Below are 91,991 nucleotides of genomic sequence, written 5' to 3'. Positions count from 1 at the left end.
GGCTTTGCTTTTCGTTTCACTCGTTAGCGTCTTGCTTATTTGCGAAAGAAACTAAGACAATACAAAAAGACACATTATTTCCGCAACCCCTTTTTCTCATTAAATGAATTTTTAGCTGTATTTACCCCGCCTATTCAATAAATGAATCCTCTTTTAATATTTTACGTAAAAGCTTCTTTCATCTATTTCTCAAATCGTTTATGGTGCTCAAAATCAGGGAAAATGTTATTTTTATTAATTTTTGTTATTTTTTCTCAAGGATGCGAAAAAATGCACATGTTCGATCGTCATTCATGTGCTCTTTTTTAACCTTTTTTGATCGTTTTTGAACTTTGGCACCTAGGTCTTAAAATCATTTGTCAAAATGGCTTCCATTTTGTAAGCCATTCCTTTAGATTTAAGAGCAGTACCTAATGTCGTAACAATTTTATTAGTTTTCTAAGCATGATATCTAAAGCATTGTACCGGTCCTCCTATTTGGCGCTTATATGGATATTTATCCTTTCATCTTGCGCATCGCATCATTATATCGAACCAGGAAATCCTCATCCTCCCTGCGTGATTTCTTTGCCTGAAAAAATCCGCGTTGCTCTTGTCTTAGGCAGTGGTGGCGTAAGAGGGATGGCGCATGTGGGAGTCATTGAAGAGTTGAAAGCAGCTGGAATACCTATTGATTTGATTGTTGGATGTAGCGCAGGAAGCATGGTGGGGGCGCTTTATGCAGATTCTCCCGACATCGAAAAAGTTAAAGAAGTTGTCTGGAATGTAAAGACTGACTCTTTACTAGACCTAGATCTTTGGCATTGCCGCTATGGATTATCACAAGGTCGCTCGATGAAAAGTACCCTTTCCAAGCATTTAGCCGCAAAAACTTTTGATGACTTAAAAATTCCTCTGATTATTGTCGCTTGCGATCTTTTTTCAGGAGAACTTGTCCCTATAGGATCAGGTGATTTAGTTAGAGCCGTGCAGGCCTCGTGTTCCATACCTTTGATGTTTGTGCCATGCCAACACAAAGGGCGCATTTTAATTGATGGAGGAGTGGTCAATCCAGTTCCTGCAAAAGTAGCGAGAGATCTCGGTGCAGATTTAGTGATTGCAGTGGATCTTTGCGAACTTTTGCCACAAACAATCCCTTCAAATCTATTTCAAGTGGCAACTCGCAGCGCTGAGATCGCATTTATCTGGCAAAATGAAATTTGCACGCATCATGCCGATATCATTATTCGCCCTAAAACGTCTGGAATGGGAACGTTTAATGACAAAATGAAATTACAGATCTATGAAGCTGGCCGTAGGGCCACACGAGAACAAATTCCTTTGATAAAAGAACTATTGCGTGGAATCGATCTTTCTTCACGTAATGACCAAAAACGTGTCGTAACACTGCATTGCTATTTGCCGCAGATCTCCCTAGACTATTAAAATAAAGGATATATGCAACCATATCTATACCTCTTTCTCGCTATCATCACAGAAATTATTGCCACTAGTGCATTAAAGGTTTCTGATGGCTTCACGAAACCGCTCGCTTCCATTATTGTGCTTGTCGGCTATTTTTTTGCCTTTTGGCTGCTATCTTTAACGTTAAAAGTTTTGCCTGTGAGTATCGTCTATGCCATCTGGTCTGGACTTGGTATTTTAGGAATTTCTTGCATTGGAATTTGGTATTTCAAAGAAATGTTTGGTGTTTGGCATTTTATTGGAACCGCGTTGATTTTAGCCGGAGTCGTCATCTTAAGCATCGTCACACCGAACAACAACTCACCTCATTAAAAATTAGCTACTTAAATTGCGAATTCAAAAAATATATCTACATTATATTTTGCATGTTATAATAGAAAAAAAAGACTAAACACCCGCGATTTGTGGGCAGAGGGAGGCTTTTATGCATAAGATCCGCAATCTTGTCTTTTCAACTATGAGTGGCATCGCTTGTTTATTATTGCTAAGTGCAACCGCTATTGATGCAGAAGAAACGGATGGGACAATTGCCAAAGGACATGGGGGTCATGGTGGCGGCCATCACGGTGGCGGTCACCACGGAGGACATCATGGCGGTCACCACGGCGGCCATCACGGACATCATGGTGGGCATCATCATGGACACCATGGGCATCATGGCCAGCATGGATGGCACCATGGGCATCATGGGTGGCATAATTTCAATCATGACGGATACTGGTACGGCGGGGGCGCATGGGGAAATAATCCAGGCTACTACTCTGATCCCAATTTCTACTACAGTGAAACAGGCGTTCCGTCTGTTGATTATGAATATGAACCTTATGCCCCAGCTCTTCCCCCAAGCTACTTTCCTGGCAGCGGCTATCAACAAAATTACTATCAACAACGAAGCTATCAGATCCAAACCCCCTCGATACCTCAGAGCTCTAGTTCTTCGTCAAGTAGCTCATCCAGCAGTTCGAGCAACAACAACTCACATAGATAAGTATTTTTAGAAGATAAGGCAAGAAAAACACTTGCCTTATCTTGCAAGGTCTTATTATATAGAAAGCAAATATTTTATTGAGCTTTCCTATGTTTTATCCCGAATCCTACACCATCGCTTGCCAGCTTTTTTATCGATTATTGGGATTTATTTATTTTTTTGCGTTTGGTGCTTTTCTGTTCCAAATTCGCGGACTTATCGGAGAAAATGGGATTTTGCCTTTAAAAGACCACCTGAATTTTCTTAGGAAATTTCCGCTTAGAAAACGTTTGCATTATGCACCCACCCTTTTTTGGTTTAACTCTAGCAACACAGCTTTGATGAGCCTCACAACTTTAGGCGTTCTATCTTCTATTCTTTTAATGTTAGGATGGTATCCCTCCATCCAATTAATTTTGCTTTATTTTTTGTACCTATCGATTGTAGGCGGTGGGCAGGACTTTCTGGCATTTGGATGGGAAGGCTTTTTGTTAGAAATCACGATTCATGCTTATTTCATGAGCTTAACAATCGTGCCCTGTTATTTGATTTGGGCAAGTGCTAACTGTCTTTTATTTCGGTTTCATTTTCAAGCTGGAGCTGTTAAATTGCTCAGCAAAGATCCTGTTTGGACAAATTTAACCGCCATTGCACATCACTATCAAAGTCAGCCTCTTCCTAATACAATCGCTTGGTACGCCCATAAACTCCCCATGTGGTTTCAAAAAGGCTCTGTTTTAGGAATGTTTTTTGCTGAAATGATCGCTCCTTTTGGGATTTTTTGGGGAGATTTCGCCAGGCTGACCACTTGCGCTATTCTTGTACTTCTCCAATACGGTATTTGGTTAACTGGTAACTTTTCATTTCTTAATCACCTGACCGCCGTCTTCTGCATTATCCTCATCAATAATGCTGTTTTATCAAATGTTTGGGAAATCCCTGTAGAAAGCGTTGAACCATCTTTGTACTTGGTTATTTTGGTAAACATTATCGGTGGAGCCTTACTTCTCTTGCAATTTTTGCGCCTTTGGAATGCTTTTTTTCCAGAAATTGTTCTGGAAAAATTTTTTCACCGCATTGCCCCCTTACATTTGGCCAATCGCTACGGAATTTTTGCTGTTATGACAACTCAGCGATACGAAATTGTGATTGAAGGAAGCCTAGATGGTGAACATTGGGAAGAATATCTTTTTCGGTATAAACCTTCGGAAATTTCGCGACGCCCTCGCCGCATTTCCCCCTACCAACCGCGCATTGATTGGCAGGCCTGGTTTTTGCCTTTTACAGAATATGAAGCAGAGCCTTGGTTTAAAAATTTCTTAGTTCACTTGTTAAAGGGAACACCAGATGTCTTAGCCCTTTTACGTAAAAATCCATTCCCATCCGCTCCTCCTCGTTACATTCGTTCAGTCATTTATGACTATACCTTTACGAGTTATGAAGAGAGGAAAAGAAATGGATCTTGGTGGAATCGTACATTGATCGGGGAATACAGTCCTGCAATGTACTTACGGGAAAAACACCTCTAAAATAGTTATGCAGGCTCTAAATGTAATACCACAGCTCTGTCAGAAGCCCTTTGTTTATGCCTAATGCCTTTTGGAATCACAGTCCCTTCCCCCTCTTTTAAAGAGAGCATACTAGATTCTGTTTCAAGCAACATCTCTCCCTTATATACCCAAAAAAGTTCGTCATCTTCATTGGATTGCCAAGGGAATTCACCTTTAATAGCCGTTGCTTTTAACACCCAATTGTTGAGATGAGCCACTTCAACGGGATGCCAAAACCTTTCTCCCAATTTTTTATCTACTTCATCCAGGTTATAACTTCGCATCAATGATCGAAAATCCATGCATGCCCCCTAGTCTGGCTCAAGTTCATTCTTTTTTCATTTATTTACAACTGATGAGTATCCATAAGGCCATTTCCAGTCTCGAATTTCTGGCATGTCATCCCCCACACGTCGAATGTAATGCGTGTGATCAATCAGCTTCCCTTCGACAAACTCTCTGATATAGGCGCGCATTTTGCTGAAGCGAGGGATCCGCTCTACAACATCCAACATGAGGTGAAAGCGATCAAGATCATTTAATACCACCATATCAAAAGGTGTCGTCGTAGTACCTTCCTCTTTATAGCCCCGCACATGTAGATTGTCATGACTCGCACGACGATAGGTCAATCGGTGAATCAACCACGGATAGCCATGAAAAGCAAACACAATCGGTTTATCGAGAGTAAACAAATCGTCATACTCAAGATCAGTTAAGCCATGTGGGTGCTCTGTATGGGGCTGTAAAACCATTAAATCCACAACATTGATCATTCTAATTTTAATATCTGGAATGTGCTTGCGCAATAAGTCGATCGCAGCCAAAGTTTCGAGAGTCGGAATATCTCCACAAGAAGCCATGATCACATCAGGCTCTTCCCCATAGTCGTTACTCGCCCATTTCCAAATTCCAATTCCTTTAGAACAATGCTTAATCGCTTCATCCATTGTTAAATAATGCAATGCTGGTTGCTTTCCTGCGATGATTACATTGACATAATTACGACTCTGTAAACAATGATTTGTGACAGATAGAAGTGTATTGGCATCGGGCGGTAAGTAAACGCGGATAACTTCCGCTTTTTTGTTGACCACGTGATCGATAAAACCGGGATCTTGGTGGGAGAACCCATTGTGATCCTGTCGCCAAACGTGCGAAGTCAGAAAATAATTTAGTGAAGCAATCGGACGTCTCCAAGGGATATGACGAATTGTTTTTAACCATTTTGCATGTTGGTTGAACATGGAATCTACCACATGTATAAATGCTTCATAGCAGGAAAAAAATCCATGCCTTCCCGTCAATAAATACCCCTCAAGCCATCCTTGACATAGGTGTTCACTGAGGACTTCCATAACGCGCCCATCTGGAGAAAGATGATCATCGTAGGAAAGAATCTCTGCTGTAAACATCCGATTAGTCGCTTCAAACAGAGCACTCCAGCGGTTGGAAGCTGTTTCATCAGGCCCCATAATGCGAAAATTTCTTTGATCTAAATTGGCTTTCATCACGTCGCGGAGAAAATTTCCCATAATTCGGGCAGATTCGGCAACAACAACTCCTGGTGCAGGAATATCAAGTGCATAGTCATTAAAATCTGGAATGCGAAGATCCCTTAGTAATTCGCCGCCATTGGCGTGCGGATTTGCCCCCATTCGCCTCTTTCCTTTTGGGGCAAGTGCTGCATACTCTGCGAGAAAGTGCCCCTTTTCATCGAAAAGCTCTTCCGGCTTATAGCTCTTTAACCATTCTTCCAACCGCAGCAAATGACTCGGATTTTCTGCTATTTCGGCAAAAGGAACTTGGTGGGAACGCCAGTACCCCTCTACTTTTTTCCCATCAATCTCTTTCGGTCCTGTCCAACCTTTTGGAGACGCCAAAACAATCATTGGCCATAGAGGGCGCTCTTTAAATCCATTTTCTCGCGCATCTTGCTGAATGCTTTTAATTTCTTCAATCACCAGCTCAAGCGTTGCAGCCATTAATTGGTGCATGTGTTCCGGCTCCGAACCTTCTACAAAATAAGGCTTATATCCGTAGCCAATTAAAAGACTCTGCAGTTCTTCACGGCTTATTCGGTTTAGAATGGTTGGATTAGCGATCTTGTATCCATTCAAATGTAAAATCGGTAAAACGGCCCCATCATGGATAGGGTTCAGAAATTTATTGGAGTGCCAACTAGCAGCTAGAGGTCCTGTTTCAGCTTCTCCATCTCCAATGACGCAGCAAGCGATTAAATCAGGATTATCAAAAACCGCCCCAAAGGCATGCGTCATGACATAACCCAATTCCCCACCCTCATGAATAGACCCTGGAGTTTCGGGGGCGACGTGGCTAGGAATTCCACCTGGAAAAGAAAATTGCTTAAATAATTTTTTTAAGCCTGCTTCATCTTGCGTTACATTGGGATAAACTTCACTATATGTGCCTTCTAAGTAAACGTTTGCAACCAAACCCGGCCCTCCGTGACCAGGCCCGGCCAAATAAATGACATCCAAATCATACATTTTGATTACTCTATTCATGTGCGCATAAATAAAGTTCAAGCCCGGGGTGGTTCCCCAGTGACCTAAAAGCCTCGGTTTCACGTCTTCAGCTTTTAACGGTCGCCTGAGCAAGGGGTTGTCGAGAAGATAAATTTGTCCGACGGATAGATAATTCGCAGCTCTCCAATAAGCATGAATTTTTCTTACCTCTTCAGGATCTAAAGGATTAAGAGGTCGTCCATTTTGAAGAGTCTCTACAGAGAATTCTGAAGATTGTTCCGTCATCGTTGCTTCTCGCTATTAAATATTTTGTTTTTTCTTAGGCTTAAACGAAAGCATTCTTTGCTGTCAAATTTTTCCCTATTAATGGAGAAAATTTTAACTCGATTGAACATAGCTCTTTTAGTTTGAAAAAAATACGTCAAATATGGGAGTGTGGATTGTTATCCTGCATATGAGGAGACAAGAATGCAATCAGACCCTTTATCAGTACCAAGATCAACACCGAGTCATCATTATGCTATTGTTCCAAATCCGTGCCCAAACAAACTAACGATTAGAAGATCAAATAAAAGATCAAAAATTCCTGAAAGCGAAATGCCACCTGGCTGTGCCCGCTGCTTAACGCTATCTGAGGTTAAAGAATTAAAAAAACAATCCAGTTCCAAACCTTCTTAAAAAGTTGACAGGATAAGCACATAGTTTTTTAGTGAAAGAAAATAGAAAAATCTTTTCACAGGAGCAATCTTATGGCAGAACCACTTTTATCAAAGGGAAAAGCGGATGCAATTTCAAATGGCATCTTTTTAATTTGTTTAGGGATTTTATTGTATTCATCTGAGAGGTGGTGGCCTGGTATTCTTCTCGCTATCTGGGCATCGCTAGCTTTAAGACAATATTTAACAGGTCGCATTTTTGATTTAGCTGTTTCGTCATTCATTCTTTTAGGATTGTTTCTCGCCACGGCATTTGAAATCAGCTGGTCCACCTTAATGCCCATTTTATTTGTTATTGGGGGTATTTATTTAGTTTTACGTGAGTATTATTTTGCTGAATCTCCGGAAGAAGTCGTTGATCCATATACGCTCAAAAAAGAGATAAAAAAAGAGATTAAAGCTGAAATTGAAAAAGAGAAACTCGATGACAAATAATTACCCGCTTATTCATGTTGGCTTTTGCAAAAAGCCAACTCCACCCCAATATCTTTTTCTACGCAAAGTGGAAGAACACCGATACATTTGGTTTGAGGAAAAAGCTGATGGAGAAGAAGCAACCACAGAAGTTGAAGCCCAGAATGTTCCGGAAGCCTTGCGTTTAGCAAAAGCCGCGTGGAAGGATGATTATTTTGAATTTATGCACTGTGGATTCCGCTATACTTTGCCAGAAAGAGATGAACACGGGCTAAATGCTCTCTTCAATCAAATGGTTGCCTCTTACAGCTCAAGTAATGGTGTGTATTTTGAACAAGAATTAGGACATCCTTGCATTGTGCAAAACGCATCCATTCAAGCCCGACTTTTAAGGAAAAAATTAAAACAGGCGAATAGACTTTAACCCACTACTTGTAATATCTGATGCATTGTCCCAGTTGTCACTCCCGATTTTTTTTATACCGTTCTGAAAAAGATCGTCAGGCCAGTTTTTGTCCCTTTTGCGGGCACTCTTTACAAGGAGAAGTCCCTCAAAAAGAAGAAGAAGAACTCATTCCTCTCATCTCAGAAGATATTCCCTCAAAAGAATCTGTCAAATATTCCATCGGTCCCTATCAAGTTTTAGATCCTATTGGAAAAGGAGGAATGGGCGAAGTCTTGTTAGCTTACGACACTTCTTGTGGCAGAAAAATCGCATTAAAAAAGATTCGAGAAGACCTAGCGGACTGCGCACCAATTACACGCAGGTTTTTAAAGGAAGCTCGAATTACCAGCCAGCTTACCCATCCGGCCATCATTCCAATTTATACGATTCAAGCCAAAGATGCCCCAACCTATTACACAATGCCGTTTGTAGAAGGCAATACCCTTAAGCAAATTTTAAGAACAGCGCGTGAACAAGAAAAAAGAGGCGAAAAAGCAGAGCAAGGTAGCATCTCCTCTTTAATCCGCATTTTCATTAGTGTTTGCCAAGCTGTCGCGTATGCACACGCCAAAGGGGTTTTGCATCGAGACCTCAAACCAGAAAATATTATTGTGGGACAGTATGGCCAGGTCGTTATCTTGGACTGGGGACTAGCCAAAATCATCCGTCACCCGGAAGATGATGAGATTGAGAATGAAAAAATAATGACCTCTCATTCTCTCACTAAAGTGGGGAAAGTCGTAGGAACGGTTTCCTATATGGCTCCTGAAAGGGCCAAGGGTGGTGAAGCGACTGTTCAAACTGATATTTACTCTTTGGGAGTGATTCTTTACCAGCTTTTGACACTCTATCCACCCTTTAGACGTACAACGCTTAAAGAATATCGCAAAAAAATGGATGAAGAGGTGCTGATTGATCCGATGGAAATGGCCCCCTATCGCGATGTTCCTCTCATTCTTTCAAAAATCGCCACGAGCTGTCTGGCGACTCAAGTAGACCAACGCTATCAAACAGTCGACGAGTTGATTCGGGATTTGGAAAACTACATTGAAGGTCGTTCAGAATGGTTTCTTATTTCAGAACTGGACATTGCATGCAAAGATGATTGGGAATTTCAGGAAAATGTGTTGATTGCAGAGCATATGGCCATTACACGTACAACAGAAATTTCTGATTGGGTCAGCCTCATGATTTCCAAGTCCTCTTTTACAGGGAACATTAAACTTGAGGCAGACGTCCGAATTGGGGAGCAAGGACATGGTTTAGGATTTCTTTTAAGTATTCCTGAAGCCGCTGAAAGGCAAAATTTGAATGACGGCTACTGTCTTTGGATAGGAACAGATACCAATAAATCTACCAAACTTTTGCGATCAACAGTAGAAGTCATTAGTTCTCCCGGAACTTTTTTATATCGGAATATTTGGTATCACATCTGCATAGAAAAAATTGATAATAACATTTATTTCTACATCAATGATATTCTGCAGTTTTCTTACATCGGCCATCTCCCCTTAACAGGAACACACATCGGCCTGCTTTCACGCGATGCAGATTTCGAAATCAAAGATTTTTATGTCCACGTCGGAAATCAAAACATCATGGTCAATTGCCTTGTTGTTCCCGATGCTTTTTTGGCACATAAAAATTACTCTGCAGCTTTAACCGAATATCGCCGTATCGGTTATTCCTTTCCAGGAAGAGCCGAAGGAAGAGAGGCCATGTTCCGGGCCGGCATTACCTTATTGGAACAAGCTAACTCTTTGACCGATCCTATAGAAAAAAATCAAACATATGATGCCGCTTTAGATGAATTTCAAAAGCTCCGACATACTCCAGGAGCTCCTTTGGAATATTTGGGAAAGGCTCTTGTTTATCAAGCCCAACACGACTACGATGAAGAAGTCAAATGCTACGAGCTAGCCATTAGACGTTATCCTCATCACCCCCTTCTCCCTCTTTTACAAGAACATATCGTATATCGGATGCATGAGTGCTCCAGATACCACCGTAAAGCTACTTATCAGTTTATCCTATTAGTCACGAGCCATCTTCCCAAAGTCGTTGAAAATGCAAACACTAAAAAATTGTTTCAAAGTTTACAAAAGCATTGGGAACCATTGCCCTTTGTGTTTCCGGAGAAACACTTTGAAACAATTCCTCAAATATCTTTGCACTCCTTTTCCATGCAAATTGCCTTTTGGCTAGCAAAACCCTTTGTCCTGCTGGAAATTATTGATGATCTTCTTGTTTTTCGACCATTTCCAGTCGAAACAATTGGAAATGCTCTATATATCCTACTTGAACTTGGTGCTTGGGAACTTGTCTCACAAAAAATAGCGCAAATCGAAAGTCGAGATCTTCTCGAATACACCTGCTTTGACTTTCCCGCCACACTGCGCGTTTTAAAATTTGGAGTCCTTTTCAAAAAAGAAGGATTAAAAAAAGGAGTAACAGTTTTTCTTGAATCGTTAAAAAAATCACACATCACTCTTGATGACGAGCGGATGCTGAATTATTTTATGATTAATGCTATTGATGAACAACAACTTGACCTTATTCCTCTTTTACAAGAAAAAGCCCATCAATATCCTCTTTCTGAAGCTGGAAATTTTCGTTTTAAATGCATCGAAATTTCTTATTATTTGTATATCAGCGAATGGAAAAAATCGGGAGAGCTCTTACATCAGTTTTCAATGGACACGCTGACTCAAGATAAAAGCATTTTACACTTTTTATATGGCTGTTGGTTGTACGCGACAGAAGGAAAAGAAATCGCCTTTGCGCATTTCTCAGTCAATCTTGAAGTCCCTTATCCACGAACATGGTCCCTATTTATGCATTATCTGCGGGGAAAAGCTGGTGAAAAGCAACCGTGGTTTCAACGTGCATTTTTATTTGAAAAAAGGCTTCTATTTCGTGAACTCGCATTGTTTTATCACTGTTCCGGAGATCAAGCAAAATCCTATCATTATCAAACTTTAAGAAAGTTTGAATATTTAGAAGCTGATGGATCAACTAAAAATCCATAACTTTACCTAAATCTTTCTGTTTGATAATCTAACTTAAAAATTAATTCATTAGGATTTTTATGTTAGATCAATCTCCTTTAGGAAAACAAACAACTTATATCACAACATATTCTCCCGAATTGTTGTTTCCAATTCCTCGAACGATGGCTCGAAATAAAATAGGCCTCACTTCGCTTCCTTTTACAGGACTCGATATTTGGAATTCTTATGAACTATCCTGGCTTGATCAAAGAGGGAAACCACAAATTGCTTTCGCTGAGTTTCACTTCCCTTATGACAATCCAAATATTGTCGAATCTAAATCATTTAAATTATATTTAAATTCTTTCAACCAAACAAAAATAGGCTCTTTAGCAGAGTTGAATGAGATTCTGGAACGAGATCTTTCTCAGGTTTCTTTAGGCCCTGTAACAGTTGAACTATATTCTTCGGCTGATTTTAAAAAGCAACCCATGCGTGAATTTTCGGGAACATGCCTAGATTTTTTGGATATCGAAACAAATGCTTATCACGTCTCACCCGAATTTTTATCAACCAGCTCTGATTATGTTGAGGAATCTATTTATAGCGAGTTGCTCAAGTCGAATTGCTTAGCAACAGGACAACCCGATTGGGGCACGATTTACATCCGTTATGCGGGTCATAAAATTGCACATGAAGGTCTTTTGAAATACATCATTTCTTACCGCAACCACTCCGGGTTCCATGAAGACTGCGTAGAAAAGATTTTTTACGATATTTCAACTTATTGTAAGCCTGAAAAATTAACAGTTTATGCCCGCTACGTGCGACGTGGGGGCTTAGACATTAACCCTTTCCGTTCCAATTTTGAAACAGATCCTGTCAATCTTCGATTAAACCGTCAATAATGGTCGAGGTCTTATGTTAGACCCTTCCCTTCAGGACATCAGAATAAAGAGGCTCAAAAGAGCTTCTTTATTCTCGAATAGTTTACATCTTTCTCAAATCGATTTCATAAAACCAGAATGCCCCTTGAAAGAGGCCTATGGCTTAGATCCTTTAATCACGGAACATGAAAACCTGTGAAAGAGGATGTCCCAACTGTTACCGTAACACCAGGAAATGAATAAGAGACTCCATTATCCAGATGAACTACATAGTCTAGTACCGCAGATCCTGTCGTCGCATTAATGGGTGTTGCAATAATTTCACACTCGCCCTGCGGAAATGTACTAGACCCAAAAGAGAGTGTTGTCGAATTTCCTGCAGATAGTATTGCGGTTGCGATACTCCCATTGGTCGTATATAAGGAAACTGAAACATCAGGGCCCGATACTAACGTTACTTCAACAGCAATACTTCCTAAATATACCACTGTACTAGGACACGTTGGACATGTCGGACAATTTGGACACGTTGGACATGGACAAGTCACAGAAAAAATTGCAAAGGGGTATAAGCTTAGTAAGCTAGAAAAAAATAGACCTTGAAAAAGTGAAAAAAAATATTTCATCAAAGCTCCCATTATTGACTAAGGAATTGTAAAATTAACGGACTCTGTATTTCCTGGATTTAATGTATTAAATACCTGATCCACAAGAGTTCCAAGATTGACCGTGGAAACGTTTACTCTAACCACTGATTGAGAAACTGGCGATTGCCCATTTATTCCAATAATAATAATTCTCCAAATCCCTGTTAACGGAAATAGCTGAGTATAAACATACACGCCAGCTCCATTAGGAGGCAATGTAATACTACTATTATAATAGTTTCCATTTGGGTCCACAAAAGCATAGGTCAACTCAATTGTATTGCTACCAATCGTATCTCCATGGAAAAAAAACTGGATTCTCAGGTCATCGTCAAGATTGTCAGGAGGACAGGTAGGACAATCCGGACAAGTTGGACACGCACAATCCGTTGGACATTCGGGACAAACAGGATTTACAGGTTTAACTACTTTTATTTCGGGATCTTTACTATCTCTGCCAATGTAATAAGTACCAGCACCAGTCGCGGCAGCTAAGAGAACCGCACTAAGCAAATATTTTTTGATATTTGTCTTTGGACGTTCGCAAGAATTATCACAAATATCCTTATCCGAATCCTCTTCATAAGCTTCTGTGTACGCATCATCGTTATGAAATTCATTAGCCTGAATTGTGATAGGATGTATCAGAAAAAAACAAGCTGTCATACAACTTAAATACACATAAAAAAAAGACTTCATCATGCAAGCTCCTTTGTAAAAACATCTTTTATCCAATATCGAACAGGAAGTAAATATTTTTTAAAAAAAATTTATGTTTTTTAAGAAATTTACCCTCTGTAAAAAAGATATTAAAAATGCAGCCTTCTTCTTTCATACCCTACTTCTCTTACACGAAAGACATCTTCCCATATTAAACTTCACTCCCAAATCAGTTTGCCATTTGACTCATGACCTAATTATCGTCATCATTTTTGGGCTTCCATCGAAAGCTTATAAACAATGACAAGTGTAGCTGTTCTAGATCCACAACCTTTAGTTTGTCGTGTGCAATGCCTATGATTCGATTGGATTCGTTGTTCTTATATATTGCCAATGCATACGTGAGAAACCATAAAAGCTAATAATTGATTTTTGTCCTTTTTAATCATTCGCATAGACTTTTTGTTTCATACATCCCAAACAACTTCTCAAAATATTTTTAATCCATCCATTTTTCTTGGAACCATGCATAATTTCTTTGGAATACTTTTGAACGCTTTTTTGGCATCATATCCGAAATATTAGCTATTTGTGGCCCAGCACCACCATCTTCAATAGCAAGCTCAGTCCCCATCTTTGAGGGCCTCAATACTCATCATGATTCATGATAAGCTCTTTACTTCCATGCTCTAAAAAAAGACTAGAACCAGAACGCAGGAGTTCATCGTCTTCTAAACGAATATTAAAATAATCTCATCGCCCATCTAAACATCCTTTTTGTGGATAAAACACTTTTAAGCCAATTTTGATATAACGATGTTTGTAGGTAATAGTCCTTAGCAGTTTTTCCCAAAATTGTCTCAAGGTAGCAGAATCGTACCTGTGAACTAGCCATCGTCTCTATGTCTTACTCTAACCTGACAAAGGTTAAGACCTATTTGAGTATTTTTTCTGGTATGTAACCATTTCTTGCAGCGATTTCTCTGAAGAAAAGCGAAAATCTTTCATGAGCGCATTCCTATTTAGTTTTTGTCGTAAAAAACGTTTTAAGGATGCGCTCTCTTTTTTTTTATCTCATACACAACTTTCGATCACATCTCCGATTTCATAAAACCGAAATGATCCTTTAAAGAAGCCTATGGCTTAGATCCTTTAATCACGGAACATGAAAACCTGTGAAAGAAGATGTCCCAACTGCTACCGTAACACCAGGAAATGAATAAGTGACTCCATTATCCAGGTGAACCACATAGTCTAGTACCGCGGATCCAGTCACAGCATTAATGGGTGTTGCAATAATTTCACACTCGCCCTGCGGAAATGTACTAGACCCAAAAGAGAGTGTTGTCGAATTTCCTGCAGATAGTATTGCGGTTGCGATACTCCCATTAGTTGTATATAAGGAAACTGAAACATCAGGGCCCGATACTAACGTCACTTCAACAGCAATACTTCCTAAATATACCACTGTACCAGGACACGTTGGACATGTTGGACATGTCGGACAAGTTGGACATGGACAAGTCACAGAAAAAATTGCAAAAGGGTATAAGCTTAGCAAACTATAAAAAAATAGACCTTGTAAAAGTGAAAAAAAATTTTTCATTAAAGCTCCCATTATTGTCTAAGGAATTGTAAAATTAATAGTCCTTGTGTTTCCGGGATTTATTGTATTAAATACCTGATCGACAAGAGTTCCAAGATTGGCTGTGGAGACGCTTACTCTAACAACCGGTTGAGAAACTGGCGATTGCCCGTTTATTCCAATAATAATAATTCTCCAAATCCCTGTTAGTGGAAATAGCCGCGTAGAAATATCCAAGGTTGCTTGAGAGGGAGTCAATGTAACACTATTGTTATAATAGTTTCCGTTCGGATCAACAAAAGCATAAGATATCTCAATTGTATTGCTACCAATCGTATCTCCAAGGAAAATAAACTGGATTCTCAGCTCATCATCGAGAGTGTCAGGAGGACAAGTAGGGCAGGCCGGACAAGTGGGACACGCACAATCCGTTGGACATTCGGGACAAACAGGATTTACAGGTTTAACCACTTTTATTTCGGGATCTTTACTATCTTTGCCAATGTAATAACTGCCAACACCTGTCGCGGCAACTAAAAGAGCCGCACTAAGCAAATAGTTTTTGATGTTTGTTCTTGGACGTTTGCAGGAATTATCGCAAATATTCTCATCCGAATCCTCTTCATAAACTTCCGTGTACATGACATCGTTATGAGATTCATTAGCTTGAATTCTGATAGGATGTATCAGAAAAAAACAAGCTGTCATGCAACTTAAAAACACATAAAAAAAAGACTTCATCATGCAAGCTCCTTTGTAAAAACATCTTTTATCCAATATTGAATAGAGAGTAAATGTTTTTTTAAAAAATATTCATGTTTTTTTTTAAGCCACTTTCTCTCCGTAAAAAAGATAGTAAAGATGTGATCTTCTTCTTTCATAACCTACTTCTCTACACAAAAAACATCTTCCCATCTTTAAACTGCTCAAAAATCAAGTGCACCTCCAAGAGCAAGCTTTGACCTCGATGCCCTACATGAATTATGATAAGTTCTTTACTTCCATGCTCTAAAAAAACAGAATGGGGTTGATCATCTTCTAAACGAATGTTAAAATAAATCTGATCAGCCCATATCCAAACGTACTTTTTGTGAACAAATTACTTTTGAGCCAAATGATATAAAGATGTTTGTAGGCGATAGTCCTTAGCAGTTTCTCCCAAAATTGCCTCTAGGGCTCTTAAGAGAGCTAAATTCCCCTTGTACTTTAAGTTCAATAGCTTATTGCAACAATTCCTGATTCGCTTTGCGAGAAATTTCTTCGAAAGGATTATTTTGTTCATTTATTGATGACATTTTTTCTGAAGAAAAGTGAGAATACTTCATGAGCACAATCTCATTTAGTTTTTATCATAAAAAACATTTTAGAGATGCGCGCGTTTTTTTCATCTCACACAACTTTAAGAAGCCTATGGCTTATATCCTTTAATCACGGAACATGAAAACCTGTGAAAGAGGATGCCCCAACTGCTAACGTAACATCAGGAAATGAATAAGAGACTCCATTATCCAGATGAACGACATAGTCTAGTACCGCAGATCCTGTCGTCGCATTAATCGGTGTTGCAATAATTTCACACTCTCCCTGCGGAAATGTACTAGACCCATAAGAGAGAGTTGTCGAATTTCCTGCAGATAGTATCGCGGTTGCGATACTCCCATTAGTTGTATATAACATCAGGGTCGGATACTAACGTTACTTCAACAGCAATGGTTCATATATATACTGCAGTACCAGGACACGTTGGACATGTCGGACATGGACAAGTCACAAAAAAAATAGCAAAAGGGTATAGGCGTAGTAAACTAGAAAAAAATAGTCCTTTTAAAAGTGGAAAAAAATTTTTCATTCAAGCTCCTATTATGGCTAAGGAATTGTAAAATTAATAGTCCTTGTGTTTCCGGGATTTATTGTATTAAATACCTGATCGACAAGAGTTCCGAGAGTATCTGTAGAAACGTTTATATTAAGCACCGGTTGAGAAACAGGCGATTGCCCATTTATTCCGATAATAATAATTCTCCAAATCCCTGCTAACGGAAATAGCCGTGTAGAAACAGTCACGGTAGCTTGATTAGGAACCAATGTGACACTATTATTATAATAGTTTCCGTTCGGATCAACAAAAGCAAAAGATATCTCAATTGTATTGTTGCCAATCGTATCGCCAAGGAAAATAAAGCGGACTCTCAGCAGATCATCAAGTCTTTCGGGAGGACAGGTAGGACAATCCGGACAACTTGGACACGCACAATCCGTTGGACAGTCAGGACAAACAGGATTTACGGGTTTAACTACTTTTATATCGGGATCTTTACTATCTCTGCCAATGTAATATGTACCAACACCAGTCGCTGCAGCTAAAAGAGCAGCACTAAGCAAATATTTTTTAATGTTTGTTCTTGGAAGTTCGCAAGTATTATCGCAAACATCCTCGTCCGAATCCTCTTCATAAACTTCTGTGTATTTGTCCTCATTATGAGATTCATTAGCCTGAATTGTGATAGGATGTATCAGAAAAAAACAAGCTGTTATACAGCTTAAAAACACATAAAAAAAAGACTTCATCATGCTATCTCCTTTGTAAAAACATCTTTTATCTAATATCGGATAGATAGTAAATATTTTTTTAAGTCATTTTCTTTCTGCAAAAAAGATAGTAAGGATGCGATCTCAATGTTCTTCATAACCGACTTTCTCTACACAGACGAGCAAAAATAGTTTGATAAAACTTATCGCATTAAAGTAAAATCTTATTCAAACCGTAGCAACAAGTCTTTTGGATCTATTTGATGGTGATTAACTATGACAAAATCACTAGATTTTTCTCTTTCTTTGAAAGCACATTAAACCAAAATTCGAAGAATCGAATAAGATACTGGACAAGTACTTCTTCTTGACGAGACCATCGAGGAAAAGACCTACTCAATAAAAATGAAATAATTTGTTTACTCCTCTTCATATTAAAGGTGAGTTAGTTAAAGGTATCGATCACTTTTCAGAAATATTGTCAAAAGCTGTGTTTTGAACATCTAATAAAACATCCAACTTTTTGAAAATTAAACTGTATTTTTATATTAAAGACTTGTTCCCCATCTTTAAATTGCACACCTAAAATTAGTTTGCTAATCAACTCATGACCTTTACGCTATCGCTTTTGTGCTTTCATCGAAAGCTTGTAAAGCATGACAAACGTGCTATTCTGGATCCACAGCCTTTAATTTGTCATGTGCGGAGCCTCGGTTGATTCAATTGAACTCGTTTTTCTTATATGTTGCCAATGCCTGGAAAATCATAAAAGCTAAATAATTATCTTTTTCTTGGCATCTTTCAAAATAGAAGACAAAAAAAATAATGCTCCATTTCAAAGCAGGGAGATCAGTTACATGGCGTGGTGGTGTTGAATGTGAAATGAAATAATTAAACATCTTCAAGTCAGAGATAGTAGCATTACAAATTGGCCCACTTCATATTAAATGGGAATAAGGTCATTTAAACAGTCAATTCTAGATTGAAGCGAGGGATGAAAAAAATCCAAGCGATTATCCCCTTCGGGAGAGATCAGTATTTTTACAAACAATGAAGTCAGCTGTGAATCATCATCACAATTTCTATCATAAAGATTGCCCTCTTGCATCTCTTTAAAAAACTTGATTGCAGCATACCTTGCTTGATCGGAGCAAATAGAAAAAGCTGTTTTATCTGCCTGTTTTTCTCTCCAATGGGAGAATAGGGCTAGCCCTGCAATTCCAGTGATCATTCCTAAGGAAGAAGCAGGTGAAAAAAAAGACTTAAGAGAAATTTTGGCTGTTGCAGGAAATAATTTAGCTAAAGCAAGAGTTGTGATGATACCAACGAATCCCTGAGCCAAAAAAAGGGTAAGAGTATCATTATGTTTTATATGGGAAATTTCATGCGCAAGAATAAATTCCTGAGTGTATTCACTCATATAAGCAAAAGCCTCTGGATCAATTGCGATTCCTGCTTTTCCTGGAAAAATTGTATTTCCCATTGCCTGAGCAATATTCCCTAAACCTCTTATTTCAACAATTTCTAAATTTTTTGTGATTTTTAATTTATCTGCTAATGCTTGTACTTTTGCTTCTAAAGATTGTCTTTTATTTGTGGGTAGAACTCTTGTATCTTCTTGAAAACGCAAGCGCCATGCAAAAATCCCATTTGAGGTTAGAGGAATTAATGAGGGAAATACAGCAATTGATAGATTCATAAAATGATTCATTTTATCCTTTAAGCTTTAGAATTAAAGCGTAAATTATACAAATCGATCAATAAAAGTAAAAATAAAACACGCCATTAGTTATTTGACAAGCAAAAGCTTGATATACTAATTCCTCTTTTACTTCTTGTAGATTACTCAATTAACCCCATCACTTCAAAATTAACTTCCAGAAGTTTATCTGCATAAGGTGTCATAAAAAAATCTTGATATCCCCACTCTGGATGAATGTATAGAATGCCTTTTTCCCCAATTTTTCGCCCTACTAGACCTTCTTTGAATCCTCGAATCGCTCTTTTTAAATCTACTTTATCGAATACAACCTCACCATTCCGAAGGCGAATTTGATAGTTCAATAATGGAATATCTTCTCGCTTGAGTATTTCCCCATTACCTTCCTTTATTTTTCGATAATAAAGACGCTCTTTATTTAAAGTGAGTAAACAGGGATCTCGATCCGTATCAAATTTTAGAAAATACTAAGTTGCTGCTTCACATTCTCGTTGATGTTGTTTCTGATAGATATTCCACGATAGCCTATGCAACAGCTCTTTCATTTTAGGATTGTTCATCTCAAAAGGCCTTTTCCCTTCTAAAAAACTTCTTAAATGCTTTTCAACATTTTTGAAAGTATACAGTTCATCATAATGTCTAAAAAAAGCTCAGTTTACATATCCTATATCGTGGTAATGCAACTTTTGGACCCTTCGATAGTCCTCTTCCGTCATTTCTGCTATGTCTTTAGGACATTCTTCTTCTATAAGCGGAGGGAGCGATTCTGTGGAATTTTCTACGTCCAGTAATTCCACCTCTGCAACAAAATAAACTCCACCATCAAAATTTGCACGCATACCATAACCTACATTTGGATGAATAAAAAGTTTTCGCTTTTCTCCAACTTTCATTCCCAAAACGCCATGTCCAAAACCAGGAATCATTTCTGATAAATTCAACTTGGATGGTTGGAGCAAGGCATAGGTATTAGCCACAACGTCCCCATTCGGTTTTGATATGAAATAATGCATGAGCACATCCAAGCTTTTTGGAGTAATGATCTTCTCTCCTTGTCCTTCTTCTAAAGTTTGGTAGTAAAGCTTTTGAGGAACAATCGATTTGCACTCCTGTCGTTTAGCAAGAGTCTCAAAAAATGCATCAGCCTCTTTTTTAGAGCTTGTTTCGCTTTCCATTTTTGTTCTACACAAAATAAGGCGTCTTCAATGCGCCTTTTAAACTGTTTATATGAGGATAGTGCCACCAAAGCCTCTTCTGCTTCTTTGATTCCTTCCAAAAAAGCATCTAAATTTTCACGAATTGGTTGTTCAAGATGCTCCCATAAGCATGAAGCAACCAATTGAGCCATACAGAGCTTCTCTTCTTCGTTAAAGTCATAAAAAGAAATATCCAAACTCTCATCTTTTATTCAATTGGCTTTAAAACCATATCTAGCAAGAACTTTTTCTAAAAATTTTTCAGACTGCAAAAGCTTATGCACATTTATTTGTGTATTCTCATAACTTTTTATTAAGCTTTTACTTTCTTCAAGTGAAGGATCCATGCCACAAATGAAGCGTGGGGCATAATTTTCTAGTGAATCTGAACTTCCACCTAATATTTGAGAAAGATCTTTTTCTTCGTCTTCATATGTTCTATAACCTAGGCTGGGTTCAGCTGACTGCTCTACGCTTGAAAACAGATCATTGTCTTCCTGAAATGAGTAAAATAAATCTGATGATTCAAAAAAAACCGAAGCTTTTTGGGGACATTTTGCAGAGGTCCAATAAAGACTATCAATGAAATCGCAACGGCTTCCTAGCAAAGAATTTTGTGATCCAAATCCAAGCAATATTCCGATCAACACGTTATTATTTTTTGTAATAGTCCCTAGTTTTTGGTTGAGTATTCCTTTTTGCAGTCACCGCGAATTTGAAAAAGAATGCCGCCAAGTTAAAATAATCATTTATTTTTACTCAAACAAATTAAAATAAATTCCATAAGACACCCTACGTCTATTTCTTTCTTTAAATGGACAAAATTCTCCCTTCTTTAAGACGCTACTTCTCAATAAAGCTTTATTCGCTTATAATGATTTCTCAAAATTAATCGTTCTTAACATTATGGCTGTCTTAATATGATGATTCCAAAAAAAGTTCTCCATTTTCTTGTTGCTTTTGCTGCACTTTCTTCAACCATTCCTCTAGCAGCAGAGCCTTCTCTTTTCAGAAGTCAACCAGAAAAAATTCATGTGAATAACCGTGTTCTTGCCACTACCAATGGAAAGATCATTACAGTCATGGACGTGATGAAAAAAATGGATATTGTTTTTTACCGCAATTTCCCTGAATACGCCTCTTCAGTCCCTGCAAGGCTTCAATTTTATCAAACAAACTGGAGCGATGTTCTACAGGATCTGATAGATAAAGAACTGGTCATGGCTGATGCGGAAGAGATGAAACTTCCTTTGACAAATGGCGACGTTCGACAGGAGATGGAAGAAATATTTGGTCCAGACATTATTCACAATCTCGATAGAGCCGGCCTTACTTACGATGAAGCTTGGAATTCAATCAAGGGTGATATTATTATTCGCCGTATGCTTTACTATCGCGTAAATACCAAAGCACAAGCGCAGGCCACCCCGCAAGCCATTCAAACGGCTTATGAGCAATATGCCAAAGAAAACGTTCGCCCCAAGGAATGGACATATTACATGATTTCTGTTCGGGATGAGCAGGACGAGAAAGGCGCAAAGATTGCCAATCAGATTTATCAACAGCTCCAAAAAACTCCAGTCAAAATTGAAACGCTGCAGGATAATCTGAAGAAATGGCTAGGCGATAACATCGCTCAAGTAAACGTTTCGACCAAGTTCTCCCACATGGAAAACGAAGTCTCGGATGAGAATAAACAAATTCTAGCGACACTTTCTCCCGGTAATTACAGCAAACCTATAGCCCAAAAAAGTCGCGCGACGAAATCAACTGTCTATCGTTTATTTTATTTGGACTCGATGAATCCAGGAGGAGCACCTCCGTTTGATGAAGTTAAAGACGAGATTAAAAGTTATTTGACTGATGAAGCGATTAGCAAGGAAACAGCTTCGTATTTAGAAAGGCTAAGAGCCCATTTTGGCGTCGATAAAATCAATGCACGTGAAACACTCCCTGCAGATTTTGAACCCTTTTCTTTAAACTAGTTGTGATTTATGCCGCTGTATAAACCAAATGAATTATTTGCTTTTTTGAATTCTTTGGGGATTCGACCGAAGAAAGGCTTGTCGCAAAATTTTTTAATCGATGGAAACATTATCAGGAAAATCGCAGCGACAGCCGCAGCCTCGTCGGATGATGTGATCCTTGAAATTGGCCCAGGCCCTGGCTCACTTACCGAATGCTTGCTTGAAACAGGAGCTCAAGTCATTGCTGTGGAAAAAGACAATCAGTTAGCGGAAGCACTGATTCGTTTGCAAACACCCGCTCAGACCCTGCAAGTGCATTGTGAAGATATCTTGAAGTTTCCGATTGAGAGTGTCTTCAAACAAGAATTGAAGGCTGGCAAAAAAGCTAAAGTGATCGCAAATCTTCCGTATCATTTAACATCGTCTATTTTAGCAGAACTTGCCCCCTTACATGCATATTTTTCAACAATCACTGTCATGGTACAAGAAGAGGTCGCCCGCCGCTTTACTGCAATGCCTGGATCGCGCGAATTTAGTGCTTTTACGTTATTTCTCAACTTTTTTTCAAATCCTGTCTACAATTTCAAGGTGGGCAAACAGTGTTTTTATCCAGCTCCAAAAGTCGATTCTGCAGTGATGACACTTCACCTGAAATCCCCACCACAAGTTGATCAGCAAGGTTTTTTTACTCTAACAAGAAAAGCGTTTGAGCAAAGAAGAAAAATGATTAAAAGTGCTTTAAAATCTATCTATGAACCAGAAAAGGTCATGCAAGCATTAGAGGGAATTGGAATAAATCCTCTCGTAAGAGCAGAAGATTTGAGCCTTGATGATTACTTGAAGTTATTTGCTATTTTAAAGAAAACAGAAGGTTAAGCGGCCGCTGCTGCAGCTGCAGGATGCCGTTTGTTGAAAAGCTTTGTTGTACAAATTTTCCATGTGCCTTTTATACATGTCACACGTCTCTCTACAAATTCTTTCACTGCACTTTTTTGCTGAATTTTTAAATTTTTTCTAAAGCGTTTATTGCAATAAATTCCAATCCCAACGCTTACTAGAGAGAGAGTAACACCTCCCACCATCAATCCATAGGCCACAGGAGCTGCAGGAGTAAAAAGCAAAACAAACCCGCCTACAATACCAAAAAGACAAGAGCTGATTAACAACGAACGAATTGCAATCTGTGAAATCGTTTGCTGTTTCATCGATTTCACTATTTTTGATAGCTTCTGTACGGATTTTTGTTTTTCAAGTTCTGTAGATTCCGATTTTTTGAGTACTTCTTGCGCATTTTTCCAGGCCGTCGCTAACTTGTCCCTGAGTTGCGCAGGATCTATCCTAAACTGTTTTCTTAAAAACCGATTATTTTTATTTTCCAAATACTCAAAGAGCGGTCGAAAATCTTCGATTTGCTTTTTGTCTGAGGTCGACTGAACTTTTTTGGAAAGCTGGCGTAGAGTCCAAGCACTCTCCACAAGGCCTTTTGCATAAGCAATGGCTGTTGCCACCGAAAGGGCCAAACTCACCGCAAATAGGGGTGTTGTCCATCGAATAGCGTGCAACGAAACCGCCCCAACTCTTTCTAAGCCATGCGCAAATGTAGCTATGCACTCCCCAATAATACCGACATCGGCAACGATTTGAAGAAGAGCATCTATTTTTTCACTAATCGGTCTTTTGATACTTTGGATGAAATTCACAAGGATATCATAAATTGCAAAAGGAATGGCAATAATAGGTAGCAACTTGATCGCATTAAGAACTTGGTAAACAAATTTGGATTTTAACAAAAAACCCAGAACGGCTTGACTCACATTTTTTACTAAATTTAATAATCCATTAGTCATTCCACTTAATTTGGTAAAAGAGGAAAAAACTCCACTTGCCATGGTCACAATATATTCCAAATACTGAAGCTTAAGAGGAATCTGAGTATTGTGTACTTGCTGAAAAAAAGCGGCAATTTTTAAAAAAGGAATTTTCGAAAAAGCGATAATTTTCTTTTTTAGATTAGCACGTGGTTTATCACAATTAGAACTAGTTTCATTTTGTGATTCCAAATGGGGCAATGTAGCAAATAATGAATCAATATGCATAGTTAAAAATAAAATAATTTAAGAAACGATTTTATTTTAACTATGCTTTTCAGTCAATTAATTTACAATCTCCAATTTTTATAAATTAATTAAACAGGTGATGGATTTCTTTCCTCAAAACCTTTTTGATGCCAATAAGGATAGATCGGAGTCCGCGCACTTGCCACATCTAATTTTTTTACCTGCTCAGGAGTTAAATTCCAGCCCACAGCACCAAGATTATCTTTTAACTGCTGTTCATTGCGAGCACCAATAATAATGTTGACTACTGTTGGTCTCTGTAAAAGCCAATTTAAAGCCACCTGAGGAATTGTTTTACCCGTCTCCTTCGCGATCTCATCGAGAACGTCCACCACATGATAGAGGTACTCATTTTCAACTGGAGGCCCCATATCGCCAGTGGCTGGCAACCGGCTATGAGCAGGCAAGGGCTGCCCCCGACGAACTTTACCTGTCAATCGCCCCCAACCTAAAGGACTCCAGACCGTTAAGCCAACCTTCTGATCTAAGTTTAAAGGCATCAATTCCCATTCATAGTCTCGTCCGATTAGAGAATAATACCCTTGATAAGCTACATAACGCGCCCATCCATATTTTTCTGAAACGGCCAATGACTTCATAAGATGCCATCCTGAAAAATTGGAGCATCCAATGTAGCGAATCTTTCCACTTTTAATGAGATTATCTAATGCACTTAAGGTTTCTTCGACAGGTGTCATGGCATCAAATCCATGCATTTGATAAAGATCGATGTAATCAGTTCCGAGACGTTTCAGACTGTTTTCACACGCATTGATTAAATGATAGCGGGAGGATCCCACATCGTTTGGATCCGAACCAAACCGAAATGTCGCTTTGGTTGAAATCAGAATTTTATCTCGCCGCCCTTTAATGGCCTGCCCAAGAACCTCTTCAGATAGGCCATTTGAATAAATGTCCGCGCTATCAAACATATTGACTCCGCTTTCTAAGCAAACATCAACTAAACGAGAGGCTTCCTTTACATCAGTCTCTCCCCATGCTTTAAAGAATTCGGTTCCTCCGCCAAAAGTAGCGGTTCCAAAACTCAAAACGGGCACCTTAAAACCTGAATATCCTAATTGCCTATATTCCATACGATCTTCTCCTAACGTCTTCTAAATTGAAATACGAGTCCTCCAAAAAATAGCAATATGCACACAATGGCAAAAATTTTTGTGGCTTTGTGCCAAAATAATAATTCACCAAATGATTGTTTTATCCAGAACGACCAGCTCGCCGAGAGCTCCTCATAGGCTTTTACGGGCACATATTTTTTAAAGGCTCCTTCCCGATCTGTCAAGCAAACTTGCCCAATCGTTTGTCCTTTTTGAATGGGAGGTTCCAAATTCAACCATTCAACCGCACACTGGACTTGAGGTTCTTCGGCGGAAAAGTAGGAGATCTTGACATCCTCATCCAAATAGGCTTTTAAGGGTTGAGAAGCCCAATTAGGTTTTTGTGTAAATTTTTGAATGCCTTGCCTTAAAAGCAACCGTTCCACTTTTGGTTGTTGAAAAGCTGCCTCAAATAATTTAATGGCATCTTTAAAAAGCTGGTCCCTCTCTTTTGTTTTTAGTAGGACCGCAATTAAAGTTCGACCTTTATCTCTAGCAGCCACAACTAAATTATGCGCGGCGAGATTGGTGTAACCTGTTTTAGCACCAAGAGCTTTAGCATAATAAAATTTACCCTGCTTAAGCAAAGGATGATTTTGAACTAAGACAGAAGATTCTTGCTTATTTGTTTTAGGCCTTGTGTATTTAACCGTTCCGAACATTTTACAAAATGCAGGAATGCTGAGCGCTTCTTTTGCTAAAAGCGCCATATCATATGCCGTTGTTTTATGTTCGGGGTGGTGCAAGCCATGCGGATTATGAAAAGTCGTGTGCTGACATCCTGCTTGTTTCGCATAGGCATTGAGCTGATCCACAAAATCAGGAACCGTCCCTCCCACGTATTGCGCGATAACATTCGCGGAATCGTTAGCAGAAACCAACATGAGACCGTGAAGCAGATCCTCTAAAGAAAGTTGCTCGCCTTTCATGATTCCCATATGGGTTCCCCCGGGAACTAACCAATAAGCTGGCAAGGTATAGTTCGATTTCCTTTTCGCTTCTTCAGTCACCCATCCAATGGAATCTTGCTCCGCAGTGACAATAACGTCTAATTTGTCTGAAAAAAATTTAAGAACAAAAGCGGCTGTTGCAATTTTTGTAATACTTGCAGGGAAATAAGAGGTGTGAATATTTTTTTCATAAAGAATTTTTCCCGTTTCTGCATTCATTAAGATTGCAGCTTCCGCTTCCACAAAAACATCAAGCGTATTTGAAAAAAGGGAATTTGAGAAAAATAATAAAGAGATAATCAAATAATAAGTAAGTTTAAGCATCCTTATAAAGCATTTTGGGTTCTGGTTTTGCCTACTTTACTTGAAAAGCAAAAGAATTCCAACTCAAAATGTATCATCTAAAAACACGCTTTACCCAATAATTTTTTCTATTCGTGTAATAAAATGGCTCATTTCGAGCTTATTTTGAGTTTCGAAAGTCTATTTTACCAATTGGCACCGAAGTTGCTTTATTTGATTTAGGTAAAGGCATTATGGAGATAGATATGAATAAGCTAGCTCTGTTAGATGAATACTTTAAAAAATACACGGAGAATCTAAATCATTGGATTCCCGATGGAATTATTCCAGTCGATCTTTTTCTACTGACTGAGTTTGATCTTTTGGATTCCTTTTTCGAGGAAAAAAATCCAGCAGCTTTAACTCGCTATTTTCACGTTGTAGAATCTCAAGATAAAATCACTCTTATCAATGAGCATTTTGTTGTTTGGATCATCCCTGAAAAGTTTGAAAACACGACCAAAACACTGACTTTGATTGCGCTTAATTATCCGGAATCTCTGACGCTTGAACTCGGATTTCTAGCATCGGGAGTCTATAATACTTCCCGTCTTGTTCTTAGAATTCTTGAAAAATTTTTACATGAAATCCAAGAAAATGAAGATTTTATTAAAGCGATACAAGAGACAGATACGCCTCCTTCTTCAGAAGCAACCTAGGTCGTATATTTAATAAGAGTTAGACAGTTGCAATCCCTTTCTCTATGATAATTGACTTCATCCATGATTTTCAAAATGAAATAAATGCCGTATCCGCCCAAGATTTGCCCCCCGCTGGGAGTGTTGGTCAATAACTTATTTGCATTTGCTAAAGGATTATAGGGAATTCCGTGATCTTTGATGAGAATTTGCATGCCCGTTTTTTTGACAGGTGCACATAAAATTTCAATGGTCCCTTTTTGATCTTCAGGGTAACCATAGGTAATGATATTGACTAAAGCCTCTTCCATGGCCAATTCAACTTTAATTGCATCATCCGAATTCACTCCAAATGCGAATGCGTTTTCTTTAACAAAACGCAGCATGTTATAGAGCTGATCCAATTCAGCGGGAAAAGTTTTAGCAATATTATTGTCTCTGCTACCAGCTATTGCTGACATAATCTACAATCTTTTGACTTATGGCTTTGTTTAAAGGTTCCCATACAGCATCTCGAGCTGAGTCAACATCACTCAACTGGCCGAGGGAAAAAATATTAATGCCGTGAAGATTTAAGTAGTAGTCATGATCGAAGTCTGCATTCGTTTCAATTAGAGCAGGGCCTAAAATATAATTTCCTGTGTCATTATCCAGTAAAGCAATCTCCACTTTTGCCCATAAACGAGTCTCCGTCGGAATCACCGAATTTGTGAGCTTTCCTCGTTGTTTTCGATAATAACGGAATCCTATATTTTCATCACGTAAATCTACAATTTTAACTATGAGAGATAAATCGCCTTGATTTGTGACGTATTGGTAGCAATCACTATTGCATAGTTCACGTACAATCGCAGATGTTAAAGCCCCATCCTTATCCCCTTGTACATAAGGGACAGAAATTGTTTTCATTGAACTGCAGGGCCCCGCTGCTATGCGATAACCACAGCCTGTCATCAAGATGAGCAGGAAGACCCAGCAAAATAGTTTAAGACTCTTTTGTGTCATCTTGCTTACCCGAAGCTGCTGTGAGCTCTGGACAAGCTCCCAAAACAAAAAGTCGTTTACGGCATCTTTCAGCAATTTCTGTGCCAGGAAACTTTGCAATTGTATTTTGGTAATAGATAATCGCCGCTTTTGGATGCCCTTTTCTTTCGTAGAAAGACCCTGTTTCAAATAAGCCGTGTGCGTAGATTTCTTTAATTTTTAGCACATTAGCTTCCACTTCAAGCAAGCGCTCTTCCCCAGGAAAATCCCTTTCAAATTTACGCTTATTTACATCGGCAAATGCCAAAATATCAGGATTTTGAAGTTCTACTGCGCTTTGTTCCAGGTAAACTCTCGAAATAGCAACATAACTTTCTGGAGCAAGTTCGTGCTTGGGAAAACGACGAATTAAAAGGTAAAAACTATCCACGCTTTCACGAAAATCTTTGAGCTCCCATAAGTATAAGCCTTTACAGTAAAGAGCTTTAGCCGCGATATCTTGGGAAGGCATTGCCGCTGTCACTTCATCGTAAATTTGCAAAGCAAGAGATTCACCAGATGCCCATTTAGGAAGTCGTTTGGTTCCCAAAAGATGCCTTCGAGCTCCTTCACGGAATTTCTCAGCAATCGCAAACTTATACTCAATGGCTTCTTCAAAGTGCTCAGGGCATCCTTTAGCAGATAAGTATTCAGTAAAATATTGGTTAGAAAAATCAAATTCATCAAGATGAAAATTTGCAATTCCTAAAAAGAAAAGAGCCTCTTGTGCCCATGAAGAAGAAGAAAAGTTTGAAACAACCACTGTAAATTGTTTAACAGCTTCATGCCAATTTTCTTCATTGTAAGCTTCAACACCCAAGTTGTAATGCACGTGCATAGGCTGTGTCGCAAGTTCTTTTGCATCAACAAAACGTCCGTCTTTAAAAACATAGGCTGCTTCTAAGCTAGAAATTCCCGCTATTGAAAGCAATACACATAATAAACATCTAAATATTTTCATCTTAATGACTTCCCAATTAAATAAATACTAAAGTCTAAATTAGTCAAAACTTCCTGTCAATCTCCTTGAACATCTTTAATCGCAGCTAACTGCAAAAGCTCTTCTTTTAATTTTAAATTAAACAAAATTCCGGAAGACACATCGATATGCAATGTGGCTAATTCACGTGTTCCAATCATAAAATTGAGTTCAACAGGCATATCACCCCGATGTTCGGAAAAGATTTTTTTCATTTTCAGAACTTGGCTATGTCTCACCTTTTCCATATCGAGGATGACGACACATTTTCTTTCTTTTGGAGGTTTAACAGGCTCCGGCTGTTTGGATGGCGCTACATTTTTTGTCATGCTGCCTCCTTTATCTTGACCAGCAGTTTGCGTACTTTTTTGAGGGTATGTTCTAGTTGCCTGAAATTTTGCGCGATCGTAGGCTTTATCACAAGCTTCAATCATGGCTTCATCCACTTTAGATAGATCATCTAGCCAACGACAAGAAAGCCGCACCGCCTCTTCTTTTTTGTCCATTTGCAAGACGACATATAAAGGCTGATTTTCTTTAAGAAGCTCCCCTTTTTGCTCGTATAGATCCGGCCAAATGGGCAGTTCATAACTTTCAATGCCATCGCTTATCCGCAGAATCGCAAACTTCTTTTGCGTTTTAGCCGATAAACGGAGCTGCACAGATTCGATAATCACAGCGGATCTAAAAACAGCATCATTTCCTAGCATATCGATCGCGGAAAAATTCACGCAGGATAAACGCTGCATATATTCTTGAAAGCTGTCTAAAGGATGCCCAGTCAGAAAAAAACCTAACAATTCTTTCTCTTTCAACAGGATGTTCTGCTTTGAAGTCGGATTCAGCACGTTTGGAGCAAAGCTAAACTTAGCCTCTGAGGTAGCTCCCATTAAGTCAAAAAATGTTAAAACCCCTGACTGCTCTTCCCGCTTCTCTTTCAAGGCTGTTTCATACATTGGATCAATACTTTGACGTAAAGCATCTCGAGACCATCCTGTAAAATCGAAACTCCCTGCATCCACCAGGTTTTCAATACTCTTTTTTCCCACTTTTTTTAAATCGATCCGTTTAAAAAATTGATAGAAGTGAGTAAAAGGACCGCTACGGTTACGTTCTTGCACAATTGCCTCTACGACCCCTTCTCCGACCCCTTTAATCCCCTTCATGGCAAAGCGGATCCCTTGTGGTGTTGCAATAAAAGTGGATCCTGCTTCGTTAATATCTGGAGGAAGAATTGCAATTCCCATGGTTTGGGCTTCTCGAATAAACTTCGCCACTTTGCTTAAGTCATCACTATCACACGTCATTAAAGAAGCCATCCATTCTCTCGGATGATTCGCCTTTAAATAGGCTGTCACATAGGAAAGATAACCGTAAGCTGCCGCGTGGGACTTGTTAAATCCATAGGCCGCAAATTTTTCCATTTTATCAAATACGAGCATGGAAGTAGTTTCTTCAATCTCATTTTCAAGAGCTCCTAAACGGAATTTTTCTCGCTGTTGAGCCATTTGCGCCATGTCTTTTTTCCCCATAGCTCGCCGAAGCACATCACCCTCACCAAGTGAATAGCGCGCAAGCTTACTGGCAATTTGCATGACCTGCTCTTGATAGACCATAATTCCATAGGTTTCAGCCAAGATGTCTTTCATCCAAGGGTGGTCATTTTCAATAGGCTCGCGTCCGTGCTTACGATTGATAAAGGAAGGAATCATATCCATTGGCCCCGGACGATAAAGCGCACCAACCGCAATAATCTCTTCAAATTTGTCTAAGTGCAGCTGCCTAGCCAAATCTTGCATGCCGGCAGATTCAAGCTGGAACACACCTAACGTTTTTCCTTGGTTAAGCAAATCAAATGTCCGCACATCATCAAGCGGCAGGTTCACCCAGTCGATTAGCTTCCCTGTACTAACATTCACTGATGCGACACATTGCTGAATCGCTGTCAAAGTTTTGAGCCCCAAAAAGTCCACTTTCAGCATGCCCACCATTTCCACAGGCTTCATAGAATACTGGGTTGCCGGCATGTCTGAATCTTTCGCATTGCAAATGGGAATGATCGAAGATAAGGGTGCCCCACTAATAATGATCCCTGCTGCGTGAATCCCTGTACTGCGGATAGACCCTTCTAATTTTTTCCCAATGTCAATAATGCGCTTAGCGTCTTCATCTGTTTCATACATCGCACGCAAATCAGGATCTTTTTCCAGCGCTTTTTCAAGAGTAATGTTTAAATCCTCTGGAACAAGTTTAGCAATCTCGTTGACCTTAGAGAGGGGCACACTTAGCACACGGCCGACATCCTTAATGGCCATACGCGCTTTCATTGTACCGAACGTAATGATCTGGGCAACATTATCCTTTCCATATTTTTCCAAGGTATATTGGATCACATCTCCGCGCCGATCCATGCAAATATCTACGTCGATATCGGGATAAGAAAGACGCTCAGGATTAATAAAACGTTCGAAGAAGAGATGAAAGCGCAAAGGTTCAATATCGGTCACACCGATTAGGTATAAAACGATTGATCCCGCTCCAGAACCACGTCCTGGTCCCACAGGGATCTGATTTCTTTTTGCCCAATTGATAAAATCCCATACGATCAGCAAGTAATCGCTCATTTCTTTTGGAACGATGATTCCCATTTCATATTCCAATCGCTCTCGTACAATTTGCGTGGGATCTTTATCAGGGAAAAGCTCTTGGATCTTTGCAAGCTTATCCGCATCATAACGTTTCTTAATCCCTTCTTCGCATAGGTCCCAAAGATACTTTTCAACAGCTTGCGCTCGCTCTTCCTTGGTATAGCTTTGTCCTTCCAAAAAGGGCGGGACATACACAGGATAGTGTTTTGTTTTAAAATCGAGTTGAACGTGACATTTTTCTGCGATTTCTAATGTTGATGCAAGCGCCTGAGGAAGATCTTTAAAAACTTCTTGCATTTGCGTGGGTGATTTAAAATAACATTCATGAGAAGAATAAACACGTCGCTTGGGGTTCAGCTGCCGAAATTTAGGATTCCCCATCGCATCTTTTTCTAAGATTTCACAAGGTTCGCCCGATTGCACATTCAATAAAATCTCATGCTCTCGCCAATCTTCGCGTTCGATATAGTGGCTGTCGTTTGTCGCAACTAACGGAATACCAAACTCTTGAGAAAGTTCAACTAGAGCTTGCGTCACCTTGGTCTGTTTCTCAATGTATTCTTGATAGTTTTGAAGCAACCATGTCTCTTGATAAAGGCCATCTCTTTGAATATTTTCTTCAGACATCGTATGTCTTTGAACTTCTAAATAATAGTCTTCGCCAAATAAATCCTTGTACCAAGCTAGATGCTTTCGGATGCTCTCAGGAGTTCCCTGCAGAATTTCACTTGATAGCCGACTACTTAAACATCCTGACAGACAGATTAGCCCCTCTTTATATTTCTCTAAAACTTCATGGTCGATTCGCGGGTGGTAATAAAAACCCTCCAAAAATCCAATAGAAGAAAGTTTGCAAAGGTTTTTATACCCCTCCATGTTTTTTGCAAGAAGAGTCAAATGAAAATCAGAACGGTTTCCTATTTTCTTACGATCGAGCCGTGATTCTGGAGCAACGTACACCTCACACCCTAGAATAGGCTTAACTTGCGCACCCTGACATGCTTTAAAAAATTCAACAGCACCATACATATTCCCGTGATCTGTTAGGGCAACTGCCGGCATTTTAAATTCAGCCGCTTTTTCAGCAATTAGATTGATAGAAGCCGATGCATCCAAAATCGAGTATTGTGAATGAACGTGTAATGGGACCCACATAAAAAACCTTTAAACTTCATTTGATGACGAAAAAAGAATACCAAAAAGCGATTTTGAATGTTAGGTTTTATCTCCCGATTCCGTCAATAAATATTTCTATAATAAACAATCATCGACTACAATTATCCTTGTATAAGGATTATATTTTTAATAAAAATAAGCAGGTCAATTCCACAATTTGACCAACATAAATAATTAATTGCATAATATAATAAAAACCAACACTTAATAATAATTATGGGCTCCCCTATGCAACCATTGCGACAAAGTGGATAACATGAAGTTCCTCCTTCACCACCCTCTGTAAGCTCACCCCAAGAGAAGGTGATCCGTAGTGGTAAAAGCTATTCAAAGCTGGGGGAAAAAGCCAGCGAAAGTTCGACGGAAGCAAATAAGAAATTACGAACTTCTGTTTCTGTGAATAAAGAAGCTATCGCCTTACTAAAAAAAGAAGCGGGAAAGACATCTGCTCAAATTGAAAGAAAGCCCTTTAAAGCTTCAAAATCGTTTGAACAAAGATTTGCATCTTAAAAAAAAAGAATCGGCAATTTCATAAAAAGATTTAATCACTTTTCTAAAAAAGGTATCGAATAAATCAGAAAAGACACAATCATCTAAAAAAACGGGCGCTCCAGTTTCTAGCGGAAGAACAGATGTTTCAGATAAGCAACTCCGAAAAATGGAGAAAGAAGAAGTCGAATCATTTCTTAATCCCCATCTTTTGGAAGACATCGCCTCTGCAAATGAAGATAACAAACGGGGTTCATTAGTCGATGCAATTATTCAAAAGCTGCAAGATTCGAAGGGCATCAACCTTGTGGGCAAACGTGCTTTTGTACAAGAATGCGCTATAGAAGCTTATTTTGCGAAATGTGCCGAAAAGCTCTGCTCTGATTATCAATATGCTTTTAGGAAAGATTCAAATCAAGCAAGGAGAAACGCACTAAGAGACTTAAGTGGGGCGCTAACCACAGTCCTGGCAATTGATTTTCCAGATATTGCTGTTAAAGACTTTGCAAAGAAGGCTGGGCAAGCTCTTGATCAAGCAAGAAAGAAGCGGAATACAAAAAGGAAGCATTAATCAAAAAGCAAGCCGTGGTAGGGCTTGCTTTTTTAAGTTTAGGCCAACTTTGTTTCTGCTCTAGCAAGGCGAGGATTCTTCGTCGCATTCCAGAGAGGAACAAGAGCAAGCATCGAGATCCCACAACAGATCATCATGGAAATGAAATAACCTTCCCAACCCATTTCATCTGTAATTTTTCCCATTGGATATCCTGCACAAGCCGCTCCCATATAAGCGCAAAATCCCACAAATCCTGTGGATGTGGCAGCCGCCTCTTTATGTGACAATTCCGCAGCTGCAACACCGATGAGCATTTGAGGTCCAAAAATGGTAAAGCCTAGCATGAAAATCGAAAGGGCATCTAAAATCACAAATCCTTCAGGAACAAGCCAAAATGCCAATACAGACAACATCATACCTCCTGCAAACAAAACATTTACAGGACCGCGTCTAGCCCCGAAAATCCGATCGGAACTCCACCCTGCACATAAGCTTCCCACAAAGCCACCCACTTCAAAGAGAGAGATGCAGGCATTTGCACCCATACGGCTATATCCCTTTTCATCTAGAAGATACAAGACCGTCCAGTCGTTTACCCCGGTTCGCACAACATATACAAAAAAATAAGCGAAACCAAGCATCCACATGTACCAATTTTTCAAAACATACTCGACCAAGATTTCTTTCGTTGAAAGTTTTTGCTTGTCTTCATTAGCACCAAAACCAGAGTAATCTTTTCTAAAATCCTCAATCGCAGGAAGCCCTAAAGATTGGGGTGTATCGCGTAAACGATTGATCAGAAAAACTCCCCCTAGAATGCAGATGATACCGGGAACGTACATCGCATATCTCCAACCCAAGAAATGTAGGCAAGCCCCCACAATCCACGGAATTAAAAATGCACCCACATTATGGGAAACACTGCATGTGGACCACCAAGATCCTCTTTCAGAATGAGAATACCAATGCGTTAAAAAGCGCGCACATGGGGGCCAGCCAAAGCCTTGAAACCACCCATTTAATCCCCAAAAAATAGAGAAAAGAAAAATCGAAGAGGAAAAACCGAACAAGATATTGACCACACCGGTCATCATTAATCCAAGCGCCATAAAATATCTAGGATTGGAACGGTCAGATAATATCCCACTTGCAAATTTGCTTATTCCATAGGTGATAGAAAAAATGCTCCCCAGGATCCCTAATTGCGTTTTATCAAAATGCAATTCTTGAGCCAAATCAGGCATGGCAAAGGTGAAGCTTTTTCGAGTGAAATAATAGAGTGCATACCCAACAAACATTGAGTACAGAATCCGAATTCTCCAATAATTGTATGATTTTTCAACTTCTTGAGAATCTTGAATCGGCTCAATATAAGGCGCAGGTTTTAGTAAATTTAATATAGAGGCCACGCGCATCTCCTTTTTACAACATCTATCGAGCTTTCGCTCAACTTTTCCTTTATTTCTGTCGCTTTGATGCGAGACGAAAAAGAAAAACTTTAACATAATACTTTAAATTTTTAAAGAGTAAAATCCTTTCCATTTTAAATTCAAAAATATTTTGGTTACAAAAAACACAACAAATGTCACTTTTTAATCTTCTCGTTCATTTTTATTCAAGCCTTTCTCACATTTTTTGCGGATCCCGTGAGTCTTCTATTGACGGCTGCACGCAGATATGCTAGAAAATCAGCGACGGAAAAAAAGACAACGCTAGGGAATGTCTTGATTCCAAGACAAGCAAGGACTCAAGATGATCAAACTTGCCGTACATTGTAAAAATAACCACATAGAGGAATTTGTCTTCGATAAGCCCTCTGTTAAAATAGGGCTGGAAGGAGAAGAAACTGATATTTCTCTTCCAGAAGAGTCCTTGCACCCTTGCCATGTTGAAATTTATGAACAAAATGGCCGCTTTTATATTTTCAATCATGCCAACGATCCTTTTGTTGCATTGAATGATTTCCCTTTTAGAAAAAAAGGACTGAAGGACAAGGCCGTTTTATTTATAGGCAAAACCCAAATTGATGTTGAGGTTTCTCCACAAAAAATGGAGCCGACTCCTATCCGTGAAGAAAATTTGGCTTTAGTCCCTTTCTCAAAGCCAGAAACGAAAGAAATTGATGTTGCAGCTCTTGTACAAGAAGTTGAGGCTAGAGGTTCACCCCCTATTGAAAAAAATCAACCTGAACAGTCCAAAGAAATCTCGCTTGGAAATTCTGTCATTGAAGACGAAGATTCTGCAAGCGATCTCCACACACCGCAGGAACAAGAGAGTGGCCTAAACCATCAATATGCCCTGCATGAACGCCCTGTCAGAAATAGTGAAGGCAAAAATCCGCCTTCTCAGCGAAGCTGGGGATTTATGTTAAGTTTAGGAACCATCATCGTTGCATTTATTACGCTATTAGTTGGAACTGCTTATTTGAAAATTAGTAGCGAGAGTGATCGCGATGAAATTAAGGCAGCAGAAGCCGTAGCAGATGCGGGGATGGCTCTTACTTATGCACAAGTGTCCCATTTAAAGCCTCAAAAAAGCAATTGGTCACAACCTGAATTCCTCAAAACAAGTTTAGCCTCTATTCTCCCTCCTAATTCTCGTCCTCTGATTGATGTGGATGCACAAGGCAAATTTAATAATTGCCCTTATCTCTTACGGATATATACAAGTGGCGATTTAAGTCATTTTTTAATTATTGCACAACCCGCTCCAAGCACCTGGCAGTGGTTACTTCCACGCGCTGCTATTATTTTGGATTCTGCCTCCATGGAGATGAGAAAAACTACAGATTTGAAAAATTTAAATCGCCTTCTCGTCAATATCAACTCTTTGGACGAGCTAAATCCAAATGAGATTTCGAATGCGGTCAAAGAAGGAAAACTTATTCCTCTGGCTTCTTTAAAATTAAGCAAAAAAATTCGTGAATTCACGCCCCCTAAAGCCCTTTCTGTTGTACGACCTGGAGCAGAAAATTACATCTATAATGCCCCTCGTTATCATCTGCTAGGGGAAACCATTATTGATAAGGCCATTGCCTTACTGGAAAGTCCATCAAATGATCAACAAGTCAGCACTTTGCAGCAAGATGTCGATATGCTTAAAAAACTTCCGAATCTTGTTCTTTATACGACAAAAGGCATTGACGGAGCTCTTCAAGCTGAAAAAGCCCTTTCTATTTTTGTTCCGAAAACACGTTTCTTAATTGGATATTTAAAGATTAATTCTCAGGGTAATATCATCAATAACCACATGCTCATGAGTGAAGAAATCAGTCCAAAGGAAAATGGTGATTATTCACAAGTGGTTAATGAAAGCTCGGATAAAACAATAGAAGAGCATGAAGATTTATCCTCGGCGGAAGAAATTGCCGAAGAAACGCCCTCTCATTTATATTCCAATCCTCTTTATTTACAACTCGATAAACTTTTTAACGATCGCAAAAGTGCCCTTACACCTATTCACACCCGCATGGAAGATTTAATCGCAAAAGAACACAATGGAACGGTGAACGATTTTCACACGCAATTTCAAGAGTTGCTTAAGGAGCACCATGAAATTTCGGAAGAACAGAAAAATATTTTTGGAGAAAACTTCTTCAAACTCAGCGAAGAATATCGAAGCGTACCTTTAAAAGAAGTAGTCGAATACGTCCAAGTTGTAGGCTTGATGCCGCTAGTAGAAAGTATTCTAAAGGAACGTTCAAAAGAAAATCAGTTGTCTCAAGCAGAATTTGACAGCGCAATTGAGAAAATTCGAAGCGCAGCTAATTTGGAAGAACTTCACAGTGAAATCAAAAAAATTACTCCAAAGCTATCTTTAAGTGTTTCGCCCTCAATTCAACAGCTCATTGAATATCAAAATGCGTGCAAAAATGAGGTTGTCCTCATAATCGAGAAATTTCTCTTATCTCCTGACGAGAAATTAACCACGCTTTCTCCAACTTCTAAAGATATGTTAGAAAACATTTTCGAATTAATTTGGATAAATTCTCCGACAGAAAGGGAATTCTATTTTCACGAATTAGACCTTTTATTGAAGCCCTTTGAAGAGGCGACAAGCGAAATAGAAGAAGCGGTTTCAGCAACAGAAGAAACCTTAAACTAAAAAATTGACAATAAAAGAATAATCCAATACTGATTTGTTAAAACCCACGGAGGATTTTATGCATATCATTAACAACATTGGATTCATTCTTTTAGCCATTTATTTAATTTTAATAGGGTTAAGTTCTGTAGCGGGGCTTGCTATCCCAGGAATTATCACAGGAATTTTAGCCCTTGCTGCGGGAATTTTTATTCTGATTGGCAGATAACGGCTTCGATTTCATCAGGTTCAACCCATCGGCCATGTCGCTTGATTAATTCAACAAGCCGATCAACAGCCTCTGAAAAAGGGATGTCTTTTTCGACACATTGCTTACCCAAGTAGAGATCGATCATCCCTGGCTTTGAACCCACATAACCAAAGTCTGCATCAGCCATTTCACCTGGCCCATTAACAATGCAACCCATAATTGCAATTTTGACCCCCGGTAAGTGCGCCGTGCGATTACGAATATTCCTTGAAACATCCTGCAAATCAAATAGCGTGCGTCCACAACTTGGACAAGAAATAAAGTCCGTTTTGGAAATGCGCATACGTGCAGCTTGCAAAATATTAAAACTTAACTGCCGTAGAAAATCCAATTCATGCGGTGCTTCAATCCAAATTCCTTCCCCTAGCCCGTCACATAATAAAGCTCCAAATTCTGCAGCAGCTTGAATAATTAAATCTTCTTTGTTGGATACATAAGTAAAATGAAGCATCACAGGTGTTGAAATTTTAGCATTCTGAATCCATTCAAAAAACCGACGAGAAGCATGTAACCGATGCTCTTTTGGGGAAAAAATAATCACTTCAGGCTTTAAATCATGCAGCCATTTCCATTCTTCTTCAGAATCCGTATCTATATCGATCGCTAAAGGCTGTGGACGAGCCGGCAATCCTACTGCAAATCGAGCCGTTTGCTGCTGTTTCTGATAGGAAGTCATCGCTTCTTGTAAAGACTGAATAACAAGTGCTTGCGTTAATGGATAAGGAGAAGCCAGCCCAATTCCACTTTTTACCATTCGGTTGAGCATTTGCAAAACTTTTTCATCTCTTTCCGGGTGATTGATCACAATCATATCAGGGGTAGATGTTTTGATTTTGATCGTTCCAAGCTGATTTTCACATCCCAATGATTGATAAAAATCAGTTTTTTTCAACATTTCTGAGGTCACACTGACCATGACTGTTCCATTTCGATGCATAGCAACATGTGGAGGAAAAGTGATCTCACGTTTTTTTACTTCTGTAATGGAGCGATGAGATTCTTGAAAAGGGGCGACGCCCTGCCCTTGGCAATTTTGAGCTAAATGCACTAATCTTTGACAAGGATCCACTTCATTCCAAGGATCTTCCGTCAATGAAACGCGAATCGTATCCCCTATCCCATCGAGAAGAAGCGCGCCAATTCCCATAGCAGATTTAATTCTTCCATCTTCCCCCTCTCCTGCTTCAGTCACACCCAAATGGAGAGGGTAATCCCAGCCCAATTTTTCCATTTCTGCAACGAGTAATCTATATGCTTGAATCATTATCAATGGATTTGAGGCTTTCATGGAAAATATGAGGTCATGAAAGTCATTTTTTCGGCAAATCCGCGTAAATTCCAGGGCGGATTCGACCATTCCAAATGGTGTGTCTCCGTAACGGTTCATAATCCGATCTGACAAGGAGCCGTGATTCGTGCCAATACGAATCGCTTTTTTAAGGCGTTTACATTTTTCAACTAGAGGGGTAAATTTTTCCTCAATCTTTTCTATCTCAGCAGCATAGGTGGCATCATCGTATTCAATAACTTTAAAATTAGCCCGTTTATCGACATAATTGCCGGGATTAATACGGATTTTATCGACAAAGTCTGCCACACCCATGGCTGCGGGAGGATAAAAATGAATATCTGCTACCAGAGGAATCAAATATCCCTTTTTGACTAAATCATTTTTAATGTGCTCACAAGCTTCCGCCTCTTTCATTCCCTGCACAGTCATTCTTACAATTTCGCATCCAGCATCTGCTAATCGTATAATTTGGTCCACTGTTGCCTCAACATTACGTGTACTTGAGGTTGTCATCGATTGGATCCGAATTGGATGATTTCCTCCCACACCGATATTGCCAATTAGTACTTCGCGTGTCTTTCGGCGGATAGTTTGATAATGGGATGTGCAGAACTTCATTTTATAATCCTTTAAGCCATGTTTTATGAAGAGTATATTTTCTATTGTGATCTAACTGCAATCAAAATTTTCAAAGGGCTTAATTTAAACAAATTAAGAAATTTATTTCCTGATGAAATTTAAATTATTTTATGATAAAATAAAGTTAATGGAAGGTGAATTGTCTCGATAAAAAATGCTTTTTTTCTAAACATCTTCCTTGATAATGAGTCATTTATCAACTTAATGAATTGGATGGATATATGCTGAACGTTAATGTTAATGACCAAGATCCAAATCAAGTTTATCAGGGTGTACCAACCCAATCCACCACACAAGTTGGTCCAGTTTCCTCGACAACATCTGCTCCCGCGACTCAAGCAATCGATACGATTCAACCTAGTCAGGGAACAAAAGAACAAACTTTAATAGACTCTGCCAATCCCGTTTTGGTTCCGCCTATTGTTAATCTAAATAATTTTGCTGAATTTTATAGTTCAAACAGTGCATTAAAGATTTCTAATAATCCAAGTGATTTAGCGATTCAAGTCGCAATGCAAATTGAACAAAAAAATCATGAAATTATTACAAATATGCTAGATAGCTGGATTGAAAACCAAAAAAAACTCGAAAAGGAATACAATGATAAAATTAATTCCCCTGCTTATCAAGAATGGATAAAACTGCAGTCAGCGGATTACCATGCCGCCATTCAACGCTCGACTGAAGAACAAACGCAATTGGCTGTTATGGCTACACCAGAATATCAAATGTGGGTATTAAGCCAGATGTCTCCTGCTCAATTGCAAGCTCCTGAGGCCGCTTTTAACCGCGATCAAGCTTTAAAAGTAGGCGTCATTAATGGATTAGATAACTATATGGCAAGCTCTCCAAGTGTAGACTCTGAACAGGCGCTTTCTGGAGCCTTTGTTGCATCAAGTGCCATTCTTGGAGCAAGTCTTCTGGCAACTCCAGTGACGCCTGAACTGACAACAGATCCTATTTCTTATAACCCAATCCAAGATCAATGGCAGTATGTTTCGCCTCTTGTTCCCTCTAATATGGCCGCAGAATTAGGATTGATTGGAGGGTTATTTGCTGCAGGCGTCATGTATCGCGCAACACTTAATACGATATCGGATAATGCAGGTGGTGGTGGCAGCAAACCTCTGAATTTAGATTTTGCTCAAAAATATTCCGAACAAATGTTAAAGCTCGTCGCGAGTCCAAGCTTTAGTCAATTTGTACGAGGCTCTCTTGTCGATAAACTTAATGGTGCCGATACACTGACAGATGCCCGGAAAGATGAGCTTGCCAGTATCTTAAAAGCGGTCTTGCTTTCGTCGGCCTTAGCAACCCACTACAAAATAGAAGCAGGAAAAAATACTTCGCAAGAGTTCCTTTCCATGATTCGTGGGGATCGAAATCTGGGAGATATCGTATTTCCAGACACAGATGTCCGAGCAAAATTAATTAAAGCCATTCAAACACAACTCGATAACCTAAGTGATCCCGCAGAAAGAAGTCGTGTATTAGAAGCTATCGGAGAATATATGGATACAGATCCGAGTACAGATAAACTCCTAGAACCTCAATCTGTTTTTCAAGATCTTTTGACAACCACACCCTATGCAGATCGCCTTAGTAAAGAACATGTTTGAATGTAAAGGCTCTCGTTTTAGAGGGCCTTTTCTTTAATATCTAAAAAACGCTTCTAATAAACGGCACATGGATAGTTGGTCCGCCGTTGCCATCAACTCTCTTGCTGCATGCATGGAAAGCTGTGGACATCCAATATCAACTGTGGGCATGCCCGTAGAAGCTGCATGAATAGGCCCAATGGTAGATCCGCAAGACATATCTCCGCGAGAAACAAAATGTTGCAATGGAATCTTTTCTTTCTGGCATAAATGCGTGATTAATGCGTTCGTCCACGCATCGGAAGCATAACGTTGTTTTGCATTGGATTTCAAAACAATCCCTTGTCCAAGCATCGGTTGATGCAAAGGATCATGCCTTTCCATATAGTTAGGATGGACCGCATGCGCTAAGTCAACCGAAACGCAAATGGAATTCGCCAGCAGACGTAAATAATCTTCTCTCGTTTGCCCATATCCTAGCAAAATCCTTTCTAAAGTGTGAGATAAAAAGGGGGATTCTGCACCTTGTGCCGTACTTGAGCCCACCTCTTCATTATCCCAAACAACCATCATCTTAAGATGCGTATTTTCCGGCTGAAGGGTTTGCTCTAAGGCGCTCCAAATGGCATGAACACTTGTTAGGCTATCGATCCGATATGCGGCTAACATTTCTTTGGCATATCCGATAAAGGAGGGTTCTTCTAAAGGGAATAGAAATAGATCTGCTCCCAAGATAGAATGAGGTCCTATTTCATGCTTTAAAAGCCAATTCAAATACCCTTTCGCATCCGAGGGCATCTCTAACGCGGCTAAAGCGGAGAGATGATTTTGCTTATTTAAAATCAGTCCATTCTCATTGACCTGAGGATCCAAATGAATAGCTAATTGCGGAATCACCACGGGGTATGCATCCAGACAGACAAGCTTTTCAACAATCGAGCCATCGGGTTCTTGAATAATCACACGTCCAGCAATTCCCAAATCGCGATTGAGCCAAGAAGATAAAAGTGGTCCCCCATAAACCTCGACACCAAATAACACCATTGAATCTCGGTAAAATTCTGAATAGGGTTTCAGTTTTAAGGCTGGGCTATCGGTATGTGAAGCAGCTAAGCGAACAAGATTAGGAGGATTCAAAGGCGCCACAAATGCACATAAAGAAGAACCATTTTTTATGGTAAAATAGCGTTTTCCCGGTTTAATATCCCAACGCTCGGCTTGCGGTAAGAAGATAAAATCTGCTTTTAATAATCTTTCTTGTAGTTCTCGAACAGCATGCCACGCAGTCGGTGACTCCTTTAAAAAAACAACTAAATCTTGAATTTCTTCAGGGATCATTTTTTATCCTTCTTTGTGAGGCTGTTCGAGAATTATCCTTAAGCAGTCGGTGTAATTCGGTTAATACCACCCAAATACTTTTGAAGTACAGGAGGAATTAAAACAGATCCATCAGGCTGTTGATTATTTTCTAACAGAGCGACCATTAAACGGGAAGTCGCAAGACCTGATCCATTTAATGTATGCACCAATTCGGGTTTTTCCCCTTTCTTTCTGAAACGAATCTGCGAACGTCTGGATTGGTAATCCGTGCAATTTGAAACAGAGGACACTTCATAATAACGATCTTGTCCTGGCAACCACACCTCAATATCCACCGTGCGAGCAGAAGCAAAAGACATATCCCCTGTGACTAAAAGCATATTGCGATAATGCAGATCTAATCCCTGCAAAATCTCCTCCGCACTCGCCATCATTTGATCAAAAAGCTTCATGCTTTCTTCAGGCTTGCTAAAGCAAAACATTTCCACTTTATTGAATTGGTGCATGCGGATAAGACCTCTCTCTTGCGAACCTGCCGCTCCTGCTTCTCGTCTAAAACATGGAGTATAGGCAATATACTTCAAGGGAAGGTGATCCGTTTCTAAAATTTCATCGTAATGCAATCCGTTTAAAGGGACTTCAGCTGTTGGAATCAAATATAAATGATAATCAGGATCATTAATTTTGAATTGCTGATTTTCAAATTTAGGAAGTTGGCCAGAGCCAAATAAAATCTCTTTTCTAACCAAAATAGGCGGAATCCATTGCTCAAAGCCATTCTTGATATGAATTTCGATCATGTAGTTCAATAAAGCCCATTCCAAACGAGCTCCCATTCCTCTGTAAACAGGCCAGCCTGTTCCGGAAATTTTGGCACCACGTTTAAAATCAAATAATTCCAACCGCTCGTTTAGCTCTACATGGTTTTTAAAAGGAAAATCAAAGACGGGTCTTTGTTTGAATTCCTTAATCATCACATTGTCTTTTGGAGAGTCGGAAACAGGAATATCATCCATCGGCAAATTTGGAATTGTCGAAAGCAATTGGATGAGCTCTTCTTCCAAAGGGGCTAACGCATGATCTAAGCTGTGAATTTCATCGCCAAAACTCGAAACTTTTTCTAAAAGAGCACTTGCATCTTCCCCACGTCGTTTTAAAGCCCCAATTTGATCGGACAAGACGTTTCTTTCGGATTTTAACTGCTCAACTTTTGTTTTAATTTCACGTGACTGACGATCTAAAACTAAAATGGCGTCGATTACACTCTCAGAAGATGGCTCTTTTGTTTTAACTTTCGCTTTTATAGCTTCTGGATTTTGACGAATAAGCTTGATATCGAGCATAGAAAAACATCCTTTTTGAAACATTAAATCCCGATTATAAAAGGAAAAAAGGTTAAAAAGCAAACTCCGTCAGGAAATTTTGTTGCAATTCGATTGAAGGAAAAAAGACATTTTTACTAAATTAAAAAGCAAATATTAAGATATATAATCAGATTGCCAGAGGTTTTATGAAAAAGTTTGGGTTGCTCTTTATCTTGTTTAACATGCTGGCACATTTCATTTGTGCAGAGGATAAAATTTACGTTGACCCTGATCAAGTAATCTTTGAAAAAAATGGTTTATTTATCTCGGTTGAAGGATCGATCTTACCGATTAATCAGCTGAATCACGATGAAGAAGGGTTTTATTTTTGCCCCGAAGAGATTAATTCTATTCAAAGCCCAAAAGAATGGGCTTGTTTAGTATGTGGGCATGACAATTGGTTTTGGAAAAAGCGTTGCGCAGAGTGCAATCACCGACCTCAGTAAAGCATGATCTCCAGCCCTTATTGATCGATTAAAGCTTCCTTTAAAATAGACCTTGAAATTACCAACCGTTGAATTTCACTTGTCCCCTCATACAATGTCGTCGCACGTGCATCGCGAAAATATCTTTCTAAAGGATAATCTTTGATATAGCCATATCCTCCAAAAATTTGCATAGCCTCAGAAGCAATTTCATTGGCAATTTCCGAAGCGTATAATTTAGCTTCAGAGGCAGCGAGTGTGTAGGAAATGCCCTGTACCCTTTGCCAGCAGGCTTTGCTCAATAACAATTTAGCCGCACTGAGTTTAACATGCATGTCGGCTAGCTCGAAAGCAATCGCCTGATTCTCACAGATCTTTTTCCCAAATTGCTCCCGCACCTGACTATAATGAAGAGCTGCTTCATAGGATGCTTCTGCTATCCCAATGGCCTGTGCCGCAACGCCGATCCTCCCACTGTCCAAACTCCCCAAGGCAATTTTCAAGCCTTCACCCAATTTTCCTAAAAGCTGGTTTCTGTGGACCCAACATTTGTCAAAAGAGAGACCTACTAAGTTGGCGGTTAACAAGCCTAGCTTTTGTTCTGTTTTAGAAACTTCCATCCCGGGTGTTCCTCGCTCTATTAAAAAAGCACTGATTCCCTCTGTTGTTTTAGCAAAAACAATGAGAACTCCGGATAGATCTCCATTTGTGATTAAACGTTTGCTTCCGTTAATCCAAAAGTAATCGGAATTGTTCAGATCGACTTCTGCTCGCGTTTGGATATTTTTAGGATCGCTTCCTGCCTGTTCTTCCGTTAAAGCAAAAGAAGCTGGCACGCTTTCGCCTTGCTTAATGGCCGAGAGATACTTGGCTTGTTGCTGTTTGGATCCATACCGCTCGATGGCTTCCGCAACCATATTGGTCACAGCCATTGTCACACCAATCCCTGCATCCACCTTCGAGATCTCTTTTAACGCAATGGCTAACCGAAAAGGATCCCGCTTTTTTTCTGCGAGCATAAGCCCTAGTGTAAAAAAACCTTTTTGTCCCATTTTTTCAAAAAGCCTTTGCCTAACAAAAAGATCCTCTTCTAGAAGACGCACATTTTCAGCAATTTCTTCTTTGGCAAACTTTTGACATTCCATTTTCAAGGCTATTTGCTCGGCTGTGTAACCAAACTCCATCTTTCCCTCGCTTTAACGTGTGCTTTTGACAATGACGCATGTCACGGTTTTATCATTTCCTCCCATGCTAATTAGCATGCCATAAGGGGATTTAGGCTGAATTTGAAAAGCCGCTTTTTGCGTTAGTTGATGGAGTAGATCAACTAATTGTCTCACCCCTGTCGCACCTGTTGGATGTCCAAAACCACTCAACCCTCCAGAAAGGTTTGTAGGAATTTTACCGTCTGGGGCTGTATGCCCATCCAAAATAAACTCAGACGCTTTTCCTTGTGGAACCAATCCTAAAGCTTCGAATGCGAGAAGAGCCGTAATAGAAAAACAATCGTGAATTTCTAATACTCCGATCTCCTCTAATCGAATTTCAGCCTGCTCCAAAGCTTTTTGGACAGCCATTTGTGTGGTCGTCAAAACAGTTAAATCACAAGGAGGTTGTGTAATGTCTTCTTCTGCAGCCCCAATCGCCACAATTTCTACAGCATCCTCTTTGGCTATTCCACACTGTTGTAATCCCTCTTCAGATAGAATTACAAGGGAAGAAGCTCCGTCAGTAACTTTTGAGCAGTCATAAAAATTGAGGTGTGGAACAAAGCGTAAAGGATTAGGTGGGGTCATACCTAAAGCCAACAAATCAGGCGAACTATTTTGATATTCCTGAGCTTTGGGATTATGTCGCGCATTTAAAATGGACATTTCATACCACTTCGCCATTCCCTTACGCGCTTGCTCATATCCATACTTTTGATAATAAGCCCCCGCTCGATCGGAAAAAACGCCCGGGAAGAAAAAGGCATGACCAGATTTACGATCTTTGCGATAAAAAGCAGCCCCCGCTAGCACATCTGCTCCATAAACTGCTTTCATCGTATTTTGAGTTTCAAAACCTGCCACAAAGACTGTTTCAGCTAAATCGGAAAGGACGCTTCGCGTTGCAGCAGCAATTGCTCGCCCACCTGTGCCGCATGCCCCCTCAACGCCAGTACAAGGCTTTCCTCTTAAACTTGAAATCATGAAAGGAAGGAACCCAGGAAGATTCGCCTGATTTAAAAATCTACCCGACATAAAGCTTCCGATCACTCCTTCATCAAAGACCGGATTTGGCACTTGTGAGCATGTTCCATCGCCCGTTTCTTTTAAATATTCATCGAATGGACGCATCTCTTTTTCAGGATTAAATTCTTTTCGTCCAGAACCAAAATACACGGTGTTGTATCCGGCAGCAGCGAATATTTTTTTTCTAAAAGTACTCATGAGGCTTCCTTAATGTTTCTGAGTAATCGAAATGTCTGAAACTCCATACAAGTGAAAAAAACCAAGCTCTAAAACTTGCGTGACATCTTCGATTTTATTTGCCACCCCCCTCTCTACCAAACCATTGGCAATCTTTTGAGAGTGTTTTAAAAAGCGCTTCGCTTGCTCTGCTCCCCATGTTTCAGAAAGAAATAATTTATAAAAATAATCGACGATTTTTTTGTGCCTTTTAGGATCTTTTTGCAAAGACTTCCATGTGAGTTGCTCGCTAAATGGTCCTCCCATTTTAGCTGCGCATTTTGCAGATATCTCCTGCACATTGACATACTTTTTCTCTTTTCCTGCATAAATGCTTTTCCTTTGCATTCCATCGTATGAGAAAAAACCATTCTTTTGTGTACCATCCGGGCCTTGCCCTCCTTTTAATCCTAATCCGATCATTTGTTTAAGCAGAGGAACATGCAAAGACTCTTTCAAATGCTTTTCCATGATGGTTGCAATTTGATGACAAATATCAATTCCCACATAATCGACAAGTTGAAAAATGCCCATGGGTCTAAGTAAGTAGGCTTGTGTAAGGGTATCCAACAGATAGATGGCTTCAACCTGAGGCATTTCTTGAGACCATTCTTCAATCAACTGACTGGCAAAATGCAATTCTCGAATAAAATGTCCATTTCCAATAAATCCTGCGACATCATGCGAAGGGATCCCTATTTTTTTTAATCTTTCAATTAATGTGTGAGCAAGAGTACGATCCTCTACCGATACGGAAGATGGGATAATAATTTCGACCAGCTTTTGGACTGCAGGAGGGTTATAGAAGTGAAAGCCAATTAATTTTCCTTCCAAACCCGATTTTTCTGCGAGATAAGAGATGGGAATAGAGGATGTGTTGGTTAAAAAAAGAGTTTCGGGTTCTCCTTTGTGCTTTAAACGCTTCAACAATTCTATTTTGGCATGTTCATTCTCAAAAATGGCTTCAAATATTAGAGTCGATCCCTGGACTTTATTCACCTCTGTTTCAAAACTCAACAGATCCAAGGCTTCATCAACGAAAGCGTCGATGATTTGATGATTGCTGACTAAATGCGTATTATCTTTGTAACTATCCCGTAAAGAAATGATGTGGCTTTCTGCAAATTTTTTGAGATGATGTTTCAAATAATGACGCAATTCCACAAATCCATTTGCATTGCTATCGATTAAACGAAGTTGATAATGCTGGTTTTTTTTCAACTTGAGCATCGCCATTTCTTGTGCAAGCACGAGCGCAATCCCCCGCCCCATTTTACCTACAGCACCTACGACAGAAACATTCTGCAATTTTTCTTCTAAATGCATACTCCCCACTTATTTCTTTTTGTTCACAAAAGCACTCATTTTTTCTTTTCTTTCTGGTGTCGCAAAAGCTACTGCACACATGTTTTTTTCTAGTTCTAAGGCCTCGAGCAATCCCATGGAGCTGCCACAATTAATCGCCGCTTTCGCTTGCATAACCGCAAAAGGGGGCTGTGACGCAACCGTCTGAGCTGTTAATAAACACTCTGAAAGTAGTTTCTCTTTTTCGACAACATGATTGACTAAACCGATTTGGTGGGCGACAGTAGCATTAATCATTTTTCCTGATAGAATGAGTTCCTTGGCTCGTCGGGTTCCAACTGCACGTGACAATCTTTGTGTTCCTCCAAATCCTGGGATAATTCCTAGAGAGACTTCCGGTAATCCAAGTTTTGCATTTTCACTCGCATAAATAAAATCACAGGCGAGTGCCATTTCTAACCCTCCACCCAATGCATAACCATTCACAGCGGCTAAAGTTAAATAAGGAGCTTGCTCAAGCATCAAAGCCACACTTTGCCCTAGTTCACAAAAAGCTTTCATTCCCAGATGATCCATGGGCAGCATTTCTTTGATATCAGCTCCTGCTATAAAAGCTTTGTCTCCTTCGCCCGTTAAAATCAGGGCCCGAATATTTTCGGGAGAAGCTTCCTCATGTAAAACATGAAGAATGGCATATAAGGTTTCTTGGTTCAATGCATTTAAAGCTTCTGGTCTTGCAATTGTTAGAATCCCAACATTGGCATGTTTTTCAAATTTGACTAATTCCATTGGTTCGTCTCCTGTTCATATTCAAGGTAACTTAAACCACCCCCTTACGCAAATCATTTATTTACATGAAACACGGTTTTTTAAACAAATTCTTGAATATAAATGGCAAAATTCCCATAACCAAAATAAAACTTTAATTGAGTGTGCAATGGATAGTCCTGGTATGAAATTCAGACAAGCATTGGCCGAAGAATCTCCTCTTCAAATTCTTGGAGTGGCCAATGCCTATATCGCTTTAATGGCTAAGCAAGTCGGATTTAAAGCTTTATATCTTTCGGGAGCAGGTGTAGCAAATTCCATCTATGGCTTGCCCGATCTAGCACTAACAACTTTGGATAATGTTGTTGATGAAGTGGATCGATTAACGGATGCGGTGGATTTACCCTTGCTCGTGGATATAGATACAGGCTGGGGACATTCCTTGATGATCGAACGCACGATTAAAAGGATGATCAAAATGGGTGCCGCAGCTGTACACATTGAAGATCAAATTCCCGAAAAAAGGTGCGGACATCGATCAGGAAAATCTTTGGTCTCAAAAAAAATCATGGCCGATCGAATTAAAGCGGCTTTGAACGCAAAAACGGATCCTTATTTTGTGGTGATGGCGCGGACTGACGCAATCGCCGTAGAAGGCCTTGTACCCGCTCTTGATCGCTGTGTCGCCTATGTTGAAGCTGGAGCCGAAATGTTATTTGTAGAAGCTGCTACCACACTTGAAGAATACCGCATGTTTAAAGAAGTTTGCCCTGTTCCCATTCTCGCAAACTTAACGGAGTTTGGTAAAACCCCTTCTTTTGATTTAAGTGAACTTGCTCAAGTAGGTATTGACATGGCGCTTTATCCCTTATCTGTTAATCGTGCCATGAATGCAGCGGCGTTAAATGTGATGAGAGATATCAAGAAAAATGGTTCACAAAAACAATCCATTCCTCTCATGCAGACACGTCAAGAACTTTACAAATTCCTCAATTACGAACAGGCTGAACAGGCAATTAACCCACTCTCAACTTAAAGGTTTTTGATGTCTACAAATGCACAAGAAAAGAAAAAAGTAGGCGGATTAGCAGGCATTGTTGCAGGCGACTCCGCTATTTGCCTTTGCTCGGCAGAGGATGCAAGTCTTCTTTATCGGGGCTATTCCATTCAAGATCTGGCTGATAAAACGACCTTCGAGGAGGTCGCGTGGCTTTTACTTCGAGGATCTCTTCCGAACGGAGAAGAATTAAAAGCTTATAAGGCTAAGCTAAAAAAAATGCGCACGCTTCCTGAATCGCTGAAAGAAGTTTTACAACGCATTCCACCCCAAACGCACATGATGGATGTTTTACGAACTGGCTGTTCGTTTTTGGGAAATATTGAACCAGAGACTCCCCTCACAGAAAAATATGCAATCGCGGATCGTTTACTGGCAAGTTTTGGTTCCATGCTAGCCTATTGGGATCATTATCAAAAAACAAAACAATCTCGCTCTTTAGACACACAAGAGGAAAGTTTAGCGGGTCACATTCTGCATTTAATCCAAGGGAAAAAACCCAGTGAAATGCAACGCCGCTGCTTAGATGTTTCTTTGATTCTTTATGCAGAACACGAATTTAATGCGTCAACTTTCACTGTACGAACAATTGCAAGTACGCTTTCAGACTTTTATTCAGCTATCTGTGGAGGCATTGGAGCGCTTAGAGGCCCCCTGCATGGAGGAGCGAATGAGTGGGCGATGGCACTTATTTCACAATTTAATACACCTGATGAAGCCGAAGAAGAAATTCTTAACATGTTGCATAATAAGCAACTGGTCATGGGCTTCGGACATCGCGTATACACCACATCAGATCCTCGTTCTAACATCATTAAACGCTGGGCAAAAGAACTCAGCCAAGAAGCGGGAGACACCAAAATTTTTCCTATCGCAGAACGGATAGAGCAAGTGATGTGGAGGGAGAAAAAACTCTTTCCTAATTTAGATTTTTACAGTGCAGTGGCTTATCATTTTTGTGAAATTCCTACTCCCATGTTTACTCCCCTCTTCGTCATGTCTAGGATATCCGGGTGGTCCGCACACTTAATGGAACAACGCATTGCCAACAAACTGATACGCCCAATCAGCAATTACATTGGCCCCACATTGCAGCCTTTCAAACCTATTTCAGAACGTTAATCAAATGGGGAGATCGCCATCTCCCCTGCTTATGGTGTTGGATATGGATCAAGTTTTTGCTGATATCGCCGAATATGTCTTAACTTATACAAATCCTTCCGAAGAAGCGTTTACAAATGCACGCCTCAGTTTGGCAGACACGCTGGGATGCGGAATACTAGCTTTAAATTTTCCAGAATGTACAAAACTTTTAGGCCCTGTCGTTCCAAATACTTTTGTTCCACACGGCAGTCGAGTCCCTGGAACGCCCCATGTTCTCGATCCGATCCGAGCTGCCTTTAACATTGGAACCATGATCCGTTGGCTTGATTTTAACGACACATGGTTAGCCGCAGAATGGGGACATCCATCAGATAACCTCGGAGCTCTTCTCTCCGTTATTGATTATGTTTCGCAAAAACAAGCTCCTCTTAAAGTCAAAGACTTACTACTCGCACTGATTAAAGCTTATGAAATTCAAGGGGTTTTAGCCTTAAATACAAGCTTCAATCGCATTGGATTTGACCATGTCATTTTAGTAAAAATAGCCTCTGCCGCTGTCGCAGCCGGCCTCTTAGGAGCTAACCATGCACAACTGTGTTCTGCCATTTCTAATGCGTGGATCGATGCAGGCCCTTTAAGAACATATCGACACGCCCCAAATACGGGATCACGTAAATCATGGGCTGCTGGCGATGCAACAAGTCGTGGTGTTCAATTTGCTTGGATAGCTCTACAAGGGGAAATGGGCTATCCTCTCGGTTTATCTGCAAAAAAATGGGGTGTATCCGATGTTCTTTTTGGTGGGAAGCCTATCCAACTTGAACGACCACTCGGATGTTACGTCATGGAAAATGTGCTGTTTAAAATTGCTTTTCCTGCTGAATTCCATGCGCAAACGGCAATAGAATGTGCATTCAAATTACATCCGCTCATTCAAAATCGTTTAGACGAAATCGACAAAATCATTATTTTAACACATGAATCGGCGATCCGTATTATTGATAAAAAGGGTCCTTTGCATAATCCTGCGGATCGAGATCACTGTCTACAATATATGGTGGCAATTGGATTGCTTTTTGGTAAATTACAAGCCGAAGATTATGAAGGCGAGACCGCCAAAGATCCACGTATCGATTTTCTACGAAACAAAATGATTGTCAAAGAAAATCCTGAATATTCCAGGGATTACCTTGATCCAGAAAAACGTTCGATTGCAAACGCTATGCAAATTACATTTACGAATGGAGAAATAACGCCCCTTATTGAAATCGAATATCCTTTGGGACATCGACGTCGTCGATTTGAGGGATTTCCTTTTCTATTCAAAAAATTTCAGCACAATCTGCTCACTCAATTTGATTCTAATCGTGTTACATCTATTTATGAACTCTTCCAGAATCCTCTTCGGCTCGATGAACTTTTAATTCAAGATTTCATCAAACTTTTTATATAATCATAATTTAATATTGTTTTTATAAACTTTCTTTTTCTTGATTAATAAACTATTTAAATGCAACTTAAAAAAGTTTATTTAAGGATTTATTAATGACAAAAAAAATTGACATATTAAGTTTGACTCCCTTTTCTCAAACAACTTTTGATGTGGCATTAATCTCTTCAGCCGGTGGAGCAGGTCACAAAATCGCGGCTTTAGCCATCAAGTCTGCCCATCCGGGAGATTGCTATGAGATTAACACTTTTGGAACATTAGGGAAGATTGGAAAAGCCTGCACAAATAGTTGGGACAAAGCCCAAAAGCAAGGAAATGTCAAAAAGCAAATTAAATTAGCTAAACGCCAAGGATTTGCAGAAGCTCTTTTTAGCGTTCCTATTTACTTTCGTATCTGCTACGTTTTGTTACGTTACGACATCGATAAAATTATAGACACGCAAGCCATTGGAACCCGCCCTATCGTTAGAGCAGCTCGAACAGTTAATTTTATCTATCGATTATTTCGAAAAAAAAAGTCATCACTGTTTGGAAAATCTTTATCGAATTACCCAACGCAAAATCTTTGTACTATCATCGTTACATAAAAAAGCTGAGTAAAAAAGACAAAAAAATTTTCAAATTCGTCTCTATTAACCCGTCCCTTAAAACCTTGGAAGAAGAAGAAAATTTCTGGAAAAAATTCTGCAATTTATCCCTCATGAAAGGTGAGATTGTGTATGCAGACTCTCCTATTAGAAAAGAGTTTTTAGCATACAAAGATTGTCCTCCTAAGCCAAACGAATTAGCAATCGCCATAAATACGGAAGAAGAGCTTACGATTTTGCGCTCTCTGCACGACGAATTAGGGCCTTGTATAGACCCGGACTCTCCTCAAAAATTGCTCCATATTCCCGTAAAAAGCGACGATATAGTCATGACTTTAATGCTTGGAAGTCAAGTTGCTGAAAAAGCCACGTTCAACTATGTCTCAAGTGTGCTTAAGTTAGAAGAAATAGCCAAAACAAAAAATAAAAAAATTTACTTTTTCGTTTTTTGCAATAAGCACATCCCTCAACAAGAAACCTTATTTAAAAAAGTTGCAGACCTAATCAAATCTCAACAATGTGAAAATCCACATATTAAAATAATTCCCTTGACCTTTCAAAATGCATCAGAAATTGCCTCTCTGATGTATCGTAGCGACATTGCAGTCATTCGAACTGGTGCACAAGCTTCTCACGAAGTAAAAAACGTTGTACAAGGACAAATCCTTATCCATTCAGAAGCAACAAATTCTTCAGGTGATCAAATGGAACTTTTAAAGGGAATTCCTTTGTGGGAAGGGGGAAATGCGCAATTTTTGATAGAAAATCATCAGGCAAAAATCGTTAATCCTGATATTTTAAAAAATCATTTAGAAGACTATCTACTTGAACGATTTGATGACCATTATTTAGCCTAAAGACTCCTTAACGAGTACTACAAGAGAGCAACAAGCTCAAAGATTAAGTTATTTTTTTTCATTTGAACTTGTCACTAAAAATTAGGCCTTCAATGTTCCCGTCCAAGGATTGATACAGTTTATCGTGCAATAAAAAAGATCACCTACAATGCTTGGAGCTTGAAGAGTTCTATACGCTAAATTATTAAGAAACACAAACTTCCCTGCAGTTAAGATTGAAAGGGCTGCAATGGGCACTCCGATAATTCCATCAGCTATTCTCGTTACAACGCAACTAAGAGCTAATAAGGCATAACCTTCCTCGTGCTTATTTTTAATAAGTAAACACAGTATCACACGAACATTAACTAGTAAATAAACACTAAGCTTTTAATTTAAAAAAATATAAACTTTCAACATTAAATACGAGGGTTGAAGGCGACTTAAAAGATAAGAATTTGAGAATTCACTTGTGAAATAACAAAAAAATACTTATGCTTTTTAAGCAAAATAAGGAGTTTTTATGAGTTTGGCTTGGGGTGAAAAGATTTTTTCTAACATATATCCATTGATTAATCCTTTATATAATGAAGAATCAGTCGAAGAGAAGCCTCCCGCGTATGTGATAATATTAAAGAAATCTGTAGGACATGGAGTTGAAAAAAAACTGCAGGAACATTTTACGCCTTCCTTTTTCAGCAAGAACCTCTGTAAAAAAAATAGTTTGTCAGGACGTGTTTCTAGTAAGCTTTTTTCTATCTGCAAAAAACTACACTTAAATAAAGTAGCTAATCGCTTCGATCAAAGCTCAAAGCTATTTTCCATTGTTTTAAAGGCTGAGCAGAGTTGGCTTGGTGCCCTTTTAAATGATTATAGAGACAACCAAAAACGCCCATTCATTGCACAACATCTTGCATGTGTAGTAAAAAGCAAAGATGAAGAAATTTCTAGTGAGGAAGTTCAGCTACGTTTAAATCGGTTAGTGGCATTAACAAATATTTTCTATGAAATTCATGGGAAAGGACATAACTATGTGACAGGAATGGTGCCTCAAACTTATTTTAAGTTAATTTTCAATCGCGCTTCTCCCTGAATCGTGGAGAACCATCGCCTTCATAATCCGTATGACAAAGCGTAAGCCCATACATTTTTGCTGGATATCCCGTTAATAATGTTTCCGCACAACGATTTAATGTGGCGCCTGTAGTGCGAACATCATCGATAATCAAAAGCGTTTTGTCACGAATGATTCCGTTTTCTTGGAGAAAAAAACTTTCCTGTTCTAATGTCATACGTTGTTTCCGGTCTAATGCGGCTTGACTGTAGTCACCGCTCTTTCTTTTTAGAACCTGTGCTACTGGACAGTTGAGAATGTTTCCCATCGCATTTGCCAGTAAAAAAGCTTGATTGTATCCACGAGATAAATTTCGCATAAAAGATAAAGGGACAGGAATGATCAAATCAGGAATAGGCCACTGCAACTGGAAAAACTGGTAGGCCAAAAAAGCACCAGCGCCCTCTGCTAAATAGGGTTTATTTAAATATTTTAAATGTTTCACTAGAGTTGCCGCAGGACCTTCATAATCAAAAGCCGCGCCGACACCCCGAAATAGAGGGGCATGGAGGGAACATCTTTTGCAAAGGCTCACCCCTGATCGAAAATCATGTTTTGACTCAAAACAATAATGACAGCGTTCAGTGGGATCAATTAGCGAAAGCTGCTCATGGCAGTCATCACAAAACAAACTGCTAGAATTTTGAAGAGAGTCTTCACATTCCAAACAAATGGGGGGATAAATTAAATTTAATCCATTTCCCACCCACTTCTTCATTCCCGCTAGGATTGGAGAGAAAACTCTTCGCCAAAAATAGTGGAGAGCCGATTTTCCATGGCTTGCACAAGCTCTGGATAATATTGGGGATAATTTTCTTTGAACCATAAATCAAACTTAGCCACAATTTTCATAAGATCACTACGATAAACTTTAAGATTTTTCATGTTGTCTGAAGGTGATAGCTTTCCAATATCCAAATGAATCGGATAAACGGTTTCCCCATGCACAAAACCCGTGTTATGCATCACGCCATGATCTCGATCATAAATCCCCTTGGCGTACTCTTGCAAATAAAGATCAAAGATTTGATTTACTCGATCAATCGCAGTTAACACAAATCCTTTGGAAAGCAAAGCGGTCATTTCCTGACGTGTGGTAACAGCTTTCTCTTGGACCACATAGATGATTTCACTTAAGTTAAGCTGATGCGGCAATCCCAATTTGTCCGTAACATGTACAATTTTTCCTGGACAGGTCTCCCGGTTCAAGTGAACATAAAGCAAGCCGCTCTCTTTTCTATGGCAGTCATACGCCAGATTATATCCATTAAATACACTTTCTAATTTTTCAAGTTTTTTAATACGCTCATTCTCACGAATCTCATTTAAAATCCCTACTGGAGGAAGCCATTCTACGAGCCATGAAGGTTTCAAATGTTTAAATTTAAATAATTTCAAAATATATTTACCGTCTTCACTGATGAAGGCAAATGATTGAGCTCCTTTTCCAAGGTATTCAAATTTTTGATCCAAAATTTTGTCTAAATTAGCTTGCTCTTCATGAGATAAGGGCTGATTTTCCCAAGCTGCATGATAAGGAACTTCATGCATATAATTGCCTATCCGGAAATCATCCGTTAAATTGTAATATCCTCTAGCTATACCAAAACATAAGAGTACAAAAAGCGCGGCACTGCCTAGACATAAATTTTTTTTCATTAGATTCACTACCTGTTGAAAACGAATGTATCGATCTTTATTTGTCATGTTTGATTTATCTATTTGAGGATAAAGAATATAACAGTCCTGCTTCCTCTCAAAATTCAAAACATATCATTGTAATCCTTTCACTATACTTTATCCCTTAAAACAACTCAAGAGTTGGAAAATGGCCTAAATTTTTCACGTAGAAAACTTTCTTTGCTACTTTATTATATTACTTTACTTTAATCTTAATATTATCTTAACAAACAGGTTATAAACTATAGTTTTTATTATTTTTAATTTCTATTGAGTTTTTTTATGCAATTAAGTTTTGGTCAAATTTTTGAAGCATTTGATGGCTGTGCAAAATCAACACCTCTCAAAATCAGCACAAAGGAAATCAAGGACAAGCCTTATTACTCTGTTGAAATTTCCCCCAGCTCCTTTTGGACTTTAGGCACTAAACGGAGAAAAATTCATCAGCAAAATGAAGAAACGCTCTCTCATTTTATGAAACTAATCCAAAACACAGCTCATCTCGATGCCCAACCAAAGCTTCTTGAAAAACTTCAAGCTAAATATGACAAAGGGACTAAACTAACTGCCGGGAGAGTTCGGAAAATTTATCGTAAATGTATCGCATCTCATTTAGATGGCCCCCGCCAAGTCGCTTGTTTGGCAAAAAAGGAATCCGATCGTGTTATTTTTGATGAGACTTCCACAGCTTACAAAACCCAAAAATCATGTTTTCGCGCTTTCAGAAAGAAAATAAAAAACGAAAATAGAAACGCGATCTCGAAGTGCTATACATCTTTTGTTGAAGAATGGGGAAAAGAACGAGTAGATCGTACCTTGCAAAGATATCATATAAACATGCGGAACCTTCACGCAAAAGGAAAGCCTTTAACAGCTGGCATGATTAATAAGATCTCGCTCGGCATTGCAGATTCTTATGCAGAAGATCTTTATCTCACTTGGGACAGAGTGAAACAAGTTTGCTTGTATCGTGCCCCATCGGAAATTCTACCACTACACGAAAAACGGAAATTGGCAGAGCTGTTAGGAACGGATTCAGATGAAGCCTTAAAAAAAATGCTTATAACCCTTTGTGAAGATCATCTAACTAAAGAATACGATGAGCTACCCCATGAATTGCATGGATTATTTTCAAAAGCAACCTTACTGGATGCCGATGAACTAGAGCTCATGTTTCAAGGAAAAAGAATTGAAGGGATCATTACAGGATACCCGCCTCTCTCCTCACTATATTTTCACTACCCTAAGGATGTGGAAGATAGGGGACGTTTGCAGCTCTATCAAACCATTATGACGCTCTCTCAGCGTGTGTTTAATGAAAATATCCCAAAAGCAAGTGATGAAATCTATGCGAAGGCACTTCCCAAATTAACCGTTTCCGAAGGGATGTTAGTCCCCTCTCCTTCCGAAATTTCAGATGATAATGGGTCTAACTGGTACCTCATTAAGAAAAGAATTGAACCAGGAGGCTCTAAAGTCGCCCTCCATTTATCCCAGTTGCACAAAGGTGGAATCCAGCTTCCTGAGATTTTGGCTTACCGCAGTACAACAACAATTCCTACCCAACAAAAATGCATTGAAACAGTCCTTGACGACTCCTGGATGGGTGGACCTGGCTATTTTCCTTCCTATAGATGGAAAGGGATTAAGGAAGAAAATGAGGTATTATTTAGTAATCTCGACATTCCTTTAAAAGTTTTAGGTCATAGCCTCGGTGGAACTCATGCACAGCTTTTTTTGATCAATCGCCTTAAAAAAAGATCTAAGTCGCCTGATAGGCCTGCATTGCCTAATAGAGACATTCATATTATCTCGTTTGATGCACCAGCTACTAGCGTAAAAGACGCAACAGAAGCCGGTAATTACTTGAGCACGAACCCTCGCATTGCCGTCAATTATTTTTTTAGCTATGAAGACTCTATTCCAGGGGCAGGTGGTGCATTTCTTGGATTCGATATGGCAAAAGAAGCAATTAATAAAGTTAGGTGCACGACTCTAGGGACTGCAAATATTGACCATCCTGCTCTGAAGTTACATCCGCATGGCCGTTTCTACTATTTATCTCCGGAAACTTATTACACGGAAATGGCCACTGAAGTTGAAAATTTTAGCAGCCAAGCCTGGAGAGCAAAGGTTGAGCTCATTAGAAAAACCGTTAGCTTTTTTCTATTTCCTCCAGTCTTTGTACTCGGGTATACAAAAAGGTTTTTCATGGGCAGAACAGGCAAACCAAGTGGAATACGCTTTATTTTTAATAAAATTTTTGGGATTAAGCCGAAGCCCAAAAAGATCAAAAACTATGGGCTTAATTTAGCTTAAACTATTTTCGCACTTCATGTTCAGATTGAGGTTGTTTTTGCAAAGAATACTTGGGTTTTTGCACGGTTCCTTGCACCGTTATTGTGAGTAACTCCGCTAATTTAAAGAGCAGGTTGTATTGCTTCATGCGCACTTGAACGTGCAGATTGCCATCAAAATCCATGTATGACTGATAGGATGTGTTCGGTAAGTAAAATTTCGACAATCTCCCGTTGCTGTATAGATCTTTAAAACGGGTAAAATAGATTTTTCCATCTTTAATTTTGTAATAAATGCTTCCCATTACTGGAGTCAGAACCGTGACGTCTAATCCAATACGGGATAAAATTTCACCAGGGATAGCAAAAATTGTATTGGGCAAGACTTTCCTTTTAGAATTTGTAAAAGTGAATTTGCCTTTCCCCGTAATCTGATCCGAATTGATTAAGCTTCCGTGTACATTTTGGATTTCCAAATGCCGAATCACAAACGGCGTAGCTGGGGTGGTTATCATGCCACTAGGATCGCGCAAAATGCTGGGCCGAAAATCGGAAACATTGACTTGAGGGATATTTAAAATCACGTCCTCATTCTCTGCTTTCAAAGACATCTGTGCAATTTCTAATTTCCCAGCAGGATCGTTCACCTGCACATTGTTGAATGCGATTTCATTTTGGTGATATTCAACTTCTGCAGTTAACGAATCGAAGAGACACTCTCTAAAAACAAGATCTTCCCCGTATAGCTGCCCTACAAAGTAAAGATTTTCTCCAGAGGCTAAAGAATCTTTTTGTAAGATCCATTGTCCACTTAAGGTGCAAGTCCCATTTAAAGAACAATTTTGAGCCTTTTCTAACAGATTTTTAGGCAAATATCTCAACGCTTGATCAATCTGGATCAGAGTCGTCCCTTCATAAACTCTATCAGTAGATGCCGAAGGAACTCTTGCTAAATGTACAGAGCTTCCTAAAAGAGATCCTTCTACACGATCAATAATAAACCCTTCAGAAAGAGTGTCTCTCCATAGCAATTGAACGCCAACTTTTTTCTCAAAATGATGCTCAGGATAATGCTCAGAAATCAACATTTCCCCAGAATCATGTTTTGGTGCTGAAGAACGGACCAAAACCCAAAAAAGATGATCGTTATAAGGGGATTGAAAAATAACTTTGCTCTCAAATGGATCTTTTTCAAAACTCAGGTTTTTACACACATATTCGCTGTCATAAAACCGATAAGTCCCGTCCTGCATCTCCAAATGAAACGCTATATGAGGCAAAGCAAAATCCACATCTAGTTTTCCCTGCACCTCTCCAGAACTCTTGATTTTTTTGATTTCCTCACCATATGTATGACTGATAAAATCAGGAAAAGCCTGTTGGAAGTTTTCAACTGCCCATTCTAGATTGTTTGCAGGCAAAGAAAACGCACAACCTCGAATAGCGGCTTCACCATTCTTAAAATCAAAATCCATCTTTTCAATATCGATCGCCACCTTAGGATTTCGCTCTTTGGCATGTAAAAAAGCGGTTTTGAAATTTCTAAGCGTCATTCCCCGGTCTGAGACAAAATGGCAAAATACTTTTTCTGTCTGATCAAAGTTTATTCCTTTCGCAGAAAAATTTTTAAAGTCCGTTTGAAGTAATAACTCAACCCGCCAATCTTTGGATTCTTCCAAATGTTGGATGCGAACCTCTCCAGCTGCATTTATTTTTCCATCCACAAGATTCTCATGGATCATCTTCTGAAAAATTTTCCATTTTGGAAGATTCCCAAGATCAACCTCCAAAAGATTTAATTTCCCTTTAAAAGAACTATTTTGGTCATAATAAATCCCTTCTAAACCTGCTAATAAAGCATTATCAAAACGAATGCCTAAGAAGTTAACATTCCAACCATAGTCTTTTCGCAAAATATCTGCAGATAACGAAAGTTGATCGAATTGAAGTTGATCAATAGCCCACGCACTCCCTTTTTTACGACCTGTTAGGAGGCAGGAGTCAAAATGATAATTTTCATCACATACCAAATGGCTTCCTAACATTTGGTAATTGTACTGTTCCGCGATTTTATCGTAACGAATTGCAACTTGAAACTCGCCTTGTGTTTTCTTGAGTTGGTCGAGTAGCTTAGCAGAACTCTTTAAGGGAAAAAATAAACCAGTTTGATTTAATCTTTGAAAGTCGTGTACGAGAGTACTGATGTTAAACCCGAATTCGAAATTTAAATCATCAATTTGCCAATCTTCCTTTAACGTTAAATCAAAAGCATTGGGGTGCACATCACCAAAATGAGTCAACTCATGATCAAAAGTAAACTGGATGACTTTGTCACCCGTCAGATTCATCCGATTCGATGAATTTCCCACAACGCGTAATATATCCCGACTTTTATCACTAATCCAAACATCAAATTCTGCTTGATTTTGGGTATAATCAAGTAAGCGGATATAATCTCCAATAACATCATACTCTTCTAATTGATGCGCTGCTCCCACAAGAAAAACCCCTTCCAAATCAGAAAAAATAATGGATTTGGCTTGATGATCATAATCAAAATGCAAGGAGAAATCTTGAAAGCGCATTTGGTCATTTTCCCAAAGCAATTTGCCATCCGTCAATGCGCCTTCCACATTAGCTATAACCGTATATGTTTCAGGAGAAAACGTTAGATTCAGCATCCCCCCTCTTTGCCGATAAGAAACGAGCCCTTCCATAGGCATTTTCAAAAATGGAGAAGGTGCCATAAACCTTGAGAGGAATGTTTGAATCTGAGAAATTTTCCCATTCATAATATCCGAATGAATCACCACATCATAGATGCCTGCTTGCCGACCAGAAAAATCGATATCAATGGCCCCACCAAAGAAAATGCCGTCAGAAAAAGACTCGATATGCCGAATATGAATCTGTGAGCGATCAAAAAAAATAGAGGCATTAATTTCTTCGAAAAGGAGTTCGTTATACTTTTGAAAATAGGATCCTTGTTGAACCGGTAAGTAGCCAAATTGTGAACCATCCTCAAAATTAAAATAGTGAATGGCGGGATAACTGGCCATCGACACTTTTTCCCGGACAGTTTCTTTGACCTCTATAAGGAACGATTCGCACTCTAATGCTAGCTCACAGGCCTGGTAAGAAATCATCAGATTGCGAGAGTCAAAGATTCCAGAAAAGTCCCCAGTTCCCCGCAATTCTAAAGAGGAAGCCCCCAAAACAAAGGGTGAAACAAACTTAGATAAATTAAGCTCTTTTGCTTCAAACCACCCATCTCGCAATACTAAACCACAAATTTTCTGTTCAGTTAAAAGATGTACTTCTACAAGATTTTGCAACTCATTTTCTGGAAAATTCGCTCTTAAAAATTCCTCGTATTTATCTTGTACTTCACTTAATGAACGCGGGATTTTTTCACTTTCCACCGCAAAGCCAAATAAAATCGTATCGGCTCCATCTTTCGATTTTTCAAAAAAATGAATCGAACCTTCCACCTGTCTTCTCGCATGCGATTGTCTTTTTACCCCGGCAGAAATGACAAGCTGATCCGAAACAAAGGTATCGTTTATTTTTTCTTTGAGATAATCGGGGAATAGACTGACAACTTCTTGAGCATTCCCATGAAATTGTAACTTCATCATTTCATCAGGAGATAACCAATCCACCTCTACAAATCCGGCTAAGCCAGCAATCTTTCCTTCGGCAAGAAACTTTTGCAAGGTCCCCTGCTCAATTTTGAATCTCGTATTGATCTCATGAAGGCGCCAATCTTTTTCTTCAAATCCAACAATATGCAGCTCACCATTTGAAATCGAGCACTCCGCTTCGGATTGTCCCAACACGGGAAACTCTTTAGGATTCAAGAGCAATGCCCCTTTCATCAAATCACATTCAAATGTGGCTCTCCAAGGCTTAATATAGAATTTAAAATCTCGAGCTGAAAAATGTCTTAAATTAATTTCGCTAATTTTAAAAAAATCCAATTGGGCAAACAAAGAAGCATCGATAGAGCCTGCTAACAATTCGACAGGATAAACTTTGTGAAAAAATTGATTAAGTATACCAATCTGATTGACCTCAAAGTTTTGAATATCTAGCCATGCTTTTGCACTGGGTTGATGAAAATTTTGAATACTGAACTGAATTTTTGAAGGAGACTTTAAAGATGTGTCAGCAAAGCAACTCATCTCAAAAACACTTTGCTCTGCCGTGATCGTGGACTTCCCCTCTAGATGTAAAGGAACAATTTTATCACAATAAGTACAAATGCCATCCCCATTTACAATCAATCCTTGCTCTGGAAGAAAGATAAGTCCTCCTTGGAAATCCTTGACTTCCCACAAAAGCTTATCCCCCTCAAAACTTGCCAAATAAGAATCTTTTGATAATTGAATAGTTCCAATGAGATTAAAAAAAGTTTTCCAAAAAGGATTGCGAGCAAATTTCTTTGCAGGAGATTCATGACGATCTAATTGGATATTCAATTCGCCAACTTCACCTTTCAATCCCAACATAGGCAAAGCGAGAGCAATATGATGAGCCTTGAGATTTCCTTCAAGTGAAGGGGCTTTTCCCTTCATTAGATTAAAAGCGATTTCTCCATTCATTTGACCTTGAGAAATAGCCAAGGTATCTGTCGAAGGAGAAAGGTGCTTCCAGAAGGTCGCCAGTTGCGCACAGTCGACAGCGTTGAATTCACATGCATAACGATGTTCTCCTTCTTTTAAGCGTGAGGCCCCTTTAAATTGGATTGCATCACGATCATTTGATGAAAATCCCATCTTTAAAAGGATCTGCAAAGATTTATCGGCTTGCAGCTGTCCTTCAAAATCGAAAAAAGCCTGTTCTAAGCTCGAGGCATAGGTAATTCGCCCGTTTTTAAGAATGACCGACCCCTGAATTTTAAATAATGGATGGGGCTTGCCCTGAGACATCCCAGAGAGCAAATCTTCTTCATTTTGCAACAAGTAAAAATGTGGTTCTTCAGCTACCACAGAAAGATCTAGATAGAGAGGCATCCAAGAAAAAATAGGCCGAATTTTTAATTGACGAGCTGAAAAGCGTTCTTTTTGTGAATCTGCATGGGCAACTTTCACATCATGAAAAACAAAATACCCATTGTCAAAGGCCATTTCTCGATATTTAAAATACCCATTCAAACGGGATTCACAGTACTTCTGACAATACCACTCACTTAGCGCTCCAAAAATCGGCTTTTGAAAAAAAAAGAGGAGGCTGCATGCGATAAAAATACCCAAAAAAATACGTATGCCGACTTTTACTACCATGATTCCTTCATTTTCTTTTCTTTGACATGCCCTAATCGAATTTTATGGATCGGTTCCAAAAAAAACCACCTGAAACATCCGAAGGGCTAAAACATTTTAAGTTGTTTTTTTTAATTTGACTTTTGGAAAAAATTCAGTACCCTTGCAGATAAAACCCAATTTGCACCCTGATCTGCTCCTTATATCTAGGAGGTACCAGTTGATGCATTCGGTTAAAAAAGCTCAAGTCGGAAACCATACTTATGCTACGGAAGTTTTTAGATTACCAACTTTCCCTTGCTGAAAAAGGGAAGCCTTTACATCCTATACGTCCTCTTATTACAGCGGGCGATACATTTTTATATGAAGCTCCCTGTAACACAAAAGTAGGTCCTCACATTCGAGATGCCATTGATGTCAAAAGATGGATGTTGATCGTCGTTTTTGCCTTAATCCCCTGCATCCTCATGGCGATATGGAATACAGGCTTACAATCTTTTGTATATTCCAGTGGCAACTACCAATTAATGAATGAATTCCTTTCAAGCAGCACAAGCTTTCAAGGATATTTCGATTTTGCCCTAAAAGACAATCGCTATTTAACAATTCTAAAAGAAGGGCTGTACGCTTTGCTTCCTCAAGCCTTGATTGCTTATGCAGTTGGAGGACTATGGGAAGGCATCTTTGCTTGCGTCCGTCAGCATGAAATTTCCGAAGGTTTTTTAGTCACCGGGATCTTATATGCCTTAATTTTACCTCCCACGCTGCCTTATTGGATGACTGCCGTCGGAGTATCCGTTGGGATTATTTTTGCGAAAGAGGTTTTTGGTGGATCGGGGATGAATATTGTGAATCCCGCGCTCGCTTGCCGCGCATTCCTCTTCTTTACCTATCCGGGGAGAATGTCTGGAAATGTATGGGTAGGAACAGATGCGACAAAGGTGCGTGAAAGCTTAATTGCAATGAATCAAGATTCTAAAGCTAGCACCTTAGATGGATACACGCAAGCCACACCGCTTGCTAAATTTAATGTCACGCCTGAAATCAAACGCATACATGTGGATGCGATTGCGACAAATAATCTGGGGCAAAATGTAAACACCTACCCAACGATTCAGGAAAAATTTGCAGAGTGGAATGCCCATAGCGCAAATCAAGCGACTCTAGGCGAGCTGAGTCAAGAACAAATGAAAAACTTTGTGACATCCCCTTTAACGGAGGGTGGCCTAGGATTATCGCCCGGTTACTATGAAGATGCCTACCAATTTTCCGCTCTTGATCATGGGATTGGTTCAACAAACAACGACTGGGGCTTTTTCTTTGGCAATAAATTAGGCTGCATGGGAGAAACCTCAACTCTGGCTTGCATCTTAGGAGCAATTCTCTTAATTTATACAGGTGTAGGAGCTTGGAGAACCATGGTTGCTATGGCCTTGGGAATGTACCTGACGGCCCTATTTTTTGAATTTGGCTCCTCATTTTTTGCCGGGGCTCAAGGATCGTGGGCTCCTGCGACTTTTGGATTCCCAGCCTACAAGCACCTCCTATTAGGAGGTGCGGCTTTCGGAATTGTTTTCATGGCCACCGACCCCGTCTCTTCACCCAGCTTAGATTCGGCCAAATGGATTTATGGGCTCTTTTGTGGGATTGTCACGATGCTCATTCGGGTGGTCAATCCAGCCTATCCAGAAGGCGTGATGCTTGCAATATTAATGGGAAATGTATTCGCTCCGCTATTTGATTATTATGCTGCACGATTCTATAGAAAAAGGAGGCTGAGCCATGTCCCATCCAGCACCTAGAGGACCTAGTAATGCGCAAGTCATTACATTTATTGTTATTTTGAGTTTTATTTGTGCACTCATCCTTTCTGTGCTAGCCAGTGCTCTAGCTGGACCAAAAGAAATTGCACAAGAGCTCGATCGCAGCAAACAAATGATGATTGCTGCCAAAATTTTAAGCCATGACGGCTATTTTTTAATGCAAGACAAAGAAGGCAAATCTATCCCCGCTAAATTTGATAAGGGAGGCCTTTTAGTTCCGGGTACACAGCAAGATATTCCAACTAGTGCGGAACTGATTGAGATTTACAAAAAAAGGCTCAAACCCTTTTTGGTGGATGACAAAGGCAAACGATTTACATTTCAAGAGGCTAATCTCAATGAAGAACAGTACATTGCGGATTACAAAAAGAGTGGCTATTATAAACAGCCTTATCGTTTGCTCTACGAAATTCTTCCTAACCAAGCAGATGAAAAAGATGCCAAACCAATTGGTTACGTAATCCCAGTCAATGGGTATGGACTCTGGGATGCAATTTATGGATATATCGCCTTAAAACCAAATGGGAATACGGTAATTGGAATTTCTTGGTACGATCAAAAAGAAACTCCAGGACTTGGTGCCAACATAGCGGAAGCTCCGTGGCAAAACCTGTTTCCAGGAAAACATATCTTTCAGGAAAGCCCAGATGGACAAACAAACTTTAAAAGCGCACCTATTGGAATTTATGTTGTTAAAGGAAAAGTTTCCGAAGTTTTAGGAGACTCACCTAAAGCTAAAAGTGCTGTAGATGGGATGGCAGGAGCCACACTGACAGGAAATGGGGTGACAGATGCTTATCGGGAAGTGCTAAATGCTTATCGCCCATTTTTGATTGCAGTGCATGATGAAAATAAAAATGAAGAAAAAACCTAACCTATATACAAAAGAGAACGTGGTATGACACAACAAAACCCTCCAGCTATGTCTTATTTGACAAGCCAATTATGGAGTAGCAACCAAATTCTCGTGGCTGTCTTAGGGATCTGTTCTGCTTTGGGAGTCACCAACCGATTGTCTGTTGCCATCACAATGGGACTATCCGTTTCCTTTGTAACGGCCTTTTCTTCTTTAATCGTTTCTGCATTGCGCAAAATCACACCAGATAGTGTGAGGATGATTACGCAACTCGCGATCATCTCTGTTTTTGTGACGATTATCGACCAATTTTTGCGGGCCTATCTTTTCAGTGTCTCCAAAGTCTTGAGTGTGTTCGTTGGCTTAATCATCACAAATTGCATCGTGATGGGTCGAACAGAAGGAATGGCGAAGAATGTGAGTCCTTTGCCTGCTTTCATGGATGGACTTGGAGCTGGGCTAGGCTACATGTTCGTTATTTGCATTGTGGGAGCCATTCGAGAACTCTTCGGATTTGGACAACTTCTAAATCAGCAGATCATTCCATTGAGCTGGTATGCCTCACCCGAACAACCTAATGCTTATGAAAACTTCGCATTGATGGTGAGTCCTCCCGCGGCCTTTTTTATCATTGGCTGCTTGATTTGGTTATTCAACATCTATAATAAAAAATAACGGGGTTCGTGAATGGGTGACTACACTTCGCTAAATCTTTTAGGTCTCTTTATCCAAGCAGTATTTATTGAAAACTTTTTGCTAGCAAACTTTTTGGGCATGTGTACATATTTAGCCTGCTCGACAAAGCTCAAAACAGCCAATGGATTGGGAGTCGCTGTCGTTCTCGTTTTAACAGTTGCGGGAATTTTAAATTGGTGCGTACACCAATTTATCACGGCACCTGGAGCCCTTTCATGGCTCAGTTATTTCGGGATTGATGCTGCAAAAGTTGACTTAAACTTTTTAGAATTTTTGCTTTTTATTTCGGTAATTGCAGGGTTTACTCAAATGATTGAAATCATCATTGAAAAAGTTTCTCCAGCGCTGTATAGCTCCCTTGGCCTATATTTGCCATTAATTGCGGTCAACTGTGCCATCTTAGGAGCTTGCTTGTTTGCAGTCACACGCAATTATCCGTTTATTCCCAATCTTATGTATGTTTTTGCTTCCGGAATGGGCTGGTGGTTAGCGATTGCTCTTGTCGCAGCTATTCGTGAAAAGCTTGCTATTTCAAATGTGGTACCTGGTTTAAGAGGAATGGGAATTACGTTTATTGTATCAGGATTGATGGCGATGGCTTTCCAAGGATTTACTGGAATTAAACTGGCGACACCTTCTGGTTCAGCACTGGAAAATGCGAATTCCGCAATCGAAATGCAGACAACTCCTGAACCTTCTCAAGCAAATTTTTAATCCATTGACAAAAGCCGAACGACAGTCTGTCATTCGGCTTTTTGTTCTTAGGCTCTCATTCTTAATATATCCGACACCGGTCTTGTTGACTAAATTCGTCTCTTACCTGGTCGAGAATTTCTGAATCTAATGGACAGGGTGCTAGCCCCCAAATTTTTTCACAGTAATTTTTAATCGAATAATCAATCGAGAATTTCGACATCCCTGCAATATTGTGCAAGGCATATTCAGCCCACTTGAGAGGTTCCATAAACAATGTTTCGACTTTCTTTTGAACATTATAGTAACTTTCCAGATCTTTTAGTGTAAAGTAGCGATCTGGAGCGCCCCCGTAATGCATTTCGATTAGCTTATGATACAAGTCACTAAAAGCATGGTGCTCGTCGTCGTTTTGCGCAAATGAGCGATCCCTGAGAGCATCTACCGCTTTCCGAATTTGGGGATTCGCTTCATATATATCTCGGGAGTGATAAGAATTTTCACTTTTCATTTTCTGAATTTCTTCAGCGGAACATCCAAAAGAAAAAGGCCACCATTGATCCCCAATTTCTTGACGCATTTCAATATTCGCTCCATCCTCCGTCCCAACAGTCAAAGCTCCGTTAATCGCCAACTTCATATTACCAGTCCCGGAAGCTTCAGTTCCAGCTGTCGAAATTTGTTCGGAAATATCTGCAGCAGGAATTAAAAACTCGGCTTTCGAAACATTATAATTTTCGACGTATACAATCTTTAATAAGTTATGCACGGCGGGATCTTTATTAACGCGACGTGCGATACAAAAGATTAAGCGAATAATATCCTTGGCTGTCTCATAACCAGCCGCTGCTTTTCCCGCAAATATTGCGGTCCGTTTAATTCGATTGTGATGAGGGTTTTCCAATATCTCTTGATAAAGCATGATTAAATGGAGAGCATTCATCAATTGACGTTTGTATTCATGGATGCGTTTGATTTGAATATCGAAAAGGGAATGTGCATCAATAATGGGAGACATTAAAACTGTTGCCCCATCGGCTGTATGCAGCTGATTTTCTTGTTTGATGTATTCAATCAGTTTTTGCTTATTCTTTTTTTTGATGGATAAGAATTCCTCTTGAGAATCCACATCAGAAGCAAACTCAGCAAGCTTAGCAATTTGTGTAAAATCAGTGATCCACCCATCCCCTATCCGCTTCGTTATAAATTTGGCAAGCTCCGGATTACATCCCAAAAGCCATCTTCGCTGAGTCACGCCATTTGTCACATTCACAAATTTTTCGGGGAAAAAATCGTAGAAATCTTTAAAAACAGAATTCTTTAAAATTTCGGTATGCAAAGCTGCGACCCCATTGACTGAATGAGATCCCATAATGGCAAGATTTGCCATACGAACCTTTCCGTTTTCCAAGATCGAGACCCGCTGAACTTTGTGTTCATCATTGGGAAATTTGGATCGCAAAGCGTTACAAAAATCGTAATTCAATCGTTCCACAATTTTATATTGTCTAGGAAGCAAATACTGGAATAGGCTCTGATCCCACTCTTCCAAAGCTTCACTTAAAATCGTATGGTTCGTGTAGCCCGTACACGCTTGTGTCATTTCGACAGCCATTTTCCATGGGATATCATGCTTGAAAGTTAAGATCCGCACAAGCTCGGCAATGACCAGAGAGGGGTGAGTGTCATTAATTTGAATGCGCACTTTATCTGCAAAAGAACGGAAGCTGTCATGATTAGTTAGATAGTGGCGGATAATGTCTTGTAAAGAAGCTGAAACCAACAAAAACTCTTGTTTAAGCCGAATCCTCTTTCCCGTTTCATGGTTGTCGTTCGGATAAAGCACATCCGTCAATGTAGTATTTTCAGCAGCTTGCCCAACACTTCCCGCATTGTAACGTTGTAGCTGGAAATTGCGGGGGGATTCTTTAGTGCTCCATAAACGCAATGTAACAACAGAGAAATCACGCGTTTTGCTGTAGCCGATAATCGGAATATCATACGGAAGTGCAAACACTTCTTCGTAGTTCGCTAACTTTTGAACTTCATCTCCATGAATATTTGTTGTGGATTCTGTATCGCCACAATATTTCACCACAACTTTGCGTAAGTCGCGTCTAAATTCCCAAGGGTTTTCATTTAAAAGCCAGCAATCGGGAGCTTCAACTTGAACCCCTTCCCATAATTGTTGCTCAAAAATTCCATATTGATAGCGCAAGCCATACGCTTGAGCTGGTAGATTTTGTGTCGCCAAAGAATCTAAAAAGCAAGATGCTAATCTTCCTAACCCCCCATTTCCTAGAGCGGGATCTGATTCCCTTCCTATGATATCTTTATAGCTACGGTTCATTTTTTGCAAAACGCGCTCAACAATGGACTGAGCAGATAGATTACAGATTCCATTTGATAAAATTCGGCCTGGCAAATATTCAAGCGATATATAATAAAGCTTTCTCACATCTCTTAAATTTTGAGTGCGCGCGGTAGCCAACCAGTTAATCATAATCTCTTCGCGTAAAGCATAAGAAAAAGCCCGGTAAAACTCGTCATTATTTGCTTCTGTGGAGATACGCCCCATGGTTGTAATCAAATAATGCTTTGTTTTAGCAGCTAACATTTCTGCTTGATAATCAAGATCGGGTGCTGGTTGCGTCATTCGATGTCCCTTTGCTCTGTTTGCCAAAATTCACGTATAACAAATCATTTTTTTTTATAACAGAACAGAACGTTTAAAAAAAATTGCTTATTTAAGCAAAAATTTGTACGCTCCCATAAAAAAACAAGAGAGACGGATGTTAGCGTTTATTTTCAAATTTAATTGGTACAAAGTGGGCCTCTACACAACGCTTACAGTTTTTATGTCTATGTTTGGCATTGTGGGCTATCAAGCCTATGCGCGTAAATCGGGCAATACAGGTCTCGACATGGCTAAAATTCAGCAAATGCGCTACGAAGCCAATCAATCTTTTTCCTCCGTCCCTCAATCGAAGTGATCCATTATGTCTCTACTCATTTCTATGCTGCCCCTTTATATTTTTGGTAATCTTCACTGTATGGGAATGTGCGGGCCTTTAACATTGATGATTGGTCAACATCGTTACCGCTATTTTTATTTTTTTGGGAGAATGCTTTCTTACATGTTGGTAGGAATGATTGCTGGAGGACTGGGAACAGTTCTTCACCTACTTCTAAAAAAATTTCATGTGATGGAAAGTGTTAGTTTACTTTTTGGAGGATCAATTTTCTTCATGGGGATCTATACGTTAATGGGTTGGAAGTATCCTGGATTGTTATGGATTTCTAAGCGCCTTGCCAAATTTAATGCGCATCTCACAACTTTGATTCTCCAAGACCGCGCATGGCCCTCTTTCTTTTTCGGTTTTTTCACTGTGTTACTGCCATGTGGCCAGACATTGATCGTATTTTCTGCGTGCGCCTTATCAGGGGATTTATGGATCGGAATGCTGAATGGCTTTGCTTTTGCATTGCTAACCTCCCCCTCCTTACTCCTCGCCATGCAAGCCCACCACCTATTAAGTAAATTAAAAGCACATTATGCTTTGTTGATGGGAGGAAGCGCAATGATCATTGGATCCATTTCCATCTGCCGTGGACTTGCTGAAATCGAGCTAATCGAACATTTGACGTTTGAATCGCCTTTTTTTCATTTGGCGATTTATTAAACTTGCGAATTCACTCATTAGGCATCTATATGACAAATGCTTAATCCTTTAAAAGACAAAATAAAATTTTTCCCTGAGATTATAGACATATATTAGAAATTTTCCTATATTTTGCGCAGGCTAAAAATTTGAAAGCTTTTTTATGTATTTTATTTATCCCCAAAAAAATTAAGGAGTACCTATGAAATCAAAAAATTTTACGCAAATTATCCGTGCAAATCATGACAAAGAAAAAAAAGGCTATTTTTTACAAGATAGAATCACTGACGCGGAAGTTTATGTTCCTAGATGTCTTTCAGCCCTTCCAGCAAACATTGAAGAATTGATTAATCAATTTCATCTACAAGAACTAACCGCAAAAACAGATTTAGGAAAAAATAATTCCATTCAATAGTTCAAGATAATTTTTTTAAGAAAAGTATGATAATTTTTAGCCACTTACAAAAATTCAAATAATTTTATAGGAATAGATGGAAAGGTTTGCGAAAATAAGTATTATTGGCAGAGGTATCGACCCATCTAAACATTTAAGTTTGAATGCAATCAAAGCTCTTCAAAAAGCAAATAAAATCGTAGGGATAGAACCTGAAAAAAAATTTTGGTCCGAAATAGAGAAAGAATTTGATACAAAAAAAATCGAAAGTTTAGGGCATCTTTATCAAAATGAAAAAAAAGATGTCTTTAATTACCAGTTTTTTATACAACATATTCTCGATCTATCATCTAAGTTTTCCCACCTTGCGCTTCTCGTAGCTGGGCATCCCAGATTTGGAGTTAGTTTCATCGAAATGCTGAAACAATCATCTACAAAGAATTTAGAAATTGAAATTATTGATGGGATTTCTAGCTTCGATGTAATGACGTCATTCATTCAAATGGATCCTCTTGAGCAAGGAACGGCTCTTATAGATGCAAATCGCCTTTTATTATTTCAATATAAAATTGAACCAGCTTTATCTTATTTTATTTACCATATTTGCTCTATAGGAACTTCCAAAACTAATTTTTTAAACCCTGAGAAAGATAATAGGCTCGACCTTTTAAAAAATTACCTATTAAAATACTATCCAGAGAACAAAGAAGTCGCGTTATGTAGAATTTCAAATGGTCAAAATGAAAAATCCAGGTTAATTAATTCTACAATAGCAGATTTAAATATTTCTGAGATCGATTTTAGTACAACATTGTACATCCCTGCAAACAATCCTAATCAAATAGACTGGAATTTTTTAAATCTCTTGAGGTAATCAGTGAATTCACCATTTCCACTAATAAATAATAAATGGATTAAGGCCACAATTTTTACCATTTTAATCCAACAACTGCTTGTTGCAGGTGGAACCTATTTCTTGGGTCTCATGATAAATGAATTTCCAGTTAAAGGTTTTCAGCTAAATATAGCTTTAATTATTTTTTTTTGCATTTTATTACCCGGATCTCTTTTTCATTATTTAGTAGTTTTTAGCTCTACTCTTGCAGGCAAACAGGCTCAGCTAAATTATTTAACTAGGTATATCAAAACCAATTATAACCATCCGACACATTGGCGCAACGAGGAATCAAAAAATCAAAGACATACTATTATGTGTCGCGGTGGGCAAGATACCATTCAATCAGCTTTGCATTTTTTTATTGATTCAAGCGCGACTACTTTCAATATTATTTTTAATACAATTTCTATCATACTTGTTACAGATTTACTGCTAGGATTATTAATTATTTTTGCAGGAAGTATAGGACTTATAATTATTCATTTTTATGATAAAAAAATTCTGAAATCCAGCAGAGAAGAAATGCTTTCAAATAACAGACTAAATGCGCACTTAAGCCAAAGCTGGGATAATATTATATTAGGAAATCAACTTTTTTTTAATCGCTGGCATGAGTCATTTGACAAATATTTTTTGGACTCTAAACGAGCATCTGTAAATACTGTGAAAAACAAAGATTGGGCAGTGTTTATGGCTGCACTTACAACCAATGGATTAGTTTTAGGTGGAGCATTCTTCTTAGCCTGGTTTAATAAAGATAAAGCAGGTTTTGTTTTGGCTATTATGGCCATGCTACCCCGATGCCTTCAAATTGTAATGCACATGCAAATCATTCAAACATATGTAGCACAGTGGAAAAACTTAAAAGAAAAGTTAACTATTACGATGGAAAGCCTTCAAGAACCTCAGCCTATTGATTTAAGTGCACTGATAAAAAATGAAGAAATCAAAATCCAAACAAAACATCAAAAATTTAAAATTCAAGACATGGAAAAAGTTTTGAAAATACAGAGAACAGGCCGTTTTACCATTACTGGACCTAATGGCGCTGGAAAGTCGAGTTTACTTTTAAGTTTGAAAAACAAAATTGGATTGCCTGCAATTTATCTCCCAGCCCAGCATCAACTTCAGCTTTGCAATTCCCATTTAAGCCTTTCTTCCGGGGAAATCGCTTTATCAGCTTTAACGGATTTAAAGGATGAACAGTATAGCATTCTTATGTTAGATGAATGGGATGCTAATTTATCTACCAAAAATCGCTCAGCATTTGAAGAAGTAATCAGTCAATTAAGTTTGAATCGTGTAATTGTAGAAATTCGTCATTTCTCGGAAGTAGATTCTAATGGGCAATAAATTTGCTAACACAATTACCATCACAACTCAGTGTTCGGGTGGATGCAGCCATTGTCCCTTTTCTCACCCAAATCTACCAAGGGAACATCTTAAAATAAACACAATAAATAGTTTATTTAATTCTAACAAAACTCCTCTTGTTGTTATTTCCGGGGGTGAACCTTTTGAGCATCCTGATATTTCAGAAATATTAGATAATCTGAAAAATCAAACAACTCCTTTTAGAATTGCTACAGGGGGATTTACTGATTTAGCCCTTTGGATAGAAAAATTACAATCATTAGCAAAACCTAGAGGATTTTTAGAGGGGATCTCAATGGGAACAGACGTCCTCAGCACCTTGAGCAATCATAAAAAATGGGTTTCAATTTGGGTTAACAACATAAAGCTATTTAAAGAATATAAAATCCCTTATTCAATCACTTTTACATTGGAAAATAATCTAAAATTCGAAAAAATAGATTTAGAAGCATTAAAAAATTGTCTAGAAATCAAGCCTCAGTTCATTTACCTAAGATTTTTCGATAAAAATTTAGTCAGAGAAGACATAGAAAAAATAATTGACTTATTTGACAACACTCAAATCTTGGAAGATAAGATAGGTCCAATACAGCAATAAGCTACTTAAAAATTTACAGACGAAATTGTATGGATTCAACCATGCTCAATAGCTTTTGAAATATACCACAATCTTTTTCCCCATTATTTCTGAACGTTTGTTAAAGAAGAATATTATGCCAGAAGGGAGTCAAATTGTCGCACGTCTTGCACGACTTTTTTCAAAAGCTAAGAAATTGTCTTTCATCCTGAATAGGCAATATCTTTTCATGAAAAACAAGTTCTGTAGGTCCTTAGCAAGCTTTTCAATAACGTTCGTTCTCCCTCCACTTTTTTGTTTATCTACAATTGTTTTCCCAATCATCAAAACAGGTATTTTTTCTTGCAAACGCCCCGTTTTTTTTTGGCATATATAAATTACATATTTTCTTAAACTTCGTTGTCTTAATTTTAAACAAAGAAGTCCTTATGAGAAAAGAATATCAAGCATCTAAAAATCTCGGAAAATTTTTCCAAAATCTTTTGGAAATCAAAGAATTCATAAAAAATAAATCCTCTAAAAATGAGGATCCTATCTTAAAAGAAATTTACGATAAACTTGACAAAGTGATTAAGCAAAAGAAATAGCGAGACCCAAAGGTCCCGCTAATATTTGAGATAGAAGCCGATAAACTTTTAAAATTTATCGGCTTCTCCATACATTTAGTTAAATCTTCTGATAACGTCTTCTGCCATCTCGTTACTTTCAAGAGATTTGATCAAACCCGCATCTATCCAAGTTTCTCTGGATGGATCCGCTTTTATTAGCATTCCCACCAGTTTAGTATTTCCATTATCAATGGCTATTTTTAAAGCATTTTTCCCTTGATCATTTCTGCAGCGCAAATCTGGATTTTTCAAAAGGAGCCATTCAACCATTTTTTCATTATCTGCATTAACCGCTTCAAGCAATGGCGTATGTGTCCTAATGCCCTCCACAAAATTTAATAAATCAGGCTTTTGTTGAAGAAGTTTTTCTGCTAATTGCTGAGTATAATCTGAGAATTCTTGTTTTGCAAAAAGATGTAAAGCTGTTTGTCTTTGTTTAATTAAACTTCCTTGTACGTTTCCGGCAATGGATGTACTCCACTCAAGATCACCTTGTTCAATATTCCAATCTTCAGATACTTTCGGTTGCATTTCAAGAATTATTTCCCAGTAGCCTTTATAACTCTCTCCTCTTAATTCATTTTTCAGATTTTCAAAAAAAGACTTATTCTCAACTTCTAATGAAGCTTTAATCCCATGCAGCAGGACCGAAGGATGTTGTTTGACTTTACCAATGATTTTTTCCACGTGCTCATCAAACGGTAAAACTGAAAGAATCGTCATAATATGCCTCAAACGAGTTTTATGACTGCTTTCAATTTCCTCATCAGTTCGATAGCGCTCATTTTTTGTGATATTCAAGGCTAACTTTTCAACTGTTTCGGCTAATTGAGCTGTAAGTCCATTAATCCCTCGAAGCTCTTCCGCGCATTCAGAAATATGTTTTTCCCCATCATAAAGGACCAAAAGAAACTCTTTTACATTCTCAGTCACATAACCATTTTTGTTGAGTTGTTCAAGAGCACCCTCATATTTCATTAAAAAAAGAGGTTCTGCAAATCCTCGATCATGTTCACTTAATTCCACCTCTATCTCTTCGTCTTCTACTTCTGAAGTATCTGAGGAGTCATCAGTTGCTGACCAATCTATGCCGCCTTCAGATTCAGAACTCTCATCAATCGTTTCATCTCCCGTCTTGACTGATGTGTCAGTATCTTCTGATTTTCGTGTAGGAGGCCCTATTTTAGTGGCCAAAGCTAAACACTCCAGAAATAAATTCGTGTATTTCAGATTCTTTGGATTTTCTTTTGAACTAGGATCAACTGAAAAGACTCTTTCAAAAATAAGGTTCAGATTTTTAAGATTATCCACATAGTATGCTTCATTAAAAAGCGTAGCTTCATTTTTCGAGATAAAATTTTTAAGCTCTCCTGCGACATGTGTAGCATTCGTTCTTTCTAGTTTAATGTGCATCTTTGCTAAAAAATTTGTCAGTACGCGCCAAAACCTTCCATCCCACTTGCTTGCTTGCAATTTTGTCGAAACAGTTTTGTTATTTTGAACCTCTTGAGCCATATGTGTTAGTTGCGTATGTAACTCTTCCGCAGAGCTTCCGCTAATTAATTTAACTATATTAGGCATAAATTCTCCCTATAAAATATAATATAAAAAAAATTGTATCATAAATGCGTTTTTTCGTTAAGTAATAAACTAATTCCAGTAAATATATAACCTTTTTTTATAACTATATTTTGAGGCTTGCCGATTCCGAAGATTTAGGGTATACGTGTATCAAATCCATGAAAACGATAGGGGGAACCCGACTGTGAATAGAGAGCCAATTGGTTTATACATTTTTCGCTACATCCTGGGCCTTGGCATGTTTGCCTTCATGTGTATGTTATACTGGTCTTCTGTATTGATTGAAAATAATCTGAAAATTGTTCAAACCGATATCGGACAAATTCGCAGCGAACTTTATAACTTAAAAAATGAAAGCGAAAGAATTAGAGATACAATTTCAAATTTACCACGTCAATCGGGAGAATATTCCCCGTCTTCAAGCTCATTGTCTTTACAAAAACCGATTGTGCGCCCTCATATGGATCCTAAACTTCCCAATTTACTAACTGAAGATCCTTTTTATACCACAATTCTTCCTAAAATGCTTCCAAAGCATTTCTCCCCACAAGGAATATTTCGGCAAACAAGCATCGGTAAACCTGACAATTTACATCCCTTTTCTCCTTGGGCTGAAATTAGCCAATGGCAATCCCTTTGCTCCATTTCTTTAGCAAACCTCAAGTTTGGAAGATATGAAACCTTTGCCACAGGTATGGCAATCAAAATGGAGGAACGGATTGATCCAGAGGATGGAGGATTTGAATATTGGATTCACTTGCGTGATGATGTCTTTTGGGAGCCTTTAGAACAACGTTTCTTTAGTGATCGATTCACTTTAGCTCCCCATTTTTTACATAAACATCAAGTAACTGCGCATGATTTTAAATTCTTTTTCGATGCCTTCATGAATCCTTATAATCAGCAGCCTTCAGCTGTCACCAGTAGAAACCAATTTCAAGACGTTCAAAAGTTTGAGGTTTTGGACGACTTTACACTGGTAATTAGATGGAAAACACACGAATTCAAAAATGAAAAAGGAGAGGTGGTTAAACGCCCCCTTTATCGAGCTAAACTCTTAACAGGAAGTTTGAATCCTCTCGCCAGCTTTGTGTATAAATACTTTCCCGATGGGCAAAAAATTATTCCAGACGATACCGATCCTGACACATATCAAACCAATTCTGTTTGGGCCCAAAATTTTGGGATGCATTGGGCTCAAAACATCATTCCAAGCTGTGGAGCATGGAAGTTTGACGGAATGACTGAGCGGATGATTCAATTCACTCGCAATAACAATTTTTATAGTCCCGATCGAGCCTTAATGGAACGTAGAGAAGTTGAGTTTAAAAATACACCGGACGCAGAGTGGCAAACCTTTAAGACAGGTGACATCCAGGCATCCTTTTTACCGCAGGGTAAATTGCTTGAGCTACAAGATTTTTTAAGCTCCCCTCTTTATCAGGAGCAAGCGAAAGCCGGGAAGACAATTCATCAGCTTAATTATATTGGCAATATGTTTTTTTACATTGGCTGGAATCAAAAAACCCCCTTTTTTCGTGACAAAACGGTCAGGCAAGCTCTCACGATGGCGATTGATCGGAATCGGATTATCCAGCAAAACTTAAACGGATTAGGCGTCGAGATTAATGGTCCTTTTACACCGAATTCGCCCTCCTATGATCACTCTATTCAACCTTGGCCGTTTGATCCAGATAAAGCTCGCCGCTTATTGGCTGAAGCAGGATGGGAAGATCACGACGGAGATGGAGTGATCGACAAAAAAATTGATGGAGTCTACGTGCCTTTTCACTTTAAGCTTACCTACTTTGTCAAAAATTCTTCATCAAAAAGCATTTGCGAGTACATCGTGACGGCTTTAAAAGATGTGGGGATTATTGGAGTTCTTAATGGTGTTGATATGGCAGATCTTTCCAATGATTTTGAAAGTAAAGCATTTGAAGCCATCCATTTGGGATGGGGTCAAGGGACTCCCCCAGAGGATATGCGCCAAATTTGGCACTCAAGTGGAGCAAAAGAGAAAGGATCTTCAAATGGAATTGGCTTTAGCAATGCAGAAGTGGACCAGATTATAGATGATTTAGACTATGAGTATAATCCTGAAAAACGACTGGCCCTTTACCACCGCTTTAGTCAAATTATACATGAGGAAGCTCCCTATGTTTTTCTTTATGCGCCGATGATTAAGCTGTTGTACAGAGAAGAACTCCAGAATGTTTTTTTACCAATTGACCGTCAAGATTTGATCCCAGGTGCTAATGTGGCAGTACCCGATTCCAACATTTATTGGTTAAAAAAAATCCAAGCATAATATGTTAACATACATTCTAAGACGTTTACTTTTACTGCCTCTGACCCTATTTTGTATTATCCTAGTCAATTTTGTGATTATCAACTTAGCACCTGGAGACCCTTATACCCAGACAGAGCTTTCTCCACAAGGAATGGCCATCCGCAAAGATGACCGAGCCATTGCCTTTGGGGCAGATGATCGGTATTTGCAATTTCGTGAGTTCTACGGCCTTACGCTTCCCATCCTTTTCAACAATTGGTCCAATATTTCTTTAGAAAAGGTGCAAAAAGATCTGTGGATGCTTGTCCATCGTAAGGAAGCGCCAGAGGCTCCCGAAATGGCCGTGAAAGACTATGATGACCTGCGCATCAAATTTGGAGATCAGTCCCGCTTCATCATGCCTAAATTATTGACCATTCTTCTAAATCCTCAAACCCCTCGCAATATTCTTGAAATGGCTTCTCGCTTTTTCATTAGAGGAGGAACGCAACAAGGCTTTGTAGGATCCCATTTAACTGAACAGCAAAAAATTTTTAACCGAAAAATCGGGAGCGATAATTTCTTTCTACGATCGTTAGTGATCACATCTTTGGACCCCTCTGAACGCGTGCAGGATAAAATTGCAGCTTTAAAAAAATGGTATGATGCGGAATCTGTCAATTATCAATTTGAACCTACCCAAGCACAAAAATGGGCCATATTCTTTTTTGACACACGCTTTTACCGTTATTTTAGTCGTGTGTTGACATTAGATTTTGGAACTTTACGAAACGATCAAACCAAAAGTGTGATTGACGAAGTCACCAGACGTTTTAAGTATTCCCTAACCTTGGCAATTCTTCCCATGATTGTGACTTTTTGTCTTTGTCAGATTTTTGGATTTTTAATGGCTTACAAACAAAATCAATGGCAAGACTTAAGCATCAATTTTGTGTTTTTAATTCTTTATGCCATTCCCATCTTTGTGGTGGCTCCCTTTTTGATTGAAAAAGTAGGACTTAACCACTATTTCCCTTTCACCTCAACACCGATTCCTATTAGTGGCTTCACAAGTCCAGATTATATTTACAATCAAAAAAATTCTTTTCAACGCATTGTCGATGTTTTCTCTCACATTGCCCTCCCTTTAATGGCGATCATTTATGGAACTCTCGCTGCGTCTTCTCGTCTTTCCCGCACGGCGGTTCTAGAAGTTTTACGACAAGACTACGTGCGTACGGCCAAAGCTAAAGGCTCTCCGACTTCCACTATTTTAGTTAGAGATGTTGGAAGAAATGCATCAATTACCATTGTCACGGCATTAGCTGGTTCGCTAGGTGCGATTTTAGGAGGCTCTTTGATTGTGGAAACGTTATTCGACATCAATGGCTATGGTAAATTTTTCTACGATGGTGTGATCAATCGGGACTATAATGTGATTATGTTTTCGACTCTAGCAGGCTCTTTGCTGACTCTGATTGGATACCTTGCCGCAGATATTGCCTATACCTTACTTGATCCACGCGTTACTTTGGACTAACTTTTATGGATATTAATTCTCACTATGACCCTTATTGGTCGATGATATGGAAACAATTTAAAAAGCACCCCATGGGAATGATTGGCTTAGTGATTGTTTGCCTGTTTTTATTCGTGGGAATTTATGCACCCCTCCTAGCCTCAAGTAAGCCTCTTTTTGTGATTTTTGAGAACACTTGGTTCTTCCCCCTTTTTAGATACCTTTTTTATCCGGGGTTTTACACCAAAAGGCTCGATATTTTTTTCAATCTCCTGATGTTTACAACGCCCTTTGCACTCCTTGGATTATGGATGTTACGTAATCATCCAAAAAAACTCAGATGTGTGCTAATGGCGATCTTTTTCATTCAAATGGCCTTGTTTTTAGGCGTGGCGTTTCAAACCTCTCAAGATCCTGGTGCAAGCCCGCAAAATAAACAAAGTTCTTCTTATGATTGGAAGGCCGAAGTCAAGCAAATGAATCCTTATGCACGCCTCAATCTGATTTTACGCTATCAACAACGCGCTAAACAGCATGCTAGGCTTGTCAAAATGGTTGAAGCTCAGGCTGGAGAGGTCTTTAAATCACTCCCAAAAATCACGTCGCTTTGGAACCTTGACCAAGAAAATGACTTATTTATTCTTGAGCAACAGCAAAAAATTTTGGAAAATTCCTCACTGGATTCCGATAGCCATCAGCTGGCGTTGGATAAAATCACATATATTCGAGATCGTCAAAAATGGCTAGAAGCTCAGAGTCAGAAACTTTCTTTTCAAATCATGCCGCTCATTCGCCATTTTCATTGGGAAGAAGATGCGGGTGGAGATCAAAATTTAAATCGTTATATTGAATGGTGGGAATTAACGCGAGTGAATCGTAAAGATCTTGTCTCGGCACTTATTTTTGGAACACGCATCTCTCTTGTGGTAGGGATTTTGTCTGTAGGAGCCGCACTCCTGATAGGAATTCCGATCGGAGCTTTTGCGGGTTATTACGGTGGGAAAGTGGATATTGTGGTATGTCGTCTTTTAGAAATTTGGGAATCGATGCCAACATTTTTTATGCTGCTGATGATTGTGGCTATCCTTCAAAATAAGTCGATCTTTCTCGTCATTGCAATTATCGGATTATTTGGATGGACCACTTTTAGCCGATATATTCGAGGCGAATTTCTTAAACAGCGCAATCTTTCCTATGTGGAAGCCTGTCAATCCTTGGGATTTTCCAACGGCTACATCATGTTTTCCCATATTTTGCCAAATGCAATTCCCCCGCTCTTAACATTGCTCCCTTTTGCGATTATGGGAGCCATTACGAGTGAAGCAGGCTTGTCTTTTCTAGGATTGGGGGAAGAAGGATCTTGCTCGTGGGGAGTTTTAATGGATGAAGGGCGAACAGCTTTCCCGGGGGAAAGCTATTTATTATGGCCCCCTGCAATTCTATTAACCACTTTACTGATCGCTATTGCTTTGGTTGGGGACGCCCTTCGTGATGCGCTTGATCCTAAAATGCACCGCTAAGCAGCGATGTTGCGCTCAACCATTCCAATTTGTCTTCTAAGAATTTCATTGGTTGCCACTTTTTTCTCAATCGTTTTGCAAGCATGCAAAATGGTTGAGTGTGTCTTACCAAAAGAAGCCCCCAACATTTGGAGCGATTCGTTAATCATTTTATAAGCGAGATACATGGCGACTTGCCGAGGAAGCGCAATGTCTTTTGTACGAGTCGATCCTTTAAGATCATTAACACGGACTTGGAAAACAGTTGCTACACTTTTAAGAATTTGTTCAACCGAGATCTTTTTATTGGGTGCTTGCTGCATCATTTCGCGCAAAGTTTTTTCGACTAGCTCTTCTGTAATATTTAAATCGAGTAATTTACAATGTGCACAAAGTCGATTAACGGCACCTTCCAACTGTCGAACGTTATTATAGATGTGTTCAGCGATAAAAAAGGCCACATTATTAGGAATCTCGAGACCTTTTTGCTGTGCTTTGTGTTGCAAAATGGCAACGCGTGTTTCAAGATCAGGCATTCCAACATGCGCAACTAATCCCCATTCCATGCGCGCAATCAAACGCTCAGAAAGCTTAAGCTGCGACGGAGGCTTATCGCTTGTGATCACGATTTGCTTTTTCTGGTTAATCAATGTTTCAAAAGTATGGCAAAATTCTTCTTCAAAGTTGAGACGGTTTTGCAGAAATTGAATATCATCCACTAACAAGACATCGACATCTGAACGATAAAAACGTTTCATTTTATCGACAGATTTATTGCGCAAACTATCAACTAAATCATTGATAAACGCTTCAGTTGTGATGCATTGCACACGTAATTTTTTGTGATGATCTTTAACATAGTGCCCAATGCTATGCAAAATATGCGTCTTTCCTAAGCCTACGCCACCATGAATAAAGAGCAAATTGTAAGATTGTCCCGGCCGAGTCGCAACGCCAATGGCTGCAGATTTGACGAACATATTCGTCGGGCCTTCAATAAAAGTCTCAAAGCGATAATTTTCATTCAGCTTAACTTCATGAGATTGTGCATTTTGCTGAACAGGATGATGATCGACGGTAGGAGTCGGAATAGCAGCAGACTTTTTTTCTGGCGCTACAACCACAAATTCAATTTGCGGCTCCCCTGTTGTCGTAACTGGAAAGAAAAGCTTTAATTCTTTTTTGTAATTGGAAAGAAGGTACTCTTTAACAAAAACATTCGGAACTTCAAGAGTAATCTCTTCGGCTGTCGATTCTAGAACTTTAATCGGGGCTAACCAATTTCCAAAAGCGGCAGCTGAGCAGTGCCCTTTTACGTATTTTAAAAATTGATCCCACGCGTTCTGGGTATCGTTTGCTGACATAGTTATTTAGTCCTTCTTTGAGTTATGAACAACGTTTCCACATCATTGCCAGGGGTTGTTACGTGAGGGAATCTACCATGAGATCTCTTAGCCTGCAAGTAAATTATCATTTCGAGCGCTTTAAATTTTTGTAACTCATTGATTATCAACGCCTGAAGTTTTTTAAAAAGGAATCTATAAATTCCATTTTTTTGTAAACAATTAATTTTTAAAAACTTGTTAATTCAAATTTTATTTAAGCGAATAAAATTGAAACCTTTGCATCTCGTTATCTTCTTCGCACTAACATTTGGTTCAAACAAAAATTACCTTCTTCGAATAATTCTATAATTGCCTGAATCCAAAGTGGATTAAGCGTTAAGCAAGGAACTCGATAAGCATATAAACCAGCAGCACGGACCTTGCTCATATACTCATTTTCAATTTCCACCAACGTTTCGATATGATCAGATGTGAAACTAATTGGGATAAAAACCACATGTTTTCTCCCCATGTTCCACTCTTTAATCCCCTCACATACATCGATTGTATAAGGTTTGACCCACTCCCCCGGTCCAAACTTGGATTGATACGCTAATCTTCCTAACGCACCAGGAAAAGCTTGCATAACAGCACGGACGGAAGCTCGACATTCATCGGTATATAAATCTCCCGTTTCAACAAATTGCAGAGGAATCCCATGAGCTGAAAAAAGTAGAATTACTTCTTGTTCTTGCAGCTGATTTTTAATTAAAAAGTCGCGAATGTGCTCTTGATGTGCTTGGATAAATGTGGGGTAAGCCGCATAAGATTTAATCCAACGCATTTTTAGTGTTGTCATACTAGGAAGGTAACGCTCGAACCAACGCGCAACACTTCCGGTTGTCGCATAGGTAAACTGTGGAAATAGAGGCAACACACGAATTTCTTCACACTCCATTTCCTCAAGCGCTTCAATAAATCCCGCATGTGTCGACGGCAAGTAACGATGAAATGTTAAAAGCGGTGCTTGTAATTTTTCTCTTAAACACTCAGCCAAAAGCTCCGTATCTTCATAAATAGGCGATTTACCACCCATTAAAGCATATTCTTTAGAAATTTTAATCGCGCGCTTTTTCGCCACCCTTTTAAAAAACAGGCGGTGTAAAAATTCGGGCAGCCGCGTCCGAATAACATCTTGATCTGTTAGCAAACTCTCTAAAAAAGGCCGAATTTCATCTTCAGATCTTGGGCCGCCAAAATTAACGAGAAGATATCCTTTGCTTTTAGTATCCATCATCCACCTTTATCTAATCGTATGCTACCGCAATAAGAGGTTAAGCCCCTTTTCCAGTTTTAGCTGTTCAAGTTCGGATAAATCTTGGCAGAACATTTGCCAAAAAGAGGTCTATTTTGTTTTTTTTTAGATTTGTAAACAAGCAGAATAATTGTTTTAAAGAGGGACAAGAATGATTTTTAAGATAAAATTTCTTTGTTTTTTTATTTGAAAAATTTTATATTAGTACTCTACACGAACAACTAAAGATAAGTTTTTCAAATTATGAAACGATTAAAGTTCTTTAATTCCCCTCTTCCCGAAATTAAACCAACCCTGGGGAAATTTTTAGCATTTGTCGCGGTTTTAGTTGGATTGGCCTGGTTCTTTTTTTTCAGCGGAAGCCCGAATCCTCGCTCTCTCGAATATAAAGTTTTCCGAATTGGGAGGGATACATCCTGGTATCCATTGCAATTGCAAGGAAAAGAAAAAAACATGGTCGCTTTTACAAATGAACTCCTGCTCGCTATCGCAAAAACTAGTGGCTTTCATTTTGAAATTTCTGATGTCCGTTCACATACCTTGTTCGAAAACTTGGAAAGAGGGGATTACGATGCGGTTTTGTCTTCTTTGATGCCAAACCAATTGAATCGACAAAAGTATGAATTTTCCGATCCCTTTTTCTTAGTAGGACCTGTCCTCGTTGTGAATCAAGATTCCCCGGCAAAATCTCTGGTGGATATGGAAGGAAAAATTGTCGGCGTTCAAAGAAGCAGTTCTTTAGTTTTCAATATTGCTCAGTATCCTTCGATGATTGCACCTTATGATCAAATCACAGTCGCTTTCGATCAGCTTTTACAAGACAAAATCGACGGTGTGATCACAGATCTGCTGACTGCTTATAATCATACCCATGGGTATTATGCGGGTCAACTCAAGATTATTCCTCCTCCCTTGACAAATGAAGGGCTCAGGCTAATCTCAAAGCATGGCGTTGCACAAACGTATCTGCTCACACACTTTAATGAAGGTCTCAAAAAGATAAAAGAAAACGGGGAATATCAAAAACTTTTGACAAAATGGGGGCTGGCTCAAATTTGAGGAGTCAAGCTAAACTAAACCTAACTCCTCAAAAAACGTTATTCCGTGGGAGGGATATGAGTCCGCAATGAATCTTTAAATTCCAGTATTTTAAACACAATTTCATCAACCGTTAAATTAGATGTGTCAATAACACACGCTCCTTCCGGCTGCTTTAATGGAGAAATTGCGCGCGTGGTATCTTTTCGATCGCGCTCGTTAATGTCCTCTAGAACTTTCTGAAGTGTTAAACCTTCCGTATCTTTCGGATATTTTTTTCGCACCTCTTCATAGCGACGTCGTGCTCTGATTTCCGGATCTCCCACCAAAAAAATCTTAATCTTGGCATCAGGGAAAACCACAGTTCCCATATCACGACCCTCAAAAACAGCATTGACACCAATCGCTAATTCTCGCTGGATGTTCACGAGTCTTTCTCGAACTTCTGGAACAGCTGAAACTATCGAAACAGCTTCTGTCACTTCACTTCCTCGAATCTGATCTGTCACATCTTCCTCGCCCACATAGTAAAAACGTTCCCGATGCCGAATTTTGACATCAAACTGGAAACGATCTAAAAAAGCAGTTACCTCTTCAGGCTGATCCAAATCAATCTTTTCTTTCAAATATGCGTATGTCAAGCACCGATACATTGCACCCGTATCAAAATAAATATACCCGATCTCTTCAGCTAATGTTTTGGCTATTGTACTTTTCCCTGTCGCGATGGGACCATCGATTGTAATTATCATAGTGATCTCTCAATGAATTTTAAGAAAAATATACAGAAGAGGAAGCGTGAAAATAAGTGAATCAACAATATCAAGCACTCCCCCTAATCCTGGAAGTTGGTTGCTATCTTTAATCCCTGCATCCCGTTTCAACAAAGACTCGGCTAAATCCCCAATTTGAGCAACAACAGAAATCAAACCCGCTAACCAAATGCTTTCCCAAAAGGATAAATGAATGGGAGGCTTAGAAAAAAGATGAATACCCAGATAAAAAATGACACTAACAGCAACTGACGTTAAAACGCCACCCCATGCACCTTCCCACGTTTTTTTTGGGCTAATGTAGGGAACCATACGACGTTTACCCATTAATCTTCCGGTAAAAAAGGCACCCGTATCAGTCGATTTCGCCACAAGCAGTAAATAAAATAACCACCAACGACCATCTTCTGCCCCATTAAAAGGAAAATAATTAATGGAGAGGGTATAGCTTAGCGGAATGGCCAAGTAAGCAATTCCAAAAAGGGTAATCGCTAGATTGACAAATGGAGAGGCCCCTCCATAAAAACTGTAAATAAAAAATGTTAAGAGAGCGATACCAAGAGTTATCTCTGGCACGACTTGCGCATCTTGCATTTGGGTGCTTAGAAACACAGCATAAACATACAGGACGGAAAACACGATTCCAACAGTCGCTAATGGCTGAAACCCCTTAGCTTTTGCCATCTGATAATATTCCCAAACTGCCGCACCGACAATAGCAGACACAGCTAATGAAAAAAGAGGTCGAAAGAATGAGTATTGAGAAAAGGAAATTAAAAAAATAAGAATGGTTGCGGCTAATGCGCTATAGATCAATCGATATTTTAAATGTTGCGTCATCATCCCCCTAGCCTCCGCTTCCTTTTTTGGAAATCATACAATGCTTCTAACAAATGGGCAGGGGTAAAATCTGGCCATAAAACATCCGTCACATAAACCTCTGCGTAAGAAATTTGCCATAACAAAAAATTACTAATCCGCCATTCGCCACTTGTCCGAATAAGTAAATCTGGGTCTCCGATATCTGCCGTATCCAAACACTTTGCAATTGCCTCTTCCGTAATCTTTTCTGGCGTTCCCCTCTGTTGCATGCAGTCATCTACTATTTGATTAACAGCTCGACAGATATCATCTCGTCCCCCATAATTCACCGCAAGAACCATCCGAATTTGATCGCATTGTTTCGTGAATCGCTTCGTTTCCGCAATCGTTTCAGCGACATTTGCAGGAATTTTTGACAAATCTCCAATCGTATCAAAACAGATTCCTTCTTGTAACATGGTTTCCCTTTGTTCGACAAGATAGACATCTAATAACCACATCAAGGCTTGCACTTCTTCTTGTGGCCTAGCCCAATTTTCTGTCGAAAAAGCATAAAACGTGACAACTTGAACGCCCAACTCCTTACAAGCTTTAACAATTTCAATTAAGTTATCTGCACCTTCTCGGTGCCCAACTTTGGCTGATGCTTGTTGTTTTTTTGCCCATCGTCTATTTCCATCTGGAATAATCGCAACATGTCGAGGGGTAATAGAACGATCGTAGGAAACTAAATCGTCCGCTTGATAAATGGTGTCTGAAGTCAATGGAGAGAACATGGCATTTGAGCTTAACATAAATTCACTAAACATATGGTTTTATCATTAGAATACATAATTTTTGCAAACATACCTGAAAGCAGATTTGAAGCATAGATTTTGTTCATGTTAATCAGTCTAGGAAATCGCTAATCTCGTTCCCATTAATCCGACAAAGTCATCGAGATTTAGCCATATCCATTTTTATCATCTTTATCCACCTGCTTTTAAAACTTCCATGAAAGCACTTTGGGGAATATTCACTTTCCCAATCTCTTTCATCCGTTTTTTTCCTTTCTTTTGTTTTTCCCAAAGTTTTCGCTTACGGGAAATATCCCCTCCGTAACACTTAGCTGTCACGTTTTTCGACATAGCCTTAATTGTTTCCCGTGCGACAACTTTTCCTCCAATCGCGGCTTGAATAGGCACTTTAAAAAGTTGTTGAGGAATAACTTCTACAAGCTTTTCGCAAATGGCACGCCCTTTGCTTTCAGCTTTAGTGCGGTGAACCAAACAAGAAAATGCATCAACAGGTTCTTCGTTTACACGGATCTCTAACTTAATAATATCGCTTGGCTCGTAGCTATCAAATTCATAATCAAACGAACCATAGCCTCTGGTAATCGACTTCAACTTGTCATTGAAATCTGTAATAATTTCGTTTAAGGGAAAGCGGTAGGTCAAGAGCAAGCGTTTAGAATCTAACGTTTCGGTTTTAACACAATTTCCCCGTTTATCCATTCCGAGACTCATTATCGCACCTAAATAATCAGAAGGGATAATAATATGGCACTTGACCCATGGCTCTTCGACCGTATCAATAAACGTCGGATCGGGATAGTGGGCAGGGTTATCAATTTGCAAGACTTGCCCATCAGAAAGTAAAAAGCGATAGATCACGCTAGGAGCTGTGGAAATCACATCGAGATCAAATTCTCGTTGGATTCTTTCAAAGATAATTTCTAAGTGCAAAAGCCCTAAAAATCCACAACGAAATCCAAATCCCAAAGCCAAGCTGCTTTCTTGCTCGATATGCAAAGCTGTATCATTGAGCTGAAGCTTGGTCAAAGCATCGCGTAAGGCTTCAAAATCGGTCGAATCAATCGGGTAAATACCGGCAAAAACCACTGGTGAAATATGTCTAAATCCTGGAAGAGCCTCTGCTGCAGGATATTTTTGCAGAGTAATCGTGTCACCGACTTTCACATCTGATGTTTTCTTAATATTTGCCACGATGTAACCCACCTCACCGGCACGCAACTCCGATACAGGACGTTCATTAGGAGCAAATACACCCACTTCTAAAACCTCAAATGTGCGATCATTCGCCATCATTTTAATGAGTGAGCCTTTTTTGATCTCTCCGCTCATAATGCGCACATAAACCATCACACCGCGATAGTTGTCATAGTGTGAATCAAATACAAGTGCGCGTAATACATCATCTTGAGGTTCTTGAGGGGCTGGAATTTTTTGCAAAATGTCTTCTAAAATACCGTCAATACCAATTCCCGATTTAGCAGAACAGCAAATGGCTTCGGAAGCATCAATCCCAATCACATCTTCAATCTGCTTTCTCACTTCTTCCACATTGGCTGTCGGCAAGTCAATCTTATTAATAACCGGAACAATTTCCAAATTGCGTTCAATGGCAAGATGCACATTCGCTAAAGTTTGCGCCTGCACACCTTGACCTGCATCTACAACCAAGAGGGCTCCTTCACAGGCTGCTAAGGAACGAGAAACTTCATAAGAAAAATCAACGTGTCCAGGAGTATCAATCAGATTGATTTGATAGGTTTCACCATCTTTAGCTAGGTAATGCATTGTGACTGGATGAGCCTTAATTGTAATCCCGCGCTCACGCTCTAAATCCATATCGTCAAGCAACTGCTCTTGCATATCGCGTGCTTCAACCGTGTGGGTAAGCTCTAAAAGGCGATCCGCCAAAGTGGATTTCCCATGATCAATATGGGCAATAATGGAAAAGTTTCGTATTTTCTTGCGATCATATGTATACATGCAAATATCTACTTTATTCTGAAAAAAGGTTAGGTATTAGAATTAATTGCATCCTTTTGAAATCAAATTTACTTGGATTCAATTAATTCAAAAGAATGACTTCAAATAGACAAAATTAAAGCATTTTAGATAAGAATTCAAGAGATAAATCAAAAAGAAATTCCAGATAGCACAGGGCTCTTAAATCAGCGCTGACTTAGCCCGGATTTTGTAAACAACAAAGTAAGCTTCCCTGTACAAATGTAATTTCAACAGAGCTACCGATGCAACTATTTGACTGGCTTAAAAAAGAAAAATCGAGTGTTTGCTGATGGAGATCCCACAACAATC

81 protein-coding genes and 3 pseudogenes (1 of these 84 only partly in view) are annotated in these 91,991 nt (G+C 39.2%); 41 read left to right on the top strand and 43 right to left on the bottom strand.

Features of this window, described 5'->3' with window-relative positions:
- The first annotated feature begins 444 nt into the window (after positions 1 to 444).
- From AOM43_RS07155 to AOM43_RS07140, 4 genes are all read left to right on the top strand, one after another.
- Complete coding sequence (locus AOM43_RS07155) at positions 445 to 1,425, top strand: patatin-like phospholipase family protein (protein WP_226987443.1); 981 nt, start codon at positions 445 to 447, stop codon at positions 1,423 to 1,425.
- Between the two features lie 12 nt (positions 1,426 to 1,437).
- Positions 1,438 to 1,776, top strand: coding sequence for a DMT family transporter (locus tag AOM43_RS07150; RefSeq protein ID WP_006341292.1), 339 nt, complete (start codon positions 1,438 to 1,440; stop codon positions 1,774 to 1,776).
- Positions 1,777 to 1,888: 112 nt separating this feature from the next.
- A complete protein-coding gene (locus AOM43_RS13465) occupies positions 1,889 to 2,452 on the top strand; it encodes a hypothetical protein (RefSeq protein ID WP_006341291.1) in 564 nt (187 codons plus the stop codon).
- 89 nt (positions 2,453 to 2,541) lie between these two features.
- On the top strand, positions 2,542 to 3,960 hold the full coding sequence (locus AOM43_RS07140) for a lipase maturation factor family protein (protein ID WP_059359650.1): 1,419 nt from the start codon (positions 2,542 to 2,544) through the stop codon (positions 3,958 to 3,960).
- A 5-nt stretch (positions 3,961 to 3,965) separates the two neighbouring features.
- Here AOM43_RS07140 and AOM43_RS07135 read toward each other — a convergent pair whose 3' ends face one another.
- A complete protein-coding gene (locus tag AOM43_RS07135; protein ID WP_006341289.1) occupies positions 3,966 to 4,283 on the bottom strand; it encodes a cupin domain-containing protein in 318 nt (105 codons plus the stop codon).
- A gap of 36 nt (positions 4,284 to 4,319) precedes the next feature.
- Positions 4,320 to 6,755, bottom strand: a complete 2,436-nt coding sequence (locus AOM43_RS07130; protein ID WP_059359648.1) for a phosphoketolase family protein — start codon at positions 6,753 to 6,755, stop codon at positions 4,320 to 4,322.
- A gap of 183 nt (positions 6,756 to 6,938) precedes the next feature.
- Between AOM43_RS07130 and AOM43_RS07125 the strand changes: the two genes are divergently transcribed.
- From AOM43_RS07125 to queF, 5 genes are all read left to right on the top strand, one after another.
- Complete coding sequence (locus AOM43_RS07125) at positions 6,939 to 7,148, top strand: hypothetical protein (RefSeq protein ID WP_013925414.1); 210 nt, start codon at positions 6,939 to 6,941, stop codon at positions 7,146 to 7,148.
- Positions 7,149 to 7,219: 71 nt separating this feature from the next.
- Positions 7,220 to 7,621, top strand: coding sequence for a hypothetical protein (locus AOM43_RS07120; protein WP_013925415.1), 402 nt, complete (start codon positions 7,220 to 7,222; stop codon positions 7,619 to 7,621).
- Positions 7,611 to 8,024, top strand: a complete 414-nt coding sequence (locus tag AOM43_RS07115; protein ID WP_059359646.1) for a hypothetical protein — start codon at positions 7,611 to 7,613, stop codon at positions 8,022 to 8,024. The genes AOM43_RS07120 and AOM43_RS07115 overlap by 11 nt, the downstream gene beginning before the upstream one ends.
- Before the next feature lie 20 nt (positions 8,025 to 8,044).
- On the top strand, positions 8,045 to 11,074 hold the full coding sequence (pknD, locus tag AOM43_RS07110) for a serine/threonine-protein kinase PknD (RefSeq protein ID WP_059359644.1): 3,030 nt from the start codon (positions 8,045 to 8,047) through the stop codon (positions 11,072 to 11,074).
- Between the two features lie 59 nt (positions 11,075 to 11,133).
- Complete coding sequence (gene queF, locus AOM43_RS07105; RefSeq protein ID WP_059359642.1) at positions 11,134 to 11,943, top strand: NADPH-dependent 7-cyano-7-deazaguanine reductase QueF; 810 nt, start codon at positions 11,134 to 11,136, stop codon at positions 11,941 to 11,943.
- A gap of 155 nt (positions 11,944 to 12,098) precedes the next feature.
- Here the strand turns inward: queF and AOM43_RS13720 are convergent, their stop codons facing one another.
- The 8 genes and pseudogenes from AOM43_RS13720 to AOM43_RS13005 all read right to left on the bottom strand — a co-directional run bounded on the left by AOM43_RS13720 (position 12,099) and on the right by AOM43_RS13005 (position 16,491).
- Positions 12,099 to 12,548 (bottom strand): hypothetical protein, encoded by a 450-nt coding sequence (locus AOM43_RS13720; protein ID WP_226987442.1) that lies wholly within the window; start codon positions 12,546 to 12,548, stop codon positions 12,099 to 12,101.
- A gap of 18 nt (positions 12,549 to 12,566) precedes the next feature.
- A complete protein-coding gene (locus AOM43_RS07095; protein ID WP_059359640.1) occupies positions 12,567 to 13,271 on the bottom strand; it encodes a hypothetical protein in 705 nt (234 codons plus the stop codon).
- Between the two features lie 227 nt (positions 13,272 to 13,498).
- Positions 13,499 to 14,094: pseudogene (locus AOM43_RS14175) on the bottom strand (transposase family protein); the annotation flags it as partial.
- Between the two features lie 291 nt (positions 14,095 to 14,385).
- Positions 14,386 to 14,835 carry a hypothetical protein gene (locus AOM43_RS13710; protein ID WP_226987441.1) on the bottom strand — a complete coding sequence of 150 codons (450 nt, stop codon included), beginning with the start codon at positions 14,833 to 14,835 and terminating at the stop codon, positions 14,386 to 14,388.
- 18 nt (positions 14,836 to 14,853) lie between these two features.
- Positions 14,854 to 15,558 carry a hypothetical protein gene (locus tag AOM43_RS07085; protein WP_059359636.1) on the bottom strand — a complete coding sequence of 235 codons (705 nt, stop codon included), beginning with the start codon at positions 15,556 to 15,558 and terminating at the stop codon, positions 14,854 to 14,856.
- Positions 15,555 to 15,695 carry a hypothetical protein gene (locus tag AOM43_RS13410; protein ID WP_161792761.1) on the bottom strand — a complete coding sequence of 47 codons (141 nt, stop codon included), beginning with the start codon at positions 15,693 to 15,695 and terminating at the stop codon, positions 15,555 to 15,557. The genes AOM43_RS07085 and AOM43_RS13410 overlap by 4 nt, the downstream gene beginning before the upstream one ends.
- Before the next feature lie 83 nt (positions 15,696 to 15,778).
- A pseudogene (locus AOM43_RS13705) lies at positions 15,779 to 16,030 on the bottom strand (IS256 family transposase); the annotation flags it as partial.
- 212 nt (positions 16,031 to 16,242) lie between these two features.
- Positions 16,243 to 16,491, bottom strand: a complete 249-nt coding sequence (locus tag AOM43_RS13005) for a hypothetical protein (protein ID WP_226987440.1) — start codon at positions 16,489 to 16,491, stop codon at positions 16,243 to 16,245.
- Between the two features lie 32 nt (positions 16,492 to 16,523).
- Between AOM43_RS13005 and AOM43_RS13535 the strand changes: the two genes are divergently transcribed.
- Positions 16,524 to 16,694, top strand: coding sequence for a hypothetical protein (locus AOM43_RS13535; protein WP_193374858.1), 171 nt, complete (start codon positions 16,524 to 16,526; stop codon positions 16,692 to 16,694).
- Here the strand turns inward: AOM43_RS13535 and AOM43_RS07080 are convergent.
- From AOM43_RS07080 to AOM43_RS07055, 6 genes and pseudogenes are all read right to left on the bottom strand, one after another.
- Positions 16,681 to 17,385: a hypothetical protein gene (locus AOM43_RS07080; protein ID WP_059359634.1), complete on the bottom strand. Its 705-nt coding sequence runs from the start codon at positions 17,383 to 17,385 to the stop codon at positions 16,681 to 16,683. The genes AOM43_RS13535 and AOM43_RS07080 overlap by 14 nt on opposite strands.
- A gap of 439 nt (positions 17,386 to 17,824) precedes the next feature.
- Positions 17,825 to 18,123 (bottom strand): annotated as a pseudogene (locus AOM43_RS13300) (hypothetical protein); the annotation flags it as partial.
- A gap of 163 nt (positions 18,124 to 18,286) precedes the next feature.
- Positions 18,287 to 19,054, bottom strand: coding sequence for a M48 family metallopeptidase (locus AOM43_RS07070; protein WP_059359630.1), 768 nt, complete (start codon positions 19,052 to 19,054; stop codon positions 18,287 to 18,289).
- 131 nt (positions 19,055 to 19,185) lie between these two features.
- Positions 19,186 to 19,407, bottom strand: coding sequence for an FKBP-type peptidyl-prolyl cis-trans isomerase (locus AOM43_RS13700; RefSeq protein WP_226987439.1), 222 nt, complete (start codon positions 19,405 to 19,407; stop codon positions 19,186 to 19,188).
- 306 nt (positions 19,408 to 19,713) lie between these two features.
- Positions 19,714 to 20,238 carry an FKBP-type peptidyl-prolyl cis-trans isomerase gene (locus AOM43_RS07060; RefSeq protein WP_006342141.1) on the bottom strand — a complete coding sequence of 175 codons (525 nt, stop codon included), beginning with the start codon at positions 20,236 to 20,238 and terminating at the stop codon, positions 19,714 to 19,716.
- Positions 20,239 to 20,471: 233 nt separating this feature from the next.
- Complete coding sequence (locus AOM43_RS07055) at positions 20,472 to 20,909, bottom strand: hypothetical protein (RefSeq protein WP_006342142.1); 438 nt, start codon at positions 20,907 to 20,909, stop codon at positions 20,472 to 20,474.
- 270 nt (positions 20,910 to 21,179) lie between these two features.
- On the opposite strand from AOM43_RS07055, the gene AOM43_RS07050 reads away from it, so the two are divergent.
- Both AOM43_RS07050 and rsmA read left to right on the top strand, forming a co-directional pair.
- On the top strand, positions 21,180 to 22,244 hold the full coding sequence (locus tag AOM43_RS07050) for a peptidylprolyl isomerase (RefSeq protein ID WP_006342143.1): 1,065 nt from the start codon (positions 21,180 to 21,182) through the stop codon (positions 22,242 to 22,244).
- Between the two features lie 9 nt (positions 22,245 to 22,253).
- Positions 22,254 to 23,102 carry a 16S rRNA (adenine(1518)-N(6)/adenine(1519)-N(6))-dimethyltransferase RsmA gene (gene rsmA / locus AOM43_RS07045; protein WP_006342144.1) on the top strand — a complete coding sequence of 283 codons (849 nt, stop codon included), beginning with the start codon at positions 22,254 to 22,256 and terminating at the stop codon, positions 23,100 to 23,102.
- On the opposite strand, the gene AOM43_RS07040 is transcribed toward rsmA, so the two are convergent.
- From AOM43_RS07040 to AOM43_RS07030, 3 genes are all read right to left on the bottom strand, one after another.
- Positions 23,099 to 24,322, bottom strand: coding sequence for a hypothetical protein (locus tag AOM43_RS07040; protein ID WP_006342145.1), 1,224 nt, complete (start codon positions 24,320 to 24,322; stop codon positions 23,099 to 23,101). The two genes, rsmA and AOM43_RS07040, sit on opposite strands and share 4 nt — an antisense overlap.
- A gap of 89 nt (positions 24,323 to 24,411) precedes the next feature.
- The gene (locus AOM43_RS07035; RefSeq protein ID WP_036746468.1) at positions 24,412 to 25,437 is read right to left on the bottom strand and encodes an aldo/keto reductase; all 1,026 of its coding nucleotides are present in this window, start codon (positions 25,435 to 25,437) and stop codon (positions 24,412 to 24,414) included.
- A gap of 11 nt (positions 25,438 to 25,448) precedes the next feature.
- Positions 25,449 to 26,732, bottom strand: coding sequence for a D-alanyl-D-alanine carboxypeptidase family protein (locus AOM43_RS07030; RefSeq protein ID WP_059359628.1), 1,284 nt, complete (start codon positions 26,730 to 26,732; stop codon positions 25,449 to 25,451).
- 224 nt (positions 26,733 to 26,956) lie between these two features.
- Here AOM43_RS07030 and AOM43_RS07025 point away from each other — a divergent pair, with 224 nt between their 5' ends.
- Positions 26,957 to 27,409 (top strand): hypothetical protein, encoded by a 453-nt coding sequence (locus tag AOM43_RS07025; RefSeq protein WP_013925430.1) that lies wholly within the window; start codon positions 26,957 to 26,959, stop codon positions 27,407 to 27,409.
- Here AOM43_RS07025 and AOM43_RS07020 read toward each other — a convergent pair.
- From AOM43_RS07020 to dnaE, 4 genes are all read right to left on the bottom strand, one after another.
- Positions 27,406 to 27,849, bottom strand: a complete 444-nt coding sequence (locus tag AOM43_RS07020) for an ATP-binding protein (RefSeq protein WP_006342149.1) — start codon at positions 27,847 to 27,849, stop codon at positions 27,406 to 27,408. The two genes, AOM43_RS07025 and AOM43_RS07020, sit on opposite strands and share 4 nt — an antisense overlap.
- Positions 27,830 to 28,297 carry an LPS assembly lipoprotein LptE gene (locus AOM43_RS07015; RefSeq protein ID WP_226987438.1) on the bottom strand — a complete coding sequence of 156 codons (468 nt, stop codon included), beginning with the start codon at positions 28,295 to 28,297 and terminating at the stop codon, positions 27,830 to 27,832. Before AOM43_RS07015 ends, AOM43_RS07020 begins: the two co-directional genes overlap by 20 nt.
- Before the next feature lie 76 nt (positions 28,298 to 28,373).
- Positions 28,374 to 29,372, bottom strand: coding sequence for an outer membrane protein assembly factor BamD (locus tag AOM43_RS07010; RefSeq protein ID WP_013925432.1), 999 nt, complete (start codon positions 29,370 to 29,372; stop codon positions 28,374 to 28,376).
- Positions 29,373 to 29,428: 56 nt separating this feature from the next.
- Positions 29,429 to 33,193, bottom strand: a complete 3,765-nt coding sequence (gene dnaE / locus AOM43_RS07005; RefSeq protein ID WP_013925433.1) for a DNA polymerase III subunit alpha — start codon at positions 33,191 to 33,193, stop codon at positions 29,429 to 29,431.
- 324 nt (positions 33,194 to 33,517) lie between these two features.
- Between dnaE and AOM43_RS07000 the strand changes: the two genes are divergently transcribed.
- Complete coding sequence (locus AOM43_RS07000) at positions 33,518 to 33,724, top strand: hypothetical protein (protein ID WP_013925434.1); 207 nt, start codon at positions 33,518 to 33,520, stop codon at positions 33,722 to 33,724.
- 148 nt (positions 33,725 to 33,872) lie between these two features.
- The gene (locus AOM43_RS06995; RefSeq protein WP_059359626.1) at positions 33,873 to 34,274 is read left to right on the top strand and encodes a hypothetical protein; all 402 of its coding nucleotides are present in this window, start codon (positions 33,873 to 33,875) and stop codon (positions 34,272 to 34,274) included.
- A 38-nt stretch (positions 34,275 to 34,312) separates the two neighbouring features.
- Here the strand turns inward: AOM43_RS06995 and uhpC are convergent, their stop codons facing one another.
- Positions 34,313 to 35,671, bottom strand: coding sequence for an MFS transporter family glucose-6-phosphate receptor UhpC (gene uhpC / locus AOM43_RS06990; RefSeq protein WP_036746488.1), 1,359 nt, complete (start codon positions 35,669 to 35,671; stop codon positions 34,313 to 34,315).
- 337 nt (positions 35,672 to 36,008) lie between these two features.
- Between uhpC and AOM43_RS06985 the strand changes: the two genes are divergently transcribed.
- Together AOM43_RS06985 and AOM43_RS13530 are read left to right on the top strand one after the other, a co-directional pair.
- Positions 36,009 to 38,360 (top strand): FHA domain-containing protein, encoded by a 2,352-nt coding sequence (locus AOM43_RS06985; RefSeq protein ID WP_059359624.1) that lies wholly within the window; start codon positions 36,009 to 36,011, stop codon positions 38,358 to 38,360.
- Positions 38,361 to 38,418: 58 nt separating this feature from the next.
- Positions 38,419 to 38,568 (top strand): hypothetical protein, encoded by a 150-nt coding sequence (locus AOM43_RS13530; RefSeq protein ID WP_006342157.1) that lies wholly within the window; start codon positions 38,419 to 38,421, stop codon positions 38,566 to 38,568.
- On the opposite strand, the gene ispG is transcribed toward AOM43_RS13530, so the two are convergent.
- Entirely contained in the window at positions 38,549 to 40,519 is a 1,971-nt protein-coding gene (gene ispG / locus AOM43_RS06980) for a (E)-4-hydroxy-3-methylbut-2-enyl-diphosphate synthase (RefSeq protein ID WP_059359621.1), read from the bottom strand. The genes AOM43_RS13530 and ispG overlap by 20 nt on opposite strands.
- 242 nt (positions 40,520 to 40,761) lie before the next feature.
- Between ispG and AOM43_RS06975 the strand changes: the two genes are divergently transcribed.
- Positions 40,762 to 42,159 carry a hypothetical protein gene (locus AOM43_RS06975; RefSeq protein ID WP_013925439.1) on the top strand — a complete coding sequence of 466 codons (1,398 nt, stop codon included), beginning with the start codon at positions 40,762 to 40,764 and terminating at the stop codon, positions 42,157 to 42,159.
- Between the two features lie 33 nt (positions 42,160 to 42,192).
- Here the strand turns inward: AOM43_RS06975 and AOM43_RS06970 are convergent, their stop codons facing one another.
- Together AOM43_RS06970 and serS are read right to left on the bottom strand one after the other, a co-directional pair.
- Positions 42,193 to 43,476: a M18 family aminopeptidase gene (locus AOM43_RS06970; protein ID WP_006342160.1), complete on the bottom strand. Its 1,284-nt coding sequence runs from the start codon at positions 43,474 to 43,476 to the stop codon at positions 42,193 to 42,195.
- A 38-nt stretch (positions 43,477 to 43,514) separates the two neighbouring features.
- The gene (gene serS, locus AOM43_RS06965; protein ID WP_059359618.1) at positions 43,515 to 44,801 is read right to left on the bottom strand and encodes a serine--tRNA ligase; all 1,287 of its coding nucleotides are present in this window, start codon (positions 44,799 to 44,801) and stop codon (positions 43,515 to 43,517) included.
- Between the two features lie 167 nt (positions 44,802 to 44,968).
- Here serS and AOM43_RS06960 point away from each other — a divergent pair, with 167 nt between their 5' ends.
- Entirely contained in the window at positions 44,969 to 45,268 is a 300-nt protein-coding gene (locus tag AOM43_RS06960) for a hypothetical protein (protein ID WP_059359616.1), read from the top strand.
- Positions 45,269 to 45,285: 17 nt separating this feature from the next.
- Here AOM43_RS06960 and AOM43_RS06955 read toward each other — a convergent pair whose 3' ends face one another.
- From AOM43_RS06955 to AOM43_RS06940, 4 genes are read right to left on the bottom strand one after another with little or no spacing between them, the layout of a single operon-like run.
- Entirely contained in the window at positions 45,286 to 46,431 is a 1,146-nt protein-coding gene (locus tag AOM43_RS06955; RefSeq protein WP_059359614.1) for an acyl-CoA dehydrogenase family protein, read from the bottom strand.
- A 12-nt stretch (positions 46,432 to 46,443) separates the two neighbouring features.
- Positions 46,444 to 47,679, bottom strand: a complete 1,236-nt coding sequence (locus AOM43_RS06950) for a thiolase C-terminal domain-containing protein (RefSeq protein ID WP_006342164.1) — start codon at positions 47,677 to 47,679, stop codon at positions 46,444 to 46,446.
- 9 nt (positions 47,680 to 47,688) lie between these two features.
- Positions 47,689 to 49,023, bottom strand: a complete 1,335-nt coding sequence (locus AOM43_RS06945) for a 3-hydroxyacyl-CoA dehydrogenase family protein (protein WP_059359612.1) — start codon at positions 49,021 to 49,023, stop codon at positions 47,689 to 47,691.
- Between the two features lie 9 nt (positions 49,024 to 49,032).
- Positions 49,033 to 49,791 (bottom strand): enoyl-CoA hydratase/isomerase family protein, encoded by a 759-nt coding sequence (locus AOM43_RS06940; RefSeq protein WP_006342166.1) that lies wholly within the window; start codon positions 49,789 to 49,791, stop codon positions 49,033 to 49,035.
- A 148-nt stretch (positions 49,792 to 49,939) separates the two neighbouring features.
- Here AOM43_RS06940 and prpB point away from each other — a divergent pair, with 148 nt between their 5' ends.
- From prpB to AOM43_RS06910, 6 genes are all read left to right on the top strand, one after another.
- Positions 49,940 to 50,806 carry a methylisocitrate lyase gene (gene prpB / locus AOM43_RS06935; RefSeq protein ID WP_036746490.1) on the top strand — a complete coding sequence of 289 codons (867 nt, stop codon included), beginning with the start codon at positions 49,940 to 49,942 and terminating at the stop codon, positions 50,804 to 50,806.
- Between the two features lie 9 nt (positions 50,807 to 50,815).
- Positions 50,816 to 51,949: a bifunctional 2-methylcitrate synthase/citrate synthase gene (prpC, locus tag AOM43_RS06930; RefSeq protein ID WP_006342168.1), complete on the top strand. Its 1,134-nt coding sequence runs from the start codon at positions 50,816 to 50,818 to the stop codon at positions 51,947 to 51,949.
- A gap of 43 nt (positions 51,950 to 51,992) precedes the next feature.
- Positions 51,993 to 53,384: a bifunctional 2-methylcitrate dehydratase/aconitate hydratase gene (locus AOM43_RS06925; RefSeq protein ID WP_264358355.1), complete on the top strand. Its 1,392-nt coding sequence runs from the start codon at positions 51,993 to 51,995 to the stop codon at positions 53,382 to 53,384.
- A 92-nt stretch (positions 53,385 to 53,476) separates the two neighbouring features.
- A complete protein-coding gene (locus tag AOM43_RS06920; RefSeq protein ID WP_059359608.1) occupies positions 53,477 to 53,968 on the top strand; it encodes a hypothetical protein in 492 nt (163 codons plus the stop codon).
- Positions 53,969 to 54,096: 128 nt separating this feature from the next.
- Entirely contained in the window at positions 54,097 to 54,825 is a 729-nt protein-coding gene (locus AOM43_RS06915; RefSeq protein WP_161792760.1) for a DUF1611 domain-containing protein, read from the top strand.
- A 502-nt stretch (positions 54,826 to 55,327) separates the two neighbouring features.
- On the top strand, positions 55,328 to 55,897 hold the full coding sequence (locus AOM43_RS06910) for a hypothetical protein (protein WP_006342172.1): 570 nt from the start codon (positions 55,328 to 55,330) through the stop codon (positions 55,895 to 55,897).
- Here the strand turns inward: AOM43_RS06910 and AOM43_RS06905 are convergent.
- Together AOM43_RS06905 and AOM43_RS06900 are read right to left on the bottom strand one after the other, a co-directional pair.
- Positions 55,878 to 56,636 (bottom strand): ComF family protein, encoded by a 759-nt coding sequence (locus AOM43_RS06905; protein ID WP_039377641.1) that lies wholly within the window; start codon positions 56,634 to 56,636, stop codon positions 55,878 to 55,880. The two genes, AOM43_RS06910 and AOM43_RS06905, sit on opposite strands and share 20 nt — an antisense overlap.
- Before the next feature lie 5 nt (positions 56,637 to 56,641).
- Positions 56,642 to 57,625, bottom strand: coding sequence for a hypothetical protein (locus tag AOM43_RS06900; RefSeq protein ID WP_059359604.1), 984 nt, complete (start codon positions 57,623 to 57,625; stop codon positions 56,642 to 56,644).
- A 255-nt stretch (positions 57,626 to 57,880) separates the two neighbouring features.
- Here AOM43_RS06900 and AOM43_RS06895 point away from each other — a divergent pair, with 255 nt between their 5' ends.
- Positions 57,881 to 59,917 carry an alpha/beta hydrolase family protein gene (locus tag AOM43_RS06895; protein ID WP_059359601.1) on the top strand — a complete coding sequence of 679 codons (2,037 nt, stop codon included), beginning with the start codon at positions 57,881 to 57,883 and terminating at the stop codon, positions 59,915 to 59,917.
- 1 nt (position 59,918) lies between these two features.
- On the opposite strand, the gene AOM43_RS06890 is transcribed toward AOM43_RS06895, so the two are convergent.
- Positions 59,919 to 65,180, bottom strand: a complete 5,262-nt coding sequence (locus tag AOM43_RS06890; protein WP_059359599.1) for a hypothetical protein — start codon at positions 65,178 to 65,180, stop codon at positions 59,919 to 59,921.
- Between the two features lie 242 nt (positions 65,181 to 65,422).
- Here AOM43_RS06890 and AOM43_RS06885 point away from each other — a divergent pair, with 242 nt between their 5' ends.
- Genes AOM43_RS06885 through nqrE form a run of 4 tightly spaced genes read left to right on the top strand, consistent with a single transcriptional unit; the run spans position 65,423 to position 69,248 of the window.
- Complete coding sequence (locus tag AOM43_RS06885; protein WP_006342177.1) at positions 65,423 to 66,961, top strand: Na(+)-transporting NADH-quinone reductase subunit B; 1,539 nt, start codon at positions 65,423 to 65,425, stop codon at positions 66,959 to 66,961.
- Positions 66,942 to 67,856, top strand: a complete 915-nt coding sequence (nqrC, locus tag AOM43_RS06880; protein WP_006342178.1) for an NADH:ubiquinone reductase (Na(+)-transporting) subunit C — start codon at positions 66,942 to 66,944, stop codon at positions 67,854 to 67,856. Before AOM43_RS06885 ends, nqrC begins: the two co-directional genes overlap by 20 nt.
- Before the next feature lie 24 nt (positions 67,857 to 67,880).
- Complete coding sequence (gene nqrD, locus AOM43_RS06875; protein ID WP_006342179.1) at positions 67,881 to 68,513, top strand: NADH:ubiquinone reductase (Na(+)-transporting) subunit D; 633 nt, start codon at positions 67,881 to 67,883, stop codon at positions 68,511 to 68,513.
- A gap of 12 nt (positions 68,514 to 68,525) precedes the next feature.
- Entirely contained in the window at positions 68,526 to 69,248 is a 723-nt protein-coding gene (nqrE, locus tag AOM43_RS06870) for an NADH:ubiquinone reductase (Na(+)-transporting) subunit E (protein WP_013925454.1), read from the top strand.
- A gap of 61 nt (positions 69,249 to 69,309) precedes the next feature.
- Here nqrE and AOM43_RS06865 read toward each other — a convergent pair whose 3' ends face one another.
- Complete coding sequence (locus AOM43_RS06865; protein WP_059359596.1) at positions 69,310 to 71,883, bottom strand: glycogen/starch/alpha-glucan phosphorylase; 2,574 nt, start codon at positions 71,881 to 71,883, stop codon at positions 69,310 to 69,312.
- Between the two features lie 136 nt (positions 71,884 to 72,019).
- Between AOM43_RS06865 and AOM43_RS06860 the strand changes: the two genes are divergently transcribed.
- From AOM43_RS06860 to AOM43_RS13405, 7 genes are all read left to right on the top strand, one after another.
- Positions 72,020 to 72,220 (top strand): hypothetical protein, encoded by a 201-nt coding sequence (locus tag AOM43_RS06860; RefSeq protein WP_059359594.1) that lies wholly within the window; start codon positions 72,020 to 72,022, stop codon positions 72,218 to 72,220.
- A gap of 6 nt (positions 72,221 to 72,226) precedes the next feature.
- Complete coding sequence (locus tag AOM43_RS06855) at positions 72,227 to 72,910, top strand: sulfite exporter TauE/SafE family protein (RefSeq protein WP_059359592.1); 684 nt, start codon at positions 72,227 to 72,229, stop codon at positions 72,908 to 72,910.
- Positions 72,911 to 73,091: 181 nt separating this feature from the next.
- Entirely contained in the window at positions 73,092 to 73,304 is a 213-nt protein-coding gene (locus AOM43_RS06850; RefSeq protein WP_059359589.1) for a hypothetical protein, read from the top strand.
- 76 nt (positions 73,305 to 73,380) lie between these two features.
- Positions 73,381 to 74,157 carry an SAM-dependent methyltransferase gene (locus AOM43_RS06845; RefSeq protein WP_059359587.1) on the top strand — a complete coding sequence of 259 codons (777 nt, stop codon included), beginning with the start codon at positions 73,381 to 73,383 and terminating at the stop codon, positions 74,155 to 74,157.
- A 3-nt stretch (positions 74,158 to 74,160) separates the two neighbouring features.
- Positions 74,161 to 75,534: an ABC transporter ATP-binding protein/permease gene (locus AOM43_RS06840; protein ID WP_059359584.1), complete on the top strand. Its 1,374-nt coding sequence runs from the start codon at positions 74,161 to 74,163 to the stop codon at positions 75,532 to 75,534.
- Positions 75,524 to 76,153, top strand: a complete 630-nt coding sequence (locus AOM43_RS06835; RefSeq protein WP_059359582.1) for a radical SAM family protein — start codon at positions 75,524 to 75,526, stop codon at positions 76,151 to 76,153. Before AOM43_RS06840 ends, AOM43_RS06835 begins: the two co-directional genes overlap by 11 nt.
- Positions 76,154 to 76,560: 407 nt before the next feature.
- Entirely contained in the window at positions 76,561 to 76,719 is a 159-nt protein-coding gene (locus tag AOM43_RS13405; RefSeq protein WP_161792759.1) for a hypothetical protein, read from the top strand.
- A gap of 75 nt (positions 76,720 to 76,794) precedes the next feature.
- Here the strand turns inward: AOM43_RS13405 and AOM43_RS06830 are convergent, their stop codons facing one another.
- Complete coding sequence (locus AOM43_RS06830; protein WP_059359580.1) at positions 76,795 to 78,321, bottom strand: ankyrin repeat domain-containing protein; 1,527 nt, start codon at positions 78,319 to 78,321, stop codon at positions 76,795 to 76,797.
- 184 nt (positions 78,322 to 78,505) lie between these two features.
- On the opposite strand from AOM43_RS06830, the gene AOM43_RS06825 reads away from it, so the two are divergent.
- The 3 genes from AOM43_RS06825 to AOM43_RS06815 all read left to right on the top strand — a co-directional run bounded on the left by AOM43_RS06825 (position 78,506) and on the right by AOM43_RS06815 (position 83,632).
- The gene (locus AOM43_RS06825) at positions 78,506 to 80,632 is read left to right on the top strand and encodes an ABC transporter substrate-binding protein (RefSeq protein ID WP_079978246.1); all 2,127 of its coding nucleotides are present in this window, start codon (positions 78,506 to 78,508) and stop codon (positions 80,630 to 80,632) included.
- A 1-nt stretch (position 80,633) separates the two neighbouring features.
- Entirely contained in the window at positions 80,634 to 82,133 is a 1,500-nt protein-coding gene (locus AOM43_RS06820; RefSeq protein ID WP_013925460.1) for an ABC transporter permease, read from the top strand.
- A gap of 71 nt (positions 82,134 to 82,204) precedes the next feature.
- Positions 82,205 to 83,632: an ABC transporter permease gene (locus AOM43_RS06815; protein WP_439709379.1), complete on the top strand. Its 1,428-nt coding sequence runs from the start codon at positions 82,205 to 82,207 to the stop codon at positions 83,630 to 83,632.
- Here AOM43_RS06815 and dnaA read toward each other — a convergent pair.
- Both dnaA and hemH read right to left on the bottom strand, forming a co-directional pair.
- Positions 83,629 to 84,975 carry a chromosomal replication initiator protein DnaA gene (gene dnaA, locus AOM43_RS06810; protein WP_006342188.1) on the bottom strand — a complete coding sequence of 449 codons (1,347 nt, stop codon included), beginning with the start codon at positions 84,973 to 84,975 and terminating at the stop codon, positions 83,629 to 83,631. The genes AOM43_RS06815 and dnaA overlap by 4 nt on opposite strands.
- 268 nt (positions 84,976 to 85,243) lie before the next feature.
- Positions 85,244 to 86,230, bottom strand: coding sequence for a ferrochelatase (gene hemH, locus AOM43_RS06805; protein ID WP_013925462.1), 987 nt, complete (start codon positions 86,228 to 86,230; stop codon positions 85,244 to 85,246).
- Between the two features lie 264 nt (positions 86,231 to 86,494).
- On the opposite strand from hemH, the gene AOM43_RS06800 reads away from it, so the two are divergent.
- Positions 86,495 to 87,310, top strand: a complete 816-nt coding sequence (locus tag AOM43_RS06800; protein ID WP_006342190.1) for a substrate-binding periplasmic protein — start codon at positions 86,495 to 86,497, stop codon at positions 87,308 to 87,310.
- 38 nt (positions 87,311 to 87,348) lie between these two features.
- Here the strand turns inward: AOM43_RS06800 and cmk are convergent, their stop codons facing one another.
- The 5 genes from cmk to AOM43_RS06775 all read right to left on the bottom strand — a co-directional run.
- Positions 87,349 to 88,041: a (d)CMP kinase gene (cmk, locus tag AOM43_RS06795; RefSeq protein ID WP_006342191.1), complete on the bottom strand. Its 693-nt coding sequence runs from the start codon at positions 88,039 to 88,041 to the stop codon at positions 87,349 to 87,351.
- A gap of 9 nt (positions 88,042 to 88,050) precedes the next feature.
- The gene (locus AOM43_RS06790) at positions 88,051 to 88,905 is read right to left on the bottom strand and encodes a phosphatidate cytidylyltransferase (protein WP_079978245.1); all 855 of its coding nucleotides are present in this window, start codon (positions 88,903 to 88,905) and stop codon (positions 88,051 to 88,053) included.
- Positions 88,902 to 89,678 (bottom strand): polyprenyl diphosphate synthase, encoded by a 777-nt coding sequence (gene uppS / locus AOM43_RS06785; protein WP_226987436.1) that lies wholly within the window; start codon positions 89,676 to 89,678, stop codon positions 88,902 to 88,904. The genes AOM43_RS06790 and uppS overlap by 4 nt, the downstream gene beginning before the upstream one ends.
- Before the next feature lie 174 nt (positions 89,679 to 89,852).
- Positions 89,853 to 91,661 (bottom strand): translation elongation factor 4, encoded by a 1,809-nt coding sequence (gene lepA / locus AOM43_RS06780; protein ID WP_006342195.1) that lies wholly within the window; start codon positions 91,659 to 91,661, stop codon positions 89,853 to 89,855.
- A gap of 196 nt (positions 91,662 to 91,857) precedes the next feature.
- Positions 91,858 to 91,991, bottom strand: the 3' portion of a protein-coding gene (locus tag AOM43_RS06775; protein ID WP_226987435.1) for a thiamine diphosphokinase. Its footprint extends 490 nt past the window's final position; only the last 134 of its 624 coding nucleotides appear in the window; its start codon lies beyond the right edge, outside the window; its stop codon occupies positions 91,858 to 91,860.

Origin of the sequence: Parachlamydia acanthamoebae, assembly GCF_000875975.1 — a bacterium.
In the GTDB taxonomy this organism is placed as follows: Bacteria; Chlamydiota; Chlamydiia; order Chlamydiales; family Parachlamydiaceae; genus Parachlamydia; species Parachlamydia acanthamoebae.
The sequence above is the reverse complement of the archived record's forward strand: the minus strand, read 5'-3'. Positions and strand labels throughout refer to the sequence as shown.

What these genes read in the sequence shown, in the direction of transcription:
- AOM43_RS07155 (WP_226987443.1), top strand. Translation starts at nt 445, where the DNA reads ATGATATCTAAAGCATTGTACCGGTCCTCCTATTTGGCGCTTATATGG.
- AOM43_RS07150 (WP_006341292.1), top strand. Translation starts at nt 1,438, where the DNA reads ATGCAACCATATCTATACCTCTTTCTCGCTATCATCACAGAAATTATT.
- AOM43_RS13465 (WP_006341291.1), top strand. Translation starts at nt 1,889, where the DNA reads ATGCATAAGATCCGCAATCTTGTCTTTTCAACTATGAGTGGCATCGCT.
- AOM43_RS07140 (WP_059359650.1), top strand. Translation starts at nt 2,542, where the DNA reads ATGTTTTATCCCGAATCCTACACCATCGCTTGCCAGCTTTTTTATCGA.
- AOM43_RS07135 (WP_006341289.1), bottom strand. Translation starts at nt 4,283, where the DNA reads ATGGATTTTCGATCATTGATGCGAAGTTATAACCTGGATGAAGTAGAT.
- AOM43_RS07130 (WP_059359648.1), bottom strand. Translation starts at nt 6,755, where the DNA reads ATGACGGAACAATCTTCAGAATTCTCTGTAGAGACTCTTCAAAATGGA.
- AOM43_RS07125 (WP_013925414.1), top strand. Translation starts at nt 6,939, where the DNA reads ATGCAATCAGACCCTTTATCAGTACCAAGATCAACACCGAGTCATCAT.
- AOM43_RS07120 (WP_013925415.1), top strand. Translation starts at nt 7,220, where the DNA reads ATGGCAGAACCACTTTTATCAAAGGGAAAAGCGGATGCAATTTCAAAT.
- AOM43_RS07115 (WP_059359646.1), top strand. Translation starts at nt 7,611, where the DNA reads ATGACAAATAATTACCCGCTTATTCATGTTGGCTTTTGCAAAAAGCCA.
- pknD (WP_059359644.1), top strand. Translation starts at nt 8,045, where the DNA reads ATGCATTGTCCCAGTTGTCACTCCCGATTTTTTTTATACCGTTCTGAA.
- queF (WP_059359642.1), top strand. Translation starts at nt 11,134, where the DNA reads ATGTTAGATCAATCTCCTTTAGGAAAACAAACAACTTATATCACAACA.
- AOM43_RS13720 (WP_226987442.1), bottom strand. Translation starts at nt 12,548, where the DNA reads ATGAAATATTTTTTTTCACTTTTTCAAGGTCTATTTTTTTCTAGCTTA.
- AOM43_RS07095 (WP_059359640.1), bottom strand. Translation starts at nt 13,271, where the DNA reads ATGATGAAGTCTTTTTTTTATGTGTATTTAAGTTGTATGACAGCTTGT.
- AOM43_RS13710 (WP_226987441.1), bottom strand. Translation starts at nt 14,835, where the DNA reads ATGAAAAATTTTTTTTCACTTTTACAAGGTCTATTTTTTTATAGTTTG.
- AOM43_RS07085 (WP_059359636.1), bottom strand. Translation starts at nt 15,558, where the DNA reads ATGATGAAGTCTTTTTTTTATGTGTTTTTAAGTTGCATGACAGCTTGT.
- AOM43_RS13410 (WP_161792761.1), bottom strand. Translation starts at nt 15,695, where the DNA reads ATGAAAGAAGAAGATCACATCTTTACTATCTTTTTTACGGAGAGAAAG.
- AOM43_RS13005 (WP_226987440.1), bottom strand. Translation starts at nt 16,491, where the DNA reads ATGTTATATACAACTAATGGGAGTATCGCAACCGCGATACTATCTGCA.
- AOM43_RS13535 (WP_193374858.1), top strand. Translation starts at nt 16,524, where the DNA reads ATGGTTCATATATATACTGCAGTACCAGGACACGTTGGACATGTCGGA.
- AOM43_RS07080 (WP_059359634.1), bottom strand. Translation starts at nt 17,385, where the DNA reads ATGATGAAGTCTTTTTTTTATGTGTTTTTAAGCTGTATAACAGCTTGT.
- AOM43_RS07070 (WP_059359630.1), bottom strand. Translation starts at nt 19,054, where the DNA reads ATGAATCATTTTATGAATCTATCAATTGCTGTATTTCCCTCATTAATT.
- AOM43_RS07060 (WP_006342141.1), bottom strand. Translation starts at nt 20,238, where the DNA reads ATGGAAAGCGAAACAAGCTCTAAAAAAGAGGCTGATGCATTTTTTGAG.
- AOM43_RS07050 (WP_006342143.1), top strand. Translation starts at nt 21,180, where the DNA reads ATGATGATTCCAAAAAAAGTTCTCCATTTTCTTGTTGCTTTTGCTGCA.
- rsmA (WP_006342144.1), top strand. Translation starts at nt 22,254, where the DNA reads ATGCCGCTGTATAAACCAAATGAATTATTTGCTTTTTTGAATTCTTTG.
- AOM43_RS07040 (WP_006342145.1), bottom strand. Translation starts at nt 24,322, where the DNA reads ATGCATATTGATTCATTATTTGCTACATTGCCCCATTTGGAATCACAA.
- AOM43_RS07035 (WP_036746468.1), bottom strand. Translation starts at nt 25,437, where the DNA reads ATGGAATATAGGCAATTAGGATATTCAGGTTTTAAGGTGCCCGTTTTG.
- AOM43_RS07030 (WP_059359628.1), bottom strand. Translation starts at nt 26,732, where the DNA reads ATGCTTAAACTTACTTATTATTTGATTATCTCTTTATTATTTTTCTCA.
- AOM43_RS07025 (WP_013925430.1), top strand. Translation starts at nt 26,957, where the DNA reads ATGAATAAGCTAGCTCTGTTAGATGAATACTTTAAAAAATACACGGAG.
- AOM43_RS07020 (WP_006342149.1), bottom strand. Translation starts at nt 27,849, where the DNA reads ATGTCAGCAATAGCTGGTAGCAGAGACAATAATATTGCTAAAACTTTT.
- AOM43_RS07015 (WP_226987438.1), bottom strand. Translation starts at nt 28,297, where the DNA reads ATGAAAACAATTTCTGTCCCTTATGTACAAGGGGATAAGGATGGGGCT.
- AOM43_RS07010 (WP_013925432.1), bottom strand. Translation starts at nt 29,372, where the DNA reads ATGAAAATATTTAGATGTTTATTATGTGTATTGCTTTCAATAGCGGGA.
- dnaE (WP_013925433.1), bottom strand. Translation starts at nt 33,193, where the DNA reads ATGTGGGTCCCATTACACGTTCATTCACAATACTCGATTTTGGATGCA.
- AOM43_RS06995 (WP_059359626.1), top strand. Translation starts at nt 33,873, where the DNA reads ATGGAGAAAGAAGAAGTCGAATCATTTCTTAATCCCCATCTTTTGGAA.
- uhpC (WP_036746488.1), bottom strand. Translation starts at nt 35,671, where the DNA reads ATGCGCGTGGCCTCTATATTAAATTTACTAAAACCTGCGCCTTATATT.
- AOM43_RS06985 (WP_059359624.1), top strand. Translation starts at nt 36,009, where the DNA reads ATGATCAAACTTGCCGTACATTGTAAAAATAACCACATAGAGGAATTT.
- AOM43_RS13530 (WP_006342157.1), top strand. Translation starts at nt 38,419, where the DNA reads ATGCATATCATTAACAACATTGGATTCATTCTTTTAGCCATTTATTTA.
- ispG (WP_059359621.1), bottom strand. Translation starts at nt 40,519, where the DNA reads ATGAAGTTCTGCACATCCCATTATCAAACTATCCGCCGAAAGACACGC.
- AOM43_RS06975 (WP_013925439.1), top strand. Translation starts at nt 40,762, where the DNA reads ATGCTGAACGTTAATGTTAATGACCAAGATCCAAATCAAGTTTATCAG.
- AOM43_RS06970 (WP_006342160.1), bottom strand. Translation starts at nt 43,476, where the DNA reads ATGATCCCTGAAGAAATTCAAGATTTAGTTGTTTTTTTAAAGGAGTCA.
- serS (WP_059359618.1), bottom strand. Translation starts at nt 44,801, where the DNA reads ATGCTCGATATCAAGCTTATTCGTCAAAATCCAGAAGCTATAAAAGCG.
- AOM43_RS06960 (WP_059359616.1), top strand. Translation starts at nt 44,969, where the DNA reads ATGAAAAAGTTTGGGTTGCTCTTTATCTTGTTTAACATGCTGGCACAT.
- AOM43_RS06955 (WP_059359614.1), bottom strand. Translation starts at nt 46,431, where the DNA reads ATGGAGTTTGGTTACACAGCCGAGCAAATAGCCTTGAAAATGGAATGT.
- AOM43_RS06950 (WP_006342164.1), bottom strand. Translation starts at nt 47,679, where the DNA reads ATGAGTACTTTTAGAAAAAAAATATTCGCTGCTGCCGGATACAACACC.
- AOM43_RS06945 (WP_059359612.1), bottom strand. Translation starts at nt 49,023, where the DNA reads ATGCATTTAGAAGAAAAATTGCAGAATGTTTCTGTCGTAGGTGCTGTA.
- AOM43_RS06940 (WP_006342166.1), bottom strand. Translation starts at nt 49,791, where the DNA reads ATGGAATTAGTCAAATTTGAAAAACATGCCAATGTTGGGATTCTAACA.
- prpB (WP_036746490.1), top strand. Translation starts at nt 49,940, where the DNA reads ATGGATAGTCCTGGTATGAAATTCAGACAAGCATTGGCCGAAGAATCT.
- prpC (WP_006342168.1), top strand. Translation starts at nt 50,816, where the DNA reads ATGTCTACAAATGCACAAGAAAAGAAAAAAGTAGGCGGATTAGCAGGC.
- AOM43_RS06925 (WP_264358355.1), top strand. Translation starts at nt 51,993, where the DNA reads ATGGATCAAGTTTTTGCTGATATCGCCGAATATGTCTTAACTTATACA.
- AOM43_RS06920 (WP_059359608.1), top strand. Translation starts at nt 53,477, where the DNA reads ATGACAAAAAAAATTGACATATTAAGTTTGACTCCCTTTTCTCAAACA.
- AOM43_RS06910 (WP_006342172.1), top strand. Translation starts at nt 55,328, where the DNA reads ATGAGTTTGGCTTGGGGTGAAAAGATTTTTTCTAACATATATCCATTG.
- AOM43_RS06905 (WP_039377641.1), bottom strand. Translation starts at nt 56,636, where the DNA reads ATGAAGAAGTGGGTGGGAAATGGATTAAATTTAATTTATCCCCCCATT.
- AOM43_RS06900 (WP_059359604.1), bottom strand. Translation starts at nt 57,625, where the DNA reads ATGACAAATAAAGATCGATACATTCGTTTTCAACAGGTAGTGAATCTA.
- AOM43_RS06895 (WP_059359601.1), top strand. Translation starts at nt 57,881, where the DNA reads ATGCAATTAAGTTTTGGTCAAATTTTTGAAGCATTTGATGGCTGTGCA.
- AOM43_RS06890 (WP_059359599.1), bottom strand. Translation starts at nt 65,180, where the DNA reads ATGGTAGTAAAAGTCGGCATACGTATTTTTTTGGGTATTTTTATCGCA.
- AOM43_RS06885 (WP_006342177.1), top strand. Translation starts at nt 65,423, where the DNA reads ATGCTACGGAAGTTTTTAGATTACCAACTTTCCCTTGCTGAAAAAGGG.
- nqrC (WP_006342178.1), top strand. Translation starts at nt 66,942, where the DNA reads ATGTCCCATCCAGCACCTAGAGGACCTAGTAATGCGCAAGTCATTACA.
- nqrD (WP_006342179.1), top strand. Translation starts at nt 67,881, where the DNA reads ATGACACAACAAAACCCTCCAGCTATGTCTTATTTGACAAGCCAATTA.
- nqrE (WP_013925454.1), top strand. Translation starts at nt 68,526, where the DNA reads ATGGGTGACTACACTTCGCTAAATCTTTTAGGTCTCTTTATCCAAGCA.
- AOM43_RS06865 (WP_059359596.1), bottom strand. Translation starts at nt 71,883, where the DNA reads ATGACGCAACCAGCACCCGATCTTGATTATCAAGCAGAAATGTTAGCT.
- AOM43_RS06860 (WP_059359594.1), top strand. Translation starts at nt 72,020, where the DNA reads ATGTTAGCGTTTATTTTCAAATTTAATTGGTACAAAGTGGGCCTCTAC.
- AOM43_RS06855 (WP_059359592.1), top strand. Translation starts at nt 72,227, where the DNA reads ATGTCTCTACTCATTTCTATGCTGCCCCTTTATATTTTTGGTAATCTT.
- AOM43_RS06850 (WP_059359589.1), top strand. Translation starts at nt 73,092, where the DNA reads ATGAAATCAAAAAATTTTACGCAAATTATCCGTGCAAATCATGACAAA.
- AOM43_RS06845 (WP_059359587.1), top strand. Translation starts at nt 73,381, where the DNA reads ATGGAAAGGTTTGCGAAAATAAGTATTATTGGCAGAGGTATCGACCCA.
- AOM43_RS06835 (WP_059359582.1), top strand. Translation starts at nt 75,524, where the DNA reads ATGGGCAATAAATTTGCTAACACAATTACCATCACAACTCAGTGTTCG.
- AOM43_RS13405 (WP_161792759.1), top strand. Translation starts at nt 76,561, where the DNA reads ATGAGAAAAGAATATCAAGCATCTAAAAATCTCGGAAAATTTTTCCAA.
- AOM43_RS06830 (WP_059359580.1), bottom strand. Translation starts at nt 78,321, where the DNA reads ATGCCTAATATAGTTAAATTAATTAGCGGAAGCTCTGCGGAAGAGTTA.
- AOM43_RS06820 (WP_013925460.1), top strand. Translation starts at nt 80,634, where the DNA reads ATGTTAACATACATTCTAAGACGTTTACTTTTACTGCCTCTGACCCTA.
- AOM43_RS06815 (WP_439709379.1), top strand. Translation starts at nt 82,205, where the DNA reads ATGGGAATGATTGGCTTAGTGATTGTTTGCCTGTTTTTATTCGTGGGA.
- dnaA (WP_006342188.1), bottom strand. Translation starts at nt 84,975, where the DNA reads ATGTCAGCAAACGATACCCAGAACGCGTGGGATCAATTTTTAAAATAC.
- hemH (WP_013925462.1), bottom strand. Translation starts at nt 86,230, where the DNA reads ATGGATACTAAAAGCAAAGGATATCTTCTCGTTAATTTTGGCGGCCCA.
- AOM43_RS06800 (WP_006342190.1), top strand. Translation starts at nt 86,495, where the DNA reads ATGAAACGATTAAAGTTCTTTAATTCCCCTCTTCCCGAAATTAAACCA.
- cmk (WP_006342191.1), bottom strand. Translation starts at nt 88,041, where the DNA reads ATGATAATTACAATCGATGGTCCCATCGCGACAGGGAAAAGTACAATA.
- AOM43_RS06790 (WP_079978245.1), bottom strand. Translation starts at nt 88,905, where the DNA reads ATGATGACGCAACATTTAAAATATCGATTGATCTATAGCGCATTAGCC.
- uppS (WP_226987436.1), bottom strand. Translation starts at nt 89,678, where the DNA reads ATGTTAAGCTCAAATGCCATGTTCTCTCCATTGACTTCAGACACCATT.
- lepA (WP_006342195.1), bottom strand. Translation starts at nt 91,661, where the DNA reads ATGTATACATATGATCGCAAGAAAATACGAAACTTTTCCATTATTGCC.